General features: G+C 68.0%; 99 protein-coding genes, 3 tRNA genes and 1 pseudogene (2 of these 103 running past the window's edge). 59 read left to right on the top strand and 44 right to left on the bottom strand.

Annotated elements, in window-relative coordinates; genetic code table 11:
- Both LZK98_RS07155 and LZK98_RS07150 read right to left on the bottom strand, forming a co-directional pair.
- A protein-coding gene (locus tag LZK98_RS07155) for an aspartyl protease family protein (protein ID WP_233785709.1) crosses the window boundary here: on the bottom strand, positions 1–914 show its 5' portion. It extends 262 nt beyond the left edge of the window; 914 of the gene's 1,176 nt are visible here — the first part of the coding sequence; it begins with the start codon at positions 912–914; the stop codon falls past the left edge of the window.
- A gap of 166 nt (positions 915–1,080) precedes the next feature.
- On the bottom strand, positions 1,081–2,631 hold the full coding sequence (locus LZK98_RS07150) for a CpaF family protein (protein WP_233785708.1): 1,551 nt from the start codon (positions 2,629–2,631) through the stop codon (positions 1,081–1,083).
- Positions 2,632–2,754: 123 nt separating this feature from the next.
- Between LZK98_RS07150 and LZK98_RS07145 the strand changes: the two genes are divergently transcribed.
- Together LZK98_RS07145 and LZK98_RS07140 are read left to right on the top strand one after the other, a co-directional pair.
- On the top strand, positions 2,755–3,195 hold the full coding sequence (locus LZK98_RS07145; protein ID WP_233785707.1) for a DUF6265 family protein: 441 nt from the start codon (positions 2,755–2,757) through the stop codon (positions 3,193–3,195).
- A 54-nt stretch (positions 3,196–3,249) separates the two neighbouring features.
- A complete protein-coding gene (locus LZK98_RS07140; protein WP_233785706.1) occupies positions 3,250–5,478 on the top strand; it encodes a hypothetical protein in 2,229 nt (742 codons plus the stop codon).
- On the opposite strand, the gene LZK98_RS07135 is transcribed toward LZK98_RS07140, so the two are convergent.
- From LZK98_RS07135 to LZK98_RS07115, 5 genes are all read right to left on the bottom strand, one after another.
- Positions 5,447–5,701 carry an ATP synthase F1 subunit epsilon gene (locus LZK98_RS07135; RefSeq protein ID WP_233785705.1) on the bottom strand — a complete coding sequence of 85 codons (255 nt, stop codon included), beginning with the start codon at positions 5,699–5,701 and terminating at the stop codon, positions 5,447–5,449. The two genes, LZK98_RS07140 and LZK98_RS07135, sit on opposite strands and share 32 nt — an antisense overlap.
- A 128-nt stretch (positions 5,702–5,829) precedes the next feature.
- Positions 5,830–7,299: a F0F1 ATP synthase subunit beta gene (gene atpD / locus LZK98_RS07130; RefSeq protein WP_233785704.1), complete on the bottom strand. Its 1,470-nt coding sequence runs from the start codon at positions 7,297–7,299 to the stop codon at positions 5,830–5,832.
- Positions 7,300–7,323: 24 nt separating this feature from the next.
- Positions 7,324–8,208, bottom strand: coding sequence for a F0F1 ATP synthase subunit gamma (locus LZK98_RS07125; protein WP_233785703.1), 885 nt, complete (start codon positions 8,206–8,208; stop codon positions 7,324–7,326).
- Positions 8,209–8,306: 98 nt separating this feature from the next.
- Positions 8,307–9,836: a F0F1 ATP synthase subunit alpha gene (gene atpA, locus LZK98_RS07120; RefSeq protein ID WP_233785702.1), complete on the bottom strand. Its 1,530-nt coding sequence runs from the start codon at positions 9,834–9,836 to the stop codon at positions 8,307–8,309.
- A 9-nt stretch (positions 9,837–9,845) separates the two neighbouring features.
- Positions 9,846–10,394, bottom strand: a complete 549-nt coding sequence (locus tag LZK98_RS07115) for a F0F1 ATP synthase subunit delta (RefSeq protein WP_406694174.1) — start codon at positions 10,392–10,394, stop codon at positions 9,846–9,848.
- 204 nt (positions 10,395–10,598) lie between these two features.
- On the opposite strand from LZK98_RS07115, the gene LZK98_RS07110 reads away from it, so the two are divergent.
- From LZK98_RS07110 to LZK98_RS07100, 3 genes are read left to right on the top strand one after another with little or no spacing between them, the layout of a single operon-like run.
- Positions 10,599–11,024 (top strand): MarR family winged helix-turn-helix transcriptional regulator, encoded by a 426-nt coding sequence (locus LZK98_RS07110; RefSeq protein WP_233785700.1) that lies wholly within the window; start codon positions 10,599–10,601, stop codon positions 11,022–11,024.
- A 24-nt stretch (positions 11,025–11,048) separates the two neighbouring features.
- Positions 11,049–11,726, top strand: coding sequence for a dienelactone hydrolase family protein (locus LZK98_RS07105; RefSeq protein ID WP_233785699.1), 678 nt, complete (start codon positions 11,049–11,051; stop codon positions 11,724–11,726).
- The gene (locus tag LZK98_RS07100; protein ID WP_233785698.1) at positions 11,723–12,448 is read left to right on the top strand and encodes a class I SAM-dependent methyltransferase; all 726 of its coding nucleotides are present in this window, start codon (positions 11,723–11,725) and stop codon (positions 12,446–12,448) included. Before LZK98_RS07105 ends, LZK98_RS07100 begins: the two co-directional genes overlap by 4 nt.
- A 59-nt stretch (positions 12,449–12,507) precedes the next feature.
- Here the strand turns inward: LZK98_RS07100 and phaR are convergent, their stop codons facing one another.
- Positions 12,508–13,062, bottom strand: a complete 555-nt coding sequence (gene phaR, locus LZK98_RS07095; protein ID WP_233785697.1) for a polyhydroxyalkanoate synthesis repressor PhaR — start codon at positions 13,060–13,062, stop codon at positions 12,508–12,510.
- A gap of 92 nt (positions 13,063–13,154) precedes the next feature.
- On the opposite strand from phaR, the gene LZK98_RS07090 reads away from it, so the two are divergent.
- The 3 genes from LZK98_RS07090 to LZK98_RS07080 all read left to right on the top strand — a co-directional run bounded on the left by LZK98_RS07090 (position 13,155) and on the right by LZK98_RS07080 (position 18,836).
- Positions 13,155–14,144, top strand: coding sequence for an alpha/beta fold hydrolase (locus LZK98_RS07090; RefSeq protein ID WP_233785696.1), 990 nt, complete (start codon positions 13,155–13,157; stop codon positions 14,142–14,144).
- Between the two features lie 127 nt (positions 14,145–14,271).
- On the top strand, positions 14,272–15,447 hold the full coding sequence (locus LZK98_RS07085; protein WP_233785695.1) for an acetyl-CoA C-acetyltransferase: 1,176 nt from the start codon (positions 14,272–14,274) through the stop codon (positions 15,445–15,447).
- A gap of 266 nt (positions 15,448–15,713) precedes the next feature.
- Positions 15,714–18,836 carry a TonB-dependent receptor domain-containing protein gene (locus LZK98_RS07080; protein ID WP_233785694.1) on the top strand — a complete coding sequence of 1,041 codons (3,123 nt, stop codon included), beginning with the start codon at positions 15,714–15,716 and terminating at the stop codon, positions 18,834–18,836.
- Positions 18,837–19,052: 216 nt separating this feature from the next.
- On the opposite strand, the gene LZK98_RS07075 is transcribed toward LZK98_RS07080, so the two are convergent.
- From LZK98_RS07075 to thiS, 3 genes are all read right to left on the bottom strand, one after another.
- Positions 19,053–19,256: a CsbD family protein gene (locus LZK98_RS07075; RefSeq protein ID WP_233785693.1), complete on the bottom strand. Its 204-nt coding sequence runs from the start codon at positions 19,254–19,256 to the stop codon at positions 19,053–19,055.
- A gap of 80 nt (positions 19,257–19,336) precedes the next feature.
- Positions 19,337–20,131, bottom strand: a complete 795-nt coding sequence (locus tag LZK98_RS07070) for an alpha/beta hydrolase (protein ID WP_233785692.1) — start codon at positions 20,129–20,131, stop codon at positions 19,337–19,339.
- Between the two features lie 13 nt (positions 20,132–20,144).
- Positions 20,145–21,149: a sulfur carrier protein ThiS gene (gene thiS / locus LZK98_RS07065; RefSeq protein WP_319937541.1), complete on the bottom strand. Its 1,005-nt coding sequence runs from the start codon at positions 21,147–21,149 to the stop codon at positions 20,145–20,147.
- A gap of 136 nt (positions 21,150–21,285) precedes the next feature.
- On the opposite strand from thiS, the gene aroQ reads away from it, so the two are divergent.
- Genes aroQ through arsC form a run of 4 tightly spaced genes read left to right on the top strand, consistent with a single transcriptional unit; the run spans position 21,286 to position 23,949 of the window.
- Positions 21,286–21,720, top strand: coding sequence for a type II 3-dehydroquinate dehydratase (gene aroQ / locus LZK98_RS07055; protein ID WP_233786522.1), 435 nt, complete (start codon positions 21,286–21,288; stop codon positions 21,718–21,720).
- Positions 21,721–21,768: 48 nt separating this feature from the next.
- Positions 21,769–22,254, top strand: a complete 486-nt coding sequence (gene accB / locus LZK98_RS07050) for an acetyl-CoA carboxylase biotin carboxyl carrier protein (RefSeq protein WP_233785691.1) — start codon at positions 21,769–21,771, stop codon at positions 22,252–22,254.
- A 10-nt stretch (positions 22,255–22,264) separates the two neighbouring features.
- Complete coding sequence (accC, locus tag LZK98_RS07045; protein ID WP_233785690.1) at positions 22,265–23,617, top strand: acetyl-CoA carboxylase biotin carboxylase subunit; 1,353 nt, start codon at positions 22,265–22,267, stop codon at positions 23,615–23,617.
- Positions 23,614–23,949 carry an arsenate reductase (glutaredoxin) gene (gene arsC / locus LZK98_RS07040; protein ID WP_233785689.1) on the top strand — a complete coding sequence of 112 codons (336 nt, stop codon included), beginning with the start codon at positions 23,614–23,616 and terminating at the stop codon, positions 23,947–23,949. The genes accC and arsC overlap by 4 nt, the downstream gene beginning before the upstream one ends.
- Before the next feature lie 162 nt (positions 23,950–24,111).
- On the opposite strand, the gene LZK98_RS07035 is transcribed toward arsC, so the two are convergent.
- Complete coding sequence (locus LZK98_RS07035; protein WP_233785688.1) at positions 24,112–24,522, bottom strand: hypothetical protein; 411 nt, start codon at positions 24,520–24,522, stop codon at positions 24,112–24,114.
- 496 nt (positions 24,523–25,018) lie between these two features.
- Here LZK98_RS07035 and LZK98_RS07030 point away from each other — a divergent pair, with 496 nt between their 5' ends.
- The gene (locus LZK98_RS07030; protein WP_233785687.1) at positions 25,019–25,495 is read left to right on the top strand and encodes a rhodanese-like domain-containing protein; all 477 of its coding nucleotides are present in this window, start codon (positions 25,019–25,021) and stop codon (positions 25,493–25,495) included.
- 9 nt (positions 25,496–25,504) lie between these two features.
- Here the strand turns inward: LZK98_RS07030 and LZK98_RS07025 are convergent, their stop codons facing one another.
- Complete coding sequence (locus tag LZK98_RS07025; protein WP_233785686.1) at positions 25,505–25,900, bottom strand: PAS domain-containing protein; 396 nt, start codon at positions 25,898–25,900, stop codon at positions 25,505–25,507.
- Between the two features lie 93 nt (positions 25,901–25,993).
- On the opposite strand from LZK98_RS07025, the gene purL reads away from it, so the two are divergent.
- The 5 genes from purL to bfr all read left to right on the top strand — a co-directional run bounded on the left by purL (position 25,994) and on the right by bfr (position 29,932).
- On the top strand, positions 25,994–28,213 hold the full coding sequence (purL, locus tag LZK98_RS07020) for a phosphoribosylformylglycinamidine synthase subunit PurL (RefSeq protein WP_233785685.1): 2,220 nt from the start codon (positions 25,994–25,996) through the stop codon (positions 28,211–28,213).
- On the top strand, positions 28,210–28,617 hold the full coding sequence (locus LZK98_RS07015) for a DUF3052 domain-containing protein (RefSeq protein WP_233785684.1): 408 nt from the start codon (positions 28,210–28,212) through the stop codon (positions 28,615–28,617). Before purL ends, LZK98_RS07015 begins: the two co-directional genes overlap by 4 nt.
- A 22-nt stretch (positions 28,618–28,639) precedes the next feature.
- Positions 28,640–29,086 carry a hypothetical protein gene (locus LZK98_RS07010; protein ID WP_233785683.1) on the top strand — a complete coding sequence of 149 codons (447 nt, stop codon included), beginning with the start codon at positions 28,640–28,642 and terminating at the stop codon, positions 29,084–29,086.
- Between the two features lie 93 nt (positions 29,087–29,179).
- Positions 29,180–29,350: a (2Fe-2S)-binding protein gene (locus tag LZK98_RS07005; protein ID WP_233785682.1), complete on the top strand. Its 171-nt coding sequence runs from the start codon at positions 29,180–29,182 to the stop codon at positions 29,348–29,350.
- Between the two features lie 102 nt (positions 29,351–29,452).
- Positions 29,453–29,932, top strand: a complete 480-nt coding sequence (bfr, locus tag LZK98_RS07000) for a bacterioferritin (protein WP_233785681.1) — start codon at positions 29,453–29,455, stop codon at positions 29,930–29,932.
- Between the two features lie 978 nt (positions 29,933–30,910).
- Here bfr and LZK98_RS06995 read toward each other — a convergent pair.
- The 3 genes from LZK98_RS06995 to der form a co-directional block, all read right to left on the bottom strand.
- Positions 30,911–31,351: an Hpt domain-containing protein gene (locus LZK98_RS06995; protein WP_233785680.1), complete on the bottom strand. Its 441-nt coding sequence runs from the start codon at positions 31,349–31,351 to the stop codon at positions 30,911–30,913.
- 76 nt (positions 31,352–31,427) lie between these two features.
- Complete coding sequence (locus LZK98_RS06990; protein ID WP_233785679.1) at positions 31,428–31,634, bottom strand: sulfurtransferase TusA family protein; 207 nt, start codon at positions 31,632–31,634, stop codon at positions 31,428–31,430.
- Positions 31,631–32,998 (bottom strand): ribosome biogenesis GTPase Der, encoded by a 1,368-nt coding sequence (gene der, locus LZK98_RS06985; protein WP_233785678.1) that lies wholly within the window; start codon positions 32,996–32,998, stop codon positions 31,631–31,633. Before der ends, LZK98_RS06990 begins: the two co-directional genes overlap by 4 nt.
- Positions 32,999–33,143: 145 nt before the next feature.
- Between der and LZK98_RS06980 the strand changes: the two genes are divergently transcribed.
- From LZK98_RS06980 to LZK98_RS06960, 5 genes are all read left to right on the top strand, one after another.
- Positions 33,144–33,830, top strand: a complete 687-nt coding sequence (locus LZK98_RS06980) for a peptidylprolyl isomerase (protein WP_233785677.1) — start codon at positions 33,144–33,146, stop codon at positions 33,828–33,830.
- Positions 33,831–33,856: 26 nt separating this feature from the next.
- On the top strand, positions 33,857–34,882 hold the full coding sequence (queA, locus tag LZK98_RS06975; protein ID WP_233785676.1) for a tRNA preQ1(34) S-adenosylmethionine ribosyltransferase-isomerase QueA: 1,026 nt from the start codon (positions 33,857–33,859) through the stop codon (positions 34,880–34,882).
- 13 nt (positions 34,883–34,895) lie between these two features.
- Complete coding sequence (locus tag LZK98_RS06970) at positions 34,896–35,402, top strand: EF-hand domain-containing protein (protein ID WP_233785675.1); 507 nt, start codon at positions 34,896–34,898, stop codon at positions 35,400–35,402.
- Positions 35,403–35,607: 205 nt separating this feature from the next.
- Positions 35,608–36,567, top strand: coding sequence for a cation diffusion facilitator family transporter (locus tag LZK98_RS06965; RefSeq protein WP_233785674.1), 960 nt, complete (start codon positions 35,608–35,610; stop codon positions 36,565–36,567).
- Positions 36,560–37,216, top strand: a complete 657-nt coding sequence (locus LZK98_RS06960) for an HAD hydrolase-like protein (protein WP_233785673.1) — start codon at positions 36,560–36,562, stop codon at positions 37,214–37,216. Before LZK98_RS06965 ends, LZK98_RS06960 begins: the two co-directional genes overlap by 8 nt.
- Before the next feature lie 3 nt (positions 37,217–37,219).
- On the opposite strand, the gene LZK98_RS06955 is transcribed toward LZK98_RS06960, so the two are convergent.
- Positions 37,220–37,834: a cupin domain-containing protein gene (locus tag LZK98_RS06955; protein ID WP_233785672.1), complete on the bottom strand. Its 615-nt coding sequence runs from the start codon at positions 37,832–37,834 to the stop codon at positions 37,220–37,222.
- A 9-nt stretch (positions 37,835–37,843) separates the two neighbouring features.
- On the bottom strand, positions 37,844–38,008 hold the full coding sequence (locus LZK98_RS06950) for a hypothetical protein (protein ID WP_233785671.1): 165 nt from the start codon (positions 38,006–38,008) through the stop codon (positions 37,844–37,846).
- Positions 38,009–38,099: 91 nt separating this feature from the next.
- Here LZK98_RS06950 and tgt point away from each other — a divergent pair, with 91 nt between their 5' ends.
- From tgt to LZK98_RS06935, 3 genes are all read left to right on the top strand, one after another.
- On the top strand, positions 38,100–39,236 hold the full coding sequence (tgt, locus tag LZK98_RS06945) for a tRNA guanosine(34) transglycosylase Tgt (RefSeq protein WP_233785670.1): 1,137 nt from the start codon (positions 38,100–38,102) through the stop codon (positions 39,234–39,236).
- 2 nt (positions 39,237–39,238) lie between these two features.
- Positions 39,239–39,445, top strand: a complete 207-nt coding sequence (locus tag LZK98_RS06940; protein ID WP_233785669.1) for a hypothetical protein — start codon at positions 39,239–39,241, stop codon at positions 39,443–39,445.
- Between the two features lie 212 nt (positions 39,446–39,657).
- The gene (locus LZK98_RS06935) at positions 39,658–40,695 is read left to right on the top strand and encodes a cell wall hydrolase (protein ID WP_406693983.1); all 1,038 of its coding nucleotides are present in this window, start codon (positions 39,658–39,660) and stop codon (positions 40,693–40,695) included.
- A 60-nt stretch (positions 40,696–40,755) separates the two neighbouring features.
- Here LZK98_RS06935 and LZK98_RS06930 read toward each other — a convergent pair whose 3' ends face one another.
- The 4 genes from LZK98_RS06930 to LZK98_RS06915 form a co-directional block, all read right to left on the bottom strand.
- Positions 40,756–41,082, bottom strand: a complete 327-nt coding sequence (locus LZK98_RS06930) for a hypothetical protein (protein ID WP_233785668.1) — start codon at positions 41,080–41,082, stop codon at positions 40,756–40,758.
- Between the two features lie 124 nt (positions 41,083–41,206).
- Positions 41,207–42,283: a M23 family metallopeptidase gene (locus LZK98_RS06925; RefSeq protein ID WP_233785667.1), complete on the bottom strand. Its 1,077-nt coding sequence runs from the start codon at positions 42,281–42,283 to the stop codon at positions 41,207–41,209.
- 6 nt (positions 42,284–42,289) lie between these two features.
- Entirely contained in the window at positions 42,290–43,948 is a 1,659-nt protein-coding gene (recN, locus tag LZK98_RS06920) for a DNA repair protein RecN (protein ID WP_233785666.1), read from the bottom strand.
- Between the two features lie 37 nt (positions 43,949–43,985).
- A complete protein-coding gene (locus tag LZK98_RS06915; RefSeq protein WP_233785665.1) occupies positions 43,986–44,852 on the bottom strand; it encodes an outer membrane protein assembly factor BamD in 867 nt (288 codons plus the stop codon).
- A 126-nt stretch (positions 44,853–44,978) separates the two neighbouring features.
- Between LZK98_RS06915 and LZK98_RS06910 the strand changes: the two genes are divergently transcribed.
- Together LZK98_RS06910 and LZK98_RS06905 are read left to right on the top strand one after the other, a co-directional pair.
- Positions 44,979–45,818, top strand: coding sequence for a class I mannose-6-phosphate isomerase (locus tag LZK98_RS06910; RefSeq protein ID WP_233785664.1), 840 nt, complete (start codon positions 44,979–44,981; stop codon positions 45,816–45,818).
- A gap of 81 nt (positions 45,819–45,899) precedes the next feature.
- Positions 45,900–46,421 (top strand): glycine zipper 2TM domain-containing protein, encoded by a 522-nt coding sequence (locus LZK98_RS06905; RefSeq protein WP_233785663.1) that lies wholly within the window; start codon positions 45,900–45,902, stop codon positions 46,419–46,421.
- 150 nt (positions 46,422–46,571) lie between these two features.
- On the opposite strand, the gene LZK98_RS06900 is transcribed toward LZK98_RS06905, so the two are convergent.
- On the bottom strand, positions 46,572–46,793 hold the full coding sequence (locus LZK98_RS06900; RefSeq protein WP_233785662.1) for a hypothetical protein: 222 nt from the start codon (positions 46,791–46,793) through the stop codon (positions 46,572–46,574).
- Between the two features lie 94 nt (positions 46,794–46,887).
- On the opposite strand from LZK98_RS06900, the gene LZK98_RS06895 reads away from it, so the two are divergent.
- The 6 genes from LZK98_RS06895 (at position 46,888) to LZK98_RS06870 (ending at position 52,353) form a co-directional block, all read left to right on the top strand.
- Positions 46,888–47,631: a hypothetical protein gene (locus LZK98_RS06895; RefSeq protein WP_233785661.1), complete on the top strand. Its 744-nt coding sequence runs from the start codon at positions 46,888–46,890 to the stop codon at positions 47,629–47,631.
- Positions 47,632–47,784: 153 nt separating this feature from the next.
- Positions 47,785–48,156, top strand: a complete 372-nt coding sequence (gene crcB, locus LZK98_RS06890) for a fluoride efflux transporter CrcB (RefSeq protein ID WP_233785660.1) — start codon at positions 47,785–47,787, stop codon at positions 48,154–48,156.
- Positions 48,153–49,253, top strand: coding sequence for an RluA family pseudouridine synthase (locus LZK98_RS06885; protein ID WP_233785659.1), 1,101 nt, complete (start codon positions 48,153–48,155; stop codon positions 49,251–49,253). Before crcB ends, LZK98_RS06885 begins: the two co-directional genes overlap by 4 nt.
- 361 nt (positions 49,254–49,614) lie before the next feature.
- Positions 49,615–50,661 carry a 4-hydroxyphenylpyruvate dioxygenase gene (hppD, locus tag LZK98_RS06880; RefSeq protein ID WP_233785658.1) on the top strand — a complete coding sequence of 349 codons (1,047 nt, stop codon included), beginning with the start codon at positions 49,615–49,617 and terminating at the stop codon, positions 50,659–50,661.
- A gap of 40 nt (positions 50,662–50,701) precedes the next feature.
- Complete coding sequence (hmgA, locus tag LZK98_RS06875; protein ID WP_233786520.1) at positions 50,702–51,985, top strand: homogentisate 1,2-dioxygenase; 1,284 nt, start codon at positions 50,702–50,704, stop codon at positions 51,983–51,985.
- Positions 51,982–52,353 carry a Rieske (2Fe-2S) protein gene (locus LZK98_RS06870; RefSeq protein WP_233785657.1) on the top strand — a complete coding sequence of 124 codons (372 nt, stop codon included), beginning with the start codon at positions 51,982–51,984 and terminating at the stop codon, positions 52,351–52,353. The genes hmgA and LZK98_RS06870 overlap by 4 nt, the downstream gene beginning before the upstream one ends.
- Before the next feature lie 5 nt (positions 52,354–52,358).
- Here LZK98_RS06870 and LZK98_RS06865 read toward each other — a convergent pair.
- The 5 genes from LZK98_RS06865 to LZK98_RS06845 all read right to left on the bottom strand — a co-directional run bounded on the left by LZK98_RS06865 (position 52,359) and on the right by LZK98_RS06845 (position 56,507).
- Positions 52,359–52,445 (bottom strand) — tRNA-Leu (locus tag LZK98_RS06865).
- A gap of 79 nt (positions 52,446–52,524) precedes the next feature.
- The gene (locus tag LZK98_RS06860) at positions 52,525–53,802 is read right to left on the bottom strand and encodes an L-fuconate dehydratase (protein WP_233785656.1); all 1,278 of its coding nucleotides are present in this window, start codon (positions 53,800–53,802) and stop codon (positions 52,525–52,527) included.
- Between the two features lie 100 nt (positions 53,803–53,902).
- On the bottom strand, positions 53,903–54,679 hold the full coding sequence (locus LZK98_RS06855; RefSeq protein ID WP_233785655.1) for an IclR family transcriptional regulator: 777 nt from the start codon (positions 54,677–54,679) through the stop codon (positions 53,903–53,905).
- 132 nt (positions 54,680–54,811) lie between these two features.
- Positions 54,812–55,822, bottom strand: a complete 1,011-nt coding sequence (locus LZK98_RS06850) for a cupin-like domain-containing protein (RefSeq protein WP_233785654.1) — start codon at positions 55,820–55,822, stop codon at positions 54,812–54,814.
- Between the two features lie 13 nt (positions 55,823–55,835).
- The gene (locus LZK98_RS06845) at positions 55,836–56,507 is read right to left on the bottom strand and encodes a SapC family protein (RefSeq protein ID WP_233785653.1); all 672 of its coding nucleotides are present in this window, start codon (positions 56,505–56,507) and stop codon (positions 55,836–55,838) included.
- Positions 56,508–56,719: 212 nt separating this feature from the next.
- Between LZK98_RS06845 and LZK98_RS06840 the strand changes: the two genes are divergently transcribed.
- Genes LZK98_RS06840 through LZK98_RS06830 form a run of 3 tightly spaced genes read left to right on the top strand, consistent with a single transcriptional unit; the run spans position 56,720 to position 62,942 of the window.
- Positions 56,720–59,716, top strand: coding sequence for a TonB-dependent receptor (locus LZK98_RS06840; protein ID WP_233785652.1), 2,997 nt, complete (start codon positions 56,720–56,722; stop codon positions 59,714–59,716).
- A gap of 54 nt (positions 59,717–59,770) precedes the next feature.
- Positions 59,771–61,315 carry a tryptophan halogenase family protein gene (locus LZK98_RS06835; protein WP_233785651.1) on the top strand — a complete coding sequence of 515 codons (1,545 nt, stop codon included), beginning with the start codon at positions 59,771–59,773 and terminating at the stop codon, positions 61,313–61,315.
- A gap of 46 nt (positions 61,316–61,361) precedes the next feature.
- Complete coding sequence (locus tag LZK98_RS06830; protein WP_233785650.1) at positions 61,362–62,942, top strand: alpha-N-arabinofuranosidase; 1,581 nt, start codon at positions 61,362–61,364, stop codon at positions 62,940–62,942.
- Between the two features lie 303 nt (positions 62,943–63,245).
- Here LZK98_RS06830 and putA read toward each other — a convergent pair whose 3' ends face one another.
- The gene (gene putA, locus LZK98_RS06825; RefSeq protein WP_233785649.1) at positions 63,246–66,875 is read right to left on the bottom strand and encodes a trifunctional transcriptional regulator/proline dehydrogenase/L-glutamate gamma-semialdehyde dehydrogenase; all 3,630 of its coding nucleotides are present in this window, start codon (positions 66,873–66,875) and stop codon (positions 63,246–63,248) included.
- 114 nt (positions 66,876–66,989) lie between these two features.
- Here putA and LZK98_RS06820 point away from each other — a divergent pair, with 114 nt between their 5' ends.
- Positions 66,990–67,460: an Lrp/AsnC family transcriptional regulator gene (locus LZK98_RS06820; protein WP_233785648.1), complete on the top strand. Its 471-nt coding sequence runs from the start codon at positions 66,990–66,992 to the stop codon at positions 67,458–67,460.
- A gap of 3 nt (positions 67,461–67,463) precedes the next feature.
- Here LZK98_RS06820 and LZK98_RS06815 read toward each other — a convergent pair whose 3' ends face one another.
- Positions 67,464–68,915, bottom strand: a complete 1,452-nt coding sequence (locus LZK98_RS06815; RefSeq protein WP_233785647.1) for a helicase HerA domain-containing protein — start codon at positions 68,913–68,915, stop codon at positions 67,464–67,466.
- A 90-nt stretch (positions 68,916–69,005) separates the two neighbouring features.
- Here LZK98_RS06815 and LZK98_RS06810 point away from each other — a divergent pair, with 90 nt between their 5' ends.
- The gene (locus LZK98_RS06810) at positions 69,006–69,707 is read left to right on the top strand and encodes a methyltransferase family protein (protein WP_233785646.1); all 702 of its coding nucleotides are present in this window, start codon (positions 69,006–69,008) and stop codon (positions 69,705–69,707) included.
- Between the two features lie 431 nt (positions 69,708–70,138).
- Here LZK98_RS06810 and LZK98_RS06805 read toward each other — a convergent pair whose 3' ends face one another.
- The 4 genes from LZK98_RS06805 to LZK98_RS06790 all read right to left on the bottom strand — a co-directional run bounded on the left by LZK98_RS06805 (position 70,139) and on the right by LZK98_RS06790 (position 74,035).
- Positions 70,139–71,428, bottom strand: a complete 1,290-nt coding sequence (locus LZK98_RS06805; RefSeq protein ID WP_233785645.1) for a dicarboxylate/amino acid:cation symporter — start codon at positions 71,426–71,428, stop codon at positions 70,139–70,141.
- Between the two features lie 149 nt (positions 71,429–71,577).
- The gene (locus LZK98_RS06800; RefSeq protein ID WP_233785644.1) at positions 71,578–72,321 is read right to left on the bottom strand and encodes a gamma-glutamyl-gamma-aminobutyrate hydrolase family protein; all 744 of its coding nucleotides are present in this window, start codon (positions 72,319–72,321) and stop codon (positions 71,578–71,580) included.
- Positions 72,318–73,256, bottom strand: a complete 939-nt coding sequence (gene epsC / locus LZK98_RS06795) for a serine O-acetyltransferase EpsC (RefSeq protein ID WP_233785643.1) — start codon at positions 73,254–73,256, stop codon at positions 72,318–72,320. Before epsC ends, LZK98_RS06800 begins: the two co-directional genes overlap by 4 nt.
- Positions 73,257–73,396: 140 nt before the next feature.
- Positions 73,397–74,035 carry a peroxiredoxin gene (locus LZK98_RS06790; protein WP_233785642.1) on the bottom strand — a complete coding sequence of 213 codons (639 nt, stop codon included), beginning with the start codon at positions 74,033–74,035 and terminating at the stop codon, positions 73,397–73,399.
- Positions 74,036–74,321: 286 nt separating this feature from the next.
- On the opposite strand from LZK98_RS06790, the gene LZK98_RS06785 reads away from it, so the two are divergent.
- Genes LZK98_RS06785 through LZK98_RS06775 form a run of 3 tightly spaced genes read left to right on the top strand, consistent with a single transcriptional unit; the run spans position 74,322 to position 78,523 of the window.
- Positions 74,322–75,023, top strand: a complete 702-nt coding sequence (locus LZK98_RS06785) for a response regulator transcription factor (RefSeq protein ID WP_233785641.1) — start codon at positions 74,322–74,324, stop codon at positions 75,021–75,023.
- On the top strand, positions 75,020–76,345 hold the full coding sequence (locus LZK98_RS06780) for a FecR domain-containing protein (protein ID WP_233785640.1): 1,326 nt from the start codon (positions 75,020–75,022) through the stop codon (positions 76,343–76,345). Before LZK98_RS06785 ends, LZK98_RS06780 begins: the two co-directional genes overlap by 4 nt.
- A 3-nt stretch (positions 76,346–76,348) precedes the next feature.
- Positions 76,349–78,523: a CHASE2 domain-containing protein gene (locus LZK98_RS06775; protein ID WP_233785639.1), complete on the top strand. Its 2,175-nt coding sequence runs from the start codon at positions 76,349–76,351 to the stop codon at positions 78,521–78,523.
- Here LZK98_RS06775 and LZK98_RS06770 read toward each other — a convergent pair whose 3' ends face one another.
- A complete protein-coding gene (locus LZK98_RS06770) occupies positions 78,524–79,003 on the bottom strand; it encodes a DUF4136 domain-containing protein (RefSeq protein WP_233785638.1) in 480 nt (159 codons plus the stop codon).
- A 157-nt stretch (positions 79,004–79,160) separates the two neighbouring features.
- Between LZK98_RS06770 and LZK98_RS06765 the strand changes: the two genes are divergently transcribed.
- Positions 79,161–79,607 (top strand): response regulator, encoded by a 447-nt coding sequence (locus tag LZK98_RS06765; RefSeq protein WP_233785637.1) that lies wholly within the window; start codon positions 79,161–79,163, stop codon positions 79,605–79,607.
- 119 nt (positions 79,608–79,726) lie between these two features.
- Here LZK98_RS06765 and galB read toward each other — a convergent pair whose 3' ends face one another.
- Positions 79,727–82,450 (bottom strand): beta-galactosidase GalB, encoded by a 2,724-nt coding sequence (galB, locus tag LZK98_RS06760; RefSeq protein ID WP_233785636.1) that lies wholly within the window; start codon positions 82,448–82,450, stop codon positions 79,727–79,729.
- A gap of 459 nt (positions 82,451–82,909) precedes the next feature.
- Here galB and LZK98_RS06755 point away from each other — a divergent pair, with 459 nt between their 5' ends.
- From LZK98_RS06755 to LZK98_RS06725, 7 genes are all read left to right on the top strand, one after another.
- On the top strand, positions 82,910–85,513 hold the full coding sequence (locus tag LZK98_RS06755; RefSeq protein WP_233785635.1) for a TonB-dependent receptor: 2,604 nt from the start codon (positions 82,910–82,912) through the stop codon (positions 85,511–85,513).
- Entirely contained in the window at positions 85,513–86,331 is an 819-nt protein-coding gene (locus tag LZK98_RS06750; protein WP_319937540.1) for a YncE family protein, read from the top strand. Before LZK98_RS06755 ends, LZK98_RS06750 begins: the two co-directional genes overlap by 1 nt.
- A 786-nt stretch (positions 86,332–87,117) precedes the next feature.
- Positions 87,118–87,591, top strand: a complete 474-nt coding sequence (locus LZK98_RS06745) for a hypothetical protein (RefSeq protein ID WP_233785634.1) — start codon at positions 87,118–87,120, stop codon at positions 87,589–87,591.
- Positions 87,592–87,734: 143 nt separating this feature from the next.
- On the top strand, positions 87,735–88,346 hold the full coding sequence (locus LZK98_RS06740; RefSeq protein WP_233785633.1) for a hypothetical protein: 612 nt from the start codon (positions 87,735–87,737) through the stop codon (positions 88,344–88,346).
- 95 nt (positions 88,347–88,441) lie between these two features.
- Positions 88,442–89,218 (top strand): fimbria/pilus periplasmic chaperone, encoded by a 777-nt coding sequence (locus tag LZK98_RS06735; protein ID WP_233785632.1) that lies wholly within the window; start codon positions 88,442–88,444, stop codon positions 89,216–89,218.
- A gap of 3 nt (positions 89,219–89,221) precedes the next feature.
- The gene (locus LZK98_RS06730) at positions 89,222–91,672 is read left to right on the top strand and encodes a fimbria/pilus outer membrane usher protein (RefSeq protein ID WP_233785631.1); all 2,451 of its coding nucleotides are present in this window, start codon (positions 89,222–89,224) and stop codon (positions 91,670–91,672) included.
- Positions 91,669–92,625 carry a hypothetical protein gene (locus LZK98_RS06725; protein WP_233785630.1) on the top strand — a complete coding sequence of 319 codons (957 nt, stop codon included), beginning with the start codon at positions 91,669–91,671 and terminating at the stop codon, positions 92,623–92,625. Before LZK98_RS06730 ends, LZK98_RS06725 begins: the two co-directional genes overlap by 4 nt.
- 13 nt (positions 92,626–92,638) lie before the next feature.
- Here LZK98_RS06725 and LZK98_RS06720 read toward each other — a convergent pair whose 3' ends face one another.
- On the bottom strand, positions 92,639–93,076 hold the full coding sequence (locus tag LZK98_RS06720; RefSeq protein ID WP_233785629.1) for a hypothetical protein: 438 nt from the start codon (positions 93,074–93,076) through the stop codon (positions 92,639–92,641).
- Between the two features lie 298 nt (positions 93,077–93,374).
- Between LZK98_RS06720 and LZK98_RS06715 the strand changes: the two genes are divergently transcribed.
- Positions 93,375–96,947, top strand: coding sequence for a PAS domain S-box protein (locus LZK98_RS06715; protein WP_233785628.1), 3,573 nt, complete (start codon positions 93,375–93,377; stop codon positions 96,945–96,947).
- Here LZK98_RS06715 and LZK98_RS06710 read toward each other — a convergent pair.
- The 6 genes and pseudogenes from LZK98_RS06710 to LZK98_RS06685 all read right to left on the bottom strand — a co-directional run bounded on the left by LZK98_RS06710 (position 96,934) and on the right by LZK98_RS06685 (position 101,947).
- On the bottom strand, positions 96,934–98,373 hold the full coding sequence (locus LZK98_RS06710) for a glycosyltransferase family 2 protein (protein ID WP_233785627.1): 1,440 nt from the start codon (positions 98,371–98,373) through the stop codon (positions 96,934–96,936). The genes LZK98_RS06715 and LZK98_RS06710 overlap by 14 nt on opposite strands.
- On the bottom strand, positions 98,370–99,350 hold the full coding sequence (locus tag LZK98_RS06705) for a HEAT repeat domain-containing protein (RefSeq protein ID WP_233785626.1): 981 nt from the start codon (positions 99,348–99,350) through the stop codon (positions 98,370–98,372). Before LZK98_RS06705 ends, LZK98_RS06710 begins: the two co-directional genes overlap by 4 nt.
- On the bottom strand, positions 99,350–100,408 hold the full coding sequence (locus LZK98_RS06700; protein WP_233785625.1) for a YaiO family outer membrane beta-barrel protein: 1,059 nt from the start codon (positions 100,406–100,408) through the stop codon (positions 99,350–99,352). Before LZK98_RS06700 ends, LZK98_RS06705 begins: the two co-directional genes overlap by 1 nt.
- Before the next feature lie 106 nt (positions 100,409–100,514).
- Positions 100,515–100,874 (bottom strand): annotated as a pseudogene (locus tag LZK98_RS06695) (response regulator transcription factor); the annotation flags it as partial.
- A 583-nt stretch (positions 100,875–101,457) separates the two neighbouring features.
- A tRNA-Ala gene (locus LZK98_RS06690) sits at positions 101,458–101,533 on the bottom strand.
- A gap of 84 nt (positions 101,534–101,617) precedes the next feature.
- Entirely contained in the window at positions 101,618–101,947 is a 330-nt protein-coding gene (locus LZK98_RS06685; RefSeq protein ID WP_233785623.1) for a TIGR02300 family protein, read from the bottom strand.
- A 101-nt stretch (positions 101,948–102,048) separates the two neighbouring features.
- On the opposite strand from LZK98_RS06685, the gene aroA reads away from it, so the two are divergent.
- From aroA to LZK98_RS06645, 8 genes are all read left to right on the top strand, one after another.
- Positions 102,049–103,383 (top strand): 3-phosphoshikimate 1-carboxyvinyltransferase, encoded by a 1,335-nt coding sequence (gene aroA, locus LZK98_RS06680; protein ID WP_233785622.1) that lies wholly within the window; start codon positions 102,049–102,051, stop codon positions 103,381–103,383.
- A complete protein-coding gene (cmk, locus tag LZK98_RS06675) occupies positions 103,380–104,030 on the top strand; it encodes a (d)CMP kinase (protein ID WP_233785621.1) in 651 nt (216 codons plus the stop codon). The genes aroA and cmk overlap by 4 nt, the downstream gene beginning before the upstream one ends.
- A 190-nt stretch (positions 104,031–104,220) precedes the next feature.
- Positions 104,221–105,933 (top strand): 30S ribosomal protein S1, encoded by a 1,713-nt coding sequence (gene rpsA, locus LZK98_RS06670; RefSeq protein WP_233785620.1) that lies wholly within the window; start codon positions 104,221–104,223, stop codon positions 105,931–105,933.
- A 131-nt stretch (positions 105,934–106,064) separates the two neighbouring features.
- Positions 106,065–106,346 (top strand): integration host factor subunit beta, encoded by a 282-nt coding sequence (locus LZK98_RS06665; RefSeq protein ID WP_233785619.1) that lies wholly within the window; start codon positions 106,065–106,067, stop codon positions 106,344–106,346.
- A gap of 249 nt (positions 106,347–106,595) precedes the next feature.
- A tRNA-Leu gene (locus LZK98_RS06660) sits at positions 106,596–106,682 on the top strand.
- A 306-nt stretch (positions 106,683–106,988) separates the two neighbouring features.
- A complete protein-coding gene (locus LZK98_RS06655) occupies positions 106,989–109,658 on the top strand; it encodes a TonB-dependent receptor plug domain-containing protein (RefSeq protein WP_233785618.1) in 2,670 nt (889 codons plus the stop codon).
- The gene (locus LZK98_RS06650; protein WP_233785617.1) at positions 109,658–110,743 is read left to right on the top strand and encodes a pyridoxal phosphate-dependent aminotransferase; all 1,086 of its coding nucleotides are present in this window, start codon (positions 109,658–109,660) and stop codon (positions 110,741–110,743) included. Before LZK98_RS06655 ends, LZK98_RS06650 begins: the two co-directional genes overlap by 1 nt.
- Before the next feature lie 245 nt (positions 110,744–110,988).
- Positions 110,989–113,379 (top strand): TonB-dependent receptor, encoded by a 2,391-nt coding sequence (locus tag LZK98_RS06645; RefSeq protein WP_233785616.1) that lies wholly within the window; start codon positions 110,989–110,991, stop codon positions 113,377–113,379.
- A 210-nt stretch (positions 113,380–113,589) separates the two neighbouring features.
- On the opposite strand, the gene LZK98_RS06640 is transcribed toward LZK98_RS06645, so the two are convergent.
- A protein-coding gene (locus LZK98_RS06640) for an LLM class flavin-dependent oxidoreductase (protein WP_233785615.1) crosses the window boundary here: on the bottom strand, positions 113,590–114,736 show its 3' portion. It continues 11 nt past the right edge of the window; the window shows 1,147 of its 1,158 coding nt (coding positions 12–1,158); the start codon falls outside the window, past its right edge — the gene reads right to left on this strand; the stop codon is at positions 113,590–113,592.

Below are 114,736 nucleotides of genomic sequence, written 5' to 3'. Positions count from 1 at the left end.
GGTTCGCGATCGACGGTCTTGCCGGGTGCGAACACCATGCGTTTGGCGGTGGGGTCGATCAGCACGCGATAGCGCTGGAGCAGGCCCGAACCGATCCGGCCCGCGGTGCCGGTGAGCTGGGAGAAGCCGTCCTTGCCCTCGATCCTGACCTCGACGTTCCTTGCCGTGAGTCCGGCAAGGCGGACGGCTGGCAGGACGGTGAGATCGGTCTCGATCGCGCCGCCGAGGCCGAAGGCATAGGCGGAGGTGAGCGGCGGCGTCGGCACCCGCGCCGCGCCCCAGATCTCGCGCGACAAGGTCACCGACGATCCGTCGCCGGTATCGACGATCATCGGCTTGAAGCGATGCCGTCCGATCGAAAGCTCGCTCAGGAACACGCCCGAGTCCGGTGCGATCGACAGCGGCACGCTGGTCCCGGTGAACGGCAGCCGGCCGGATGGCAGCAGGCGGAAACGGCGGGCGTCATAATCGATGTCGAGCGCCTGACGGCCGAGCAGGTCGCTGCCGATCAGCATCTCGACGGGCTCGGCGCTGCCGGTGGCGATCGCCTTGAGATCGGCCACCGCCAGACGGCCGCCGGTGCGCGTCAGGCCGCCGATCGCCAGCGACTCGACCGCTGCCCAGCCGAGCGGCACCGTCCCGCCGATCGCGTCGGCCTGTCCCGCCAGCACCGGCCGCAGCCCGATCGCCTCGGCGAACCTGCGCGAGATGAGGCTGTGCGTGACCCCGGTATCGAGCACCGCCGTCGCCGGACGGCCGTTCACGGTCATGGTGAAGCGGATCTGGTTGCCGGGAGTGAGGTCGAAGCTCACCCATTGCGCCGCGGTATTGGACGCGAGCTCCACCGCCGGCGCTTCGGCCACGGCCGGCGCCGCGCCGAGCAGGAGGCAGAGGAACAGGCCGGCGACGCGCATGATGAAGCGGGCGGTTAGCGCTTTTTCACGCGAGTCGCCATCATACTGTCTCTCTCCCTTTGGGAGAGGGAAGGAGCGCCGGAGGCGCGGGAGGGTGAGGGCGACTGCGGCCGGCGTGGTCGCCCTCGCCCTCCCACTCCCTCTCCCAAAGGGAGAGAGGTTTCGGTTACAGACATGCCTCCAGCATCGCCTGGTCGAAGCCGAACTGGCGCGCCTTGTCGAGCGTGTAGGGGCGAAGGCCCATCGAGCGGTACTCACCGACGATCTTGCCGTCGGCACTCTCGTCCAGATACTCGAACTTGAACAATTCCTGCGTGACGATCACCGGACCTTCCATGCCGATCACCTCGGTGATGTTGGTGACGCGGCGGCTGCCGTCGCGCAGGCGCTTCACCTGCACGATCATGTCGACCGAATCGGCGATCTGGCGGCTGATCGCCTCCTTCGGGATCTTGATGTCGCCCATCATCACCATGTTCTCCATACGGCCCAGGCATTCGCGTGGGCTGTTGGAGTGGAGCGTGCACATCGATCCGTCGTGGCCGGTGTTCATTGCGGCGAGCAGGTCGAAACACTCGCTGCCGCGGATCTCGCCCAGGATGATGCGGTCGGGGCGCATACGCAGCGCGTTCTTGACGAGGTCGCGGATGGTGATCTCGCCCTGCCCCTCCAGGTTCGGCGGCCGCGTCTCGAGCGGCAGCCAGTGCGGCTGCTGCAGGCGGAGCTCGGCGGCGTCCTCGATCGTCAGCACACGCTCGCCCGGATCGATCATCTTCGACAGGGCGTTGAGCATCGTCGTCTTGCCCGAACCGGTGCCGCCGGAAATGACGACGTTGAATCGGCTCGCCCCCGCGATCTTGAGGCACGTCGCCATCTTCTGCGACATCGATCCCCAGTTCGCCATCATGTCGAGCGTGATCGGCTTGTCGGAGAATTTGCGGATCGAGATGGCGGTGCCGCGCAGCGACAGCGGCGGCACGATCACGTTGACGCGGCTGCCGTCCTTGAGGCGGGCGTCGGCGAGCGGCGTGGTCTGATCGACGCGGCGGCCGACCGAGTTGCAGATGCGCTGCGCGATCTGGAACAGATGCTCCTCGTCGCGGAACTGGATGTTGGCGAGCTCGAGCTTGCCCTTGCGCTCGACGAAGGTCTGGTCGGGGCCGTTGACCATGATATCGCTGACCGCCGGATCGGCGAGAAGCTCCTCGAGCGGGCCGAGGCCGAGCAGCTCGTCGACCAGCACCTTCTCCAACGCGAACTGCTCGCGCCGGTTGAGCGTCAGCTTCAGTTCGGCGAGCACCTCGCCGATGATCGGGCGGAATTCCTCGGCGAGCTCGTCCTTGCCCAGCGTCGCCGCGGCCTCGGGATCGACGCGCTCCAGCAGGCGCGGCAGCACCTGTTCCTTGATGCGGTGGATCGACGCCTCGAAGCCCTCGGTGCGTGAGCTGCCCTGCTCGGCGGAGGCGGCGACGCGGTCGGCAAGCCGTTGCATCGCCTCGCTGCCGGGGCTGGACGCGGCGGTGACGGCGGCCAGAGTCTCGCTCTCGAGGCTCTGCGTCGGCAGCGGCGCGCCGGCGATCGGCGGGAACTGCTCTCCGCCTTCCGGCTCGGCCGACGGGCGCGATCCGCTCCCCTGCATCGGCCGTGCCACGCCAAAAGCGGGGCGCGTCCCCGGCGCACCGCTGCTCAAACCATTGCGTCGACCGAAAGCGCTCATTCCGCCCCTCACGCGGGCCAGGCCCGTATTCGAGCGGAAGGGTTAGGCAGGAAGGCTTGATAATTGCCTAACCACGTTCCGGCGCCGCTGCTATGATGGCGGCGGGCGATCGCAGGAGGGGCTATGCGATACGGAATGATCGTCGCAGCGACGGCGATGCTGATCGGAGCCGCACCCGACACGGTGAAGCTACCCGATTGGATGGCCGGCCACTGGGTCGAAGAGACAGAGGCCGGCTGGACCGAGGAAAGCTGGCTGTCGCCTCGCGCCGGCATGATGATCGGCGTGTCGCGGAGCGGCAAGGGCGAGACCTTGCAGATCTGGGAGCTGGCGCGGATCGCGCCCGACGAGGCGGGCAGGCTCACCTTCTGGGCGTCGCCGAAGGGACGCGCGCCCTCCCCGTTTCCGCTGGTGTCGGCGAGCGCGACCGAGGTCGTCTTCGCCAATCCGGCGCACGATTATCCGCAGCGTATCCGCTACTGGCGCGAGGGCGCCGATCTGCTCGCGGAGATCTCGCTCGCCGACGGCAGCAAGGCGATGCGCTGGCATTATCGCCGCCCCTGAACGCAACCGGTCAAGCGATGCGGCGTTGCACCTGCCGAACCCGGAGGTGCGCGGATGACGGTGGCCAAGGCGGCGGTGCTCACGTCGGATTCGCTGGCTTTGGCCGAGGAGCTGACCCGGCGCGGGTCGAAGCGGCTGTGGCACCGCTCGCTCGACGCGCTCGATGTCGAGCTGCGCCGTTCGGATGAATCGCTGTGGCTGGTCGTGCAGGGCGAGCGCGGCGGCGTGGCGCTCCGCGTCATGCGCGCGCCGGCCGGACCGCTTGGCGAGGTGACGGTCGAGGAGGGTGAGACGCTCACCTGCCGCGCCGACACCGTCGCGGGCCGGTTCGAGGCGACCGTGCGGGTCGAGCCGGGCGCGATGCCGGCGCTGCGCTCGACCCTGATGCTCACCCCCGCCGCTCCGCTGGCGCCGCCGGTATTAGGCCGCGACCTGGTCGTATTCGGCGCGGACGGCGACCCCGCCCGGGCGAGGGGCGAGGTCAAGGCGGCGCAGCGCGGGCTCAACACCGGCCTGGTGTTCGGGCGCCTCGACGAGCCTGGGTTCGGTGACTTCCTCTATCTTCAGAACCTGACCGCGCTCGACGGCTATTTCCAGGCGACCGGCACCAAGCCCGACGGCGCGGTCGGCGGCGCCTGGCCCGAGCTCGGCTATCTCGCACCCGTCGAGCGGACGGTCGGCAGCGGCGAGCCGGTGCTTGCCGCGGGCGAGCCCGTGACGCTGTCGGACGCGCTGCTGGTGCTGCGCGGGCGCACCGAACCCGGCGAACATGGCAGCGCCATCGCTTTCCTCCAGATGCTCGGCGAGGCCTATGAGCGGATCGAGAAGCCGGCGCGGCGCTGGCACGACTGGGCTGCCCGCGCCGAGCGCACGCTGAAGGATCTCGCCCATTCGCCCAAGGCGACGATCCGCCAGTACGGGCACCGCTACATCCACCCCTACACCGCCACCGAATACCCTGACTCGATGGTGCAGGCCGTGACGGTCGCCTCGCTCGCCGATTATGCCGCATGGCTGAAGCGGCCGGTGCCGCTCCAGGCCGAGCTCGCCGCGGGCATGCCGCGCTTCTACGACGCCAAGCTCAAGACGCTGCGCCGCTATCTGCCCAACGTCGGCGACGACAAGAATGCCGATGCGGTCGACAGCTGGTACCTCTATCATCCGATGCAGAAGCTCGGCCGGCTGGCGCTCGACGGCGACAGGCAGGCGAGAAAGCTGTTCCTCGGCTCGATCGACTATGCCGTCCGCGCTGCGCGGCATTTCAAGTATATCTGGCCGATCCAGTACGACGTCACCGATCTCTCGGTGATCACCGAGGCGCGCGACGATGAGGGTCTGGGGCAGACCGACGTCGGCGGGCTCTATGCCTATGTCATGCTGCAGGGCTATGAGCTCACCGGCGAGGACCGCTTCATCGACGAAGCGCGGGCGGCGCTCGATGCGACGCGCGACATGCGCTTCGAGCTCAACTATCAGGCGAACCTCACCGCCTGGGGCGCGGCGGCCTGTGCGCGGCTGGCGGTGATCACGGGCGATGCGCGCTACATGAAGCAGGCGCACACCTTCCTCGCCAGCTTCTTCCACAATGCGGCATTGTGGGAATCGAACATCGCCAATGCGCGGCATTACACCAACTTCCTCGGCGTCAGCGCGCTGCACGATGGTCCGTACATGGCGATGTACGAATGCTTCGATTCCTTCGCGGCGTTCGAGCAGCTGCTGCTGAACGCCAACACCGCGCTCGATCCGGCGGCGCGGCGGCTGGTGGTCGACTATTGCTGCTACGCGCTGTCGCGGGCCTGGTACTATTATCCCGACGCCCTGCCGCCCGAGGCCGTTGCCCAGGAGGGCATCCGCAACGGCCACATCGACCGCAAGCTCTCCTTCCCCGTCGAGGACCTCTACATCGACGGCCAGCCGGCCGGACAGGTCGGGCAGGAGATCTACGGCGCTGGCGCCGCCTTCGTCTTCACCTCACGGACGGTCCACACGATCGATGGCGCGCCGTTCCGGCTCACCTGCGACCATTTCCTCGCGAGCAGCGACCGGCTCGGCGAAGGCGTGGTGCGGATGACGACGGTGGGAGCGCCGGGAACGGAGGCCCGGCTGTCGGTGGTGCGCCTGCCGCGGCGCAGGCTGCCCGAGCTCAGGGTGGTGGCGCTCGGGAAGACGCTCGATCCGGCCGCCACCGAAGCCGGCCGGATCGAATATGCGGTGCCCGCCGGCGAGCCGGTGGACGTGATCTGGGAGGTCAGGCCGAAGCGCGCTCGGCGAGGACGATGAGGCCCATGCCGTTGACCTCGGCGAAGCCGCCTTCGACCGCGATCGTCTCGGGCGTGGCACCCTGGCTCTTGTAGACCGCGATCTCGCCGTCGCGGACGGTCGACATGATCGGGGCATGGCCCTCCAGCACGCCGAAGTCGCCCTCGGTGCCGGGCACGACGACCATGTAGACGTCCTCGGAGCGGACCAGCTTCTCGGGCGTGACGAGTTCGAAGTGGAGCATTTCCTTACCTTCCCCCTCTCCCCTTAGGGGAGAGGGCCGGGGAGAGGGGCAGTGCCGCGAGCGACGCTCTCGGTGAGACCCCACCCCTCTCCCAACCCTCTCCCCGATGGGGAGAGGGCGATTGTTGGTTACGCCGCGTCGGCCAGTTTCTTGGCCTTCTCGACCGCTTCCTCGATGCCGCCGACCATGTAGAAGGCGGCCTCGGGCAGGTGGTCGTACTCGCCGTCCACCACCGCCTTGAACGACTTGATGGTGTCCTCGATCTGCACGAACTTGCCGGGGATGCCGGTGAACACCTCGGCGACGTGGAACGGCTGCGAGAGGAAGCGCTGGATCTTGCGCGCGCGGGCGACCGTCAGCTTGTCCTCTTCCGAGAGCTCGTCCATGCCCAGGATGGCGATGATGTCCTGCAGCGACTTGTACTTCTGCAGGATCGACTGGACGGCGCGCGCGGTCTCGTAATGCTCCTGGCCGACGACGCGCGGCTCAAGCACGCGGCTGGTCGAGTCGAGCGGGTCCACCGCCGGATAGATGCCGAGCTCCGAGATGGCGCGCGACAGCACGGTGGTGGCGTCCAGGTGGGCGAACGAGGTCGCCGGCGCCGGGTCGGTAAGGTCGTCGGCGGGCACGTAGATCGCCTGCACCGAGGTGATCGAGCCCTTGTTGGTCGAGGTGATGCGCTCCTGCAGCGCACCCATGTCGGTCGACAGCGTCGGCTGATAGCCCACCGCCGACGGGATGCGGCCGAGCAGCGCCGACACTTCCGAGCCCGCCTGGGTGAAGCGGAAGATGTTGTCGACGAAGAAGAGCACGTCCTGGCCCTCCTGGTCGCGGAAATACTCCGCGATCGTCAGGCCCGACAGCGCGACGCGCGCGCGGGCGCCCGGCGGCTCGTTCATCTGGCCGTAGACCAGCGCCACCTTCGAACCCTCGGAGATCGCGTTGCCGTCGGCGTCCTTGGCGATGACGCCCGCATCGAGGAACTCGTGATAGAGGTCGTTGCCCTCGCGGGTGCGCTCGCCGACGCCCGCGAACACCGAGGTGCCGCCATGGCCCTTGGCGATGTTGTTGATCAGTTCCTGGATCAGCACGGTCTTGCCGACGCCGGCGCCGCCGAACAGGCCGATCTTGCCGCCCTTGGCGTAGGGCGCGAGCAGGTCGATGACCTTGATGCCGGTGACCAGGATCGACGCCTCGGTCGACTGGTCGACGAACTCGGGGGCCTTGGCGTGGATCGGGGCACGGAGGTCCGTGCCGACCGGGCCACGCTCGTCGATCGGCTCGCCGACGACGTTGAGGATGCGGCCGAGCGTCGCCGGGCCGACCGGCACGCGGATCTGGCCGCCGGTGTCGGTGACCTGCTGGCCGCGGGTCAGACCCTCGGTCGAGTCCATCGCGATGGTGCGGACGGTGTTCTCGCCCAGGTGCTGTGCGACCTCCAGGACCAGCTTCTGGCCGTTGTTGTCGGTCTCCAGCGCCGACAGGATCGCCGGCAGTTCATTGTCGAAGCTCACGTCGACGACGGCGCCGATCACCTGGCTGATGCGGCCGACGTTGTTGCTGCCCACGGGGCGGTCGAGAGTTGCGGCGGTGGCCATGTCTGCTTCCTTGCCTTCGAAAACTTAGAGCGCTTCCGCGCCCGAGATGATCTCCACCAGCTCGGTCGTGATCGCGGCCTGGCGGGTGCGGTTGTACTGGATGGTGAGCCGGTTGATGAGGTCGCCCGCGTTGCGGGTCGCATTGTCCATCGCCGTCATCTTGCTGCCCTGCTCCGACGCCGCGTTCTCGCGCATCGCGCGGTAGAGCTGGATCGCGACGTTGCGCGGCAGCAGGTCGGCGAGGATCGACTCCTCGTCGGGCTCATAGGTCACCGCCGCCATGCCGCTGTCGGCATTGGCGCGGGTGTCGGCCGGAACCGCGACCGGGATGATCTGCTGCTCGGTCGGTTCCTGCGTCAGCACCGACTTGAAGTGCGAGTAGAACAGGTGCGCGACATCGAACTCGCCGGCCTCGAAGCGGGCGATCAGGTCGTCGGCATAGCCGCGCGCGTCGGCGAAGCTCAGCTTGCCGAGGTCGCCCGGCTCGATCCCGTGCGCCATGCGGTCGCGGTGCTGGCGGTTGAGCACCGCGCGGCCCTTGCGGCCGATCGTGTAGAACTTGACCGTCTTGCCCTCGGCGATCAGCTCCTCGGCGCGGCGGCGGGCGAGACGGGCGATGTTGGTGTTGAACGCGCCGGCGAGGCCGCGGTCGCTGGTCGCGACGACGAGCAGATGGACCTGGTCCTTGCCGGTGCCTGCAAGCAGCTTGGGGCTCGACTCGCTCACCGTCACCCGGCTGGCGAGGCTCGCGACGACGCGCTCCAGCCGCTCGGCATAGGGACGCCCGGCCTCGGCCGCCTCCTGCGCACGGCGCAGCTTGGCGGCGGCGACCATCTTCATCGCCTTGGTGATCTTCTGGGTCGACTTGACCGAGTTGATCCGGATTTTCAACGCCTTGAGAGAGGCCATCGACTGTCAACTTCCGTTCGTTCCGAGCGAAGTCGAGGAACGTGTCTCGACGTCGCTCGACACGAACGGGGAAGGGCACACCCTTCCCCGTTCAGAGCTTACGCAAACGTCTTCGCGAACGCGTCGAGCGCGTCCTTGAGCTTCGCCTTGAGGTCGTCGCCCAAGTCCTTGGTGTCGCGGATGCCCGCGAGCACCTCGGCGTGATTGGCGCGCAGGTCGGCGAGCATCGCCGCCTCGTAGCGGACCACGTCCTGCACCGCGATGCCGTCCAGATACCCCTGGGTTCCGGCGAAGATCGAGGCGACCTGCTCCTCGAACGGCATCGGGTTGAACTGCGGCTGCTTGAGCAGCTCGGTCAGGCGCGCGCCGCGGTTCAGCAGCTTCTGCGTCGAGGCGTCGAGGTCCGAACCGAACTGCGCGAACGCCGCCATCTCGCGATACTGGGCGAGCTCGAGCTTGATCGAGCCGGCGACCTTCTTCATCGCCTTGGTCTGCGCGGCCGAGCCGACGCGGCTCACCGACAGGCCGACGTTGATGGCGGGGCGGATGCCCGCGAAGAACAGGTCGGTCTCGAGAAAGATCTGGCCGTCGGTGATCGAGATCACGTTGGTCGGGATGTACGCCGACACGTCGCCCGCCTGGGTCTCGATGATCGGCAGCGCGGTCAGCGAGCCGTTGCCGTTCTCGTCGTTCATCTTCGCCGCGCGCTCGAGCAGGCGGCTGTGGAGATAGAAGACGTCGCCCGGATAGGCCTCGCGGCCCGGCGGACGGCGCAGCAGCAGCGACATCTGGCGATAGGCGACCGCCTGCTTGGAGAGGTCGTCGTAGACGATCACGGCATGCATGCCGTTGTCGCGGAAGAACTCGCCCATCGCGCAGCCGGTGTAGGGCGCGAGAAACTGCAGCGGCGCCGGCTCCGAGGCGGTCGCGGCGACGACGATGGAATATTCCATCGCCCCCGATTCCTCGAGCTGGCGGACGATCTGCGCGACGGTGGAGCGCTTCTGGCCGACCGCGACATAGATGCAGTAGAGCTTCTTGCCCTCGTCGGTGCCGGCGTTGACGCCCTTCTGGTTGATGAAGGTATCGATCGCGACCGCGGTCTTGCCGGTCTGGCGGTCGCCGATGATCAGCTCGCGCTGGCCGCGGCCGACCGGCACCAGCGCGTCGAGCGCCTTGAGGCCGGTCTGCATCGGCTCGTTCACCGACTTCCTCGGGATGATGCCGGGCGCCTTGACCTCGACGCGGCTGCGCTTGTCGGCGACGATCGGGCCCTTGCCGTCGATCGGATTGCCGAGCGCGTCGACCACGCGGCCGAGCAGGCCCTTGCCGACCGGCACGTCGACGATGGTGCCGGTGCGCTTGACGGTATCGCCCTCGCGGATCTCGGCGTCCGAACCGAAGATCACGACGCCGACGTTGTCGGCCTCGAGGTTGAGCGCCATGCCCTGCACGCCGTTGGCGAACTCGACCATCTCGCCCGCCTGGACGTTGTCGAGCCCGTGGATGCGCGCGATGCCGTCGCCGACCGACAGCACCTGGCCGGTTTCCGACACCTCGGCATCGGTACCGAAATTGGCGATCTGGTCCTTGATGACCTTCGAGATTTCTGCGGCGCGGATATCCATGTTCGTGCCTTAGCCTTTCATCGCGTGCGCGAGGGAGTTCAGACGGGTCTTGATCGAGCTGTCGATCATCTGGCTGCCGATCTTGACGGTGAGGCCGCCGAGCAGCGACGGATCGACCGAGAGATCGACGGTGACGTCACGGCCCACGCGCTGGCGAAGCTGCTGCTTCAGCGCGTCGACCTGATCGTCGGTGAGCGGGTGGGCGGAGACGACCTCGGCGGTGGTCTCGCCGCGATGGCGGGCGGCGAGGCCGCGGAAGGCGCGGATGATCGCCGGAAGCTGGCCCAAGCGGCGGTTCTCGGCGAGCACGCCCAGGAAGCTCGTCGTGGTCTTGTCGAGCTTGAGCTTCTTGGCGACCGCGGCGACGCCCTTGGCGGCGTCGGCACGACCGATCACCGGGCTGGTGGTGAGCGCGCGGAACTCGGCCGATTCGGCCAGCGCCTCGCGCACGGCGGCAAGGCTCGCCTCGACCTTGTCGATCGCCTTGCCGTCGCGGGCCAGCTCGAACAGCGCGGTGGCGTAGCGCCCGCTGAGGCTCGCCTGGATATCGCCGCCGATGTTTCCGGTGGAACTCTCCACGGACTCGCTTTCCTCTCGGGAAGAATAGGTTGACCCATGCAGGGAGAGAGGCCGGAAGCGGCCCCTCGCTGGGTTGGCGGGCGCCTAGCAGGCGGTTGCGGGCGATGCAAGCGGGCGAGTGACGATGGTTGACTAGGAAACTGATTCACTTAGTGCACGGCCGTCTCCACAGGAAGAATGCCCATGGCCATACCGGTCAGCCCCCTCGAATCGCATCTCGGTCATTGGCTGCGGCTGGCGTCGAACCATGCCGCGCAGCACCTCGCTCGCGCTCTCGCCGCGCGAGGAGTGACGGCGGCGGAGTGGGTCCTGCTGCGTGCCCTCTACGATTCGGGACCGGTGGCGCCGAGCGCGCTGGCGGAGCGCGTCGGCCTCACCCGCGGCGCCGTCACCAAGCTGATCGACCGCCTGCGCGCCAAGGCGCTGGTGGTACGCGCCAAGGGCCGCGGCGACCGCCGCTTCCAGATGGTCGCGCTGACCGGATCGGGCGCGAAGCTGGTGCCCGCGCTCGCCGAGATCGCCGATGCGAGCGACGCCGCCGTGTTCGCCGCACTGACGACCGAGGAACGCATGTCGCTTCGGCTCGCCGCCGAGCGTGTCCTTGGGTAAGGCAAACCGCGAAGGAGATCGCGAATGGCGAGCGGCACGATGGAGCGCATGACGATGGCCGACGGCGCAGAAGTCGGCGTCTACCACGTCCACCCCGCGGGCGAGCGCCGCGGCGGGCTGGTGCTGGTGCAGGAGATCTTCGGCATCACCGACCATATCCGCGACGTCGCCGACGACTATGCCGCCGAGGGCTACGAGGTGCTCGCCCCCGCATTGTTCGACCGCGAGCATCCCGGCTTCGAGGCCGACTACACCGGCGCCGACCTCGACCGTGCGATCGAGCTCTCGCGCACGCTGCACCCGATCGAGCTGTCGCTGAGCGACGTCCAGACCTGCGTCGACGCGCTCCGCGACAAAGGGCCGGTGTTCGTCATCGGCTATTGCTACGGCGGCTCCATCGCCTGGCTCGCCGCGGCGCGGCTCCAGGGCATCGCCGCGGCATCGGCCTATTATGGCCGGCTAGTGCCGGATTCTGGCGAGGCGCCCAAGGTGCCGACGATCGCCCATTTTGGCCGGTACGACCACGGCATCCCGGTCGCGGGAGTCGAGCGGCTGATCGCCAGCCGCCCGGCCAATGCGACCATCTACCTCTACGACGCCGGCCACGGCTTCAACTCCGACCGACGCAAGGACTATCACGAGCCGAGCGCCGACCTCGCCCGGCAACGCACGCTCGAACTGTTCCGGGCGAACGGCGGATGACACCTGCCGATGACGATCTGGGCGGTTGGGATGATTCGGCGCAGGCCTGGATCGACGACCTCGCCAGCGAGCATGAGTTCGGGCGGCGCCATGTCCTCGATCCGGCGATGCTGGCGCGGGTGCGCAGGCGCAGCTTCGCCAACGCGCTCGACGTCGGCTGCGGCGAGGGACGGTTCTGCCGGCTGCTCGCCGCGGAAGGCATGGCGCCCATCGGCATCGATCCGGCCGAGGCGTTGCTCGCCGAGGCGCGGCGGCGCGATCCCCAGGGCGACTACCGCCTCGGCCGCGCCGAGCGGCTCGCGTTCGACGATGCCAGCTTCGACCTGGTCGTCAGCTATCTGACGCTGATCGACATCCCCGACATCGGCGCTGCCATCCCGGAAATGGCGCGGGTGCTGCGCCCCGGCGGCACGCTGCTGATCGCCCATATCAACGCCTTCACCACGGCGACCATCGTCGGCACGGACGAATGGCCCGAGGAGGAAGAGCGGATTCGCGGCTATCTCACCGAACGGTCGGGCTGGGTCGAATGGCGCGGCATCCGCATCCGCAACTGGCATCGTCCGATGGCCACCTACATGACGCTACTGCTCGACGCGGGCCTGACGCTTCGCCATTTCGCCGAGCCGCCGGCGACCGGCGGGCCAGCGGACAGGCGCGCGCAATATGACGACGCGCCGTGGTTTCACGTCATGGAGTGGGCCAAGGCCGACAGCGAGTGAGAACGGGGCACACGCGCGACAAGCCTATCGCCCCTCTTATCGCCGCACCGCTCCCCGCCTCAGAGCTTCGCGACCTTGTCCTGCAGCTTCGCAAGCTCGGCCTTGAGCGCCGCGATCTCGTCGTCCTTGCTGGCCTCGGGCGCCTTGGCGGCCGGCGCCGGTCCGGTTCCGGCCGGCTTGAACGCCTGGGTCGCCGCCTCGAACATCGCCATGTTGCGCTTGGCGATCTCGGCGAAGGGCGAGTTGGCGAAGGCGCCCTCGACCGCCGACTTGAACTGCTCGTGATTGCGGCGGAAGCTTTCCATCGACGCTTCGAGATAGCCCGGCACCATCGCCTGCATCGAATCGCCATAGAGCGCGATCAGCTGGCGCAGGAAATTGACCGGCAGCATCGTCTGGCCCCGCGCTTCCTCCTCCATGATGATCTGGGTGAGGACGTTGTGCGTAATATCCTCTTCGGTCTTTGCGTCGACGACCTTGAAGTCGCGCCCTTCGCGGGTCATCGCAGCGAGATGCTCGAGCGTGATGTAGGACGAGGATTCGGTGTTGTAGAGACGCCGGTTGGCGTATTTCTTGATGATGACCGGGCCGCTGCCCGGCGCAGACTTTTTCATGACGGTGCTGCTCCGCAGTGATGAAACACGACATACCACCGAATCTTTCCGCGCCGCAACACGGTCCGCGGCCTCTGCCGCTGTTCCTCGACATGCTGCGCAGCGAAACCGCCGAATCGCCGGAGCGGCGCGCCGCCGCGCTGGCGGGTCTCGCCCGCTATCAGAGCGCCGAGCGCGATCCACGTCCCGTGCCTATGCCGGAGGTCGCGCGCGCCGGACGCGCCTGTCTGCGCGACTATGGCGGAGAAGGGCGGCCGGTGGTGTTCGTCCCCTCGTTGATCAATCCGCCGCACGTGCTCGATCTCGCGCCTGCGAATTCGCTGCTGCGGTGGATCGCCGCGCAGGGGCATCGCACGCTGCTCGTCGACTGGGGAGACCCCACTCCAGCCGAACGGGAGCAGGACATCACCGCCCATGTCGAGACGATGCTGCTGCCGATGCTGCGCTCGCTCGCCGAGCCGCCGGTGCTGGTCGGCTATTGCCTCGGCGGGACGATCGCGATCGCTGCGGCATCGGCGCTGCCGGTGCGCGGGCTCACGCTGATCGCCGCGCCTTGGCATTTCTCACGTTTCGGCGAGGCGGCGCGCGCGGAGGTCGCCGGCCTGTGGCACGCCGCCGAACCGGCCTGCGAGGCGCTCGGGCTGGTGCCGATGGAAGTGCTGCAGTCGGGCTTCTGGCGGCTCGATCCGGCCCGCACCATCGCCAAGTACGAAGCGCTCGCCACCGCCGACGACGCGGCGCTGGCCGAGTTCATCCGGCTCGAGGACTGGGCCAATGCCGGCGCCCCGCTCACCCTCGCCGCGGGGCGGCAGATGTTCGAGGGCTTCTTCGCCGCCAACGATCCCGACCATAGCCGCTGGACGATCGAAGGCCGGACAGTCGACCCGGCCACTCTCGCCTGCCCGGCGGTGGATTTCGTCTCGCTCACCGACCGGATCGTCCCGGCCGCCACCAGCGCCGGCTTCGCCGACCGCCGCGAGCTCGGTGCGGGCCATGTCGGGATGGTCGTCGGCAGCCGCGCCAAGGCGCTGCTTTGGGAGCCGCTTGCCGGCTGGCTAAACGTCCTTCCCGACATTAGATAGGCGCCCGAATCCCTCCCCGTTCGCCCTGAGGTTGTCGAAGGGCTGCCCTTTCTTTCCGAAAAGAAGAACAGGGCTTCGACAAGCTCAATCCGAACGGGAATATGCCGTCCGCAAGCAGGAGCCCTCCATGTCCGACATCGTCATCGCCGCCGCCAAGCGCACGCCGGTCGGCGCCTTCCTCGGCGCGTTCGCCGCCACGCCGGCGCACGAGCTCGGCCGCGTCGCGATCGAGGCGGCGCTGGAGCAGGCAGGAGTCGCCGGCGCGGACGTGGATGAGGTGATCCTGGGCCAGGTGCTCACCGCCGCCCAGGGCCAGAACCCGGCGCGGCAGGCGTCGATGGCCGCGGGCATCCCCAAGGAAGTGCCGGCCTGGGGCGTCAACCAGGTATGCGGCTCGGGCCTGCGCGCGGTCGCGCTCGCCTTCCAGTCGATCGCCAACGGTGATGCGAAGGTCATCGTCGCCGGCGGGCAGGAATCGATGTCGCTCTCGCCGCACGCGCAGACGCTGCGCCCCGGCACCAAGATGGGCGACCTGAGCCTCGTCGACACGATGATCAAGGACGGCCTGACCGACGTCTTCAACGGCTACCACATGGGCATCACCGCCGAGAATCTGGCGGCCGAGTACCAGATCACCCGCGAGAACCAGGATGAATTCGCGGTGCGTTCGCAGAACCTCGCCGAGAAGGCGCGCGACGAGGGCCGCTTCAAGGACGAGATCGCCGCGGTGACGGTCAAGGGCCGCAAGGGCGACACCATCGTCGAGAACGACGAATATATCCGTTCGGGCGCGACGCTGGAGAGCGTCGCGGGCCTGCGCCCCGCCTTCAAGAAGGATGGCACCGTCACCGCTGCCAACGCCAGCGGCCTCAATGACGGCGCCGCCGCGCTGGTGGTGATGAGCGCCGATGAGGCCGCGAAGCGCGGCATCACCCCGCTCGCCCGCATCAAGAGCTGGGCCTCGGCCGGCGTAGACCCGTCGGTCATGGGCATCGGCCCGGTGCCGGCGTCGAAGAAGGCGCTGGAGAAAGCCGGCTGGACGATCGCCGACCTCGACCTCATCGAGGCCAATGAAGCCTTTGCCGCCCAGGCACTGGCGGTCGGCAAGGAACTCGGCTGGGATGCCGAACGCGTCAACGTCAACGGCGGCGCGATCGCGATCGGCCATCCGATCGGTGCGAGCGGCGCGCGCGTGCTGACGACGCTCCTCTACGAGATGCAGAAGCGCGACGCGAAGAAGGGACTGGCGACGCTGTGCATCGGCGGCGGCATGGGCATCGCGATGTGCGTGGAGCGGGATTGAACCACGGAACGGCGTGGCAATGAAGTTAACAATGCGTCACTGAAATGCAGAGCAAGCGTTCGTTAGCTCGCGATCGAACCCCAGCAATAATTGGCAGTATTCATCAACGACAGATGTAATCATTATCATGTTTCTGTTACCCATATGCAACAGCGCTACCCCTTTTTGAGGTGGTGAGACCTGCATAAACGAAAAATTGTTGCGAGCCCCCGATCGTTCCTTTCAATTGGCTGAACAGCCGAAAGGCTTGAACAGGGGGTATATTCATGAAGAGCTCGTTTCTGAGCGCGACGGCGCTTGCCGGTACGCTGCTGCTTGCTCCATCCGCAGTTTCTGCACAGGCCACTCAAGTCGCGACGGGAGCGACGGTTACCGCGCCGCAGGAGGATCAGTCGGACGAGTCCCAGGCGGCAAACAACGAAGAAATCGTCGTCACCGGCTCCCGCCTGCTGCGGCCGAATGACACTTCGATCGCGCCGATCACCTCGATCACCCGCGCCGAACTGTTCTCGACCGGCAATCTGTCGGTCGGCGACGCGCTGAACCAGCTTCCGGCGCTCCGGTCGACTTTCAGTCAGAGCAATTCGACGCGCTTCATCGGCACCGCGGGCATCAATGCCATGGACCTGCTCGGCCTGGGCACGGCGCGTACCCTGACGCTCGTCAACGGCAGGCGCCATGTCACCTCGACGCCGGGCATCAATCGGGTCGACGTGAACAATGTTCCCGCCGATCTGCTCGAACGAGTCGATGTCATCATCGGCAGCGCTTCGTCCATCTACGGTTCGGACGCGGTTGCCGGCGTGGTCAACTACGTCCTTCGCCGCGACTTCGAAGGGATCACCGGACGCGCCCAGGGCGGCATCTCGGATCGCGGGGACCGCGGCTCCTATTTCGTCAGTCTGACCGCGGGCAAGAATTTCAGCGAGGGTCGCGGCAACGTCACGCTCTCTGCCGAATATGCGGTGCAGAACGCGGTCTACTATACCGACCGCGACGATTATTTCGGTGCCTTTTCCGGCCGCAATCAGTTCAACGCCTATGACAATACCGTCGGCGAGCCGTCGACCGGCGACGGCATTCCGGACAATGTCTTCCTGCGCGGCGTGCGCAACATCAACATCTCGGAAGGCGGACTCTACACCTCCGCTTGCCCGGCGAACACGCCAGCCAACGCCGCGCGGCGCGCCCTCAACTGCACGGGGCAGCGGAGCAATACCGGCGCGGAGCTAGGCTATACGTTCGTGTTCATGCCCGACGGCACACTCGCCCGGAACAATGTGATCGAGGATCTGCGCGTCTATGGTTCGAGCAACAGCGTCGGCGGCCTCGGCTCGACGCTGCGCCTGAGCGGCCAGCTTCTGCCGAAGCTCGACCGCAAGGCCATCAATTTCCTGTCGCACTATGAGGTTTCGGAGGCGTTCGTCCCCTTCCTCGAGGGCAAATATATTCGCGTCGATTCGGTTCAGGAAGGCCAGCCGACCTTCTTCAACAACACGTTCAGCATCAACAATCCGTTCCTGACATCGCAGGCGCGCGCGCTGCTGGTCTCGTCGCTCGCGCCCGGCGCCACGACCTTCACCGCGCAGCGCTTCAACATCGACTTCGGCGGCCGCGGCGAGGATCACCAGCGCGAGGTGTTCCAGATCACCGGCGGCGCAAGCGGCACCTTCAACGAAGACTGGGGTTATGAGCTGAGCGTCAACTACGGCAAGCTCAAGACCTATTACGAAACCGAAGGCAACATCGACTCGGCACGCTACGGCCGCGCGATCAATGCCGTGCGCAATACGGCGGGCAATATCGTCTGCGCGGTGAACGCCGATGCGAGCTCGGCCAACGACGATCCCGCCTGCGTACCGCTCAACCTGTTCGGCTATGGCGCGCCGAGCCAGGCAGCGCTCGACTATGTCACGGTCAAATCGAGTCGGCGCCAGCGGGCCGAGCTACTCGACATTACGGGGTTCGTCCGGGGCGACCTCTCTCAGCTGTTCAGCCTGCCCGGCGGACCGATCGGCTTTGCGTTCGGCGGAGAATATCGTGAGGAAACCGCCTTCGCCGCCTATGACGCCTTTACCGCGGCAGGGAATACTTTCCTCAATGCCATTCCCGACTTCGCGCCGCCGAAGCTCAAGGTGAAGGAAGCATTCGGCGAGGTTCGCATCCCGCTGCTCGCCGACATGCCCTTTTTCAAGGAGCTGTCGTTCGAGGGCTCGGCCCGCGTGTCCGACTATAACATCGGCCGGACCGGCACCGTCTGGACATGGAGCGTCGGCGGCACCTGGGCCCCGGTGCAGGATCTGCGTTTCCGCGCGAGCTACGGCAAGTCGGTCCGCGCGCCGACGCAGAGCGATCTCTATGCCTCACCCAGCCAGACCTATCTCACTGGGCTGATCGATCCGTGCTCCGCGACGCAGATCAACAATAATCCGAACCGCGTCCGCAATTGCGCCGCGGCCGGCGTGCCGACGACTGAGGTCGTGGGCGGCGTCACCGTGCCGTGGACGAATACGCCCGCCTCGGGCGTGCGCGGCCTCAACGGCTCGAACCCCAATCTCGATGCGGAGCGCGGCACGAGCTTCACCGTCGGCGCCGTCCTGAAGCCGCGCTGGATCCCGGGCTTCACCCTGTCGGTCGACTATTACAACGTCACGATCGACAACGTGATCTTCTCGCTCGGTTCGCAGACGATCATCAATCAGTGCTATGACAGCCCGAGCGGGATCGACAACCAATATTGCGCGGCGGTCTTCCGTCGTCCCGACGGCACCTTCTTCGGCCAGTTTGATCGTATGGTCGGTGGGAGCACGGTCAGCTATCAGGTGGGCCCCACCGAGGCCGCCTTCCTGTCGGGGCCGTTCAACTTCGCGAAGCAGAAGACGTCCGGCATCAACGTCGATCTGGCCTATAACACGCCGCTCGACGACGGCGTGCGCCTCAGCCTCCGCGGCATCGTCAGCTATGTCATCAGGCGCGACAACTATACCGACATCAACACGCCGTCCTTTATCAACCGCCAGCTCTTCGAGCTCGGCGATCCGCGGTGGGAAGCCAATCTGTCGTCGACGCTCGATTTCGGCGGCTTCGATCTGACATATAAGATGCGTTACATCGGTCCGCAGACGATCGGAACCTACGAAACCCAGTTCAGCTGGCAGGGCCGCCCGCCTGAGAACCCCGACGCCTATGCGAATCCCTGGTATCCGAGGGTCTTCTATCACGACATCCGCGTCGGAGCGAAGGTTGGCGATCGGTACCGCATCTATGCGGGCGTCGACAATATCACGGACCGGCTTCCGCCTTATGGCCTCGACGGCACGACCGAAGGCAGCGGCATCTACGACAACGTCGGCCGCTTCTTCTATGCCGGCGTCGAAGTGAAGTTCTGACGCTCGAATTGTCGGAATGTAGGGGGCCGTCTCCTTTGCGGGGCGGCCCCAATTTTATTCCGGTCGGCGCTCGGAGCTGCCCACGGCGCCCAGGGCGATCATCAAGTCGCACACGCTCTCCTGCACTCTCGTCTTCGAGACCATGTCGCATCCCCAACGGGAAAAGGCCGCCCCGGTCTCCCGAAGCGGCCTCCATCGCCTGCGTGGGCGAATCGGTCAGATGTCGTCGCCGAGCGCGCCTTTGAGCTTGCCGGCGAATTGCTGGCCCTTACCCTTCATCTCCTGCGCGGCGCCTTCGGCGGCGAGCTCGTCATCGCGGCGCGTGCGGGCCGGATCGTCGGCGTCGCCGGCCATCGCCTGCTTCGCCTTGCCGGCCATCTCGTTGATGTTGCCTTTCACTTTGTCGATCAGTTCGCCCATCGGGCCTCTCCTCGGAAACTCTTGTCACGACAGGAAAAACGATCCGTCGGACGGCATGTTCCGGAGGCTTGCAGAGCCGCTCAGGGCGCGACCTTGCCGAGGAAGGCGAGCACAGCCTGCCAGATGTCGGCCGCGCCGTCCGGATTCTTCGACTCGACCAGCATCGACGAGCCGTGCACCGATCGCCGCGGCACGATCCGCTCCGACGTGTCGTTCTTCGGCAGCGCCTTGAAGACGAGGTCGCCATTCTCGACCTCGTCCTTGTCGGCGGTCGAGGTAACGAACACCGGCACCGTCACCTTGGCGGCGGCCTTTCGGATCAGCGTCTTGTCGTCGAAATATTCGCCCGGCGAGAAGGCGAGCAGCGCCTTGACCGCCCCTGGATGCGCCGCCGCCAGGCGGAAGATCAGCGAGGAGGAATAGCTGCTCCCCCACAGCACGATCGGCAGCTTCTGCTGCTGTCCCCAGGCGAGCGCCGCCTCCAGGTCTTTCTGGGCCGCGAGATAGCTCTCGCTCTCGGGCATCTCCATCGCGGCGCCGTCGCTCGCGACGGTCTCATTGGGGCCGTAGAGCCCGCCGCCCGAACGCTGGTCGATCGCCAGCGCCGAATAGCCCGCCTCCACCAGCCGCGGCGCGATGGTCGCATATTCGTCCTTGCTGGAGCCGGCCTGGTGGAACAGCAGGATCAGCGCCTTGGGCGAGTCCGCCTCATAGTAGCGGCCGTGCACGGTGACGCCGTCGGCCGCCTTGAGCGTGACCTTGTGCGGCTGGGCCTCGATCGTTGCGGCAACATTGGCCGATTGATTGTTGGCCTCGCCCGCCGGCTGGCATCCCGCCAGCGCCGCCAGCATCACCAGTCCGATCGTCGCCCGCATATGCCTTCTCCCGTCAGATCAGCCCCGCCAGCGGGCTCGACGGATCGGCGTAGCGTCGCTTCCCCATCCGCCCGGCGAGATAGGCGAGACGCCCGCCTTCCACCGCCAGCCGCATCGCCCGCGCCATCGCGATCGGATCCTTAGCCTCGGCGATCGCGGTGTTCATCAGCACGCCGTCGCAGCCCAATTCCATCGCCACCGCCGCGTCCGACGCGGTGCCGACGCCGGCATCGACCAGCACCGGCACCGTGGCGCCCTCGACGATCAGCCGGATGGTGACGCGGTTCTGGATGCCGAGCCCCGATCCGATCGGTGCGCCCAGCGGCATGATCGCGACCGCGCCGGCATCCTCCAGCCGCCTGGCGGCGATCGGGTCGTCGACGCAGTAGACCATCGGCTTGAAGCCTTCCTTCGCCAGGATCTCGGTCGCGCGGATCGTCTCGACCATGTCGGGATAGAGCGTGCGTGCCTCGCCCAGCACCTCGAGCTTGACCAGCTCCCATCCTCCCGCCTCGCGTGCGAGACGCAGCGTGCGGATCGCCTCCTCGGCAGTGAAGCAGCCGGCGGTGTTGGGAAGGTAGGTGATGCGCCTGGGATCGATGAAGTCGGTCAGCATCGGCGCCTTGGGGTCGCTGACGTTGACGCGCCTGACCGCGACGGTGACGATCTCCGCGCCCGACGCCTCGACCGCGGCGGCGTTCTCGGCGAAATCCTTGTACTTGCCGGTGCCGACGATCAGACGCGAGCGGAAGGTCTTGCCGGCGACGGTCCACGAATCGTCGGCGATCGCCGGGGCATGATCGCCCCCGCCGACGAAGTGGACGATCTCGATCTCGTCGCCGTCCTCGACGCAGACCTGTCCCAGCGTGGACCGCGGCACCACCTCCAAATTCCGCTCGACCGCGACCTTCTCTGGCGCCAGCCCCAGCTCGCCGGCGAGTTCGGCGAGGCTCAGCCCCGCGGCGACGCGGCGGTGTTCGCCGTTGACGATGATCGTGACGGTGCCGTCGGTATGCATGCCCCTCCCCTACCCGTTCGCCCCGAGCGAAGTCGAGGGGCTTGGGCCGACATGCAGCGCGGATGTGTCAACGTGTCTCGACTTCGCTCGACACGAGCGGGTATGGGGGGCGCACTGCTGAATGTGGGGACAGCTCTTGGCCGATACCGTCTACGTCCTCAACGGGCCGAACCTGAACCTGTTGGGGACGCGCGAGCCGGAGATCTACGGATCGGACACGCTCGACGACATCGCCGGCAGGCTGGAGGACCGGGCGCGCGAACTCGGGCTCGAGGTCGAGGTGCGCCAGTCGAATCATGAGGGCCATCTCGTCGACTGGCTGCAGGAAGCGCAGTCGGTCGGGGCAAAGGCGGTGCTGCTCAATGCCGCCGGCTTCACCCATACCAGCGTCGCGATCCATGACGCGATCAAGGCAGTGAACGTGCCGGTGATCGAGGTGCACCTTTCCAACCCGCACACCCGCGAGGACTTCCGCCATCTGAGCTATGTCGGACGCGCGGCGCGAGGAACCATCGCCGGTTTCGGTGCGCTGTCGTATCTACTCGCGCTTGAAGCCGCCGCGCGACTCTGACAGAGCGCGCGCTTTCATTTTTCGAGGGCCGAGTCCCCGAGGGAGCGAATGACCGAAACCGTAACGTCCAACGGCGAGATGCACGTCGATATCGCCCTGGTGCGCCAGCTCGCCCAGGTGCTCGACGAGACCCAGCTCACCGAGATCGAGGTGCAAGACGGTGAGCGCAAGGTGCGCGTCGCCCGTGCCGCCGCCCCCGCTGCGCCCCCCGTCGCCTATGCACCGGCTCCCGCCCCGCTTCCGGCGGCAAGCGCCCCGGTTGTAGAGAGCGGCGCGGCTGCCGCCCCGGCGGCGAGCCACGCCAATGCGGTCAAATCGCCGATGGTCGGCACCGCCTATCTCTCGCCCAATCCGGAGGCGAAGCCGTTCGTCGCGGTCGGCCAGCAAGTGAAGGCCGGCGACACGCTGCTGATCATCGAGGCGATGAAGGTGATGAACCCGATCGTCGCGCCGGCCGCCGGCACCGTGAAGGCGATGCTGATCGAGAACGGTCAGCCGGTCGAGTTCGACCAGCCGCTCGTCGTGGTCGAGTAACGCGGCGCCCATGCCTAAAATCAAGAAGCTGCTGATTGCCAACCGCGGCGAGATCGCGCTGCGCATCCATCGCGCCTGCCACGAGATGGGGATCAAGACGGTCGCGGTGCACTCGACCGCCGACGCCGACGCGATGCACGTGCGACTGGCGGACGAGGCGATCTGCATCGGCCCGCCGCCGGCGGTCGAGAGCTATCTCAACATCCCGAACATCATCTCCGCGGCAGAGATCAGCGGGGCGGACGCGATTCACCCGGGCTACGGCTTCCTGAGCGAGAACGCCCGCTTCGCCGAGATCGTCGAGCTCCACAACATCATCTTCGTCGGGCCGAAGCCCGAGCACATCCGCACGATGGGCGACAAGGTGGAGGCGAAGCGCACCGCCGGCGCGCTCGGACTACCGCTGGTGCCGGGCTCCGACGGCGCGATCGCGGACGTCGCCGAGGCCAAGCGGCTCGCCAAGAAGATCGGCTATCCGGTGCTGATCAAGGCGGCCTCGGGCGGCGGCGGGCGCGGCATGAAGGTCGTGCAGCATGAGGACGAGCTGGAATCGCTGATGCAGCAGGCCGGCAGCGAGGCCAAGGCGGCGTTCGGCGACGCCACCGTCTACATGGAGAAATACCTCGGCAACCCGCGCCACATCGAGTTCCAGGTGTTCGGCGACGGCGAGGGCAACGCCATTCACCTCGGCGAGCGCGACTGCTCGCTCCAGCGCCGCCACCAGAAGGTGCTGGAGGAGGCTCCCTCCCCGATCATCACGCCCGAGGAGCGCGCGCGGATGGGCGGCATCGTCGCCAAGGCGATGGCCGACATGGGCTATCGCGGCGCCGGCACGATCGAGTTCCTGTGGGAAGACGGGAAGTTCTACTTCATCGAGATGAATACCCGCCTGCAGGTCGAGCACCCGATCACCGAGATGGTCACCGGCATCGACCTGGTCCGCGAGCAGATCCGCGTCGCCGAGGGCGAGGGCCTGTCGTGCCGGCAGGAGGACATCGCGTTCCACGGCCATGCGATCGAATGCCGCATCAACGCCGAGGACCCGCGCACCTTCGCGCCCTCGCCGGGGACGGTGACGCACTTTCACGCGCCGGGCGGAATGCACGTGCGCGTCGATAGCGGGCTCTACACCGGCTATCGCGTGCCGCCCTATTACGACTCGATGGTCGCCAAGCTGATCGTCTACGGCAGCACCCGCGAACGCTGCCTGATGCGGCTGCGCCGCGCGCTGGAGGAGTTCGTGATCGAGGGGATGAAGACCACCATCCCGCTCCACCAGCATCTGCTCGACGATCCCGAGTTCCAGCAGGGCGCCTATACGATCAAGTGGCTCGAAGAGTGGCTGGCGAAACAGGACGCATGAAGGCGACGATCTGGCATAACCCGCGCTGCTCCAAGTCGCGCGAGGCGCTGGCGATCCTGCATGAAGCGGGCGCCGAGGTGACCGTGGTCGAGTATCTCAAGACCCCGCCGAGCCGCGACGAACTCGCCCGCCTCTATGCCCGCGCCGGCATGACGCCGCGCGAAGGGCTGCGTACGGCCGAGGACGCCGCCAAGACGCTCAAGGATGCGTCCGACGATGCGATCCTCGACGCGATGGCGGCCGACCCGATCCTGATCGAGCGGCCGCTGGTCGAGACCGAGAAGGGCGTCGTGCTCGGCCGCCCGCCGGAAAAGGTGCGCGAGATTCTTTAAGTCCGTCGGGCTGGGATTGAAGCAGCTTCGGTGCTCCTGCGAAGGCAGGAGCCCTGGATCACGGGCGCGTCGCTTGCGGGCTGTGCTCCTGCCTTCGCAGGAGCACTAGGCAGTGAACTCATAAACGGGATGGTCCGGACCGGTGGTTTGCTGCCATGCGCCTTATCGCAATACGAATGCCACTATGGCGACTATTCCGACCAACACTAACATGCAGCCCCACCAAGGGACCGACTTCGAGAAGCGCTCATCAAATGGGTCGCGCTCGTTCCAGAACGCTTCCGCTGCCGCTACTAATTCGGGAAGATTGGCAGCGTCGGACATCGGCTCGTCAACAGCCGCCAAGGAACGCTTTAGAAGCCCTGTCAGACCGCTGACATCCGCAGGGGCATCGATCAACCTGATGATGACCCGCTCACCCTCGGTCGTTATCGAGAACTGCTCACCCGAAGGGCCGAAAGCGCGTGGGTAAACACCGTTTCGAACATCTTCTGCTTCGAGGTAGCGCTCAGCGATCTCGACTGACGGGAAAACGAGCAGAGGCTCGTCGGCTTCAATGAACAGGGTCGACATCGGACGCAACGATGTCAGCCCAGTGAAGCCTCCGCAACCGGGTCGCTAACGGTCGCGGAACTTTATGGGTCTACGTCTAACGCCGCTCATCCGGACGGGCTCCAGCCAGCTCTTTGTCTCGGCTTGCAATATAGGATTTCGTCCGCTTGCCTCACGAGGCTCGGCGCTGCTGCGACGCTGGTCCGCTCTTTGAGTCCGTCGATCTTTTTCCGAGCCGCCCGTGCGTCGCGTTCCTGTCGCGCCTGCGTCGCGCCCGCGTCGCGTATCCGTCGCGCCGCTGTCGCTTCCCAGTCGCGTCCTGGTAGCGTCCGCACCGCGTCTCTCTCGGAGCGGCTTGCACACACACGAGACGGGTCAATTTAGTCAACATTTCCGTCGCCGGCTCTTCGGGTCGAACGGCGATGGCGTGGTTTCAACCGATCCGGCCCGGCGCGTTAACCGCGGCTTCATTGCAGCGGGCCCAGCCTGACCGGCGAATACGCTGAGGGGGACGACGATGCCCTTGCTCCTGATCGCCGCATTGCTTGCCACCGACACGCCGCCGCCCAATCCGCGGATCGACTATCCGGGCTTCCAGAGGCTCGCCGCGGATGTCGCGCCCAGGCGCGAACGCCGCCGCATCACCCTCGCCAGGTTCCAGGAGATGGCGCGCAGCGGAAAGGCAGTGATCCTCGACGCGCGGTCGGCGGACGCCTTCCGGCAGGGCCATATCGACGGTGCGGTCAACCTGCCGCTGACCGATTTCACCGCCGATGCGCTCGCCGCCGCGCTGCCCGACCGGACGCGGCCGATCCTGATCTACTGCAACAACAATTTCGCGAACGACCGCACACCGGTACGGCTCAAGGCGCCGGCGGTCTCGCTCAACATCCAGACCTTCATCAATCTCGCGGCCTATGGCTATCGGAACGTCTACGAGCTCGGCGAGACGGTGGATTTCGACGATCCGGCGGTGCGCTGGGTTAAGGGATGACGTAGCGCACTAGCAGAGCCCGCCGACGAGGTGGGTGATGTCCTGCTTCTGGCCGTAGAGATGCGTCACGCGGCCATTGCTGCACAGGGTATCCGCGGTGACGCGCATCCACCGCATGGTCCCGTCCAGGCGGCGGATCCTGGCCTCGAAGGTGAAGCTGCCGCGACTGGCGATCGCCTCGCTGCGCAGCCGTTCGAGCAGTTCGCGCGATTCCTCGCAATACATCTCGACGATGTCGCGGCGATCGATCGGCGTGTCGCGCGGGATGCCGAACAGGTCGAACACGCTGCGGCTCCAGGTCAGCGAATCGTCCTTGAGGTCGCATTGCCATGCTCCCGGGAGCGGGGCCAGCAGCGGGATCGGCACGAACGTCGACGGATCGGTGAGGATCAGCTGGAGCGACACGGAGCCATCGTATCCGAAAATCGGCTAACCGTCAGTATCCTTCGCACGACGACAAGGTGACGAATGCGCACGCGCTCGCTAAGGGCCTCGCGCATGACCGAGATCACGCCCGAAATCGTCGCCGAGCACGGCCTCTCCCCCGAGGAATATGAGCGCGTCCTGCACGCCATGGGCCGCGAGCCCAACCTGACGGAGCTCGGCATCTTCAGCGTGATGTGGTCGGAGCATTGCTCGTACAAGTCGAGCCGCATCCACCTCGGCAAGCTCCCGACCACCGGCCCGCAGGTGATCTGCGGTCCCGGCGAGAATGCCGGCGTGGTCGACATCGGGGACGGCCAGGCCGCGATCTTCAAGATGGAGAGCCACAACCACCCGTCCTACATCGAGCCCTATCAGGGCGCGGCGACGGGGGTCGGCGGCATCCTGCGCGACGTGTTCACGATGGGCGCACGGCCGGTGGCCAACATGAACGCGCTGCGCTTCGGCCGGCCCGACCATCCCAAGATGCGCCACCTGATCGCGGGCGTGGTCCACGGCATCGGCGGCTACGGCAATTGCGTCGGCGTGCCGACGGTGGGCGGCGAGACCAACTTCCATGCCGCCTATGACGGCAACATCCTGGTCAACGCGATGACCGTGGGCGTCGCCCACACCGACAAGATCTTCTATTCGGCCGCCTCGGGCGTCGGCAATCCGATCGTCTACGTCGGCTCCAAGACCGGCCGCGACGGCATCCACGGCGCCACCATGGCCTCGGCCGATTTCAGCGAAGATTCGGAGGAGAAGCGTCCGACGGTTCAGGTCGGCGACCCCTTCACTGAGAAGCTGCTGATCGAGGCGTGCCTCGAGCTGATGGCCTCGGACGCGATCGTCGCGATTCAGGACATGGGCGCCGCCGGCCTCACCTCCTCCTCGGTCGAGATGGCGTCGAAGGGCGGCGTCGGCATCGAGCTGGTCATGGACGACGTGCCGCAGCGCGAGACCGGCATGACGCCCTACGAGATGATGCTCTCGGAGAGCCAGGAACGGATGCTGATGGTGCTGAAGCCCGGCCGCGAGGCCGAGGCGGAGGCGATCTTCCGCAAGTGGGAGCTCGACTTCGCGGTGATCGGACGCGTCACCGACACCGGGCGGATGGTGCTGAAGTGGCAGGGCGAGACCGTTGCCGATATCCCGCTCGGCCCGCTCGCCGACGAGGCGCCGAAGTACGACCGGCCGTGGGTGCGCACCCCCGCCCCCGCCCCGCTCGCCGACGCGCCGGAGACGACCGACATCGCCGGCGACCTCCTCAAGCTGATGGGCTCGCCCGACCTCGCCTCGCGCCGCTGGATCTGGGAGCAGTACGATCACATGGTCGGCGCCGACACCGTCCAGCGCCCGGGCGGCGACGCGGCGGTGGTGCGCGTCCACGGCACCCAGAAGGGGCTGGCGATCGCGACCGACTGTACCCCGCGCTACTGCTTCGCCGACCCGGTCGAGGGCGGCAAGCAGGCGATCGCCGAGACCTGGCGCAACCTCTGCGCGGTCGGCGCCAAGCCGCTGGCGGCGACCGACTGCATGAACTTCGGCAACCCGCAGCGGCCCGAGATCATGGGCCAGTTCGTCGGCTGCATCGAAGGGATGGCCGAGGCGTGCCGCGCGCTCGACTTCCCGATCGTGTCGGGCAACGTCAGCCTCTACAACGAGAGCAAGAAGGACGACGGTACCGGCACCGCGATCCTGCCGACGCCGGCGATCGGCGGCGTCGGCCTGCTCGCCGACTGGTCCAAGTCCGCGACGATCGCGTTCAAAGAGACCGGCGACGTCATCGTCCTGATCGGCGAGCGCAAGGGCCATCTCGGCCAGTCGCTGTGGCTGCGCGAGGTCCACGGCCGCGAGGAAGGCCCGCCACCGCCGGTCGACCTCGATGCCGAGCGCCGTAACGGCGCCTTCGTCCGCCACTGGATCGCCAACGGCGCGCTCACCGCGGTGCACGACGTCTCCGACGGAGGGCTTGCCGTTGCGATCGCCGAGATGGCGCTGGCGAGCGGCATCGGCGCCCATGTCCATGCGCCGCATCCGCTGGGCCTCGCCGGCAGCTACTTCGCCGAGGACCAGGGTCTCTACGTCGCCACGGTCGACGACCTCAAACTCAACGACTTCCTCCTCGCCTCGGTGCGTGCGGGGGTGCCGGTCGAGCCGCTCGGCAAAACGATCGCCCATCGCCTGATCTTCGAGTGCCACGAAGGCGACCACGTCGTCGCGCTCGACGATCTGCGCGCCGCCCATGAGGGCTTCTTCCCGACGCTGATGGGGAATACACTGGTGGCATGACCGCGGGCTATTCGGCCACGCCGCTGGCGCAGAAGCTGGGCTACCAGCCCGGCATGCGGGCGTGGTTCGACGGTATGCCCGAGACCGTGCTGGCGGAGATCGATCCCGAGGCGATCGGGGTCGATCCGCAGGTATCGCCCTCGGCGGGACTCGATGCGGCGCACATCTTCGTGACCGAGCGTGCCGAGCTGCAGCGCAAGGTGGCGGCACTGCGCCAGCTGCTCGCTCCGGCGGGCATGCTATGGGTCTCATGGCCCAAGCAGACGGCGAAGGTGCCGACCGACATCACCGAGGACGTGGTGCGCGAGGTCGCGCTGCCGACCGGGCTGGTCGACGTGAAGGTTTGCGCAATCGATCCGGTCTGGTCAGGATTGAAGCTGGTGATCCGCAAGGAACTGCGCTGATACCGAGGAAGGGGGAGGAACAATGGGGGACGTGATCGGAACGAGCACGGCGAAGCGAATCGCCGTCGCGACCGCGGTCGCAGGAACGCTCGACATTCTGGCGGCGATCGGGCTCACGCTGTTCTACGGCGGCAAGGTCGACAGGATGCTGCGCTACGTCGCCTCGGGTCCCTTCCCGGGTGCGAAGGATTGGGGCGCCGGCGGAGCGGTGCTGGGCCTCGCCGTCCATTTCGCGCTGATGGCGGTCATGGCGGCCGTGTTCGTCCTCGCCGCCGACCGCATCGCGGCGCTCAAAGCCAGGCCGCTGCTGTGGGGTGTCGTCTACGGCCTCGTCACCTGGGCGGCGATGAACCTGGTGGTGGTGCCGCTCCGCTTCGGAACGATGCCGAGCGCCACGGGCATCGCGACTCAGCTCTTCTGCCACATCGTCCTGGTCGGCGTGCCGATCGCCTACATCGCCCGACGCTGATCGGTTCGCGTCCGCTTTTGCAAATCGCATGCAATAGAGTTGCGAATCACTCGCAGTATCGCTAGATCGGGTGCTCCACACTGCGGGGTTCCGATGGTCGTCTGCGTCTGCAATGCAATTCGCGAGCGTGAGGTGAGGCAGGCGGCGCGGGAGGGCGCGGTGAGCGCCTGTCAGGCCTATCGTGCGCTGGGATGCCAGGCGAAATGCGGCCAGTGCGTGCCGTTCGCGCGAGCCATTATCGATCAGGAGCGCGCTGCTGCGTAGCATTCGCAGCCGCTGAAACCCGCAGAAATCCGCCATTTTTTGGGTGTTCGGCACGCCCGAACAGGTGTAGAATCCCGCCCGTCACGAAACGAAGGACGCGGCATGAAGGGCGACCCCAAGGTCATCGAATTTCTCAACGAGGCGCTCCGGAACGAGCTGACCGCGATCAACCAATATTGGCTGCACTATCGCCTGCTCGACAATTGGGGCGTCAAGAAGCTCGCCGAGTTCGAGCGACACGAATCGATCGACGAGATGAAGCACGCCGACGAGCTGGCGGAGCGCATCCTGTTCCTCGAAGGCCTGCCCAACTTCCAGCTGCTCGGCCGGCTGCGCATCGGCGAGACGGTCGAGGAGGCGCTGCGCGGCGACCTCGAGCTGGAGCTGGAGGCGGTGGCACAGCTCAAGGGCGCGATCGAATATTGCGAGAGCGTGCGCGACTTCGTGAGCCGCGACCTGTTCGCCCGCATCCTCGGCAACGAGGAGGAGCATGTCGACACGCTCGAGACCCAGTTCGAGATGATCGAGCGGATGGGGCTGCAGAACTATATCCAGCTCAACGCCAAGAGCGAGGGCGATTAGGCTGTGACGGCCGGCGGGCGCCGGTCACGACGCCTCGAGACGGGCGCTGAAACCCGCAGAAATCCGTCGAAGGTCACGAAAGTCATAGGTAGACGAGGCCCGTCCGGATGAGGCCTTCCGGTGTCGGGCTCCCCCCGGAAATGTTGACTAAATTGACTCAGGTCATGTGTTTTGCAGGCCTTGTCTGGAACGCTGCAGGGACGCGACAGGATCGCGACGCGGACGCGCCAGGGGCGCGCCATAGACGCGGCACCGCCGCGACAAGGACGGCGCACGGACGCGACAGTGGCGCGGCACGGACGCGACATAAATGATCGACAGGATCAAAGAGCGGACCAGCGCTAGTGCGGCTCGGACCGGACGAGCCAAGCAGGCGAAATCCTACATTGCAAGCGACGTGCGGAGTACGCGGCTTCGCTGAAACGATGAGGTGGGCCAACATGCCAAACTTGCGCCTGCTAAGCAGAACTCATCGGCGGCGCTCGTGCCACATGACGATGACTTCAACCAAGTTGCCGGCCTGGTCCCGATCGAATTGAGAAAACAGGCGCTGCTGAACGTTTGGCTCGTTTCCGAAGCGTCCGGTCACCTGATACGAACATTCCGGCGTGGTATACGTGTAGCTGCACGAAACCTCGGATATCCCCACTAATTCAGCACTTTCTCCCGGCCTACGTGAAAGTCGTGCAAAGCTTTTGCTCACGACTGGCCAATGCGATCGCACGTAATGGTTGACCTCATCAGCGGTTGGTAATGCTGGGGCAGTGCATTCAATCGCGTGGGTGGTCGCGCAGCCCGAAAGAAATAGGACGAAAGCCAAGATTGATCGGACAAGCATGCGTAACCCTTACGCTCACCCGCAATCATGCCAAGTCAATTTGTCCACTCGCTAGGTTCCAGCCGGAACCTCGATTACAGTCTCCGTGGAGACGTGGATGCCGGAACACGTCCGGCATGACGATTTGATCCTAGCCTATCTTACTCCCGCTCGAACCCACCCCCGGCCAGGATCGGCTTGCGGCCGAAGGTCGGGCGGCGTTCGACCAGCGGGTTGGTCTCGCGTTCGAGCAGCTCGAGCGTCTGCTGGAAGACGGGGCGCAGCCGGACGACATGCTCCAGCGCCTGCTGGGGCGCGTCGTGGCGCTCGACGCAGCCGCGGGCGATCACCTCGATCGTCTCGGCGAGCGTCGCCAGCACCTCGGCGCCGAACTGGTGCGATTCGCCCTTGAGGGTATGAGCGGGGAGCACCATCGCCGCGGCGTTGCCGGCGCGCATCGCCTCTTCGATCGCGGCGACCGACTTGGCGCCGTCCTCGCGGAAATAGCCGAGGATACGCACGAAATTGGCGCCGAGCTCGGCGCGTGCCGCGGCGAAAACGGTCCAGTCGATCAGCGATTCGCCCATGTCAGCGAACGTCATTCCTGTGCCTCCGAAGCTCCTTCGGCCGAAAGAGCCACCGAGCGTCATAGCCGAGCGCGGTAAACAGGGTGTTGATTCAGCCGCTTGCCTCGACGCGGAAGCGCATTTCGCTGTCGGTCACCAACGCCCGTCCGGCAGCCGCGGCGACCGCGGCAAGCTCGCGCGGAGCGGCGGGATCGTCGGCGAGGATCGCCACCTCGGCCGTGCCATGCTCGCGCAGCGCCCGGGCGAGCCGGATCGCCGGCCACGGACAGCGCATTCCGCGCGCGTCGATCTCGATCATTCGCGGTCCCGGTCGAAGGGGTTCTTCGGTGCGCGCAGCGTGAGCCGCACCGGCACCGCGCCGAAATCGAACTCGCGGCGCAGGCCGTTGACCAGATAGCGGCGGTAGCTTTCGGGCAGCAGGTCGACGCGGGTGCCGAACAGCACGAAGCTGGGAGGCCGCGTCTTCACCTGGGTCACGTAGCGCGCCTTGATCCGCTTGCCGCCGGGCGCGGGGGGCGGGTTGGCCTCGATCGCGCGCTCGAACCAGCGGTTGAGCTGGCCGGTCGACACGCGCCGCGACCAGGCCTCACGCGTCTCGAACGCAACCTTGAGCAAAGTGTCGATCCCCTTCCCCGTCGCGCCGGAGACGGTGAGCAGCGGCACGCCCTTCACCTGCGCCAGCCCCTCGTCGAGCGCGGCCTTGACGCCGTTGAACAGCTTGGAGGCGTCCTCGGCGACGTCCCATTTGTTGAGCGCGATGACCAGCGCACGCCCTTCCTGCAGCACGCGGTCGGCGATCTTGAGGTCCTGGACCTCGAGCCCCTTGGTCGCGTCGAGCAGCAGCACCACCACCTCGGCGAAATCGACCGCGCGCAGCGCGTCCATCACCGACAGCTTCTCGAGCTTGTCCTGCACCCGCGCCTTCTTGCGCATCCCGGCGGTGTCGATCAGGCGGACGGCACGCGTGCCGCCGACGGGATCCGGCCATTGCCAGTCGATCGCGATCGAATCGCGGGTGATGCCGGCTTCCGGACCGGTGATCAGCCGGTCCTGCCCGAGCATCCGGTTGATCAGCGTCGACTTGCCGGCATTGGGGCGACCGACGATCGCGAGCTTGAGCGGTGCATCGGGGCTCTCGTCGTCCTCCGGCTCGTCCTCGGCTTCACGGTCGATATAGGGCAGCAACGCCTCGAACAGGTCGGCGATGCCCTCGCCATGCTCGGCGGAAAGCTGCACCGGATCGCCGAAGCCGAGCGCCATCGCCTCGATCACGCCGCTTTCGCCGGCGCGGCCCTCCGCCTTGTTGGCGACCAGCACCACCGGCGTATCCGCGCTGCGCAGCCAGCGGGCGATCTCTTCGTCCAGCGGAACGATGCCGGCACGGGCATCGACCATGAACAGCGCGACATCGGCGTCCGCTACGGCAGCCTCGGTCTGCACGCGCATCCGGCCCGGCAGGGTCGCGGCATCCTCATCCTCGAAGCCGGCGGTGTCGACGACGCGGAAATCGAGCCCGAGCAGGGTCGCGTCGCCCTCGCGGCGGTCGCGGGTCACGCCCGGCTGGTCGTCAACCAGCGCCAGGCGCTTGCCGACGAGCCGGTTGAACAGCGTCGACTTGCCGACGTTGGGGCGGCCGATGATGGCGACGGTGGGGAGTGGCATCGGGCCTCCCTACCCGTTCGAATCGAGCTTGTCGAAGCTCCCCTCGATGCGAGCGGGCCATCGACATCGGGCTCCCCCTTCCAGACCGTTGCCCATTGCAGGCGCAGGCCGTAAACCGCCCGCCTACCGGGTTGGGGTTTCATCCATGCGTTTCCTGATTGCGTTCCTTGCCTTGTTCGCCGCGCTGCCCGCTTCGGCGCAGGTCATTCCGGTGCCGGGCCGCACCCCCGCGCCGCAGACGACGGACAAGGAGAACCTCTGGCTGCTCGACCTTTCGGACGGCGGCCGCGTGACCATCCTGCTGCGCCCGGACGTCGCGCCCAAGATGGTCGAGCGCATCAAGACGCTGACCCGCCGGCATTTCTACGACGGTCTCGCCTTCCACCGCGTGATCGAGGGCTTCATGGCCCAGGGCGGCGACCCCAAGGGCGACGGCACCGGCGGATCGGACCTTCCCGACCTGCCGAAGGAGTTCAACTATCTCCCCCACGTCCGCGGCGCCGTCTCCGCCGCGCGCGAGGGCGCGCCCGAAGGCGCGACGCAGGAGCAGAAGGACAAGGCGGAGAACAGCGCCAACAGCCAGTTCTTCATCATGTTCGTGCCGCGGCTGTCGCTCGACCAGAAATACACCGTGTTCGGCCGGGTGATCGAAGGGATGCAGTGGGTCGATCAGATCGCGCGCGGCGAGCCGCCGGCGAACCCGACGCGCATCCTCCACGCCTATATCGCTGCCGATAATCCTCCGGCCTACACGCCTGCGCCGCCGCCCGCGCCGCCGACGCTCGAGCCGGTGACGCTGCCGGGTGCCAAGCCCGCGCCAACGAAGAAGTAACCTCCCGTGACCAAGGGGGGTCGGCCATGAACGTCGATCTCTTCGATTTCGAGCTCCCGCCGGAGCGTATCGCCCTTCGTCCCGCCACCCCCCGCGATTCGGCGCGGATGCTGGTGGTGGACGACGCCGGCCTGCACGATCGCATCGTCCGCGAGCTGCCCGCGGCGCTGCGGCCGGGCGACCTGCTCGTGTTCAACGACACGCGGGTCATTCCCGCGCAGCTCGAGGGGCTGCGCGGCAATGCGCAGATCGGCGCGACGCTGCACAAGCGCGAGGGGCCGCGGCGCTGGCGTGCGTTCATCCGCAACGCCAAGCGGCTGCGCGACGGCGACATCGTCGATTTCGGCAAGGGCGTCGCGGCGATCGCCTCCGACCGGCAGGGCCGCGGCACCTTCGCGCTCGATTTCCTCGGCGACGAGCCGGTCGAGCTGCTGATCGAGCGGGCCGGGCGGATGCCGCTGCCGCCCTATATCGCCAGCCGCCGCCCCGCCGACGAGAAGGACGCGGACGACTATCAGACGATGTTCGCCAACGAGCCCGGCGCCGTCGCTGCGCCGACCGCCGCGCTGCACTTCACGCCGGAGCTGATGGCGGCGCTGGAGGCGGCGGGGATCGGGCACACCACCCTCACCCTCCATGTCGGCGCCGGCACCTTCCTGCCGGTCAAGGTCGAGGACACCGACGAGCACGAGATGCACGCCGAATGGGGCCGGATCGACGCCGCCACCGCCGACCGGCTCAACGCGACGCGCGCGGCCGGCGGACGGGTGATCGCGGTCGGCACCACCAGCCTGCGCCTGATCGAGAGCGCGGCCGGCCAGGACGGCATCGTGCGCCCGTTCGAGGGCGACACCGCGATCTTCATCACGCCCGGCTATCGCTTCCGCGGGATCGACGGGCTCGTCACCAACTTCCACCTGCCGCGCTCGACGCTGTTCATGCTGGTGTCGGCGCTGATGGGATTGGATCGCATGCAGGCGGCCTATGCCCATGCGATCGCCGGGGGATATCGTTTCTACAGCTATGGCGACGCCAGCCTGCTCCTGCCCTGAAAGGTCTGCCCCGATGCCGCTTCACCTCGCTCTCCTCCTCGCCGCGCAGCAGGCGCCGCAGGGCGACGTGCCGATCCAGGCCGCGCCCTACCGCCCCGCCACCGCGACGGTCGTGGTCGAGCCGGTGGCGATGATGCTCGCCGGCTTCGATTCCGACGGCGACGGGCGCATCACCGAGGCGGAGGCGAGCGCCGGCGTGGCGCGGAGCTTCGAGACGGTCGCCAAGGGCGCCAAGGACATCGGCTACATCGCCTTCGCCGACTGGGCGGAGCATTGGCTCGGCGACCGCAACGCCGTGCCGAGCCCGTTCGAGGTCGACCGCGACGGCGACAACCGCATCACGCTCGACGAGCTGCAGACCCGGATGAGCGCGATCTTCGCGCGGTTCGACACCGACAAGGATCATGTCCTAACCCACAAGGAGCTGCTGACGATCCGCGGCTCGGCGTTCGGCAGCGATCGGCCGTACGGCGAAGGCGGCAAGCGCCGCGGACGCGGCGGGCGGCCGCCGGAGCGGTAGAGCGGCTTGCAACGAACCTGAATCGTCATGCCGGACTTGTTCCGGCATCCACGTCTCCACAAGGACTGACGGTTGCAGCTGGAACCGTGAAACCTGCACCTGGTGCCCGGTGGACCCCGGAACAAGTCCGGGGTGACGGATTGGGGGAATTCGATTGTCTGTGTGTGCTAGCATTACATGGCACTAAGCCGCTAAGCCTGGGCAAATGGGCGCGCACCACGATCATTCGCATGGGCATTCGCACGGAAACGGCCATGCGCACGGACATGGCCACAGCCATGCCCCGGCCAGCTTCGGCCATGCCTTCGCGATCGGCACCGCTCTCAACCTCGCCTTCGTGGTGGTCGAGGCGGCGTTCGGCATCGCCGCCGATTCGGTCGCGCTGCTCGCCGATGCCGGGCACAATCTCTCCGACGTGCTGGGGCTGCTGATCGCCTGGGGCGCGGCGGAGCTGTCAAAGCGGCCGGCGTCGAAGCGCTTCACCTACGGCCTCGGCGGCTCCTCGATCCTGGCGGCGCTCGTCAATGCGACCCTGTTGTTCGTGGCGGTGGGCGCGATCGCCTGGGAAGCGACGCGGCGGCTCGGCGCGCCGCCGGTGGTCGACTCGCGCGCGCTGATCTGGGTCGCCGGCGCGGGCATCGTCGTCAACGGCGCGACCGCGTTGATGTTCGCGCGCGGGCGGCACGGCGATCTCAACATCAAGGGGGCCTTCCTCCACATGGCGGTCGACGCGCTGGTCTCGGCCGGGGTGGTCGTCGCCGGGGTGCTGATCGCCTTCACCGACCAATGGTGGATCGATCCAGTGGTGAGCCTGGTCGTGGTGGCGGTCATCCTGTGGAGCAGCTGGGGGCTGTTCCGCGATTCGCTCGGCATGGCGCTGCAGGCGGTGCCGCCGGGGATCGATTCGGATCGCGTCGCCGCGACGATCGAAAAACTGCCCGGCGTGGCACGTATCCACGATCTCCACATCTGGCCGATGAGCACCACCAAGTCCGCGCTGACCGTGCATCTGGTGATGCCGGGCGGCCACCCGGGCGACGCCTTCCTCCACGACCTCCAGCACCGGCTCGAGCATGACTTCGGCATCGGCCATGCGACGGTGCAGATCGAGATCGACGACGGCAGTCCCTGCCACCTTCACAGCGAGCGGCTGGCGCATGGCTGACGCGGGGCACGGGGTGGCGATCAAGGGGGTCATCTTCGATTTCGACGGGACCCTCTCCAACAGCGGCGACTGGTTCCTGACCGTCGTCAACGACCTCGCGCGCCGCTTTCGCTTCCGCGAGGTCGACGACGACGAGATCGAGATGCTGCGCCACCGCCCCTCGCGTGAGGTGATCGCCTATCTCGGCATCCCGCGCTGGAAGCTGCCGCTGATCTCGCGCCATGTCCGCCGGCTGGTGTCGCGTAACGTCGACCAGATTCCGCTGTTCCCCGGCACGGCGGACCTGCTCGCCGGCGTCGGCGCGCTGGGGTTCCGCATGGGCCTCGTCACCTCCAACGCCGCCAACAACGCCCGCGCGATCCTCGGCCCGGACAATACGGCGCGGATCGACGCCTGGGCGGCGGGCAGCTCGCTGTTCGGCAAGGCGCCCAAGTTCCGCCGCGTGCTCAAACAGATGGGCCTGAGACCCGAGGACGCGATCTCGATCGGCGACGAGACCCGCGACGTCGATGCCGCGCGCGAGGTGGGGATGCGCACCGGCGCGGTGCTGTGGGGCTATGCCAGCGAGGACGCGCTCGCGGCGACCCGCCCGGACGTCCTATTCCGCACGCCCGACGATATCCTGCGCTATCTGGCGGCGCGGCGCTGACGCTCAGCCGAGGTGTACCGCCAACCACACGGTCGGCGGTTCCTCGCTGGTGCGCGTCACCCAATGCTCCTGCCCCCGCTCGATCAGCAGATGGTCGCCGGGACGGAGCTCCACCTCGTCCGAGGTCTCGATCCGCATCGCTGCCTCGCCCTGGAGCAGCAGCACCCATTCGTCATGGTCCTGGCGCATCGGCGCATCGGCCGGCGTCGCCTGCCCGCGCGAGACGATCCGTTCGACGCGGATGCCCGGGCGCGCCAGCAGCTCGGTGAAGGCCTCGTTGCGCCTGGCCGCCGGCAGTCTGGCGAACAGGTTGGCGAGCCTGACCTTGAGCTTCGGCGGCGGGGGCGGTGGCGGCGGAGCCTTGGGCGCGGCCTTGCGCTTCAGGCCCTTGGTCGAGCTCTTCCAGTCGGCGACCATCGCGCTGCGCAGATACGCCTCGATCTCGTCGGCCGTGGCGGTGAGCGTCTTGTCCTTGAAGCCGAACACCGGCTTCCCGCCGGGATCGGTCAGGCCGTATTTCCCGAAGTCGCCGCCGCGCTTGCGCCGCCGCGACTTCTTGAGCCTGAGCCCGCGATGCCGCGCCATCTCGCGCAGCGCGTCGTCCTGTTCGCTCGCCATGGACCGACCTTAGGCGCCGCCGATCCCTTCCGTCACCTTGCCGGTGCCGTCGCATATCGGACAGGCCCGTCCGTCGACCTTGCCGGTGCCGTTGCAGCGGCGGCAGACATTCTCCCCGGTGCCGGGGGTGCCCGGCGCAGCCTCGTCGCCGGGATTGAGCGGTTGGTTGGGCATGGCTCTCTCCTCCCCGCCCGAACGCCCGAGCCCGCCCCCGCGGTTCCCCGCCGCTCGACAGCGCGCGGTTCAGGCGGCACTAGGCGCGATCATGGCTCCACGTTTCCAGTTCACCGTCCACGCCACCGACGGCCGCGCCCGCACCGGCGAGATCGCGATGCGGCGCGGTACGATCCGTACCCCCGCCTTCATGCCGGTCGGCACCGCCGCCACGGTCAAGGCGATGAAGCCCGCCGACGTGCGCGCGTCGGGCGCGGACATCATCCTCGGCAACACCTATCACCTGATGCTGCGCCCCGGCGCCGAGCGCGTGGCGAAGCTGGGCGGGCTGCACGGCTTCATGGGCTGGGACCGGCCGATCCTCACCGATTCCGGCGGCTACCAGGTGATGAGCCTCGCCGAGCTCACCACCCGGAGCGAGGAAGGCGTCGCCTTCAAGTCGCACCTCGACGGGACCAGGCACCTGCTCAGCCCCGAGCGGTCGATCGAAATCCAGCGGCTGCTCGGCAGCTCGATCGTGATGGCGTTCGACGAGCTCGTCCCCACCACTTCGACGCGCGACGTGCAGGCGAAGGCGATGGAGCGATCGATGCGCTGGGCGAAGCGCAGCCGCGCCGCGTTCGACGCAGGAGGCGATCATGCCGAGAACAACGCCGTGTTCGGCATCCAGCAGGGCGCGCTGGACGAGGGGCTGCGCAGGGCCTCGGCCGAGGCGCTGACCGACATCGGCTTCGACGGCTATGCGGTCGGCGGCCTCGCCGTCGGCGAGGGGCAGGAGGCGATGTTCGGCGTGCTCGACTATGCGCCCGGCCAGCTTCCCGCCGACAGGCCCCGCTACCTGATGGGCGTCGGCAAGCCCGACGACATCGTCGGCGCGGTCGAGCGCGGCATCGACATGTTCGACTGCGTGCTGCCGACCCGCAGCGGGCGCACCGGCCAGGCCTTTACCCGATCGGGCCCGATCAACATCCGCAACGCCCGCTTCGCCGAGGATCTGGGCCCGCTCGATCCCCAGTGCGCCTGCCCCGTCTGCCATGGCTGGAGCCGCGCCTATCTCCACCATCTGGTGCGTGCCGGCGAAATTCTTGGCGCGATGCTGATGACCGAGCACAACCTCTTCTTCTATCAGGCGTTGATGGCGGACCTGCGCGCGGCGATCGCAGAGACGCGCCTGGGTGCATTTGCCAATGCCTTCCGCGCGCAATATCGCGGAGGAAAGGGAGAGTGAGCGTGGCCGACAACGACGACGAACAGCAGAACGAGATCCTCGCCGCCGCCAAGGACGCCAAGGCGCGCAAGGAGCGCGCGCGGTCGGGCGACAACAAGGGCAATGCCTGGACGATCGGCGCAATCGGGCTGGGCGTCGGCATCGGATCGGCGGCGGTCGCGGCTGCGGTGCTCTACGCCGGGCGCAATCGCGGCAAGCGGCGGGACTGAGGACATCAAGCTCCTCCCCGGCACGGGGAGGGGGACCGCCGACTGAAGGTCGGTGGTGGAGGGGGCCCACCGCACCGGACTCCGCCGCCGAGGGTCCCCCTCCACCAAGCCGCTACGCGTCTTGGTCCCTCTCCCCGTGCCGGGGAGGATTTCAGAAATTACGTTAACCATCAATCGTTTCGCGGCGGGACAGGCCGAAATCGGCCCGCGCCGTGGCGTGCGCAATCGGCTATGCCGCGCGCGTGATCGAGCGATGGCTATCCGGACAAAGGGCACGCGGGACGCTGGCGGCGGTGCTGGTATCGCTCGCCGGCGCCGGCTTTTCCGCGCACGCTGGGCTGACCGGCGGCGATCAGGGCGCGATCCCGAGCGCAGCGCGGCCGGCCGGCTATGAGGCCGACGATCATTTCCCCGGCGCCGCACTGCTCTACGCGAACGAGGACGATGTGGCGGCGGCGAGCGAGACCGCCGCGCCGGTCGCCGGCGTCACCGGCACCACCGCGCTGCCCGACCTGCCAGTGCCGGCGAACGCGGTCGCCGACGCCTCGATCCGCCCGGCCGCGCCGTTCGTGCTCAAGGGCACGCCTGCCGACCAGGCGCGCGCGCTGCAATGCCTTACCACCGCCATCTACTACGAAGCGGCGAACGAGCCCGACGACGGCCAGGCGGCGGTCGCCCAGGTCGTCCTCAATCGCGTGCGCCATCCGGCGTTCCCGAACAGCGTGTGCGGCGTGGTCTATCAGGGATCGGAGCGCGCCGGCTGCCAGTTCAGCTTCGCCTGCGACGGGGCGATGGCGCGCGTGCCGATGCGTGCTGCCTGGGAGCGGGCACGGCGCGTAGCGGCACTGGCGCTCGCCGGCCGCGTCTTCGCGCCGGTCGGCCTCGCCACCCACTATCATACCTATGCGGTGCGCCCGGCGTGGCAGCGCAGCCTGGTGATGACCGGCGCGTTCGGGGCGCATTTCTTCCATCGCTGGAAGGGTTGGTGGGGCACGCCGGCCGCGTTCAGCCAGGCCTATTCCGGGTATGAGCCGGCGGCGGCTCCGCATCCAAGGACCGAGGCGGCGCCGGTCGCGTTCCCGGCGCCGGTGATCGCGGCGGTCGTGCCGACCTCGCTCCCGGCCAAATCGGCTACCGCAGCCGCGGCACCGCCCGTGCAGAGCGGCGATGTGCTGCCGCAATATGCCGCGGCCGGCAGCGACTCGCAGATTCTCGACAAATGGAAGGATTCGGGAAAGCCGCTGCGCTGACCCGCGCATGAAAAACCCCGCCGGTCGCCGGCGGGGTCCTTCGTTGCCGCAGCCGTCCGCTTACCAGCGGTGGTTGCGGTCGTGCTTCTGATAGCGGATCCGCGCCGACAGCGCGTCGAAGCGGCGGTCGAGGTCGCGGCGCTCGCCAAGGCTCAGCCCGTTGACGCGATAGCGCGCCTCGAGCCTGGTCAGCGCGCGGAAGTCGCTGCGCAGCCGGGCCGCCTCCGGCCGGGTCAGTGCGCCGGAGCGGACGCCCTGGTTGATCCGCGCCTCGAGCCGGGCCTGGCGGGCATTGATGCTCTGCCACGCCTGCGCGTTGGCGACGGTGGGAACGGCGACCGCCGCGGCAAGGCTGAAGCCGGCGACGATCCTGGTGATCCGGTTCATGATACGAACTCCTCTTTTTCGTCCGACGGATCGGACGAGCAGGGGTATCGGATGCGCCTGTCGCCGAGATGTGACGGCAATGCCGGAAATGTGTCGCAGACGATGCCAGCGCGATCGGGTTCGTTCATCTGTCCGGGAAGCGCACCACCGCATTGGCCGGCGGGAAAGCGACCGCGGCCGGCGTCCGCGGCTGCCAGCGCTCACCCGCTGCGAAGGCGGCGATCGAGGCATAGCCGCCGATCCATTGCGCATCGGCGAGGCGGTAGGGCCGCCCCTCCGCCGCCAGCGGCGCATTCGCGTCGGCGAGATGGAAGTGCAGATGCGGCCCGGTGGTCTGGCCGGTATAGCCCAGCGCGCCGATCACGTCGCCGCGCCGCACGCGCTGCCCCGACCGCACCGGCGCGCCGTGCTTCAGATGCTCGTAGAAGGCGATGCGCCCGCCGCCGATGTCGAGCGCGACGTAATTGCCCGTAGCATCTCCGATCGATGGACGCGCGAACGGACGGAGCGCGGCCGGATCGGGAACATCGTCGCGCACGGCAACCACGGTGCCGTCGGCCACCGCGAGCACCAGGGCGCCATAGCCGCGCCAATCCTGGAGCCGCGCTTCGTCGCGGCCGGCGTCATCGAGGCTGAACCAGTCGATCGCGAAGCGGCCGGGGAGACGGGCGGTGCCGTCGACGGCATAGAAGACGCGGCGATGGCCCCGCTCCATTGCCGGATCGTAGACGGCGACCCATGGACCGCCCCGCAGCGGCGGTCCGAGTTCCGGAAGCGGCGTGCGGTCCACTGTGACCGCCGGCAGATCGAGCGTCCTGGCCGCTCCGGCGGTCGTGAAGGTCAGGCGGTGCCGCAGCGTCCGCGGCGCAGCGGCTGCCGACACGTTCAAATAGAGCGTAGCTCGGGCGCCGGGAGTGATCGTCGTCACTCCTTCGCTCGGCGCCGAATCGGTCCGGCCGATCGCTGCGGCCAGAGCGTCGCCCGCGAGATCGGCGATCACGCGCTCGCCGTCGCGCACCTCGACCCGCGTGAGCGTCACCGGTGCGGCGGCGAAGCTGGTCAGCGCCAGCTCGTAGACCAGCATCGTCCGATCCCCGATCGCGACCGGCTGCGGCGCAACCGCGATGCGCGCATCGAAGCCCTGGCTCACGTCCGCGCCGCCCGCTCCGATCAGCAGCGCGAGCGGGGCGAAGCGGAGCATCCGCCGTTACGCCGCCAGCAGGCGTTCGGCCTGGGCGCGGGCCTCGTCGGTGATCTCAGCGCCGGAGAGCATCCTCGCGATTTCCTCGCGGCGCTCCGCCGGATCGAGCGGCGTGACGCCGGTGCGGGTGACGGTGCCGTCATGGCTCTTGGCGATCAGCAGGTGGCGGGCGCCGCGCGCGGCGACTTGAGGGCTGTGCGTCACCACCAGCACCTGCGCGCTTTCGGCGAGACGCGCGAGCCGCTCGCCGATCGCGCTCGCCACCGCGCCGCCGACGCCGCGATCGATCTCGTCGAAGATCAGCGTGCGCGCGCCGCCCTCCTCGGCGAGCGCGACCTTGAGCGCGAGGATGAAGCGCGACAGCTCGCCGCCGCTGGCGATGCGGACCAGCGGGCCGAACGGCGCACCGGGGTTGGTCGAGACCAGGAACTCGACGCGGTCGGCGCCGTGTGCGCCCCATTGCTCGCGCGGCAACGGCTCGACGGCGGTGCGGAAGCGCGCAGCGTCGAGCTTCAGCGGGGCGAGCTCGGTCGTCACCGCCGCATCGAGGCGCTCGGCAGCGGCGATACGGGCGGCGGAAAGGGCCTGGGACGCCTCCTCATAGACCTTCGCCTTCTCGGCCAGCGCGGCTTCGAGCGCGGCGATCCCCTGCCCGCCGCTTTCCAGCCGGGCGAGGCGTCCCGCCAGCTCCTCGGCGAGCGCGGCAAGATCGTCGGGCTGGACGCGATGCTTGCGGGCGAGCGCGCGCAGGTCGAACAGCCGCGCCTCGTCGGCTTCGAGCGCTGCCGGATCGAACGCCAGCGCCTCGGCAGCGGCATCGACCGAAGCCTGGGCAGAATCGCCCTCCGCCAACGCGCGGTCGATCGCGGTGAGCGCCTCGGCAAGCGCGGGATGAGCGTCGCCGATGCGGTCGAGGATGCGCCCGGCCTGGCGGAGACGGGCAAGCGCGCCGTCCGAATCGTCGAGCAGCGCCGCGATCGCCGCGAGCTCGCCCGCGACTTTCTCCCCCCGCTGCATCGCCGCGCGACGCTCGGCCAGCGTCGCTTCCTCGCCGGGCTCGGGCGCGAAGCTCTGGAGTTCGGCGACGGCATGTTCGAGCCATTCGCGATCGGCCTCCGCCGCGTCCTGCTCGGCGCGGGCGACGGCGAGCGCGTCCTCCGCCTCGCGCCAGGCGTGGTAGGCGACCGCGAGCGGGCCGCTGTCGCAGCGCCCGAATGCGTCGAGCAATGCGCGGTGGCCGCGCGAGTTGAGCAGGCCGCGGTCGTCGTGCTGGCCGTGGATCTCGACGAGGTGGCCGCCGAGCTCGCGCAGCAGGCCCGCCGACGCCGGCTGATCGTTGACGAAGGCGCGGCTGCCGCCGTCGGCCTTGAGGATGCGGCGGATGATGAGCGGCTCGCCCGGCTCCAGCTCGAGCCCGTTCTGCGCCATCAGCGAGGCGATCGCTCCGTCGGGCGGCAACTCGAAGGTGGCGGCAACGCTCGCCTGCTGCGCGCCGTGGCGGACCAGCCCGCTGTCAGCCCGCGCGCCCAGGGCCAGCCCCAGCGCATCGAGCAGGATCGACTTGCCCGCCCCGGTCTCTCCGGTGAGCACGCCGAGCCCCGGCGCGAAATCGAGGTCGAGCGCCTCGATCAGCACGACGTCCCTTATGGCCAGCGCGGTCAGCATCGCCCCTGCTCTGCCATGACCGCGGCCCGGGTGGAAGTCAGCGCGGGCGGCGCTTGCCCCGACCGCCGTTCTCTTCGCTCTGCGGTGTGGTCTGCTGCACGTCGGTTCCTTCCGGCGCCGCGGTGCTCGGCGGGTGCTCCTGGATCAGCTTGTAGGCGTGCTCGTACCAGTCGGTGCCGGGATAGTTGGCGCCGAGCACCGCCGCCGATTTCTGCGCCTCGTCGTGCAGGCCGAGCGCGAGATAGGTCTCGGTCAGCCGCATCAGCGCCTCCGGCGCATGGGTGGTGGCCTGATACTGGTCGATCACCGCGCGGAAGCGCATCGACGCCGCCAGCCACTGACCGCGCGCTTCGTAGAAGCGGCCGATCTCCATCTCCTTGCCGGCGAGGTGATCGCGCACCAGATCGACCTTGAGCCGCGCGTCGGCGGCGTAGCGGGTGTTGGGATAGCGGCGCATGAGCTCGCCGAGCGCGTCGAGCGCCTGCTGCGAGATCTTCTGGTCGCGCGTCACGTCATTGATCTGCTCGTAATAGCTGAGCGCGATCAGATAATAGGCATAGGGCGCGTCGCGGTTGCCCGGGTGGACCGACAGGAAGCGCTGCGCCGACTGGATCGCCTGGGTATAGTCGCGGGCGAGGTAATAGCTGAACGCGCCCATCAGCTGCGCGCGGCGCGCCCAGATCGAATAGGGATGCTGGCGCTCGACCTCGTCGAACAGCGCGGCGGCGAGCTTATAGTCGTGCCGGTCGAGCCGGTCCTTCGCCGCCGAATAGAGCGTGCCGACGTCGCGGGCGACATAGGGCAGGTCGCCACGCCCCCCTCCCCGGCGCGCGCAGCCGGCGGTGGCGATGACGCTGAGACTGACGAGCGCGAGTGCGGCGGCGCGGAACTTCGAAATACGCATGGGCCGGCTGTGTAGCCCAGCGCATGGGACGCAGCCAATCCTTTTCGTGCCGAGAGGGATCGACCGTGCAGCGAACGGTGTTATGGGCTCGAAACAACCATTCGGACATCTCGGGACATCGCACCAATGACCGCCACCCTGCTCGCCACCCACCGCGTCGAGAAGCCCTGGGGCCGCCATCACCTGTGGCCCGGATTCCCCGATCCGGCGCCGGGCGGCGAGCCGGTCGGCGAGGTGTGGTTCCAGACGCCCGGCGACGCCACGCCCGAGCTGCTGATCAAATACCTGTTCACCAGCGAGAAGCTGTCGGTGCAGGTCCATCCCGACGACGAGCAGGCGCACGCCCGCGGCCTCCCGCGCGGCAAGGACGAATGCTGGCTGATCCTCGCCGCCGAGCCCGATTCGACGATCGCGATCGGCACGCACGAGAAGGTCTCGCCCGAAGCGCTGCGCGCGGCGGCGCTCGACGGATCGATCGAGCAGCTCGTCGACTGGAAGCCGGTGAAGGCGGGCGATTTCCTCTATTCGGCCTCGGGCACGATCCATGCGATCGGCGCCGGCCTGACGCTGATCGAGGTGCAGCAGAACTCCGACACCACCTATCGTCTCTACGATTATGGCCGCCCGCGCGAGCTGCACCTCGATGACGGCGTCGCGGTGTCCCGGACCGGTCCCTATGTGCCGCACCCGATGCCCGGCCGCGTGGCAGACGACCGCACCATCCTGGTCGAGGGCCCCAAGTTCGTGCTCGAGCGCTGGCCGGCGGGACGCCGCCGCTTCACCCTGCCTGGCGACACGACCGGCTGGCTGATCCCGATCACCGGCGAAGGCGCGGTCGACGGCGTCGGCTTCAAGGCCGGCGAATGCCTGACGCTGACCGGGTCATGCGAACTGGTGGCGCAGGACGGCGCCGATCTGCTATTCGCCTATCCCGGTGAGCGGCGGATCGAGATGACAGGGGAATGAACGCCCGGTAGCTCGCCGTACATGCAACCCCCTGTATGATGCAGGCGTTCGTTTTTTCGTCTGCCTGAAGAGGAGGACACCATGCGCAGCTCCATTCTCGCCGCCGTGATCGCCGCGATCAGCTTCTCGGCGGTTCCCGCCGCGGCCGCCGCGACGACGACATCCGCTCCCACCTATCAGGACGGCGATCGGGCGCAGTTCAACCGCGACATACGCCGCGCCACGCGCGACTATAACCGCGATCGGGGCTATCGCGACCGGCGCGACCGGAACCGCGATTGGCGCCGCTATCGCAACTACGACTACAACCGGTACGAGCGCGGCCAGCGTTATTACGATCCCTCGCGCTACTATCGCGACGGCCGCTACTATCGCGAGCGCCGGCTGGGTCGCAACGACCGCATCTATTACGGCAACGACGGCCGCTATTATTGCCGCCGCGACGACGGCACCACCGGCCTGATCATCGGCGGCCTCGCCGGCGGCTTGCTCGGCAATACCATGGCGAACCGCCGCGACGCGCTGCTCGGGACGCTGATCGGCGCCGCGGCGGGCGGTGCGCTCGGCAACGCGGTCGACCGCGGCAACGTCCGCTGCCGTTAGCTTGTAGCGGCACCGGCCCGCTCCCCCACCCGGCCACCCATAAGATACTGCCGCTGGGTGGCCGGGTGGGGGAGCGGGCCGGTGCCGCGACCGTTTCAGCCTTGGCTGAAACACATCAAAGGCTCCGGGCGACCGCCGGGCCCTTTCTCGTCAGAAGATGAAGCCGCCCAGCCACAGCCGCACCACCGCCACCACCAGCACGAGCAGGTTGAAGTTGCGGCCGCTGTTGTGGCTCGACAGCACGCCGACGCCGGCGCCGATCACGGCGATCGGGATCGCGGCATAGTTGAGGATGCCGAGCAGCGGGATCAGCCCGGGGATCGCGAAGATCAGGGCGACGAGCCCGATAAGGATCGAGAGAAGGTTGAGCATGGCGGCAATCTAATGCAGTGCAGGTGTATTATCAATATAGAACAGCAGCTATCGCCAACGCTTCCTTAACCCTGTCCGGTGCAGGGAAACCGCGATGATCCGCATGTCTCTCGCCCTGCTGCTGCCGATCGCGCTTGCCGCGTGCGGGAGTGGTGCGCCGCAGGAGCAGAACGTCGACACGCTCGACCAGGAACTGGCCGAGGGCATCTCCAACAACGGCAGCGACCCGCTGCTGACCGGCGCGCTGCAGGACCAGATCATGGTCGACCCGCAGCTCGCGCAGAAATCCAACGCCGATTCGGTGCGCCCGCCGAGCCAGCCCTATGCGGCGCCGGTGCCGTCGACCGACGTCGCCGCAGGCCCCGCGCCGGCCGCCGGCGACATCATGAAGGCACCTCCGCCGATCGCCGGCGGCTGTCCCGAGTGCAAGGCCGCGGACGAATCGCTCACGCTGGGCGCGCTCGCGGCGCGGCAGAAGGGGCAGGGCCTGCCCGGCTGCATCGGCAAGCTGCGCTATGCCGCCGGCTGGGCGACCCGGCTGCCGCGGGATATCCCGCTCTACGTCAACGCCCGCGTGATCGAGGCGGCGGGGGTGCAGGATGCGCAATGCTCGCTGCGCGTGGTGAGCTTCACCGTGCCGCAGCCAATGCCGGCGATGCTCGACTGGTACTATACCCGCGCGGTGAAGGCGGGCTTCACCGCCGAGCACCAGTCGGACGGCGCGCAGCACGTCCTCGGCGGCACCCGCAATCGCGACGGCGGCGCCTATGTGCTCTACATGACCCCGCGCGAGGGCGGCGGCACCGACATCGATCTTATCGCCAACAACGGCATTTGACGCTAACGCCAGCCACAAACACGATCGTCACCCCGGACTTGTTCCGGGGTCCACCGCACCACAGACAGCAAAGCCTGCGGCTCCGTGGATGCCGGAACAAGCCCGGCATGACGAAAGGGTGACGGACGGCGGCAGGTCGGCTAGGCGTCGGAGATGAACCTGCTTCTCGTCATGCTCGGCGGCGCGGTCGGGGCCGGTGCGCGGCACCTGGTCGGACGGCTGACGCTCGCGCTGTTCGGGCCCGGCTATCCCTGGGGTACGCTGGCCGTGAACCTGATCGGCGGCCTCGCGATGGGCCTGCTCGCCGGCATCCTCGCGCGCGGGAGCTGGGGCGAGCCCGTGCGGCTGCTGCTCGGCGTCGGCATTCTCGGCGGCTTCACCACCTTCTCCGCCTTCAGCCTCGACGTGGTGACGATGATCGAGCGCGGACAGGCCACCGCGGCGATCGGCTATGTGCTGGTGTCGGTGATCGGATCGGTGCTGGCGCTGTTCGGCGGGCTCCAGATCGTCCGGGCGCTGGCATGAGCGCAGAGTCCACCAACGTCCGCCAGTTCACCGTCGGCGCCGACGACGACGGCATCCGGCTCGACCGCTGGTTCAAGCGGCATTTGCCGGAGACGAGCTTCAACCTCGTCTCGCGCTGGGCGCGCACCGGGCAGCTCCGGGTCGACGGCGCGCGCGCGACGCCGGGCGATCGCCTCGCCGAGGGCCAGACGATCCGCGTCCCGCCTGCCGAACCGGCCGTCGCCGCCGCCCGACCGAAGCGCGAGCGCCCTCCCCTCAGCGACGAGCAGATCGAGTTCGCACGCGAGATGGTGATCCATCGGGACGCACAGGCGATCGTCATCAACAAGCCGCCGGGCCTCGCGACGCAGGGCGGCACGCGCACCGAAAGCCATGTCGACGGCCTGCTCGACGCGCTCCAGTTCGACGCGGAGGGCCGGCCGAAGCTGGTCCACCGGCTCGACAAGGATACGTCGGGCGCGCTGCTGCTCGCCCGCACCGCCCGCGCCGCCGCCTTCTTCTCCAAGCATTTCTCCGGCCGGTCGGCGCGCAAGATCTACTGGGCGCTGGTGGTCGGCGTGCCGGAGATCGAGGACGGCCTGATCGACCTACCGATCGCCAAACAGCCCGGCACCGGCGGCGAGAAGATGCACGTCAGCGAGCATGAAGGGCAGCCGTCGCGCAGTCGCTACCGCGTCATCGAACAGGCGGGCAACCGCGCCGCCTGGGTCGAGCTTCAGCCGCTCACCGGACGCACGCACCAGCTGCGCGTCCACATGGCGGCGATCGGCCATCCGATCGTCGGCGACGGCAAGTACGGCGGCAAGGAGGCGTTCCTGACCGGCGGGGTCAGCCGCAAGATGCACCTCCACGCCCGCCGCATCCGCATCGACCATCCCGACGGCGGCAAGGTCGACGTGAGCGCCGAGCTGCCCGAGCATTTCGCGGAGAGCATGGCGATGCTGGGCTTCGACCTCGCCCTGGGCGACCGCCCGCTCGCCGAGGAGGCGCCGCCGCCGACCAAGGCGCAGCAGAAGGCAAAGGCCAAGGCGCACGCCAAGACGGTGCGCAAGGAGCGGCGGGGGGAACGGCGGAGCCGGGGGGCGGTGAAGCGCTAGGATCGATCGATATTCGGCCTCGCTGCCCTCTCCCCTATCAAGGGGAGAGGGATACCGCAGCTTGGCGCTTTAGTGCCTGGCGGAGGTTGGGAGAGGGGTAGAGCGAGGCGGAGCCTCGCGCGGCTTCTACGAAGCCGCCCACCCCTCTCCCAGCTCCGACTAGGCAGCAAGCTGCCAAGTCTGCGCAACCCTCTCCCCTCCATGGAGGGGAGAGGGCAGAGGCTGAATGTCGATCCGCCCAATCCAGCTCCTTCGCTCCAGCCTTCGACAAAGGCAACCGGACCCACCTCGATATCGTTTCAATTGACACCATATCTGCACGGCGTATTGGTTTCATTTGATACTATATCCGGAGGTTTTGATGACCGATCAGGCAAATCCGCTCGGGCTCGACGGCTTCGCCTTCGCCGAGTTCACCTCGCCCGATCCGACGGCGATGGGCGCGCAGCTGGAGCAGCTCGGCTTCGTTCCCGCGGCGCGCGTGCCCGAGCGCGGGCTGACGCTCTATCGTCAGGGCCGCATCGCCTTCATCCTCAATGCGGGTGAGGGTCAGGCGGCGGCATTCCGCGCGCTGCACGGCCCTTCGGCCAACGGCATGGGCTTCAACGTCGCCGACGCCGCGCGCGCCCTGGCGCTGGCGGTCGAGCGCGGCGCGACGGCGGCCGACACCAGCGACAGCGCCCTGCCCGGCGCCAGGGCGATCGAGGGCATCGGCGGGTCGCTGCTCTATCTCGTCGACGGCGATCCCTTCGCCGGCTGGGAGGAGGTCCCCGGCTGGCGCGAGGCGGCGGAGCGCAACTCGGTCGGGCTCGACCTGCTCGACCATCTGACCCACAACGTCCGCCGCGGCCAGATGCGGGTGTGGTCGGAATTCTACGCCAGGATCTTCGGCTTCGAGGAGCAGAAGTATTTCGACATCAAGGGCAAGGCGACCGGCCTGTTCAGCCAGGCGATGATCGCTCCCGACCATGCGATCCGCATCCCGCTCAACGAGAGCCAGGACGACAAGAGCCAGATCGAGGAATTCATCCGCGACTATAACGGCGAGGGCATCCAGCACCTCGCGCTCACCACCGACGACATCTACGGGACGGTCGAGAAGCTGCGCGCGCGCGGCGTGCGCCTGCAGGACACGATCGAGACCTATTACGAGCTGGTCGACAAGCGCGTGCCCGGCCACGGCGAGGACCTGGAACGGCTCAGGAAGAACCGCATCCTGATCGACGGCAATGTCGGCGACGAGGGCATATTGCTCCAGATCTTCACGGAGAACATGTTCGGCCCGATCTTCTTCGAGATCATCCAGCGCAAGGGCAACGAAGGCTTCGGCAACGGCAACTTCCAGGCGCTCTACGAGTCGATCGAGCTTGACCAGATCAGGCGCGGGGTGATCACCGTCGACGCGTGATGCAAGCTGCCGTGGCGAGGATGCGACAATGCCCGATTATATGACCGGCTTCGCCAACCATTTCGCGACCGAGGCGGCCCCCGGCGCGCTGCCGGTCGGGCGCAACTCGCCGCAGCAGGTGCCCTATGGGCTCTACACCGAGCAGCTCTCGGGCACCGCCTTCACCGCGCCGCGCGGCGAGAACCGGCGCAGCTGGCTCTACCGGCTGCGCCCGACCGCCAACCACCCGGCCTATCGGCCGTACGAGCGGCCATCGCTGATCCGCTCGGGCCCGTTCGACGAGCTGCCGCCCTCCCCCAACCGCCTGCGCTGGGACCCGCTGCCGCTGCCGGCCGAGCCGACCGACTTCGTCGACGGGCTCGTCACCTATTGCGGCAACGGCGACGTCGCAGCCGGAGCGGGCGTCGGGGTCCATCTCTACGCCTGCAACCGGTCGATGGCCGGCCGCGCCTTCTACGACGCCGACGGCGAGCTGCTGATCGTGCCGCAGCAGGGCGCGCTGCGGCTGGTCACCGAGATGGGCGTGCTCACGGTCGAGCCGCAGCAGGTGGCGCTGATCCCGCGCGGGCTGCGCTTCCGCGTCGAGCTGCTCGCGGATGCGGCGCGCGGCTACATCTGCGAGAATTACGGCGCGCTGTTCCGCCTGCCGGACCTGGGGCCGATCGGCTCGAATGGCCTCGCCAATCCACGCGATTTCGAGACGCCGGCCGCCTGGTTCGAGGATTCGGACGAGCCGCATGAGATCGTGCAGAAGTTCCAGGGCGGCCTGTGGACGACGACGCTCGACCATTCGCCGTTCGACGTCGTCGCCTGGCACGGCAATCTCGCGCCCTGCCGCTACGACCTTCGCCGCTTCAACACGATCAACACGGTGAGCTTCGACCATCCCGACCCATCGATCTTCACCGTGCTGACCAGCCCGAGCGACACCCCCGGCACCGCCAATTGCGACTTCGTGATCTTCCCGCCGCGCTGGATGGTGGCGGAGGAGACGTTCCGCCCGCCTTGGTTCCACCGCAACGTGATGAGCGAGTTCATGGGCCTGATCCACGGCGCCTATGACGCCAAGGCCGGCGGCTTCGCGCCCGGCGGCGCCTCGCTCCACAACCAGATGGCGGGGCACGGCCCGGACCAGGCGAGCTACGAAGGCGCGGTCAAGGCGGAGCTCAAGCCCCACAAGATCGACAACACCATGGCCTTCATGTTCGAGAGCCGCTTCGTGTTCCGCCCCACCCGCTTCGCCGCCGAGACCCCGCTCGCCCAGCTCGACTACGACGATTGCTGGACGGGCTTCCGCAAGGCCGAGGTGAAGCGCGGAGCGTGAGCGCCGACGACCGCGTCTATGCAACCCCGGCCGGGGTGCGGCTGGGGCCGCTGGAGCTGATCGGCCCGGGCACGGCGCGCAGCTTCGTGATCCAGCTCCGCGCCGGCCGCTTCCACGGCTTCGTCGTGCGGCACGGCGACGATGTCCACGGCTATGTCGACCGCTGCCCGCACATGGGCCTGCCGCTCGCACAAACGCTCGACGACTATCTCGCGCCTTCGGGTGATCTCATCGCCTGCAGCTGGCACTCGGCGTTGTTCGAGATCGCTACCGGCCGCTGCGTCGGCGGCCCCTGCCACGGCGCGAGCCTTACGCCTTGGCCGGTCAGGGTGGAGGACGGCTTCATCGTCACGGCCGGGGCGGAGTGAGATGCTGGTACGGGTGGTCGGACTCGAACCGACAAGTTGTTGCCAACGGCGGATTTTGAGTCCGCTGCGTCTACCAATTCCGCCACACCCGCAGATCGTTCGGCACATGGCCGAGGATCGACGTGGCGCAGGCTATAGGTGGGTCATCGGCGGATTTCCAGACGCCAGCGACTAAGCCGCTGCATGTTCATAGCGGGACAGGCTGTCCGCCTTCATCTCGATCGAGAAGCCCGGTGCCTCCGGCGGCAGATAGGCGCCGTTCCTCACCACACACGGGTCGACGAAATGCTCGTGAAGATGGTCGACATATTCGGCGACGCGGCCCTCCCTGGTTCCGGCGAAGCTCAGATAATCGATCATCGACAGGTGCTGCACATATTCGCACAACCCCACCCCGCCCGCGTGCGGGCAGACGGGCAGGTCGTACTTCGCCGCCATCAGCAGCACCGCCAGCACCTCGTTGACGCCGCCCAGCCGGCAGGCGTCGATCTGCACCACGTCGATCGCGCTGCGCATGATGAACTGCTTGAACATGATGCGGTTCTGGCACATCTCGCCGGTCGCGACCTTGACCGGCGCGACCGCCTCGCGGATGCGGCGGTGCCCCTCCACGTCGTCGGGACTGGTCGGCTCCTCGATGAACCAGGGCTCGGCGAAGGCGAGCGCGCGGACATGGTCGATGGCCGCGTCCACCTCCCACACCTGGTTGGCGTCGATCATCAGGGTGCGGTCAGGCCCCAGCACCTCGCGCGCGATGCCGACGCGGCGGATGTCGTCGGCCACGTCCCTCCCGACCTTGAGCTTGATGTGGCGAAAACCCTCGTCGATCGCCTCGCGGCAGAGCTGCTCGAGCTTCGCATCCGAATAGCCGAGCCAGCCGGGCGACGTGGTGTAGCAGGGATATCCCTCGGCAAGCAGGCGCGCGACACGCTCCACCTTGCCCTCAGCGCGCCGCTCGAGCAGCGCCAGCGCCTCTTGCGGAGTGATGCAGTCGGTGATGTAGCGGAAGTCGATCAGCCGAATGAGCTCGGCGGGCGACATCTCCCCCACCAGCCGCCAGAGCGGCTTGCCCTCGGCCTTGGCCCACAGGTCCCAGACGGCATTGACGACCGCACCGGTGGCGAGATGGATCACGCCCTTCTCCGGCCCGATCCAGCGCAGCTGGCTGTCGCCCGTGATATGACGCCAGAAGCGGCCAGCATCCTCGCGGATCCAGCCGAGGTCGAGGCCCTCGACCAGCGGCGCAAGGGCCTGGATCGCTGCGCAGCAGATGTCGTTGCCGCGGCCGATGGTGAAGGTAAGTCCGTGCCCCGCCAGCCCCGGCTGATCGGTCTCAAGGATGCAATAGGCGGCCGAATAGTCAGGATCGGCATTCATCGCATCCGATCCGTCGAGCTGCTGGGAGGTCGGAAAGCGGATGTCGAGCACCCGCAGCTTGGTGATCCGCATCAGGTGCGCTCCGGCCAAAACTATTCGCTTATGATTCAGATTTTCATATTTGCGAGTAGCTGCCTAGGCAAGCATGAATATGGATCACGTCAGGGTCCGATCAGACCCGGCTGTCGCCTTCGACAAGCTGTTCGGAGATACGCTGGGCGGCTTCGCGAACCTGAACGATCGCCTCGCGCGGCGTCAGTGATTGCTGCAGCTTCTTGAGGAATGGCACGGTGAGCGCCGCCGCGGCGCTGCCGCCGCGCATGACGGGTGCGGAGATGTCGGTGACGCCCGCGACGAACTGGCTCGGCGCCATCTCGACCTGGCGTTCGCGGATTTCGCTGGCGTGGGCGCGGAATTGCGCGAGCTCCTCCTCGGTCAGCGGCGGATCGAACAGCCTTTCCCACCGCTCGCGAACGTCGTCGGGCTGGAAGGCGTAGAGCACCGCGCCCGATGCGGCCTTCGACAGCGGACGCCGATAACCGACGCGCACGGAGAAGCCGAGCTGCTCGCTCGATTCCATCCGCGCGACCACGACCATCTCGCCGCGGCTGTGCAGCGCGAGGTGACAGGATTGGCCGAGCGAAAGGGTGAGCTGGCGCATGACCGGCAGCGCCACCTCGATCAGGTTGCGCATCCGCGGCTGCTGCATCCCGAGCGAGAAGAGCCGATCGCTGACGCGATAGCCGTCGGACGCCGGATCCTGCTCGATATAGCCGCGGAACTCGAGCACCTGGACCATGCGGAACAGCTCGCCGTGCGAGCGTCCGAGCCGGTTAACGATGCCGGTGAGCGTGACCGGCTCGCTCTCGTTCGCCAGCAGCTCGAGGATGTCGAGCCCCTTCTCGAGCGCAGGCGCACGGTAGCGACGATCCTCCTTATCCTCTGGCACTGCCGTCCCCCGCTTATCCCGCCGGAATGCGTCAGACGCGGGCCGGCGGGCCGATAGGAGAATTCAATAGAAGAATTCGCTTCGCCCGCGCAATCATCGACCGAGAGGCGACATTCCGCCGTTCCGAACGCCTTAGTCGCCGCGGAGCAGCTGCATCACGATCGCACGGATACGGCGATAATTGCCGCTCCGCAGCGGTCCTAGAAGGCCGTGCTTCTCCTCCGGAAGATGCGCCAGCGGATGGCCGTGGGGGCGGAAGACATAGTGATCGAAGAAGGCGCGCCAGGCGGCGCGCTCCCCCGCCGGCCGCTCCGCGATCGCGATCATCGCCAGCATCATCGCGGTATAGGGCGCGTCCGGGCCGGCGCTGAAGCCATCCCACCAATAGTTGACGAGCAGGTTGAATGGCGCGGTGGCCTCGACCCGGTGCCACCAGAGCTTCGGCAGATACAGCGCGTCGCCGGCGTCCAGCTCGACGGTGATGGCACGATCACGAGCAAGTTCGAAGCGGGGATAGCGTGGGTCGCCCGGCTCCGAGCCCACGGCAAGGCCGACCGGCTGGCCGGCCATCGTATGGTCGATCGGACCGACGTAGAGGTCGGCGATCGCATCCGGGGGATAGAGGGTGAACCTGCGCCTGCCCGCGACGACGCAGGCGAGATTGTCATAAGTGTCGTAGTGGCAGGCGATCTCCGACCGGCTGCCGAGCCAGATACGGGGACGGACCGATGATGCGACCATCGTCGCGCGGTTCTCTTCGGCGAAGCCGGGCAGGTGCCGGTCCGCCGGAAGCGAGCCCATGTAGACGGACGATCCCCGCTGCCCGCCTTCGGCGATCCGCGCGAGCACATCGCGGAGGCCGAGTTCCTCGCGGGCGAAATTGAAACCGGCGAGGCTCTCGTCATAGTGAAAGCGTCCGTCGATATCGGGCATTCCGACGAACGCCTCGGCCGTGATGCCGCCGTCGAACCGGAGCAGATAATCGGCGAGATCGTCGAACGAGCGCGCCGCGGCGTGTCGTGCGGGCCAATCGGCGCAGGCACCGCGCACCACCACGGGCTCGCACCGCTCGCAGACGTGCTGCCTAAAGGCTTCTGGGTCCTGGACGAGCCTGGCGTCGATGTCCCGAAGATGCTGGTCCATCACCTCTTCCTTCTCACTCCGACAGGCGTCGGTTGCGGCGATGCGCTAGGACGGGAATCTGCTGCAGCGATGCGATCATGCCATAGGCGAGCTGGAGATGGCCGCTGCGGAACAGCGCGAGCGCAGCCGAATCGTCGAGATCACGCAGCGCATCGAGGCTGACCGTGTAAAGCCCCTGGAGAGAGAGCGTCTCGCCGTCGTCGAAGCGCAGCGAGATGTCGATCGGCTCGACAAGCTTGTGCGCGAGGAGCGCGCGGATGAACGCCTCCGTCTCCTCGACCCCCGATTTCAGCAGGCCCAGCGCCCGCTGGATGCGTCGCAGCGAATCGCTCGGTTGCCCTTCTTCGTCGAACAGCGGTTTGCCGTCCGTCTCGCTGATCCGGGGATGCTCCCGGTCAATCGCGATGTCCTCGTCGGAAATGAAGAACGCCTGACGCTGGAGATCGAGCGGGCGGAACGCGTCTCCAGGTTCCGCGAGCGGGAGCTCGTCCGGTTTGAAGCCGAACATGGCACCGGCGTAGAAACGGCCCGATCCGGCATCCTTCGCGAGCAGGATCGGGCAATGGGCGGCCGCGACGGCAAATTCCGCTGCGACGATCTGCACAAAATGCGGCTCCCTCCCCGCCTCGTCGCGCAGGCGGAGCTGGCGGTGATCACTCGCATTCAGCACTTCAAGCATAGCCATTCGGCACCTCCCCTCCCGTGATCAAGAGCACTCTTGATAGCGCTAACTTTTGTTGTTAGTGTGCGCCAAAATTCGAATAACACAACAGGAGAGGATCGCGATGCTGCCAAAAGGCGGATTCCGTCACCGTTTAGATTGATCCGCAGTTCGCCGGACCCGGACCGGCGAAATAGTGCAGCCGCGTCAATGCTCCTGTCTCTAGAGGAGGGGGTATGACCGAAGGCAATATCGACACATCGGCCGTCACCGGCATCCGCCGCGTGCGCGCTGCACGGTTATCTTTCGCAACCGCGTCCAGCCTGCTTGCGATCGCCGCGGCCTCTCCAGCGCTGGCCGACGACACGCCGTCGAACGGTAGCGTTATCATACCAGTAGCACAGACACAGGCGCAGGACGGTGCCGGCGCTCCGGCACAGATCGACGAGGCCCAGGCGGACGATATCGTCGTCACGGGCCTGCGCGGCTCGCTCCAGCGCAATCTGGACATCAAGCGGACCTCGGCCGGCGTGGTCGACGCCATATCCTCGGAGGACATCGGCAAGTTCCCCGACTCGAACGTCGCCGCGTCGCTGCAGCGCCTGCCGGGCGTCTCGATCCAGCGCGCCGGCGCGCGCGGCGAGCCGCAGGGCATCACGGTGCGCGGCTTCGGCGGCGACTTCAACGAGACGCTCTACGACGGCCGCCGCATCTCGACCGCCACCGGCGGCCGCGCGGTCGACTTCAGCACCGTCGGCGCCGATTTCGTCGGCCAGCTGAGCGTGCTCAAGACGCCCGACGTCACGCTGTCGAGCAGCTCGATCGGCGCGACCGTCAACGTCGAGTTCCCCAAGCCGTTCGACTATTCGGGCATGCGGCTGGTCGCCACCGCGTCGGGCTCGATCCAGGACGACGCGGGCAAGGTGGTCCCCACCGCGGGGCTGCTGTTCAGCGACACCTTCGCCGGCGACACGTTCGGCGTGCTGGTCTCCGGCATGTACACCCGGCACGACACCCAGACCAACCGCGCCTTCGTGAGCGGCTGGCCCGGCGGCCGCTATGCGCCGTGCCAGCTCGCCGGCACCACGGCGACGAGCTGCAGCCCGACGAGCGATCCCAACAACGCCGCCTATGCCGATCCCAACAACCGGCAGACCGTCGTCGGCTGGTTCGAGCAGCAATATGGCGCCAGCCAGATCTACACCCGCGACGAGCGGGTCGACGGGCGCATCGCCCTGCAGTGGCGCCCGTCCAACGGCCTGCTGCTCACGCTCGACAACAATTTCTCGCGGCAGACCATCCGCGCCGACAATTTCGGCTTCGGCATCTGGTTCAACCAGGGTTCGCTGCGCAATGTCGAGCTCGACGAGAACGGCACCACCGTCGACTTCTCCCAGGCCGGCTCGCAGACCGACTTCACCGCCGGCACCGACCGGTCGGTCCTGCAGACCAACCAGACCGGCCTCAACCTCAAGTGGGACGCATCCGAGAACCTCAAGCTCGAGGCCGACGCCAGCTATGCCAAGAGCTGGCTCAATCCGGACGGGCGGATCAGCAGCGACAACGCCGACGTCGGCTACGGCTTCGCGATCGGCCCCGCGCTCGGCATCCGCATCGACGGCAGCAGCAAGGACACCATCCCCGTGCTGCACGACTATGGCCCGGGCGGCGACGCGTCGCGCTGGGCCGACCCCACTGTGATGGGCTCGCACGTGACGGTGCGCCAGGCCAGCAAGAACACCGACGAGCTGAAGCAGGGCCGCCTCTCCGCGAGCTGGGAACAGGAAGGCTTCCGCATCAAGATCGGCGGCCAATATGTCGAGGACCATTTCCAGTTCCAGCAGCGCAATACCTTCGCCAACAATTACTGGCAGGCCTATTCCGGCTATGGCTCGCCGTCGGGCAACACGACCGGCGTGCTCATCCCTGCGAGCCTGTTCACCGACCAGGTCAGCACGCGCGGGTTCATCCCCGGCTTCTCAGGCGCGCTGCCGCCGGTGCTGCTGAAGTTCGACGCGCGCGCCTATCAGCAGTTCCTGGAAGGGCTGGGCAATCCCCAGGCGCAGAACATCCCCGGCTTCAACTATACCGCGCCGACCGTGGGCACGAACTTCACCGGTGCGTTCGACCTGGCGCTCGACAACGGCAGCATCCGGGACATCACCGAGAAGAGCTGGGCGCTGTTCGCCCGCGCCAATTTCGACACCGAGATCGCGGGGATGCCGTTCCACTTCAACGCCGGCATCCGCCAGGAGAACACGCATCTCACGGCGATCGGCCTTGGCCAGGTACCGCTCAGCATCATCCAGAACGCCGGCGACCCGACATTGCTGACGGTAGTGCTGAGCGACCCGCAGCGGATCACCACCAAGACCAGCTATTCCTACCTGCTGCCCAGCATCGACATGAAGCTGGAGCTCACCGACAAGTTCCACCTGCGCTTCGACGCGTCGCGGACGCTCACCCGGCCCAGCCTCAACCTGCTGACACCGGTGCTGAACGTCGGCACGGGCCAGCGCGTCGGCGCACTCACTGCCAACGGAGGCAATCCGGGGCTCAAGCCCTATCTCGCCGACAATTTCGACTTCGCGGCGGAATGGTACTACCAGTCCAACTCCTACGCGTCGGTCAATTTCTTCCTCAAGAACGTCAGCAACTTCATCGTCGGCGGCACGCAGCGCCAGACGATCAACGACGTGGTCGATCCGACGACCGGCCAGCCCGCGCAGTTCGCCGTGACGCAGCAGATCAACGGCCCCGACGCGACGGTACGCGGCGTCGAGATCGCCTGGCAGCACGTGTTCGGCAACAGCGGCTTCGGCTTCAATGCCAACGCCACCTTCGTCGACACCAACAAGCCCTATGACGCCGAAGACATCTCGCAGAGCGGCTTCGCCGTCACCGGCCTTGCCAACTCCGCCAACTTCGTCGGCTTCTACGACAAAAACGGCTTCGAGGCCCGCGTGGCGCTCAACTGGCGCGACGAGTATCTCCTGCAGTTCGGCCAGAACCAGAACACCGGCTCGTTCGGATCGGAGCCGACCTTCGTCAACTCGAGCCTGCAGATCGACTTCAGCACCAGCTACCAGCTCACGAAGCAGGTCAACGTCTTCTTCGAGGCGCTGAACATCACCAACGAGACGATGAGCACCCATGGCCGCTTCGACAACCAGCTGCTCGACGTGTTCGCCTATGGTCGCAGGTTTACCGCAGGCGCTCGGTTCCGTTTCTGATACTCTCCCCTCCCGGGGGTGCCCGCGGCATCCCCGGACTTTTGCGGGACGAAGATGACCCATCCTGTACGGAAGATCGTGATCGTGGGCGGCGGCACCGCCGGCTGGCTGACCGCCGGCGTCATCGCCGCCAAGCACCGCAGCCGGATGCCCGCCGGCTTCAGCGTGACGCTGGTCGAATCGCCGAACGTCCCGATCATCGGCGTCGGCGAAGGCACCTGGCCGACGCTGAGGACCACGCTGGCGCGGATCGGCGTGTCGGAGACGGAGCTGTTCCGCCAGTGCGACGCCGCGTTCAAGCAGGGCGCCCGTTTCGCGCGCTGGACCACCGGAGCGCCGGACGACGGCTATTACCACCCGCTGATGCTGCCCCAGGGCTTCCACCAGCTCAACCTGGTGCCGCACTGGCTGGCGGAGGGGGACGGGCGCAGCTTCTGCGACGCGGTGTGCCCGCAGGGACGGCTCTGCGACGACGGATTGGCGCCGAAGACGATCACGACGCCGGAATATGACGCGGTGGCGAACTACGCCTATCATCTCGACGCCGGCAAGTTCGCGCCCTTCCTCCAGCGCCATTGCTGCGAGACGCTGGGGGTGCGCCATGTGCTGGCCGACGTCCGCCAGGTGACGCTCGCCGAGAACGGCGACATCCGCAGCATCGTCACCGAGCAGGCGGGCGAGATCGAAGGCGACCTCTTCGTCGACTGCACGGGCTTCAAGGCGCTGCTGATCGGCGAGACGCTGGGCGTCGGGTTCAAGGACTGCAGCGACGTGCTGTTCTGCGACACCGCGCTCGCCGTGCAAGTCCCGCATGAGAGCGACACCAGCCCGATCGCCTCGCACACCATCTCGACCGCGCAGTCGGCGGGATGGATCTGGGACATCGGCCTGCCGAGCCGGCGCGGCACCGGCCATGTCTATTCCAGCCGCCACATCTCCGACGACGAGGCCGAGCGCGAGCTGCGCGCCTATCTCGGTCCGGCGGGCAAGGACCTGCCGGTGCGCAAGATCCCGATCCGCTCGGGCTATCGCGAGACCTTCTGGAAGCGCAACTGCGTCGCCGTCGGGCTCGCGGCCGGCTTTCTCGAGCCGCTCGAATCGTCGGCGATCGTGCTGATCGAGCTGTCCGCCAAGCTGATCGCCGAGCAGATGCCGGTCTGCCGCGAGGTGATGGACGTGATCGCGTCGCGCTTCAACGCGACCACCCATTACCGCTGGGGGCGGATCATCGATTTCCTCAAGCTCCACTATGTGCTGTCGCAGCGCGAGGACAGCGCCTTCTGGCGCGACAACCGGCTGCCCGAGACCGTTCCCGAGCGACTCCAGGACCTGCTGACGCTGTGGCGCTACCAGTCGCCGTGGTTCCACGACGAGTTCGACCGGGTCGAGGAGGTGTTTCCGCCGGCGAGCTATCAGTACGTCCTCTATGGCATGGGCTTCCGTACCGAGGTCGAGCCGGAAGCGCTGGCCGACGAAGCCCGGATCGCCGAGCGGACGATGCGGGAGAATATCATCCAGACCGAGCGGCTACGGGAAGGATTACCGTCTCATCGTACGCTGATCCGCAAGATCGTCGAGCACGGGCTGCAGCCCGTCTGACCGCCCCGCCGACCCGGCAGCTTCTGCACATCCCAAGCGAGGACCCATGAGACATACCCTGCCCCGACTTGTCGCCGCGGCGGCCACCCTGCTCGCCGCTCCGGCCTTTGCACAGGCGGGCAACGTCACGACGGTGACCGTGCAGGCGGACCGGCCTGGACCGAGGATCGACCGCAACATCTTCGGCCAGTTCGCCGAGCATCTCGGCACCGGTATCTACGGCGGGGTGTGGGTGGGGAAGGATTCGCCGATCCCCAACGTCCGCGGCATCCGCAGCGACGTGGTCGCCGCATTGAAGACGATCCGGGTGCCGGTGGTACGCTGGCCGGGCGGGTGCTTCGCCGACGAATATCACTGGCGCGACGGCCTCGGCGATCCGGCGCGGCGCAAGCAGACGGTCAACGCCAACTGGGGCGGTGCGGCCGAGACCAACGCATTCGGCACCGACGAGTTCATGGACTTCGTCGGCCAGATCGGCGCCGAGGCCTATGTGTCGGTCAACGTGGGGTCGGGAACAGTCAAGGAAGCGGCCGACTGGGTCGCCTATATGACCGCGGACCAGCAGAGCAGCGCCGGACAGGAGCGCGCCGCCAACGGGCATCCGGCGCCCTACAAGGTCAAATACCTCGGCATCGGCAACGAAAGCTGGAGCTGCGGCGGGGCGATGCGGCCGGAATTCTATACCGACCAGATGAAGCTCTACGCCCGCTTCGTGCGCAACTACAATCCGGCCCAGGCCAAGGACGAGCCGATGCAGCGCATCGCGGTCGGCCCCAGCGACGACGACACCAGCTACACCGAAGCGGTGATGAAGGCGTGGAAGGCCCATGACTGGAGCTGGAACATCGAGGGGCTGTCGTTCCATTCCTACACCGTCGGCGGCTGGCCGCCGTCCTATCCCAGCACCGGCTTCGGCGAGGACGATTATGCCAAGCTGGTGAAGGCGACGCTCGCCATGGACGGGCGGATCGCCACCCATTCGGCGATCATGGACAAATATGATCCCGAGAAGAAGATGCCGCTCGTCGTCGACGAATGGGGCGTGTGGCTGGCGCCGCTGCCGGGGACCAATCCCGGCTTCCTGGCGCAGCAGAACTCGCTGCGCGACGCGATCATCGCCGCGCTCAACGTCAACATCTTCGCCCGCCATGCCGACCGCGTGCGGATGACCAACATCGCGCAGATGGTGAACGTGCTCCAGGCGATGATCCTGACCGACGGGCCGAAGATGGTGCTGACGCCCACCTATCATGTCTTCAAGATGTACCTGCCGTTCCAGGACGCGACCTTCGTGCCCGTGAGCTTCGAGGCGGGCCGCTACCGGCGCGGCGACGTGGAGCTGCCGCGCGTCGATGCCGTTGCGGCGCGTGCGACCGACGGGAAGCTGTGGCTGGCGCTGGTGAACGTCGATCCGAACGAGACGTCCGAGATCCGCGTGGCGGTGCCGGGCCTGTCGGTCCGCCGCGCGGGAGGACAGGTGCTGACGGCGGCGAACGTCAATTCGGTCAACACGTTCGAGGCGCCGGATACGGTCGTGCCGAAGCCGATTACGGGGCGTGTCGAGGGTGGCGCCGTCACTGTCCGGCTTCCGGCGAGGTCGGTGGCGATGCTTTCGCTGGAGCGGTGAACCGCTTCCGGTGCTCCTGCGAAAGCAGGAGCCCTGGCCGCGAACGACATACCCATGATCCAGGGCTCCTGCTTTCGCAGGAGCACAGGTCGATCAGCTAGCGCCGATCGACATTTGAGGTTGCAGGTCTTCCGTAGCCCCCTTCCCGACCGTCACCCCGGACTTGTTCCGGGGTCCACTGCGCCTTGCCGACTGCGCTCAAAACCTCTTGCCCAGTCCTTGCCTCCCGGTGGCCCCCGGAACAAGTCCGGGGTGACGGTGAGGACGGCCCAGATGTCGTCACTTCCTCAAATGTCGATCCGGCTAGGCCATCGCCATCAGGCTGGCATTGCCGCCCGCCGCGGTGGTGTTGATCGAGGTCGACACCTCCTCGACCAGCCAGTCGAGACGGTAGCCGGCCGTGCCCGCCTGGGTCAGCACGATCGGGCCGGGCAGCGCGGCGATCGCCTGGTGCAGGGCGCGGACCCGCTCCGCGTCGCCTTCGATCAGCGCGCCGGCGAACGGCCCCGCCGCCGTCCAATCCTCGACCCAGCGCACGCGAGGCACGAGGGTCGGCGGCAGAGCGGGCCGGATCGCCGGATCGGCCTGGACGACGAGGTCGTTGCCGCTCGCAAGGCCCGCGGCGAGCTGAGCGATCAGGCCGGTGCGCGTCTCCGGCAGCAGCAGGATGCGGCCGCGCGGGTGGAGCGCGTAGAGGTTGCGCTCGCCGACCGGGCCGGGCAGCTCAAGCTCGGCAGACAGCGGAACGCCCGGCAGCTTGCGGACCATGTCGGCCGCCGCGCCGTCTCCCGCCGCGTCCAGCGACAGCGCGAGGTCGCGCACCGCGGTGGCGGTCGCGGCGACGGCGAGCTGCGGCGGCAGCGGGGCGCGGCGCACCAGCCGGCCGAGATAGAGCGGGCCGCCCGCCTTCGGCCCGGTGCCCGACAGTCCGCGTCCGCCGAACGGCTGCACGCCCACCACCGCGCCGATCACGTTGCGGTTGACGTAGAGGTTGCCCGCCTTCACCCGCCGGGTCACGTGCGCGATCGTCTCGTCGAGCCGGGTGTGGAGGCCGAAGGTGAGGCCATAGCCGGTGGCATTGATCCGGTCGATCAGGCGATCGATCTCCGCGCGCTTGAAACGAACGACGTGAAGGACGGGACCGAACACTTCCCGCTCGAGCTCGCCGATACTCGTGAGTTCGATGATCGTGGGCGGAACGAAGGTGCCGTGCGCCGTCTCCTCTGAAAGCGGCAGTTGCTCGACCTTGTGGCCGCGCGAGCGCATCTTTTCGATGTGCTTCTCGATGTTCGCCTTGGCCTCGGCGGTGATGACGGGGCCGACGTCGATATCAAGGCGATCGGTCCGCCCGACGCGCAGCTCGCGGAGCGCACCCTTTAGCATCGCCAGCGTGCGGTCGGCGATCTCCTCCTGGAGGCAGAGGATGCGCAGCGCCGAGCAGCGCTGGCCGGCGCTGTCGAAGGCGGAGGCGAGCACGTCGGCCACCACCTGCTCCGCCAGCGCCGAGGAGTCGACGATCATCGCATTCTGCCCGCCGGTCTCGGCGATCAGCGGGATCGGCTCGCCGGCGGGCGAGACGCGCTTGGCGAGCTCGGCCTGGATCAGCCGCGCGACCTCGGTCGAGCCGGTGAACATCACCCCCGCCGTCTCCGGCGCGGCGACCAGCGCGGCGCCGATCGCGCCGTCGCCGGGGAGGAGCTGCAGCGCGTCGGCTGGGATGCCGGCCTCGTGTAGGATGGCGACGCCGGCGGCGGCGATCAGCGGAGTCTCCTCGGCGGGCTTGGCGAGCACCGTGTTGCCCGCGACCAGCGCAGCGGCGATCTGGCCGGTGAAGATCGCGAGCGGGAAGTTCCACGGGCTGATGCAGGTCACCGGGCCAAGCGAAGGCTGATCCGCCGCCAGTACGAGGCGCGCCTGCTCGGCATAATAGCGCAGGAAGTCGATCGCCTCGCGTACCTCGGAAATCGCGTTGGGCAGCGACTTGCCCGCCTCGCGCATGACCAGGCCGAGCAGCGACGGCATCCATTCCTGCATCAGATCGGCGGCGCGTTCGAGGCGGGCGGCGCGCTCGGCGGGAGGAACGGCAGCCCAGGATGGCGCGGCGGCCAGGGCTGCGCGGACGGCGGCTTGAGCCTGCTCGGGCGAGACTTCGACGACGGTGCCGACGCGGTCGCGGTGGTCGGCGGGGTTGAGCACCGGGCGCGGCGTACCCTCGCCGTCCGCCGGGGCGGCGCTCCAGTCCGAATGGGCGCCGGCGCGCATCGTCTCTCCCAATGCCGCCAGCACCGTCTCGTCGCTGAGGTCGAGCCCCGCCGAGTTGCGCCGGGCGCCGTAGAGATCGCGGGGCAGCGCGATCATCGGGTGCTTCTGCCCCGGCTCGGCCATCGCCCGCACCGTCTCGACCGGATCGGCGGTCAATTCGGCGATCGACACGTCGGGGTCGGCGATGCGGTTGACGAATGAGGAATTGGCGCCGTTCTCCAGCAGGCGCCGGACGAGATAGGCGAGCAAGGTCTCGTGCGTGCCGACCGGCGCATAGATGCGGCACGGCCGGCCGAGCCCGTCCTCGCCCACCACCTCGTCGTAGAGCGGCTCGCCCATGCCGTGGAGGCACTGGAACTCATAGTCGCCGGTCGCGAACTCCGGCCCGGCCATCTCGTAGATGGTGGCGAGCGTCTGCGCGTTGTGCGTCGCGAACTGCGGGAAGACGACCTCGCGCGCCGCCAGCAGCTTGCGGGCGCAGGCGATATAGGCGACGTCGGTGTGGACCTTGCGGGTGTAGACGGGGAAGTCCGGGAGGCCGTCGACCTGGGCGCGCTTGATCTCGGCGTCCCAATAGGCGCCCTTGACCAGCCGCACCATGATCCGCCGCTTAGAGCGGCGCGCGAGGTCGACGATCCAGTCGACCACGAAGGGGCAGCGCTTGCCATAGGCCTGCACCACGAAGCCGAGGCCGTTCCAGCCGGCGAGGTCCGGGTCGAACGCCAGGCTTTCGAGCAGATCGAGCGAGAGCTCGAGCCGGTCGGCCTCCTCGGCATCGATGTTGAGACCGATATCGTGGCCCTTGGCCAGCACCGCCAGCGCCTTCACGCGCGGCAGGAGTTCGCCCACCACGCGGTCGGCCTGGGACCGCGAATAGCGCGGGTGCAGCGCGGAGAGCTTGATCGAGATGCCCGGCCCGCCATAGACGCCGCGCCCCGCCGAGGCGGCGCCGATCGCGTGGATGGCCGCCTCATAATCCCGGTAGTAGCGATCGGCATCTACGGCGGTGGTCGCGGCCTCGCCGAGCATGTCGTAGCTGTATTGGTAGCCCCGCGCCTCCAGCGGGCGGGCGCGCTTCAACGCCTCCTGGATCGTCTCGCCGGTGACGAACTGCTCGCCCATCATCTTCATCGCGAGGGCGACCGCGCGGCGGATCACCGGCTCGCCGGTGCGGGCGATCAGGCGGGTGAGCGCCGCTCCCAGCCCGCGGTCGTCGACGCTGCCGGCGAGCTTGCCGGTGACCACCAGTCCCCAGGTGGCGGCGTTGACGAACAGCGAGCGCCCCTCCCCCAGATGCGCCTTCCAGTCGCCGCCGGCGATCTTGTCGCGGATCAGCGCGTCGCGGGTGTCGTCGTCGGGGATGCGCAGCAGCGCCTCGGCGAGGCACATCAGCGCGACGCCTTCCTCGCTCGACAGGGCATATTCCTGCACCAGCCCCTCGACGCCGTTGCCGCGGCGTTTGGCGCGCAGCGCCTCGATCAGCGCGGTGGCGGTGCGGGCGGCGGCGGCACGGACCGGCCCGGGCAGCGTCGCCTGCTCGATCAGCGGGGCGAGGCAGTCGGGCTCGGGGCGGCGATAGGCGGCGGTGATCGCCTGCCTCAACGCGCTCTGCTGGCGGATCGGCGGGGCGAAATCGGCGAAAAGGGGCGGGAGTTGGGAAGGTTGCGCCATGGGTGCCTCGGTCGGGATATGCGCTTTCCCTATCGCAAATGCATCTGGCGATCCGACTTATCCTGCGGCATCAGAAGGTCCATTGACCTTCATTCATGCCAAGGTTTCAATCAGATGGCCTCTACCAAGACCATATCTGGCGAAATCGACCAATTCGACCGTCGGATCATCGACCTGCTGCGCGAGGACGGGCGGATGTCGGTGGCGGAGCTCGCGCGCCGCGTCGGCCTGTCCAAGACGCCGTGCCAGGTGCGCCTTAGGCGGCTGATCGACCAGGGCTATATCCGCGGGTTCCGCGCGATCGTCGATCCGGCGCGGCTGGGGCTGGACCATATCGCCTTCACCGAGGTGAAGCTGTCCGACACGCGCGAGGCGGCGCTGGAGGACTTCCGCCGCGGGGTGCTGCGCATCAAGGAAGTCGAGGAATGCCACATGATCGCGAGCAGCTTCGACTATCTGCTCAAGGTCCGCACCGCCGACATCCGCAAGTACCGCGAAGTGCTGGGCGAGCGCATCTCCAACCTGCCCCATGTCGCCAGCACCTCGACCTTCGTCGCGATGGAGACGATCCGCGACGCGATGTGAGGCCTATTCGCTCGGCGCCGTCGTCCAGCCGAGCTGGGGGATGGCGATCGAACGGCGGCCCGACAGGTCGACGCGGGTCACGATCATCCCGCGGCTTTCCATATAGGACAGCACGCGGCGCGCGCGGCCGAGCGACTCCGTGCCATAGGCCGCGGCGATCGCCTCGTCGCTCGGGCCCTGCTCGCCTTCGCGGGCGGCGTGGGCGATGAGCAGGAAGGCGCCGAGCATGTCGTCGGGGACGCCGCGCGCCGCCTCCAGCGCCGGCGCCCACTCCGCGTCCAGCCCGGTGAAGATGCCGGCTCGCGCCGCCGCCAGCCGGCGGGTGAAGCCCGAGGCGTCGAGCGGCGGCCGGCGCACGCCCGCCATGCGGCAGCGGACCTGGAAGTCCTGGTAGAGCACCGCCGCCGGCTTGGCGCGGGAATCCGGGTCCTCGATGATGCCGCGCAGCGCCTCAATCACCACCGGCTCGTGGTCGACCAGCACCTCCTCCTCCGGCTCGAACTCGGCAGCGGCGGCGGCGGCCTCGGTCAGCTGGTCGAGCACGCTCACCATCGGCGCCGGCGCGCGCACCGGGGGCGGGGGCGGGATGAGATACGGCTCCTCGACCGCGGCCAGCAGCAGGTCCTTGATCTCGACCGCGGAGGTCTCCGGCAGCGGGATCAGCGACGGGCTGCTGCTGCGTGCCGAGGTCTTCACCGGCCCGATGGCGATCGTCACCGGCCGCCGGGCGATCGCCGGCCCCAGCCCGAGGAAGGTGCCGCGGCCGAGGTCGCGGATCGTCTCCGCCTGGCGCCGCTCCATGCCGAGCAGGTCGGCGGCGCGGGCCATGTCGATGTCGAGGAAGGTGCGGCCCATCAGGAAGTTGCTCGCTTCCGCCGCGACGTTCTTCGACAGCTTGGCGAGCCGCTGGGTGGCGATGATGCCGGCGAGCCCGCGCTTGCGCCCGCGCGACATCAGGTTGGCCATCGCCGACAGCGAGGTGCGCCGCGCCTCCTCGCTCACCTCGGCGCCGGCGGCGGGGGCGAAGATCTGCGCCTCGTCGACCACGACCAGCGCCGGATACCAATGCTCGCGCGGCGCATCGAACAGGCCGTTGAGGAAGGCGGCGGCGCAGCGCATCTGGCCGTCCATCTCCAGCCCCTCCAGGCTCAGCACCACCGAGGCGCGGTGCTCGCGGCAGCGCATCGCGAAGCGGGCGATCTCGCCGACCGAATAGTCCGCCGCCTCGATCGCGACATGGCCATAGGCGTCGGCGAGCGTGACGAAGTCGCCCTCCGGGTCGATCACCGCCTGCTGCACCTGCGCCGCACTGCCCTCCAGCAGGCGGCGCAGGAGATGCGACTTGCCCGAGCCCGAATTGCCCTGCACCAGCAGGCGCGTGGCGAGCAGTTCCTCGAGATCGATCGAGACGGTCCTGCCGGCACCGTCCGCCCCCATGTCCACCTGAAACGTCATCGCGGGCGACTTGGTCGATGTGACCGGTCGAGGGCAAGTGATTCCCGCGAACATGCTATAAGGCGAGCGGTCCGCCGGAGGAGACTGCCCATGGAAGCCCCCAGGGAACCCGCCGCCATGTCGCGCGGCACCGCCATCGCCTATGCGGCCGGGTTGCCGCTGGCCCTGCTCCTGCTGCTGTTCCTGCCGGCGGGATCGATCGGCTGGCGGCCCGGATGGGTGTTCGTCGCCGTGCTGGTGCTGGGCTTCGGCGCGTCGGCGCTGGTGCTGGCGCGGGTCAATCCGGTGATCTACCGCGCCCGCAGCCGGTTCCAGCCGGGGACGAAGGGCTGGGACAAGGCGCTGCTCGCGGTGATCCTGCCGGCGATGGTGGCGATCCTGCCGGTCGCAGCGCTCGACGCCGGGCGATTCCACTGGTCGGCGGTGCCGGCGTGGCTGGTGGTCCTGGGCTATGCCGCGCTGCTCGCCGGCATCGCGGTGACGGCATGGGCGCAGGCGGTGAACCCATTCTTCGAGCCCGGCGTCCGCATCCAGTCCGAGCGCCACCAGCGGGTAATCGACGGCGGGCCGTACCGGTTCGTGCGCCATCCGGGCTATGTCTCGGCGCTGCTGCTGTTCTTCGGCATGGCGCTGGCGCTGGGATCGTACTGGGCATTGGTGCCGGCGGCGATCGCCTCGGCGGTGCTGGTGCTGCGCACCGCGTGGGAGGATCGGCTGCTGCATGCCGAGCTTCCCGGATATCGGGACTATGCCCGCCGCGTGCGGTCGCGGCTGGTTCCCGGCATCTGGTGAGGTATCGGGCAGGCGAAGGTCGACCGGTTGACTAAATTGACGCGCGGCGCGTGTTTGCAGGCGGATGTGGCGCCGATACGAGAGGGACGCGACGGGAGCGCGACGGGAGCGCGACACCAACGCGACGCTAACGCGACACTGGCGCGACGCTAATGCGACACTGACGCGGCGGGATTGCGACACCGACGCAACACCGACGCGACACCGACGCGACACCGACGCGACACCGACGCGACACCGACGCGACACGGAGGAGATCGACAGGGTCAAAGAGCGACCGACGCTCGCGCAAATCGGACCGCGTAGGTCAAGCAGGCGAAATCCTACATTGCAAGGGACGAGCCGGTCGATCGCGCGGCCATGCCTCAAGCCCCTCCCCTGAAGGGGAGGGGCTAAATCGCTGCAATATCGTGCGTGGAACCACGCAGTAGTCACTCGGCCGGCTGAGCGGCGAAGTCCCCCCGCTCACCGCGCCCGAACCGGTGCGCGACGATCGTCGGGACCAGCGCCTGGCCGGCGACGTTCACCGCGGTCCGGCCCATGTCGAGGATCGGGTCGATCGCGAGCAACAGCCCCGCGCCCTCGAGCGGCAGGCCCAGCGTCGAGAGGGTCAGCGTCAGCATCACCGTCGCGCCGGTGAGGCCGGCGGTCGCCGCCGAGCCGAGGACGGAGACCAGCACGATCAGCACATAATCCCCGGGGTGGAGCGGGATGCCGTAATATTGCGCGACGAACAGCGCCGCGATCGCCGGATAGATGGCGGCGCAGCCGTCCATCTTGGTGGTGGCGGCGAGCGGGACCGCGAAGGCCGCATAGGCGCGCGGCACGCCGAGGCGGCGCTCGACCACTTCCTCGGTCACCGGCAGCGTCGCGATCGAGGAGCGCGAGACGAAGCCGAGCTGGATCGCCGGCCAGGCGGCGGCGAAGAAGCGGCGCGGGCTGAGCCCGTTCGCCAGCAGCAACGCCGGATAGACCACCAGCAGCACGAGCGCGAGGCCGGCATAGACCGCGAGCGCGAAGGCTCCGAGCGCGGACAGCGACTGCCAGCCGTAGCGCACCACCGCGCCACCGAGCAGCGCCGCGGTGCCGATCGGGGTCAGGCGGATCACCCAATTGAGGATGCGGCGGAAGATCGCGAGCGCCGAGGCGTTGAAGGCGAGGAAGGGCGCCCCCGCCTCCCCCACGCGGATCGCGGCGATGCCGACCGCGATGGCGACGACGATGAGCTGGAGGACGTTGAAGCCGAGCGCGGTCCGGGCGGCGCCGTCGGCGAGCTTGGTGCTGCCCTCGATCGCGAGGATGTTGCCGGGCACCAGGCCGCGCAGGAAGTCGAGCCAGCTGCCGGTGGTCTCCGGCCGGGCCGCGGCGGCGGCGGAGACGCCGGTGTGGACGCCGGGCGCGATCAATGTGCCCAGCGTCAGGCCGATCAGCACGGCGACGAGCGCGGTCGCGGCGAACCACAGGAAGGTGCTCGCGACCAGCCGCGCGGCGTTGGCGAGATCGCGCAGTGCCGCGATCGAGGAGACGATGGCGGTGAACACCAGCGGGGCGACAAGGGCCTTCAGCAGCTGGACGAAGATGTCGCCGACGATCTTGAGCGTGCTCGCGAGCCCCTCCGAACCGGTCGCGCGGCCGACGAAGCCGAGGACGAGTCCGACGGCCATGCCGATCAGCACCTGGACGCCGAAGGAGGGGAGATAAGCGGGACGGCGAGACGCCATTCATATCCTCCCCGGCACGGGGAGGGGGACCGCCGAAGGCGGTGGAGGGGGTTCTCCATAAGCGATGCAGAGGAGGTGGGCCCCCTCCACCAGCTTCGCTGGTCCCCCTCCCCGTGCCGGGGAGGATTTTAGGGGCTCGAAGTCACTCATCACACACTCCCCTCGCCCCCACGCAGGGCATTACCGACCAGTTCGAAGAAGGCGCGGCTGGTGGCGGTGCGGGCGCCGTCCCATTCGGGATGCCATTGCACCGCGAGCACCTCGCCGCCGCACGGACGCGCCGAGATCGCCTCGATCAGGCCGTCGTCGGTCGCGGTCGCCTCGACGGTGAGGCCGCCGCCGAGACGATCGACGCCCTGCTCGTGCACCGAGTTGACGATCGTCCGCCGCTCGCCGCTGGCATGGGCGAGCCGGCCGCCGTCGGCGAGGTCGATCGCGTGGCAATGGGCGAACTGATCGTCGTAGCCGTCCAGCGGGTCGCGATGGTGGCGGCCGCAGCAGACCTCGCTCGACAGGCTGCCGCCGAACAGCACGTTGAGCTCCTGGAACCCGCGGCAGATGCCGAACACCGGCTGGCCGCGCTCGATCATGTGCCCGGCGAGCTGGAGCGCGACCTGGTCGCGCTGCTCGTCGAGGCGCCCGCTCTCGGTGAGGTCGGGCGCGCCGTAGCGCCACGGCGCGAGATGCGAGCGCGAGCCGGTGAGGAGCAGGCCGTCGAGCCGCTCCGCGACCGCGCCGCAATCGTTGGCGTCGGCGAGTGCGGGGATCAGCAGCACGGTTGCCCCGGCGATGCGCGTCAGCGGCTCGATGAAGCGCGAGGCGACCACCTGCACGGGGCGGTCGATCCGCTCGTTGCAGCACAGGACGCCGATCGCGGGGCGGCGCGCGGTCATGAGGCGGCCTTCTCCAGCGTCTCGCGCATCGCGAGGCCGGCGGCGGACTCTAGCTGGCGTGCCTCGGGCTGGACCACGACCGATCCGGGCGGCACGTCCGACAGCAGCCAGACGTTGCCGCCGATCGTCGAGCCGCAGCCGATCGTGACGCGGCCGAGGATGGTGGTGCCGGCGTAGATGACGACGTCGTCCTCGACGATCGGGTGGCGGGCGTAGCGCTCGCGCACGCTGAGGCGGGCGGCGCCCAAGGGGCTGCGCGCGCCGAGCGTGACGTGCTGGTAGAGCCGCACGCGCTCGCCGACGATCGCGGTCTCGCCGATGACGACGCCGGTGCCATGGTCGATGAAGAAGCTGCCGCCGATCGTCGCGCCGGGGTGGATGTCGATGCCGGTGCGCTCGTTGGCGAGTTCGGAGATGACGCGCGCGACGATCGCGGCGCCGAGGTTGTAGAGCTCGTGCGCGATGCGGTGGTGGAGGCTGGCGATCGCGCCGGGGTAGCAGATCAGGATCTCGTCGACGCTGCGCGCGGCGGGATCGCCGAGGAAGGCGGCGTCGACGTCGCTGTCGATCAGGCGGCGGATGTCGGCGAGCGTCGCGGCGAAATGGGTGACGATCGTGCGCGACTGGTCGGGGTCGAAGGGGGCGGCGTTCTCGCCCTGCCAATAGTCGAGCTCGTGGGCGATCTCGGTCTCGAGCGCGGCGAGCGCGCGGGCGAGCCGGTCGGCGACGAAGCCGTCCTCGGCCTCGTCGGGTCCGTCGAACTGGCCGATCCGGCGCGGGTAGAGCGCCGCCGACAGGTCCGCGATCACGCCGGCGAGCGCGCGCTGCGAGGGGAAGCGGCGGACGTTCGGCTGGTCCGAACGCGTGCCGCGCGCCTCCAGCCGCGCTGTGCGCAGTGAGGCGACCGCCTGCGTGATGTTGGGATCCGACGGCATCAGACGTACCCCGTTAAGCCCCTCCCCTTCAGGGGAGGGGTTGGGGTGGGGCCTGGCCTCAAGCGACGTGGCCTGCCGCACTCCCCCACCCCCAACCCCTCCCCTGAAGGGGAGGGGCTAAATAGGTTGATTCCGGCCATTCAGGCCCCCTGCGGTTGCTTGACAGTGCGCAGGTAAGGCTTGTGCGCGGTCCAGCCGTCCGGGAACAGCGCCTTCGCCTCCTCGTCGCCGACCGAGGGCAGGATGATGACGTCCTCGCCATGCCGCCAGTCGGCGGGGGTCGCGACCTTGTGCTGCTCGGTAAGCTGGATGCTGTCGATCGCGCGCAGGATCTCGGCGAAGTTGCGCCCCGTGGAGGCGGGATAGGTGAGCGTCAGGCGCACGCGCTTGGCGGGATCGATCACGAAGACGGTGCGCACCGTCGCCGTGTCCGACGCGTTGGGATGGATCAGGCCGAGCAGCCCGGCGACGCGGCGGTCCTTGTCGGCGATCAGCGGGAAGTTGAGCTCGGCCTGCTGAGTCTCGGCGATGTCCCGCGCCCAGGCGTGGTGGCTCTCGACCGGATCGACCGAGAGGCCGATCACCTTGACGCCGCGGCGGTCGAACTCGGGCTTGAGCCTCGCGACTGCGCCGAGCTCCGTGGTGCAGACCGGGGTGAAATCCTTGGGATGCGAGAAGAGCAGCACCCAGTCCGTCCCCGCCCATTCGTAGAAATTGAGCGGCCCGGCCGTCGATTGCTGGGTGAAGTCCGGAACGGTGTCGAGCAGTTTCAGCGACATGGCACGTCTCCTCAGGCGACGACGTGCAATATCCTATTCGACGAGTAGGAAATCAGCGGAAGAAAAATTTGGCGCGCCCAAATCCAGCTTTCGATCGCGGCGGAGGTGGCTCGTCCCATTCCGTTACAACAGTTTACATGTCTGATGATTGTTTGCCTAACCCCCTGTTTGCTAGCACTCGCGCCATGTATGAGACCGGGCGCATCGGGAGAGCCTCGGCGAGCGATCGGCGACGGCCCCTGCCGCGGCCAGTTGCGTTTTAGGTCAGGGGGCGGGGGACTGGCATTTGCGTATCGCAATCGTCGACGATGACGAAAGCCTGATCGAGTTCGTCCGTGCTCCGCTTGCGGCGGCCGGGCACAATTGCTCGATCTATCGCACCGGCGCGGCGCTGCTCGCGGCGCTGCGGCAGAATACCTTCGATCTCATCGTGCTCGACTGGAACCTGCCCGACGCCGCCGGCATCGCTTTATTGCGCTCGATCCGGGAAGCGGTTTCACGCGCCACCGCGATCATCATGCTGACCAGCCGGGCGGACAAGGACGACATCACCGCGGCTCTCCACGCCGGCGCCGACGACTATGTGGTGAAGCCCGAGAGCGCGGCGGTGATCGTCGCGCGGGTCGAGGCGGTGCTGCGCCGGGCGGTGCCGGGCGCGGCCCAGCAGCGGACCGTGTCCTTCGGCCGATATGTCTTCGACCGGCTTACCGAGCGGGTGCGGATCGGTGCGGAGGAGGTCGCGCTCAGCGCCAAGGAGTTCCAGCTCGCGCTCACCCTGTTCGAGAATGTCCACCGCGCGCTGTCGCGCAGCTACCTGCTCGAGACGATCTGGCAGAGCTCGGGCGACCTGCCGACGCGCACGCTCGACATGCACGTCTCGCGCGTGCGCACCAAATTGCAGCTGACTCCCGACAACGGCTATCGGGTCGTCGCGATTACCGGCTATGGCTATCGCATGGAGCGGTTCGGGGCGGAGGACACGGCATGATCGTCGCGGCGGCGTTGCTGAGCTCCGCCGCGCCTGCGCCTCCTGCCCCGCCTCCTCCCGATGCCGGCGAGACGATCGTCTATGTCGTGCGCAAGGGGGACACGCTCTACCGCCTGACCAACAGCTTCGTCGTGCCGCCGCGGACCTGGCGGTCGCTGCTCGGGCTCGCCCGCATCCGCGATCCGCGCCAGCTGCCGATCGGGCGCAGGATCGCCGTGCCGCGGGCCTGGCTGCGCTACACGCCCGAGCCGGCGCGGCTGGCGAGCTATCGGGGGACGGTGCGCCTCACCGCGGGCGGGCGGGCGGTGACGCCGGCGATCGGCGCGCTCGTCGGCGAAGGCGCGGAGATCGCGACGGCGGCGAACAGCTTCGTGACGCTCGTTCTCGCCGACCGTTCGAAGATCGTGCTGCCCTCGCAGAGCCGGGTGCGCGTCCGCCAGCTGCGACGCGTGCTGCTGACCGGGACGATCGATTATCGGATCGAGGTGCAAGGGGGACGGCTCGAGACCAAGGTGGCGCCGCTCGACGGCCCCGACGCGCGCTATCGTATCCAGACGCCGGTCAGCATGACCGCGGTGCGCGGCACCGAGTTCCGCGTCGCCTACGCGCCCGAGCGCAACGTCGCGGCGACCGAGGTGCTGGAGGGCGTGGTGTCGATCACGGGGACCGGGGGTGCCGGCAAAGGAACGACGCTGCAGCCGAGCAACGGCGCGACGGTCGACCGCAGCGGTGTCGTGCGGACCGAGACGCTCCTGCCCGCGCCCGATCTCGACGATCCAGGCCGGATCCAGACGCGCGACGCGGTGGAGTTCCGCGCCAATCCCATCGCCGGGGCGACCGGCTATCGCGCGGTGATCGCGGCCGATGCCGGCTTCGTCGAGAATCTGGCGGAACAGCTTTCCGGCGACGGCCGCTTCGCCTTCACCGACATCCCCAACGGCCGGCAGTTCGTGCGCGTCTGGGCGATCGCGCCGAGCGGGCTGGAAGGGATGGCGCAATCCTATGGCTTCACCCGCCGCCTCGCCTCGATCCATGGCGCGGTGGAGGCCGGCGACGACGGCTACCGCTTCCGCTGGTTCGGCGCGGGGAGCGGGGCGCGGCGCTATCATTTCCAGCTCATGCGCGGATCGCCCGACGCGCGGCCGATGGTCGACCAGGTCGGGCTTTCCAGCGACACGATCACGCTCGGCAACCTGCCGGCGGACGTCTATTACTGGCGCGTCGGGCTATTGCAGGTCGAGAATGGCGAGAGCGTCGAATCCTGGACCGATCCGGAGAAGCTCACCATTGCCGCGCCCTCGGGACGCGGCGGGCGTCCCTAACCGTTGATCCGACGGCGGCTGCTGCTCGAATGGATCGCCATCGCGCTGCTGGCGCTGGCGGTCACCTGCGGTTTCGTGCTCGGCGGCATGACTTCGCGGATCGACAACACGCTCTATGACGCGCTGGCGGGACTGCGCGCGGCGCCCCCGTCCGACCGCATCCTGATCGTCGCGATCGACGACGACAGCATCGCCGAGATCGGCCGCTGGCCCTGGCCGCGCACCGTCCACGCCCGGCTGATCGAGCGAATCGCCGCCGCCCGGCCGGCAGCGATCGCCTATGACGTGCTCTTTCCCGAGCCAGCGGCCAATCCGCGGGAAGATGCGGCGCTCGCCGCGGCGATGCGCGGGACACGCGTCGTCCTGCCCATCTTGCTCACGGCACCCGGCGCGAACGGGCGGGCGTTCGATGCCACCCCACCGGTCGAACCGCTGCGCAGCGCCGCCACGCTCGGTCACGTCGCGCTTCCCTATGACGGCGACGGCAGCGCGCGGGCGGCCCTGCTGGAGGTGAGCGAGGGCGGCCGCACCTGGCTGCACCTTGCGGAGCAGGCCTATCGCCTCGGGAACGGCGCGCCCTCACCCGCCTTCCGCCGCGCCGCCGCGCGGGGCCAGCCGGGCGTGCTCGTCCCCTATGCGCCGCCGGGTGCGTTCCGGACCGTACCCTTCAAGGACGTGCTGGCGGGCAGCGTCCCGCCCGAGTTCCTGCGCGGCCGGTTCGTGCTGGTCGGCGTGACGGCGGGCGGACTCGGCGACCGCCATGTCGTCGCGGGGGCGGGGGCGCTCCCCGGCGTCGAGGTGCAGGCCAACCTGCTCAACGCGCTGCTCACCAACCGCTTCATCCGCAGTCCGTCCAGCGCGTGGCAATGGGCGTTCGCCGCCTTCCCCAGCCTGCTGCTCCTGCTGCTGTTCCTGTGGCTGAGGCCGTCGCGCGCGCTGGTCGCGACCGCGGCGATCTTCGTGGCGACGGCGGCGCTGCCCGTGGTCCTGCTGGTGATCGCCGGCCTGTGGCTGCCGCCGACCGCGGCGCTGCTCGCGCTGCTCATCGTCTATCCGCTGTGGGGATGGCGGCGGCTGATGGCGATCCACCGCGCCATGTCCGACGAGCTCCGCCTCTTCGCCGGCGACGACGAGGCGCCGGTCAGACCCGCCCGGGCCGGGCTCGATCCGGCCGGCAGCAGCGCGATCGCGCTCAGCAGCTCGATCGCGCGGCTGAGGGACCTCAAGCGGCTGATCTCCGACACGATCGAGGGGGTGTCCGATCCGCTGATCGTGACGAGCCTTGCCGGGCAGGTCCTGCTCGCGAACGGCCGGGCGCAGGCGCTGATGGCGGCCGAGCTGACGCCCGATACTATCATGAAGCTCGCGAACGCAGCCGAGCACGACGAGCTGACGCTGGCGGACGGGCGCAGCTTCTCGCCGCGTCGCACGCCGCTCGCCGATGCGGCCGGCGAGCAGCGCGGCTGGATCCTGCTGCTGGCGGAGATCACCGCGATCCGCGCCGCCCAGCAGGACCGCGAGGAGGCGCTGGAGTTCCTCAGCCACGACATGCGGGCGCCGCAGGCCGCGATCATCGCCCTGCTCGACGGCGACGGCGGCAAGGCGGTGCCGGAGGCGCTGTCCGCGCGCCTCGCCGGTCATGCGCGCCGGACGCTGCGACTCGCCGACGACTTCGTCCAGCTTGCCCGGCTGCGCAGCACCGGCTTCGAGCCGGAGGAGACGGACGTCCGCGATGCGCTCGCCGAGGCCGCCGATGCGGTCTGGCCGGTCGCGTCGCGGAAGGGCGTGCGGGTGGTGGTGGACGAGGGCGAGCCCTGCTGGATGATGGGCGAGCGCTATGCCCTCACCCGGGCGCTGCTCAACCTGCTCGACAATGCCGTCAAGTTCAGCCCCGATGGCGCGGAGGTCCGGTGCGGCGTCGCCGAGATGATGGAGGCGGGGTCACGCTGGTATGAGATCGCGATCGAGGATGCCGGCCCCGGCATTCCGCCCGACCGGCTGTCACGGCTGTTCGCGCGGTTCGGGCCGGTCGGCCGCAGCGGGACGCAGCCGAGCGCCGGGCTTGGCCTCAGCTATGCCCATGCGGTCGCGCAGCGTCATGGCGGTTCGCTCAGCTACGTTCCCGTAACGCCGACCGGGACGCGCTTCGTCCTGCGGCTGCCTGCCCTGAGCGAATGATCAGCGGCCGCCGAGCGCCGCATGGGTCAGCGGCTCGACCAGCCTGGCGGCCGCGCCGGCGCAGCGGCGGCCCGACACGCTGTCGCGATAGGCCACCCGCCCGCTCTTCCGCTCGATGAGCGCGACGGACAGGACATATCGCTGCCTCCGGCAGAAGGCGATGCCGGCGAGCCCCGGATCGCGGCGGCCGGCCGGCTCGTCGGCGGTCGAATAGCGCAGCGCGACCGGGGCGGCCGCATAGCCGACGTCGAGCCGGTAGCGGGCGTCCGATGCTTCGCGGAATCCCTGGTCGGCAAGCGCCTTCGCCACCGCCTGGCGCGCTTCGAGGAGCGACGCATCCGTCGGCTGCGGCGCTTCCGCCATGACATAGGTCCGATCGGGCAACGATGCCGGCGCCAGCGCGATGCCGCGGTCGATGGCCGGCGCGCATGCACCGAGCGAGACGAGGACGATCACGACCGGAAGTATTTCTATACGCACACCCGCCCCCATTTCCTCGCCTTCATTAGACGAGATCGTAGGCAATTCTCAACAGACGCGTGGTTTGACAGGTTGCAGAAAAGACAATCGCGCGTCGTTACAAGTGTTTACTCACGTCTAACCGCCGCTCGCGATACGGGTGCGAAACGAGCGCACCATGGACCTTTCCTTTTCCCATCCTCGCACCTTGCGACCCTCGGGCGGGACCATCCTGGTGGTCGAGGACGATGCGCGTATCCGCCTGTCGACCGCCGCCGCCCTGCGTGCGAACGGCTTCATGGTGATGGAGGCGGGGAGCGGCGACGAGGCGCTGCTGATCCTTGCAGGCGACCGGCCGATCGACTGCGTGTTCTCCGACGTCAGGATGCCGGGGGAGCGCGACGGCATCGCCCTCGCCGGATGGGTGCTCTCGCATCGCCCCGACCTGCCGATCCTGCTGACCTCCGGCGACGTGCAGACGGACGACCTCGATCCCGAGCTGCGCCGCCAGGTGTCGGTCCTGCCCAAGCCCTATCACCCCGCTTTGGTGATCGGCGAGATCGAGGCGCTGATCGCCTTCGGGCAGCCGCGGGAGGCGAGGTCGGCTAGAGTCCGTCCGCTTTAAGTTGAAACGATGTGCTCCTGCGAAGGCAGGAGCCCTGGATCACAGGCCGTGTCGCTTGCGGCCACGGCTCCTGCCTTCGCAGGAGCACAGACACTGCTTCGATCTAAACAGAACAGAGTCTAGCGCGTCTCGCTGCGGATCGGAACCGTCGCGCCTTCAAGACCATCGGCGGCGACATGGAGGACGATGCGGCCCGCTTCGCCCGGCCTGGCGCGGACGATCGCCAGCGCGAGGCCGTTGAAGGCGTTGCGTTCGTGCGACTGGAAGGGCTCGAAGCTGGTGGGGTCGCCGTTGTCGGTGGCGACGATCTCACCCGGCCCTTCGATCGTGAAGCGCAGCCGGTTACCGGCGCGGGGCGCGGTCAGCCCGTCCTTGTCGGCGATGCGCACCGTGACGAAGGACAGGTCACGGCCGTCGGCGCGGATGGTGGCACGATCGGCCCTGGCGTCGAGCCTCGCCGGGGCGCCGGCGGTCTTCATCTGCGCGGTCGCCCATTCCTTGCCGTTCTTCCAGGTGACGACGCGCAGTTCGCCCGGCTCATAGGTCACATAGTCCCAGCGGAAGCGATACTCGAACGGCGCGCGCTTCTTGCGGCCTTGCGACTTGCCGTTGACGAACAGCTCGGCCTCGTCGGCGGAGGAGATGACGTGCACCGGCGTCACCTGGCCTTCGCGGCCCGGCCAGGTCCAGTGCGGCAGGATGTGCGCCATCGGCAGGTCGGGCCGCCAGCGCGCCTGGTAAAGGTAGAATCGGTCCTTGGGGAAGCCGGCGAGATCGATGATCCCCGAATAGGAACTGCGCGCGGCATAATAGGGCGTCGGCTCGCCGAGATAGTCGAAGCCGCTCCACACGAACTCGCCCGCGACATAGGGCGCCTGATCGTCCGCCGCGAAGGAACGATCGGCCGAGGAGCCGAAGTCGGAGGCGAACAGCTCATAGGCGCTGACCTGCCTGGTCGCAGGATCGCCGCCGACGCCGGGCCGCACCGGGCCGCTGATCGTACCGGGCACCGGGAACTGATACTCCCCGCGGCTGCTGAGCGCGGAGGCGCTCTCGCTGCTGAAGATCACCTTGTCCGGGAAGCGCGCGCGGAAGGCGGGGAACTGGCCGGGCAGGCTGCGGATGCCGGCGCCCTGATAATTGAGCGCGATCACGTCGACCGTGGCGGGCAGCGGCATGTCCGCCTTCGCCCAGTTCATCGCGGTCATGGTCGGACGGGTCGCGTCCTCCTCGCGCACGATCCCCACCAGCTCGCGCGCGACCGCCGCGCCTTCCTCGCCGGTATATTGCTCGCCGACTTCGTTGCCGATGCTCCACAGGAACACCGAGGGATGGTTGCGGTCGCGCCGCAACATCGCGCGCAAGTCCTGCTCGTGCCAGTCGGGGAAGATCAGGTGGAAGTCGAGCGGCGTCTTCTTCTGCTTCCAGGAATCGAACACCTCGTCGATCACCAGGAAACCCATCCGGTCAGCGAGCTCGAGCAACTCGGGCGCCGGGGGATTGTGGCTCATGCGGATCGCATTGGTGCCCATGTCGCGCAGGATCTCGAGCTGGCGCTCCGCGGCGCGGACGTTGAAGGCGGCGCCGAGCGCGCCGAGGTCGTGGTGGTTGTTGACGCCGTGCAGCGGGATGCGCTCGCCGTTGACGATCACGCCCTTGTCGGGATCGAGGCGGATCGAGCGGATGCCGAAGCGCGTCTCGTAGCGATCGACGACTTTGCCGCCCTGCCGGAGGGTGGTGACGGCGACGTAGCGGTTCGGCTGCTGCGTGGGCGGCGGACCCCAGAGGCGGGGATTGGCGAGCGTGGTCGTGCCCTTGAGCGTTGCGCTGCTACGAGCCGGCACCAGCGCGCGCTGCGGCGCGATCGCGGCGACGGCGCGGCCGGTGCGGCTGCCGGCGGCATCGAGGGCGTAGATCGCGGTCGCCACCTCGACCGGCGTTTCAGCGGCGGAATCATTGTCGATCGCGAGCTGGAGGTCGATGGTTGCCGATTGCTTCGAGACCTCCGGCGTCGTCACGACGCTGCCCCACTGGCCGACATGAACCGGGTTCGTCCTGGTCAGCCACACGCTCCGGTAGAGGCCGCCGCCGGGATACCAGCGTGCGGACTCGGGCGGATTGTCGAGCCGGATCGCGAGCTGGTTGACGCCGCCGGGCACGACATAGGGGGTGAGGTCGACGCGCCAGCCGTTGTAGCCATAGGGCCAGCCGCCGACGAGGTGGCCGTTGAGCCAGACCGCGGCGTAGGACATCGCGCCATCGACATCGAGGAAGATCGACTTGCCGCGATCGCTCGCCGGAATGTCGAGCTTCCTGCGGTACCAGCCGATGCCCCAGCTCGGCAGCCGGCCCATGCCGCCATAGGGACCCTCGGTGAGGAACGGCCCTTCGATCGCCCAGTCGTGCGGCAGGTCGACCTTGCGCCAGCCGCTGTCGTCGAAGCCGGCCTGAAGATAGGAAAGCCCCTCCACCGGCTCACCGGTCGGGCGAACATAGGGCGCACGGTTGCGGAGGAAGGCATTGCCGGTCGGCAGGATCCAGCGCTTGAGCACCGGGCGGTCGGCGGCGAGCTGCTCGGCCTCCTGTGGCCGCGCGTCGGCGGCCTTGCCATCCTCGCTGGTCTTGAGCTCGGGGCGGATGTCGTAGAGCAGGACCGCGGGCGCATCCGCCGGATCGCCCTTGGTGAAGCGCCAGCCGGCGTCGATCGAGATGCGCTCACGCGGCGCCGTGTCGGAACGGACGGGTTGTGCCGCAGCGGCGAGAGGAAATACGGCAAGCAGCAGAGCCGCCCGCACCCAGATCGCGGCACGGCGCAGCGGGTTCCGTTTAGAATTGGAATTCAACGAGGCTGCGCGCAACGATCGACCTCTCCGTAATGTGGACCGCGGCGACCCTGCAGGCCACGCGACCGGTTTATGATAGCGCTACCAACGCTATCGGCTGGTGAAATGATGTCAATGCCGGACTGGGCATCGAGCGGGGAAGCAATTGCCGACCCCGGTGCTGCAGGCGTTCACGGGCGTCGACCACCAGCTATATCGAGGCCGTGTTCCGTGTGGTCGACGCCTAGCCCGGAGGCGCCGACGCCCATCTTCGCGACACGCTCGGCCAGCCGCGCCGATCTCGTCGTCTTTCGCCGACGCTTCGCGGCAAGGCGATGAACCCGGATCCGGGGACTGCCCGAGCGGCAAGGCCGGCAACTGGAATCCGGTCCGTCACCGGCGCGTCACAATGGACTCACAAAGGCCACTCGACAGAGTGCGGCCGACCCGCCGATCGAACACCTTCGCGTGGGGACCATCATGAACCGGAATCGTTTCGCCGCACAGCTCGGCATCTCGATCGCTGCGTTGTCGATCGCGGCAGCGGCGCAGGCCCAGACCGCGCCTGATGACGGACAGCCGGCCGATACGGACATCATCGTCACCGGCCAGCGCGCCAGCCAGCGCCGCGCGATCGAGGCCAAGCGCGATGCGATCGGCGTGCTCGACGTCGCTGCCTCCGACGAGATCGGCCGCCTGCCCGACCGCAATGTCTCCGAGGTGGTCGAGCATCTCCCCGGCGTCGGCGTCACCTACGACCAAGGCGAGGGCCGCTACGTCGCGATCCGCGGCGTCCCTTCCAACCTCAACAACTATACGCTGAACGGCATCGAGATCGGCAATCCCGACGGCACCACCCGCTCGCTGCCGCTCGACATCGTCTCCGGTCAGCTCCTCAACCGGGTCGAGGTCGCCAAGGTCAAGACCGCCGACATGGACGGCCAGGGCATCGGCGGCACGATCAACCTGGTCACCCAGACCGCCTTCGACTTCAAGGACCGCTTCACCGTCGCCGCCAGCGCCAAGGCGGGCTATCAGGAGCTCAACAAGAAGGTGCCGGTACAGGCAGATCTCAGCATCGCCTCCCGCTTCGGCGCCGACGAGCAGTTCGGCCTGGTGCTCGGCGCGAGCTATTCCAACCGCGACTTCGTGAGCGAGGGCTTCTATCCCGATAACTGGAAGCCGGTCGCAGGCGCCGCGCGCGGCGGCATTCCCGACAATATCAAATACACCGAATATTCGCTCGACCGGCGCAGGATCGGCGCGACCGGATCATTCGACTGGCGTCCCAGCGACCGCCAGAGCTTCTACGTCCGCGGCATCTATTCCAAGTTCATCGAGGACGAGGTCCGGCCGCGCTACCGGCTCGACTTCGCGACCAACGCACTGCTCGGCCTCAATGGCGACCGCATCACCAATCCCGCCTTCACGCTCAATCCCGACGGTCTCACCGGTACCATCACCGGCAGCGGGCCCGAGCGGCGCGAGGACCTGCGGCTCGACTACAAGGCCAAATGGCTGACGACCGGCATGGTCGGCGGCTCGACCGATCTCGGCAGGCTGCGGTTCGATTACGAGGGCGCCTACAGCCGCAACGAGACGCTCGACCAGTTCCCGATCTGGCAGTTCCGGTGCAACCCCGGCACGGTCGATTTCGACTTCTCGGACAAGATCTACACGGCGGGGCCGCGGACCGAGTGCCGCGCGGACCAGATGCAGTTCCGCCAGTACACCTATTCGCACCAGCTCAACACCGAGAAAATCTGGCAGGGCAAGCTGGATGCGACCTATGACCTCGGCGAGGGCAGCTTCCTGAAGTTCGGCGCCAAGTATCGCGGCACCGACCGCGACTTCGACCAGAACAACCCCACCTATGTGCGGGGCTCGGCGGCGAACCGTTGGACGCTCGGCCAATATGGCCTCGATGCGCCGGCGATCTGCGTCTACCCCAACAGCCAGGACACCGATCAGTGCTATTCCAACGGCCCGGTGTTCGACATCGGTGCGCTCCAGGGCTTCACCGACCAGCATCTCGGCGATGCGCTGATGCCGATCGATCCCGTGGCGACGCTCGCCAACGATACGCTGGCCGACTTCAGCCTGACCGAGGACGTCGCCGCGGCCTATGCGATGGCGAACATCAGGCTGGGCGCAGTGACGGTCACGCCGGGGTTGCGCTACGAGCATACCAGGCTCGACATCACCGGCTATCAGCTCGAGGACGGCGCCACGATCGTCCCGGCCTCGCGCCGCAACAGCTATGACGACTGGCTGCCCTCGCTGCTCGTCAAGATCGCGCCGTCGCGCGATACGATCTTCCGCCTCGCCTATTCGAAGAGCCTCGGCCGCCCCGAGTACAGCACGCTGTCGCCGGGCGGGTCGATCGACACGGTCGAGGGTTCGGTGTCGCTCGGCAATCCCGATCTAAAGCCCTATCGCGCCGACAATCTCGATGCGACGGCGGAATGGTATTTCGCGCCCGGCGGCATCCTCAGCGTCGGCGTGTTCGCCAAATTCATCCGCAACCCGATCTTCAGCCGGACCACGGTGCTGCGCGACACGACGTTCAACGGCGTCTTCTATCCGACGCTGGAGATCTCGCAGCCGTTCAACGCCGAGAAGGGCGACATCATCGGCATCGAGGCGCAGTATCAGCAGCAGTTCACCTTCCTGCCCGGCCTGCTCTCCGGTCTCGGCATCCAGCTCAACGGCACGCTCACCGATTCGACGCTGACGCTGCCCGATGGCCGCAGCTCGACCTTCCCCAGCCAGTCGAAATATCTCTACGGCGCCGAGCTTTTCTACCAGAAGGGCGCCGTGGAAGCCTCGATCGCCTATCACAACACCGGCAAGGCGCTGCTCTCGGCGGGCGACGTCTGGTACAACGACCAGTATAACGACGACCTGCGCCGGCTCGACGCCAAAGCGAGCTTCGCGCTGCTCCGTGACGTGCGGCTGTTCGTCGAGGCGCAGAACCTGACCGACGAACCGACCCGCCAGTACCAGGCGGGCAATCGGGATTGGGTGATCCAGAACGAGCGTTATGGCCGCACTTTCTACGCGGGTGTATCGGCCAAGTTCTGATGCGCGGGCTGCTTGTCCTGTTGGCCTTGATTGCCGCTCCCGCCCCCGCGCAGGATGCGGCGGCGCCCGCCCCCCTGCTCGCTCCGGCCAAGGCGATCGCCCGCTGGACGGCGGAGGAGGCGCGGCAGGGCGTGGCGGTGGACGCCGACCATTTCTACGCGATCAGCAACAACCGCATCGGCAAGTACGACAAGCGCACCGGCAAGCGTGTCGCCGCATGGGAAGGCGACAAGCGGCTCTATCCGCATATGAACTCCTGCGTGGTCGACGGGAAGGAGCTCGTCTGCGCCGCCTCCAACCATCCGAACATACCGATGGCGAGCGCGGTCGAGATCTTCGACACCGCGACGCTCCGCCACGAGCGCAGCATCGCGTTGCCGCCCTATCCCGGCTCGCTGACCTGGATCGAGCGGCGCGGGCGGGACTGGTTCGCGATGTTCGCCAACTATCCGGAAAGCCGCGGCGGGGAGCCTGGACGCGACAATCGCTGGACTCTGCTCATGCGCCTGGACGAGCAGTTCCGCCCGCTGCAATCCTGGCATTTCCCCGATGCGATCCTCGCCCGCTTCGCGCCGATGAGCTGCTCGGGCGGCTCGTGGGGGGACGACGGGCTGCTCTATGTGACCGGCCACGACCGACCGGAGCTTTACGCGGTGCGCCTGCCGGAAGCGGGCACGGTGCTCGAGCATGTCGCGACCGTCCCGCTGCCTACCGACGGCCAGGCTTTCGCCTGGGACCGTTCGGTGCCGCGCAGCCTCTGGTCGATCGAGCGCCGCACCAAAGACATTGTCGTCAGCGCCATTCCCGTGGTGCGCTAGGCCGAGGACCTGTTTCGGCGCCGTCCGGGCGCGCGCTCTTGATTACGGCCAGCGACCTTCGGACGAGCGTCACCAACATGCAAAACTACGGTGCGACGCTGTCGCGGCAGCTCTTTGCAGGATCAGTAGTTCCAGTGCCTGTCCGCAATGTCGCGGCCTGAGCGGATGCATGAACGATCGGCGGCCATTGGGAAATGGCTAGTGCCGGACAGCATGTCCGGAGTGGGCGCAAAGCTGCCATGCGACACCCTGCCATCCATGGGTGTGAGCATCAACGATGGACGGTCCTCGGCTTAACGCCGGTAACGCCAGGGAGATAGGCGGCTGTCCCCCTTCATCAGCAGTCCCGATACGCGATCGGACCTCGGTGGCAATCCCCTCCTCATTCGACGTTCGAAACCCGTCCTAAGGCGTGAGGTTACCGCCTCAGAATGAAACAGACGATTTCCGACTATCGCGAAAATCGTTGCCTCTGTCCCATAACGGGGATATGGCCTGACTCGTAAACACTCCGTCAAACCTCCGGCATCTTGGCCAGAAGAACGAGAGAGGACGGGATGTTATGTCTTCGCGTATCCTTATATCAAAAAAATAACGCCTGAATCGTCGGGGGACGAATCTGGCCAGCAATTATCCGGGCGAAGCGTAGGGGGGTAGGTTACTGGCATGATAGTTGCGCGGGGGGCGCGCGCAGGATCTTGCGCGTTGTGGGCATGTATCGCAGTTTTTCTTGGATTCTTCGCGGCAACGCCCGCGGTTGCACAGTCGGAATCAGTCTCAATTGATGTGATCGCGCGGATTTCGTCGCGCTGCGGCTTCGCGGCGGGCGATCTGCCGTCGCTGACCGCGTCCGCCGATCTCGAGGAGCCGGGACAGCTGCTCGCCAATGTCGAGCTCGACTGTAACACGCCCTATGCCTTCGGCATCACCGCCGCCCACGGCGCGCTTGTCAACATCGATGCCAGGGACGACGAGTCGGGCTTCGCCTTCGCCAAGACCTATCGCGTCGCGGTGGCGCTCGACACCGACCAGGGCGTCGTCCGCAGCCAGCCCTGCTCGTCGGCCGACCTCATCGAGGGCGGCAGCTGCGCCTTTGCCGCGTCGCGGCCGGGCGAGGGTTTCAGCTCCGGCCCCGGCATCTCGATCGGTCGCCGCGCGACCCTGACCATCGACTGGCCGCCGCAATCGGCGTTGCCGAGCCGGCTCGCCGCCGGCCGCTACAAGGACACGCTCATCCTGGTGGTGGGCGCACGGGCATGACGATGCCTCTCACGCAATTCCGGCGCCTGGCGCCGTCCGCCTTCGGTCCGTTCCGCGAGGAGCGCCGAAACCCCGGGAGCGGCCCCGCCGCCTGTCCCGACGAGTGATGCTGATCGAAACCACAATCCAGCTAGGAGCATGAAATGAAGGCTATTCTTCTCGCGGCCGCGTCGGTCGCGATTTTCGCGGCGGGTTCGGCCTCGGCGCAGGTCAAGACCATCGACATCAACGGCACCGTCAACAGCAAGTGCGGCATCACCGGCAGCGCGTCGAGCGTCACGCTGTCCAGCGACCTGACCGACTCGAATGCCAAGGTCCGTCCGAGTGTCACCGCCGAGATCGCGACCGCGCTCAACAACACCAACGTCATCGCCTTCTGCAACGAAGTGAACAGCAAGGTGAAGGTCGACCGTGCGGTCCTGTCGCGCGTCGGCGCCACCGGCACCGGCGTCACCGGCGACGGTTTCGCGCACCACATCCGCTACGGCCTGGACCTGTCGATCAACGGCCTGTTCCTCGATTCGACCACGACCGACAGCGAATCGACGGTCGCGTCGCGTTTCGGCGGCCATGACAGCGCCAGCTCGGCCGCGACCCACCTCCTGTTCGCGCAGTCGGCCTCGGCCGGCGCGGCCGTCGCGTCGTCGAACGGCTCGACGCCGATCGCCAACAATTGGTCGTCGCTCACCGACCGTCGGCTGGCTGCCGGCACCTACACCGGATCGGTTTCGATCACGCTCACTCCGGGTGCCTGAGCCTGCTCGGCCGGGTCTTCTAGCTCGGCCGGCCTGAATTCGGGTGCCGCACGCATGACGCGCGTGTGGCACCCGCCTTCTTCCAGGAAACTATCGTGAAACTCTCGCTCCGCTCCCTCCGCCGCGTGGGTGCCGTCCTCGTCGCACTTGCCGCACTCGCCGGAATCGCGACGCCGCTGCTCGCGCTCAACATCACGCCGGTGATCGTCGACCTGTCGTCGACCGGCCGGCGCACGTCCGCCGTCATCAGCCTGCAGAACACCTTCGCCGAAGCCGTCCCGGTCGAGGTCAGCGCGCATCCGGTGCGCGTGGTGAACGGCGAGCTGGTCGAGAGCGAGGAGGAAGAGGCCAAGGACCTGCTCGTGTTTCCCGCCCAGGCCACCGTCGAAGGCGGCCAGACCCAGGCGTTTCGCGTGCAATGGGTGGGCGAGCCCGCGCCGAAGGCAAGTGAGCACTTCTACGTCACCGTCTCACAGCTGCCGGTCACCCTGCCGGGCAACCAGAATGCGATCCAGGTGCTACACCGCTTCAAGGTGCTGGTCAGCGTCGGCGCCCCCGACGCCAAGGCCGAGCTTCGGATCGACAAGGCCGACATCCAGCCCGACGAGAACGGCAAGCCGCGGCCGGTCATCACGGTGTCGAACGGTGGCAACACCTATGGCTATCTCGGCCAGCGCGAGCTGACGATCGTCCAGCGCGCGCCGGACGGGCGCGAAGTGTTCCGCCGATCCTTCTCGCCCGACCTCATCCAGCGCCAGATGGGCCTCGGCCTGGTGCCGTCGGGCCAGACGCGCGTGCTTCCGGTCAACCTGCCGCTGCCGCAGGCCGACGGGACGCTTTCGGTCGAGCTCGGCGCAGCCACGTCCAGCTGAGCGATGCGGGGCGAGCTTCTCACCCTCGTCAGCATCGGCGCGCTCATCGCGTGCCAGAACGCGCGCGCTGAGGCCGTCGCCGCTGCGCCCGCGGGCCAGGCGGCCGCCCCGTCCAAGCGCTACAACACCACCGGCCGGGACATTCCCCTCGGCGGGCCGCTCACCGACGATGGCTTCATCCTCGGCGACATTTCCTACACGCTCACCAAAGACGATCGGCTGATCGTCGACGCGCCCGCCTTCCTCGCGCTGCTCAAGCCGTCGCTGGCGCCCGACGTCTGGAGCCGGCTCGCCATCGCCGTCGGTCCGCGCCAGGAGATCAGCGGCGAGGAGCTCGCCGCGCTCGGCTTCACCGTCGCTTATGACCAGGCAACGTTCGGGCTGAAGCTGTCGCTCGCACCCGAGCTGCGGCCGCGGCGGACGATCAGCGTGACGGGCGGCTACGGCCCGACGATCGGCGCGCTTGCCGAACCGTCGCCCTTCTCGGCCTATGTCACCGCCTACGGCAACATCGACTATGTCCATCGCGGCTTCGACCGCGGCCTCGCCACGCCCAACATCCAGCTCGACAGCGCGATCCGCTACCGCGGCTTGGTGCTGGAGAACGAGGCGTCGGTGCAGGACCGGTTCAGCCGGCAGGCGACCCGGCTCGTCTATGACGACCTCGCCCGCACCGCCCGCTACTCCGCCGGCGACCTCGAGCCGATCAGCCGCGGCTTTTCCGGCGTGTCGCCGATGGCGGGCGCGTCGATCGTGCGCGTCTATTCCGACCTCGAGCCGCAGCGGAACATCCAGCCGCGCGGGCAGCGCAGCTTCACCCTGGTCCGTCCCTCGACGGTCGAGACCTTCGTCAACGGCCAGTCGGTCCAGCAGACTCGCCTCAACCCCGGCACCTACAACATCAGCGACTTCCCGTTTGCGCAGGGATCGAACGACGTCCGGCTGGTCATCCGCGACGATACCGGCGCCGAGAACGTCATTTCCTTCTCGATCAACTTCGATCGCAGCCTGCTGGCGAAGGGTCTGTCCGAGTTCGGCCTCTACGCCGGCGTCAGGGCGCCGTTCCGGATCAGCAGCCGCACCTATACCGACACGCCGATCGCCTCTGGCTTCTACCGCCGCGGCTTCACCGACGAGCTGACCGCCGGCGGCAATTTCCAGCTCTCGACCAACGGCGGGGTCGGCGGCGTCGAGGTGATCTGGGCAGCGCCGGTCGGGACGATCGGCATCAACCTGGCCGCGTCGAACATCGACCGGATCGGCAACGGCTATGCGCTGAACGTCGGGTACGAGCGGATCTTCGGATCGGGCTCGAACGTCAAGTCGCTGACGGCGACCTTCCAGACCACGAGCCGCGACTTCGCGACGCCCTCGAACGCGATCGCGTCCAATCCCTTCGCCTATGAGATCGGCGCGAGCTATTCGCAGGGCATCGCGCGCGACCATTATGTCAGCCTCGACGGCTATTTTTCGATCGGCCGCGGCTCGACGCCCAACCAGGTGACCACGCGCGCCACCTATGGCTGGCGCTCGAACCGCCGCATCCTGCTGACCGCCGAGGCGGCCTATGAGCGGCGGCCGTCGCAGCACGGCTTTGGCCTCCGCATCGCGCTGACCTACCGGTTCGATCGCGAATCGAGCGCGCAGGCCGAGGTGGATACGCTGCGCGACCGCCAGCGCCTCACCTATCAGCGCGCGGAAGGGCGCGGGGTCGGCGCCTACAACGTCTCGGCCAACGTCGACCGCAACGACGATGCGGTCGGGCTGAACGGCACCGCGACCTACATCGGCAACCGCGCGGAGATCGGCGCCGCCCATCTCACCGCTTTCTCGACCGACAACGGCAACATCATCGACCAGCGCACGTCATTCCGCTTCGGAACCTCGCTGGCCTTCGCCGGCGGTCACGTCGCGCTGTCGCGGCCGATCTACGACAGCTTCGCGATCGTCGCCCCGCACAAGTCGCTCGACGGCGCCACCGTCTACGTCGATCCGCGCGAGGATCGCGATCTCGCGCGATCGGGGCTGTTCGGGGGTGCGGTGGCACCCGACCTCAGCCCCTATTTCCCGCGCGTCCTGACCTACGACGTACCAAAGGCGCCGACGGGCTACGACCTCGGGACCGGCACCGTCACGCTCGTGCCGCCCTATCGCTCCGGCTATTTCGTCGAGGTCGGCTCCGACTATTCGGTGACCTATACCGGCATCCTGCGCCGCCGCGACGGCGCGCCGGTCAGCCTGCTCGCCGGCAAGGCGATCGAGTTGACGCGGCCGCAGCGGGCGCCGGTCGGCATGTTCACCAACCGCACCGGCCGCTTCGTGGCGGAAGGGCTGCGGCCCGGCAAATGGCGCATCGAATTTCCGAACCAGGACGAGCGGTTCGTGATAGAGGTTCCGGCCGACGCCAAGGGGCTGGTCGACGGCGGAGAAATAAGGCCGGAGGGGGCGCAATGAAGACAAGGTTGCTCGCCGCGATCGGCGCATGTGCGGCGGTAGTCGCCCCGGCCGCGGCATCGGCCGCCTGCGCGAGCTTCGAGGCTTCGCCGGCGGAACTCACCGTCCAGTACGATCCGTTCGGCCGGGCGACGGTCGATCGGGTGTTCACGCTGCGCATCCGGCGGCTCGATCCGGCGGCGACGGGGGTGCGGTTCGTTTTCGCCAACCCCGATGCGAGCGGCGGCCGCTCACGCGTCGGACGATATGGGCCCGAGGATTTCACCATCCTGTGGAACCGCGACCAGGGCCGCCGCGTGTTCGTGCTGGGGGCCGAGCAACCCAATCCGACCAACGGCGCCTATGTCCAGTTCGCGGCGGCCCCGGCCGGCAACGTCGTCACCGACGTGTTCCGCCTGCAGCTTCCGCCTGGACAGCAGGCGGCGGCAGGCACCTATCTCCAGCCGATGGAGCTGCGCTTCTTCTGCACGACGGCCGGCGACAGCACGCCGCCGGATTTCCAGACCGGCTCGCAGGTCGCGGTCCAGGTCGAGGTGCCGCAGCGCATCTCGAGCTATATCGGCTCGATCGGCCAGCGCCGCGGCGCGATCGATTTCGGCGAGCTCGGCGCGGGCGGCGGCGTGGCGCCGCGCAGCCTCGCCGTCACCGTGCAGGCGACCGTCCCCTACACGATCGACATCCACAAGGAGCGCCGCGCGCTCCGGCGGAGCGACGAGGACAGCTACGGCATCCCCTATCGGATGCGCCTGTCCGGGGTGGAGGTCGACGACGGGTCGCGCATGGCCTGCGACGTCACCCAGGCGCCGACCGGCCGGGTCCATCCGGTCGAGGTCGCGCTCAGCCAGCGCGACGTGGCGAGCGTTCCGGCGGGATCCTACAGCGACACGGTGACGCTGACGTTCCTGCCGCGGCTCGGGCTCGCGGGCGGTGCGGGCTGCGCGATCGGCGGCTGAGCCGCCGTGTGGGTCAGAAGGTGACGCCTTTCGGCTCGGCGTAGAGCGTGATCGATGTCGCCCGGCCGGCAGGGGTCTCGGCGAGGACGAGCGTGAGATCCCGCTCGGCATAGGTCGGATGATCGCTGTCGACGATCACCGTCGAGGTGCCCGCTTCGGAGAGCGGGATCCGCTGCCCGCCGCCGATCACGACGAAGGCGTTGGCGAGCCCCCGCGGGTGCTCCATCACCAGGCGATAGCCCTCGACGCTGTTGCAGAGCTCGGTCATCCGCCCCAGGCGATTGTCGCCCCGGTGCAGCGCCTCCGCCGCCCCGCCGGCCAGCGACACGTCGCAGATGGTGCGAACGCGGCCGACGATGCCGATCGACATCTCTTCCGCGCCCGCGCCGGCCGCCGGCAATGCGGCTCCGACGAGCGCCAAAACTGACAGGGCCATGCGACGAACGATCATTGGTTCATCCTTTCTCGGGGATGCACCTACGGTAAGAGACCGAAAACTCTCGTAAGCCGAAATGGTTAATTTTTCGTCAATAATTCTCGAACTCGCGCAGTCCTCCCGGGCGCAAAACTGCCCCGCTCTATACGGCGCCAGCTAATGGCCAGAAGCAGCCGATCGGCGTCCGTCTGGAAGCCCGAAAGCGGCCGTTGATGCAAATCTGCAGGAATGATGCTGGGACGAGGTCGGCATCATTGGACCGAGAAGATGCGAGAGTGTTGCCTGGGTGCAAATCACGATCCATTCTATCGCGGTGAACGAGATCGAAGCCGATCCTGCCGAGGCGCCAGGCCTGCTCGTGCCGTTGCTTGCCGCCGCCGCGTTCGCGTTTCTCGCGTGGGGCAGCATTGTCCTGACCCGCGATACCGGACGCATCGCAGCACTGTGGCTACCGAACGCTTTCCTCGTCGCGATAATGCTTCGCTATGAACGAGCGGGTTTCGGCTGGTTCATCGTTCCCAGCTTCATCGCAAACGCCGCCGCAAACTTCACGGTCGGCGACGATGCGCGCCACGCCCTGGGCCTGGCGTTCTGCAACAGTGTCGAGATCACCATCGTCGTGCTCGGCCTGCATTGGGCCGCGGGGGGCCGGCCGGACCTCGGCAAGCTCCAGCCGATGGCCTGGCTCGTATTGCTCGGGGGTATCGTGGCCCCGGCCACCTCAGGCGTGATCGCCATGTTCGTACTGGCGGCGCCAGGCGACATCGTCGCTCCCGACGTATGGATCAGCTGGGTACTCGCCGACGGCCTCGGCCTGCTCGTCGTCACGCCCATCCTGGCAATTCTCTTTCACGGCTTCAAGCACGCCCCGCACCTCGACCGCCGCACTGCGATCGAATGGGCAGCGATCCTGCTGGTCGGCACGGCGATCACGATCGCGGTGTTCTTCCAGAACCGATTCCCGCTCCTGTTCATCGCTACCCCCTTTGTGATGGTGGCTGCGTTCCGCCTCGGAACGTTCGGTGCCGCGATCACGACCTCGATCGTCGCGCTGATCGCCTCGGTCGCGACGACCATGGGCTACGGTCCCGTGCATCTGGTTCAGGGAGCCCTCGCCACCAAGATACTCGTGCTGCAGACCTTCCTGCTCTTCACCTTCGGCTCGGCCTTGCCGGTGGCGGCGGCGGTACAGAGATTACGAGAGGTTCAAAAGGAACTTCGCGAGAGCCGCGACTTCGCGCGGTCGATCCTCGAGAACATGCGCGAGATCGTGTTCCGCACCGATGCCGAAGGGCGTTGGACGTTCCTCAATCCCGCCTGGACGCAGATCACCGGCTACACCGTGGCGGAAAGCCTCGGCTGGCCGACGACCAGGCTGCTCCGGCCCGAGGACTATGAGGAAGCCAAGAGCATCTATCCGCGGATCGTGTCGGGCGAGCTCGACGAATGCGTGCTCCGGCAGCGCTTCACCCGCGCGGACGGCGACATTCGCGACGTCGAGGTCAGCGTGCGCGCCATGCGCGATGCAGATGGAAGATTCGTCGGAACCTCCGGCAATATCCGCGACATCACCGAACAACGCGCCAGCGTGGCGGCGCTCGAGGCAAGCGAGGCACGTTTCCGGACGCTCGCGGATGCGGCGCCGGTCGGAATCTATCGCGCGGGTCGCGACGGCGGCCTCACCTATGTGAACGCCGCGTGGAGCCGCATCACCGGGTTGAGCGAAAGCGAATCACTCGGTCACGGCTGGCGCAATGCGCTGATCAACCTGGCCGAATTCGAACGGAAGCCCTCCGGCAGCGGCCTCGATCGACCGGGCGACACCTCCTCGCGTGAGCTCAATTTCCGCACGAAAGGTGGCCGCGAGACATGGATCCGCGTCGTCAGCGCCGCCGAATTCGACTCCGCCGGCGAGCGCACGGGCTTCATCGGCGTGGTCGCCGACATCACCGACCGCAAGCATGCCGAGATCGAGCTCGCGGCACGCGAGGAACAGCTCAAGCTGTTCGCCGAGAACGTCACCGATGCGGTGGTCCGCATGACGCTCGACGGCCATTGCATCTTCGCCACGCCGTCCGTCAGAGACGTGCTCGGCGTCACGCCCGAGCAACTCGTCGGCCGGAACATGCTGACGCGCTTCCATCCGGACGATCGCGAGATGGTCCTCAACGCCTATCTGGCTCTGGCGCTAGGCGAGATCGAGGCGACCACGGTAATCTACCGGTCGCATCGTTCCGGCGGCGCCGACGACTGGGTCTGGCTCGAGGCGAACAGCAAGCTGGTCCGCGATTCCGCGACCAACGCCCCGACGGAGGTCATCGCCTCAATCCGCGACGTGACGCGCAGGAAGCAGCTCGAGATGCAGCGCGACGAGGCGCGGCAGCGCGCGGAAGCGGCGGCGGAGGCGAAATCCCATTTTCTCGCGAACATGAGCCACGAGATCCGCACGCCGATGAACGGCGTGATCGGCTTCACCGAGCTGCTGCTCGAAAGCGAGCTCGACGACGAACAGCGGCGCCACGCTCAGCTGATCGCCGAATCCGGCCGCACGATGATGCGCCTGCTCAACGACATCCTCGATCTGTCGAAGATCGATGCCGGGCGGATGACGATCGTCAACGAGCCGTTCGACGTCCACCATGCGCTCAAGAGCGCGCTCAGGCTGATGTCGGTCGCCGCCGAGCGCAAGGGGCTCGCGCTGACGCTCGACCTGGCGGACGATTTCCCTAAGCACATCGTCGGTGACAGCCTGCGCCTTCGCCAGATCCTCGCCAACCTGATCGGCAACGCGATCAAGTTCACCGAAGAAGGCGGCGTGACGCTGAGCGCCCGCGTCGACGGGGACGAGGAAAGGCGCGGGATCATCGAGGTGACCGATACCGGCGTCGGCATCGCGCCGGAACGGCAGGCGGCGATCTTCGACGAGTTCGTGCAGGAAAGCGAGACCACCACCCGGCGCTTCGGCGGCACCGGCCTCGGGCTCGCGATCAGCCGCAAGCTGGCCGAGCTGATGGGCGGGACATTGTCGCTGCGCAGCATACCGGGTGAAGGCACCACGATGATCCTGACTTTGCCGCTCGTCGAGGCGAGCGAGCCTGTCCCTTCCACGCCACGATCGGCACCGACGCCTGCGATCAAGCCCTCGCCCGCTACACGCCGGGTACTGCTCGCCGAGGATCACGACATCAACCAAATCCTCGCCACCGCCCTGCTGGAGCGGCTCGGCTGCCGGGTCGATGTCGCCGCCAACGGTGCGGAGGCAATCGCGCGCGTGGACGAAGCCGCAGCGCGAGGCGAGCCCTATGACATCGTGCTGATGGACGTACAGATGCCCGAGCTCGACGGGCTCGAGGCGACACGCCGGCTGCGTGCCAAGGGATATGACGCCGCGACGTTGCCGATCGTCGCGCTGACGGCCAATGCCTATGAGGACGACATCGCGGCCTGCTTCGCGGCGGGAATGCAGGGTCATGTCGCCAAGCCGATCCAGCTGCGCGAGCTGCAGTCGGCCCTCGATCGCCTCGTCGAAAGCGGCACCGAAGAAAGCGCACCGCCACCCCCGCAACCGAACGATCCGGCGATCGAGCGGCTGCGCGCTCGCTACGCCGATTTCCGTACGAAAGCCGCTGCCGCCTTTTCCGCGGTCGCCGCTTCGGAAGGGCCGATCGCGCCCGCCGAGCGCAACGAGCTGCGCACGCTCGCACACAAGCTGGCGGGCACGGCGGCGATGTTCGGCGATGCCGATCTCGGCGAGGCGGTGCGGCGCATCGAGGACGCGGTCGCCGGGGAGGCCGGCGACGACGCCCTGCGCGCGGAAGTGAACCTCTGTCTGATCCTGCTCGCGAATGGGGACGAGCAGAGCGACCCTGCGATCAGCTCCGGGTGAAGCCGGCGCGCGGCACCGCCGCCCAGGTCGAATCCTTGCGCAGGAAACGCCAGATGCCGCGCAGACGGAAGACGAGATTGATCTGACGGTATCCCAGATTTTCGACGACCGCCGCGACGCCGATCATCAGTAGGTCGCGCGCGCTGGGCGTGCGCCGCAGCTGGAGCTCCTCCAGCACCAGCGTGCCGAGGCTGAGCGCGGTGCCGAACAACACGGTCAGCGAGAAGAAGGCGAGCACCACCACGCCACTCGACAGGCCGAGCGCATAGAGGATCGGCAGCGAAACATAGCCGATCAGTTCGCACGGCGGGCCGAGCACGTCCTCGAGCACGATCATCGGCATCGCGACCATGCCGATCCGGCCGTAACGCGGGTTGAGGATCATGCGCCGATGCCGCACCAACGTCTCCAGCGCGCCCTGCTCCCAGCGCGAGCGCTGGTTGCGAAGCCCGGTCATCTCGAACGGCGCCTCGGTCCAGCACACCACCTCCGGCACGAAGCCGATGCGGTAACGGCGCTTCTGCTCGCGCATATGGCGATGGATGCGGGTGACGACCTCCAGGTCCTCGCCGACGGTGTCGTGGCGATAGCCGCCGACCTCGACCAGCACCGATCGGCGGAAGATGCCGAACGCGCCGGAGATCAGTGTCAGCATGTTGAGCTGCGCATTGGCGATGCGCGCGGTCAGGAAGGCACGCAGATATTCGAGGATCTGGTAGCGCGGCAGCCAGCCCTTCGGCAGCTGGATCTTGCGGACGTGCCCGCCCTGCACGATCGACCCGTTGACGATACGGATCGCGCCGCCGACCGCGACCAGGCTGCCGTCGTCGGTCATGAACGGCTCGGTCGCGCGCAGCAACCCGTCGGGCTCGATGATCGAATCGGCGTCGATCACGCAGACCAAGGGCGCGGTGGCGAAGCCGATGCCGGCGTTGACCGCATCGGCCTTGCGCCCGTTCTCCTTGTCGATGACGAGCAGGTTGGCATGGTTCGCCGAGGCATAGACGCCGAGGATGCGGGTCTGCTGCAGCTCCGCGAGTTGCTCGCGCTCGACCGGATGTAGTGCGAACTCTTCGATCAGCGTGGCCAGCGTCGCGTCCTTGGAGCCGTCGTTGACGACGATCACCTCGTGCTGCGGATATTCGAGCGCGAGCAGCGCGCGCACGCTGTCGGCGATCGACAACGCCTCATTGTAGCAGGGGGCGATGACCGACACCGGCAGGGCGAGGTCCGAATAGCGCGTCCACAGATCGTAGGAGCGGCGCGCCGGCCGGATACGGGTGCGGAACACCCAGGCGGCGATCAGCAGCTGCACCGTCGAGATCAGGTTGCGCAGGCTGACGACGGCAAAGCTCAGCACGCTCGCCGCGACCAGCAGCCCGAGGCCGATCGCCTCGCCCCAGTTGTCGAGCGTATCCCAGGTCATGCCGGCGCCCTCCGCAGGGCCTGAAGCGCCTCGCCCGCACGCAACCGGACCCAAGCGGATTTGTCCGTCCGCATCGCGTCGAGCTGCGGGACGGCCCGGCGCAAGCCCAGGGCCGCGCAGCCAAGCGCCGCCTGCGCTCGCACCGTCTCGTCGGGATCGTCGAGCAGCGCGAGTACCCAGCCCGCGCTTGCCGGATGATCGATCCTGCGCGCGGCGCGCAGCGCGGAGAGGCGGATTTCGGGATCGGGATCCTTCGCCGCTTCGGCGAGCGCGGGAAGCCCCGAGTAATCGCCCGTCCAGCCGAGCGCGTCGATGATCACCGCACGCAGGCCCGACGGCAGCCGACGACCGGCGAGACGCCTCAGCTCCGCAGCATGGGCCGGCGCCAGCGCGCGGAACAACGCGCGGTGGACACGCGAGACCGATGCCCGTTCGAGATCGAGCGCGGTGATCAGCACGTCGGGCGCCGGCAGCGCGGACAGCTTCGCCAGCATCGCTGCTGCCTCCAGCTGAAGCGCCGGATCGCGATCGTCACGGATGATGCCGGTCAGCGTGGACACGGCCTGCACCCCGCCGATGTTCCCCAGCAGCCGGATCGCGTCCACGCGCTTCGCCCGGCTGCCGCGGCGCGCGCGGTCGGCGATCGCCTCGAGCAGCCGGTTCCGCTCGACGAACTCGGTCAGCCGCTCGCGATCCTCGCCGCGCACGAGCTGGCTCAGATGAGTGACCGCGGCCAGCCGCTCTTCATCGATCGCCTTGGCATAAGCAGGACCGGTCTCGCCGCCGCGCGTGACGGCGGTCATGACCTCGCGCAACAGCGCGCGGGCATTGGTCTGCGACTGGGCGAGGCGCCGCTCCTTGCGATCCCGGCGCATCACCAGGAACAGCAGGAAGGCCGCCATCACCAGTGCGCCGTAAACCGACACCAGGATCGCGATCCGCGCCAGCGCATCGGCAATGGCCGGCAGATGGATCATCAGAACCGCATCTGGAGGCCGACCGTCGCGCCCTTCCGCTCATAGCTCTGGCGGCGCTTCTCATAGTCGCCGGTCAGCCGCAGGCTCCAGCGATCACCTATCGGGAACTGGACGCCGGCGAAGGCGGCATGGAGGCGGCGGGTGACGCCGGCCTGGGTATCCGGGTAGGTGGCGGCGCCGCCGAACAATAACATGCCGTTGCCGAGCTCGCTGTCGAGCCGCCCGGACCAGCCGCTCCGATAGTGATTGGTCTCGTCCCACAGATTAATCATCCGGATCGTCGCGCTGCCGCGGATCGGTCCGATCGCGAGGCGCGCGCCCGGCTCCAGCGCCGTCACGTTGGTATGCCCGTAATCGGCATGGCGCGCGTCGAGCAGCAACGTGACCGGCCCGCCGACATCCCCCTCGATGCCGCCCCGCAGGCTCCAGTGCTCGCGGAAGTCGGCGTTGGGCGTCCCCGCGACCGCCAGATAGGCGCGGAGCGACGGCGAGAATCCGTGATCGACCCGCGCAAGCAGATAGGTATCGATCAGCCCCCGTCCCCGCGCCTCGCGCTCTACCTGCGCAGTGAGCGTCGTGCGCGGCGCAACGGTGCCGTAGATCGACGCGCCCGCCGTCCACCAGGTGCGGTCGTCGCCGGACGCCAGCGATACGTCGGAGATCGAGCTCCACAGCGCGATGCCGCCACGGCGCGATTCTGACGACGAAACAGCGCCTGTCGCGGTTGCATCGATCTGGCGGCTCAGCGCCGCCGCTTCGGCGTTGCCCGGGTCATGTGCCTCGATCCCGCGGAGCTCGGATTCCGCCTCACCGGACCGTCCCGCCCAGAAATAGGCGCGCGTCAATGCCAGGCGGATGTCGAGGTCGCCGGGCGCGACGTCGCGCGCATGGGACAGCGTGGCGATCGCCTCGTCATATCGCTTGGCGAAGGCATAGTTGGTGCCGAGCAGCCGCAGGATCTCGGGATCGTCGGGGTGATCGGCGCGGGCGCTTTCGAGCAGCCGGATCGCGCGGACGAAATCCCGCGCCTCGCGCGCGGCGGCAGCTTCGCGGATCAAAACGTCGCGCTGCCCGGCCTGCGCAACCGCAGGTTGGACAGCGAGAGCCAGCGCCGCGGCGAATGCGCTAAGCGCCGCTCGACCGCTTCGCACGCGCGTCCTCCGATCGCAGTATCGCATTCACGCGCACGACGAGCTCGTCCGGGATGAACGGTTTGGTGAGATAGTCGTTGGCCCCCGCCTCCAGAGCCGTCACCACGTCCTCCCGCGCCTTGCGCGAGGTCAGCATGACGACGGGCAGCGCGCGGCCGCGCTCATCAGCGCGCAGCGACTTCAGCACCTCGAGCCCCGAAAGTACCGGCATCATCGCATCAAGCACGAGCAGGTCGAATGCCCCGCTCAACGCTTGCACCAGCGCTGCCCCGCCCTCCTCGACGATAGTGACGTCGTGCCCCGCATCCTCCAGCTTGAAGCGGAGCAGTTCGCCGAGCAAGTCGTCATCGTCGGCAACCAATATGTAAGCCACACGCAACGCCCCGGTTCTGTCGGACAGGCCAGCTCACCGGATCCAAATGGTGCCGCAGGCTAGCAGTCCCTCTACATATCTTAGAGGAGATTATAGTTAATATGTCGTAAAATCACGTAAAGCCCGGCACTTTTGCGACGGAATGAACGAGGAAGCTCGGCCCAAATTGACTAATGATCAAGGCCGGAATGCGATTGCTCCGACGACATCTCCCCACGATGGGATCGCACCTAGCAGGTCGCCAATTGCGAACCAATCGCCCCCCCTCCTTGGGCGGGGTCCGACCTATGCATTGAGCGCCGACCAGGATCCTCTTTGTTCCCGCAACCGCGCGGGCATGTAGAGCGCGCCATGATGCCCATTGGGCGCGACCGACTTACTCAGCGGAGTTCGACCGCGCTCGCGGCTCGCTTGCAGCGAAATCTTGCCTCTCGCCTAACGTAGATGATCTCGTTCTGCTTGAGGTTCAGCAACACCCGCAGTCAAGCTGACCCGAATCGACGTGAATCGATGCCAGAGGATCACCAAACGCTGCGAGAAGTTAGGTTGCTACGATTTTGCCTTTCTAGCAAAATCAAGGAAATGGTGGAGCCGAGGGGGATCGAACCCCTGACCTTCGCAATGCCATTGCGACGCTCTCCCAGCTGAGCTACGGCCCCACACCCCGGGAAGGCGCTGCCCTCTACGCGGGCCGCGCGGGTTTGGCAAGCGGTCGCGAACGGGGTCGCGACCGCTGCCGAAAATCAGCTTTCCTCGTCCTCATCGCCAGTTGGCACGCCGAGGTCGTCGTCGCCGCCGAGATCGACGTCGTCGTCCGGGCTCGCCTCGCCCTCCTCGTCGACCTCCACCAGGTCCAGGTCCTCGGCGCCGAGATCGGCATCCGCGGTCTCGCCCTCGGCCTTGTCGGTCTTCACCGCCTCGAACGGCAGCGGCTGCTTGGACTTGAGAATCGGCTCCGGCTCCCACGCCACGCCGCAGTTGATGCAGGTGACGGGCTCGTCATTGCCGAGATCATAGAACCGCGTGCCGCACTTCGGGCACGTCCTCTTCGTGCCCCACTCGGGCTTCACCATCGCTTTCGCCTCACTCACAAAAAAGGGGATTTCGGGGTATCACCCACGAAGTTGGGGCGCGCCTTGCCAGAGCGCAAGCGCGCTGTCAAAAGCCGCGGCCGATGCACGGCTCCCTTCCCCGTCCGCTTTCGATTTCCGCCTCTGGTCCGCTCCGTGGAACGGTGACCGTTCCCGGCGACAAGTCGATCAGCCACCGCTCGCTGATGCTGGGCAGCCTCGCGGTCGGCGAGACGCGAATCGAAGGGCTGCTGGAGGGCGAGGACGTGCTCGCCACCGCCGCCGCGATGCGAGCGATGGGCGCGACGATCGAGCGCGACGACGACGGCGTGTGGCGCGTCCACGGCGTCGGGGTCGGCGGGCTGCTGCAGCCGGCCAATGCGCTCGACATGGGCAATTCGGGCACGTCGACGCGGCTGCTGATGGGGCTGGTCGCGAGCCATCCGATCACCACCACCTTCATCGGCGACGCGTCGCTGTCGAAGCGGCCGATGGGGCGGGTGATCGCGCCGCTGTCGCAGATGGGCGCAGACTTCACCGCGAGCCCGGGCGACCGCCTGCCGCTGATGGTGCACGGGATCTGCCCGGCGGTGCCGATCGAATACGAGCTGCCGGTCGCCTCCGCGCAGGTGAAGTCGGCGGTGCTGCTCGCCGGGCTCAACGCGCCGGGGATCACGCGGGTGATCGAGCGCGTGCCGACGCGCGACCACAGCGAGCGGATGCTGCGCGGGTTCGGCGCCGAGCTGACCGTCGAGGACGGCGTGATCTCCATCACCGGCGAGGCGGAGCTGAGGCCCCAGGACATCGTCGTGCCGGGCGACCCCTCCTCTGCCGCCTTCTGGATGGTCGCGGCGTCGATCGTGCCGGGGAGCGACATCGTCATCCGCAACGTCGGGCTCAATCCGACCCGGGCGGGATTGCTGACCGCGCTCAGGCTGATGGGTGCCGACATTACCGAGCAGGACGCGCGCATCGTCGGCGGCGAGCCGGTCGCGGACCTGCGCGTGCGCCATGTCGGGCTCAAGGGCATCGAGGTGCCGCCCGAGCTCGCGCCGAGCATGATCGACGAATATCCGGTGCTGTTCGTGGCGGCGGCCTTCGCCGAGGGCACGACGGTCGCGCGCGGCGCCGAGGAGCTGCGCGTCAAGGAATCGGATCGCGTCACGGCGATGGCGGAAGCGCTCGCCGCCAACGGCGCCCGCGTCGCCGAGCTTCCCGACGGCATGACGATCGAGGGCACCGGCGGCGAGCCGATCCCCGGCGGCGCCCGCATCGCCTCGCAGCTCGACCATCGCATCGCGATGAGCATGAGCGTGGCGGGCATGGCGTCGGCGCGGCCGATCGAGATCGACGACGCGAGCCCGATCGCCACCAGCTATCCCGATTTCGTCGCCACCGCCACGAAGCTCGGCGCCGATCCGCGGTGGCTCGACCAATGATCATCGCCGTCGACGGGCCTGCGGCCTCGGGCAAGGGGACGATCGCGCGCGCGCTCGCACGTCATTTCCGCCTGCCCCACCTCGACACCGGCCTGCTCTATCGCGCGGTGGCGGCGACCGTGCTCGACAACGAGCTCGATCCCGAGAAGGAGGCGGATGCCGTCGCCTCGACCGATTTCGACGAGGCACTGCTCGCCGAGGAGCGGCTGAAGGACGACCGGATCGGCAAGGTCGCCTCGATCGTCTCGGTCCACCCGCTGGTGCGGGCCGCCCTCCTCCAGCGGCAGCGGCGTTTCGCCCAGCAGCCCGGCGGCGCGGTGCTCGACGGGCGCGACATCGGCACGGTGATCGCGCCGGAAGCCGAGGTGAAGCTGTTCGTCAAGGCGACGCCGATGATCCGCGCCCGCCGCCGCCACGCGGAGCTGCTCGCGCGCGGCAGCTTCGTCAGCCTCGACAAGGTACTCGCCGACATCCGCGCCCGCGACGAGCGCGACAGCACGCGCAGCCAGGCGCCGCTCAAGCCCGCCGACGACGCCGTCTTGCTCGACACCAGCTTTCTCTCTATAGACGCCGCCGTCCAGCGGGCGATCGCGCTCGTGGAGGCACGGACGGGGCAACGGGCGGCGACGCCCCGATCCCCCGCATAGGCGCGGAGCGGACCGGGCATCCGGTCGCGCTGGCCGCGCCATTTGCGCATTTGTCCTGACTTCCTCGCTCGGGTGTGAACCGCCCCGGTGGACGCCGCGACCGGCATCCGGCCGCCGCGGCGAATCGGCCCAAAGACCGCCGGAGACAACCGGCTGGCCGGAAACGTGAACGAATAGGACCCTGTTTCTTATGGCAACTGCCGCCAATCCCACCCGCGACGATTTCGCCGCGCTGCTCGACCAGACGCTCGGCCAGGCCGACGGCTTCGAGGGCCGCGTGGTCATCGGTACCGTCACCGGTATCGAGAACGACATGGCCATCATCGACGTCGGCCTGAAGTCGGAGGGCCGCGTGCCGCTCCGCGAGTTCGCCGCCCCCGGCCAGAAGGCCGAGCTGAAGGTCGGCGACGAGGTCGAGGTGTTCGTCGACCGCGTCGAGAACGCCAATGGCGAGGCGATGCTGAGCCGCGACCGCGCCCGCCGCGAGGCCGCGTGGGACAAGCTGGAGGCCGAGTTCGCCCAGGGCAACCGCGTCGACGGCGTGATCTTCGGCCGCGTCAAGGGCGGCTTCACCGTCGACCTCAACGGCGCGGTGGCCTTCCTCCCCGGCAGCCAGGTCGACATCCGCCCAGTGCGCGACGTCACCCCGCTGATGGACATCCCGCAGCCGTTCCAGATCCTCAAGATGGACCGCAAGCGCGGCAACATCGTCGTGTCGCGCCGCGCGGTGCTGGAAGAGACCCGCGCCGAGCAGCGTTCGGGCCTGATCCAGAGCCTGCACGAGGGTCAGGTGATCGACGGCGTCGTCAAGAACATCACCGACTACGGCGCGTTCGTGGACCTGGGCGGCATCGACGGCCTGCTCCACGTCACCGACCTCAGCTACAAGCGCGTCAATCACCCGAGCGAAGTGCTCAACATCGGTGACACCGTCCGCGTCCAGATCATCCGCATCAATCGCGACACGCAGCGCATCAGCCTCGGCATGAAGCAGCTGGAGAGCGATCCGTGGGACGGCGCGGCGCAGAAGTATCCGGTCGGCGCCAAGCTGTCGGGCCGCGTGACCAACATCACCGAGTACGGCGCGTTCGTCGAGCTGGAGCCCGGCATCGAGGGCCTGGTCCACGTCTCCGAGATGAGCTGGACCAAGAAGAACGTCCATCCGGGCAAGATCGTCTCGACCTCGCAGGAGGTGGAAGTGGTCGTGCTCGAGGTCGACGAGGAGAAGCGCCGCATCAGCCTGGGCCTCAAGCAGGCGCAGCAGAACCCGTGGGAGGCGTTCGCCGCCGCGCACCCGGTCGGCTCGACCGTCGAGGGCGAGGTCAAGAACGCGACCGAGTTCGGCCTGTTCATCGGCCTGGACGGCGACGTCGACGGCATGGTCCACATGTCCGACATCGCCTGGGGCATCTCGGGCGAGGACGCGCTCAACCTGCACCGCAAGGGCGAGACCGTGCAGGCGGTCGTGCTCGCGGTCGAGCCGGACAAGGAGCGCATCAGCCTCGGCATGAAGCAGCTCGAGCGCGGCGGCGTGCCGAGCCCGGCGGCCGCCGGCGGTGCGCGCGTCAACAAGAACGAGATCGTCACCGTGACGGTGCTCGAGGTGCGTGACGCGGGCCTCGAGGTCCAGGTCGGCGACGACGGCGCGACCGGCTTCATCAAGCGCACCGACCTCGGCCGCGACCGCGACGAGCAGCGCCCGGAGCGGTTCCAGGTCGGGCAGAAGTTCGACGCGATGGTCACCGGTTTCGATCGCTCGAAGAAGCCGACCTTCTCGGTCAAGGCGATGCAGATCGCCGAGGAGAAGCAGGCGGTGGCCCAGTATGGTTCGTCGGATTCGGGTGCGTCGCTCGGCGACATCCTCGGCGAGGCATTGAAGGCTCGCAACAGCGAAACCAAGTAAGGGGTCTGGCCGGGGAGGCGCATCCGTGTCGCCCCGGTACAGCGCGTGAGCCGCGACGGTTGATAAAAGCCGTGCGTTTCGCGTAGGATAGGCTAAATGCGGCGCGTGTCGCCGCTGCCCCGGGGGGTAGAATGATCCGATCCGAACTCGTCCAGCTCCTCGCCCGCGATCACGCCGACCTGTCGGTGCGCGACATCGAGAAGATCGTTGACGTTTTCTTCGATCAGATCGTCGATCGCCTCGTCGCCGACGGCCGCGTCGAGCTGCGCGGCTTCGGCGCCTTCTCGACCCGTGCGCGCGACGCCCGCACCGGCCGCAACCCCCGCACCGGCGAGACGGTGAGCGTCGACGCCAAGCGGGTGCCCTATTTCAAGCCGGGCAAGGAAATGCGCGCGCGCCTCAACATGGAGTGAGGCGGATTCGAGCTAGGGCGGATTGCAGAGAACCTGACCCGCCATTCGTCACCCCGGACTTGTTCCGGGGTCCACCGCGCAGCAAGGCGTCGATTTCAAGGTTCGGGCTGGGACCTCACCGTCAGTCTTCGTGGAGAAGTGGATGCCGGAACAAGTCCGGCATGACGATCGGGAAGGCGGGGTCGGAATATCAAATAGTGATCGGCGGGTTGACGCGGGCGCCGCCACGCGCTCCGGTCGAAGCTATGCGCGGACGTGGCGAAATTGGTAGACGCACGGGACTTAAAATCCCTTTCCGGTCACGGAGTGCGGGTTCGAGTCCCGCCGTCCGCACCATAGTTATGATAGTCGACTTTTATTTGGTTCGCTGAACGCGTGACAGCCCAACCCACGTCCGCGCCGACGTAAGCGCGATTCCGATATCCCTTCAGCCCAGCTTGCTACCGCCGAAGCATTTCTTCTAATTCATACTTAAAAACTAGGAATATGGCTGCCCTACCGGCCTGCTGCCCATGGCAGGAGATCGGTGTGGCGGGCGGACACCCGGTGTCGAGCCTCGTCGAAAGTTCGAACCGGGTCGGAACCGCGCGTCCACGAAAGCAAACCGGCGCGTCTGTCCCGTTGATCTGAAGGGGAACAGACATGGCGATGAAATTCCTGCTCCTGGCCGGCACCCTGCTCGGCGCCGCGCCGGCGCTGGCGCAGCAGTCGGCGCCGGGCTCACCGACCGATCGATCGCAGCAATCGGCGGAAACGGCGCCGGACGATAGCCGTGACGGAGAGATCGTCGTCACCGGAACCCGGCTCGGCGAGCGCACCGTGACGACGTCGCCGGTGCCGATCGACCTACTGCGCGGCGACGATCTGCGCGCCTCCGGCTATCAGGAGACGACGGAAGTGCTGCGCCAGCTCGCGCCGTCCTTCGCCTTTGCGACGCCGACCACGCCCGACGGTAACACCCACATCCATTCCGCGTCATTGCGCGGCCTCTCGCCCGACGAGACGTTGGTGCTGGTCAACGGCAAGCGGCTGCATACCGCGGCCTGGGTCAACACCGGCGGCACCATCGGCAAGGGCGCGGTGCCGACCGATCTCAACCAGATTCCCGCCGCCGGGATCGGCCGGATCGAGATTCTGCGCGACGGCGCCTCCTCGCAATATGGCTCCGACGCGATCGCCGGCGTCATCAACATCCTGCTGCGCGAGGATACCGCGCTGCATGCGACGGCGAGCGCCGGGTCGACCTATGACGGCGGGGGCGACACTTATGAATTCTCGCTGGGCGGAGGGCTCAAGCTCGGCGACGATGGATTCGTCAACGTGACCGGCTATTACCGCGACCACGAGGCGGCGAACCGGGCGCGGCCGGACACGCGCCAATTCTATCTCGGCACCTCGCCGACAGGTACGCCTCAGCCGCTTTCCGCGCGCTACGGCGCCGGCATCGGCCTCAATCCGCCCGGCGGCGTTGCCGGTACCCGGCTCGACCCGCGCGAGGCGAGCGTCGACCGCAACGTCTGGCGCTTCGCCGACGAGGGCGACCTCAAGGACGCCTCGGTGATCGTCAATCTCGAGAAGCCGCTTGGCGCCGTCGAGCTTTACGGCTTCGGCGGCTATCGCGTGAGCAAGGCGCATTCCAACGCCTCGTTCCGCCGGCCCGGCCAGGACGAGAACGTCCGCGCCATCTATCCCGACGGGTTCCTGCCGTTCGTCAACACGCGCAGCACCGACTATTCGGCAGCGCTTGGCCTGCGCGGCGAGGTCGCCGGGTGGAAATGGGACCTGTCGACGGTCTACGGCGGCAACAGCATCGAATACCGTACCGAGAACACGCTCAACGCGACGCTCGGCACCGCCAGCCCGACGCGCTTCTACAACGGCAAGTACGAGAACTCGCAATGGACGAGCGACCTCACGCTCTCCAGGGCGTTCGAGGTCGGACTCGCGGCACCGCTCAGCTTCGCCGTCGGCGCCGAGTATCGCCGCGACGACTACAAGATCGGCGCGGGCGAGCCGGCGAGCTATGCCTATGGACCGGAGCGCGTACTCGACGGCCCCAATGCCGGCGCGGTGCCCACCATCGGATCGCAGGGCTTCGCCGGCATCCAGCCGGGCGACGTCGTCGACGTTCACCGCCACGCGATCGGCCTGTTCGCCGAGCTCGGCACCGAGCTGGTGCGCGGGTGGGAGATCGACCTGTCGGGCCGCTATGAGGATTACAGCGACTTCGGCGACACCTGGAACGGCCAGGCCTCGACACGGATCGTGTTGCCCGCCGGGTTCGCGCTGCGCGGGTCGGTCGGCACCGGCTTCCACGCACCGGCGCTGGCGCAGCAGTATTTCAGCTCGACCAGCAGCCGCACCATCGTCAACAATTCGACCGGCTTCCCGGAATTCGTGCTGGTCCGCACCGCCCCGGTCGGTTCGGCATTGGCGCAGGCACTCGGCGCCGAGCCGCTGCGGCCGGAGAAGTCGACCAACTGGGGCGGCGGCCTCACCTATGCCGGCGGCGAGCTCACCGCATCGGTCGACTATTACCACATCGACATCGACGACCGCATCGTGCTCTCGTCCAACTATGTCGATGCGCCCGGCAGCCGGCGGCTGCGCGACTATCTCGCCAGCATCGGCATCCCGGGCGTCACCAGCGTGCGCTATTTCACCAATGCCGTCGATACGCGCACCCAGGGTGTCGACGTCACCGTCGCCTATCGGGCGCGTCTGGGGGATTCGGCCGACCTCAGGCTCAGCGCCGCCTACAATCACAACGAGACGCGCATCCGCCGGATCGCCGCGACGCCGCTTGAGATCACCGCCCTCGGCATCACCACGCCGCTGTTCGACATCAACGAGCGCACGCGCGTCCAATATGGCCAGCCACAGAACAAGGTCGCGCTCGGCGCCAATCTCCGGCTCGGCGCGATCACCTTCGACGTGCGCGCGACTCGCTACGGCGAAGTCGAGCAGGTTGCGCTCACCAACCAGTCGGTGGCGAACCTCGCGCTGATCGCCGCGGGCTCGACACCCTACCGCACCGTGCCCACCGAATCCGGCGCGGCCGGCAACGTCGACGTGATCCAGCGGCTCAAGGCGAAATGGGTGACGGACTTCAGCTTCACCGGACAGGTGAACCCGCACCTCGCGGTCACCGTCGGCGCCAACAACCTGTTCAACGTCTATCCGACCGAGAACATCCGCTCGACCCCGGCGCTGACCGGCGCCGACACGTTCGGCGCCTTCCCCTACAGCGAGTTCTCGCCGTTCGGCTTCAGCGGCGCCTTCTATTATGTCCGGGCCGGAGTGCGCTTCTGATGGACATGCCCCTTCTCAACCGCCGCGAATGGCTGGCGATGAGCGCCGCCGTCCTCACCGCTGCCCCGGCGGCGGCACGGCCAGCCGGTGGCGAGCGGATACGCCTGTCGCTCAACGAAAACGCATACGGACCTTCGCCTCAGGTCGCACCGGCGATCGCCCGCGCCACGACCGGGATCGAGCGCTACGTCGACCAGGCTGAGGTCGATACGCTCGCCCGACAAATCGCAACACTGGAGGGTGTCGCCCCCGAGCAGGTGGTGGTCGGCGAAGTGCTGGCGCCGCTCGGCGCCTATCTGGCGCGTCAACGTCAGGGCGGCGGGATCGTCTATTCCGCGCCGGGCTATACCGAGCTCGTCGATTCCGCCGCGCCGCTGGGCGGTGTCGCCGTGCCGGTGCCGCTCGACGACAGGCTCGAGAACGACCTGCCGGCGCTGGCGCGGGCAATCGGTGCCCGGACATTGGCGGTGTCGCTGGTCAATCCGCACAATCCATCAGGCGCCGTCGGAGATGCCGCTGCGCTCCACCGGTTCATCGCCGATGCGGCGGCACGGACGCTGGTGGTCGTCGACGAGGCCTACCTCGAATATGACGACTTCGCCGCGCGTAGCGCCGTCCGCCATGTGCGCGAGGGACGCAACGTGCTGGTGTTCCGCACGCTGGCCAAGATCTACGGGCTCGCCGGTCTGCCGATCGGCTATGCGCTGGCACCGGCGTCGCTGGCCGACGGGCTGCGCAAGACCGGCATCGGCGCGCCGCATTCGCTGAGCCGCCCTGCCCTGGCAGCGGCCGCCGCCGCGCTGGCCGATCAACGGCATGTCGCCTCGGTCCGGGCGGCGGTCGTCTCCGAGCGGCAGCGCCTGACCGCGATCCTCGACGAGCGAGGCCTGCGTCACAGCGACAGCCGCGCCAATTTCGTCTTCTTCGCTCCGCCCGATCCGCAGCGCTATCGTACCGCCTTCACCGCCGCGGGCATCGAGATCGCGCGCGCTTTTCCGCCGCTCGACGGCTGGATCCGGATCACCATCGGCCAGCGGAGCGAGAATGATCGCGTCGCGGCGGTGCTTCGCCAGATGCCGGCCTAGCATCCCTCTGTGGCCCGTATCCGGCGACGCGCTTTCCCGAGGCGAACACTGTTGCAGAAGCAGCAAGCCGGTGACCGCAGATGCTGCGATCGCATCAGCATCGGTGTGCGTGGCCGTCATCGCCCGCCCGGTTTCGGGGTGGAACGGCCGTAAATCGGCATCGCCGGCCGTCTGGCACGTCACTTGCGATCCCGTCGACGAACACGGCGCGCATCTCGCCGCCAGTCGATCGGGGGATTTCCGACTTGTCACAGCTACCGACCCGAACCGCGTCCGTCGCCCTGGCCCAGACGAGTGCGCTCGCGTTCGTGCTCGCGATGGCGACTCCGGCCTTTGCCGTGTCGCTTCCGGCCGACCGCCCTTCTCCCGCGGACACCGCCAACGATGATCCGCTGAAAACAAGGCCGGCGGAAGGCAGCGAAGGCGAGGAGGCCCGCGCGGCCGCCAGCGGCGACATCGTGGTGACCGCACAGCGGCGCGAGCAGCGGCTGCAGGACGTGCCGACCGCCGTGACCGCGCTCGGCAGCGACACGTTCAGCGTCGGCGGGATCGGCCGCTCGGCGAGCGAGGTGCTGAACCTCGTGCCCAACGCCTCCGCCGGCACGCAACAGCACGGACGCCCGCGCTGGTGGATCCGCGGCGTCGGCGCCGGGCAGCAGCAGCTCGACCTCGCCAACCCGGTCGGCTTCTACCTCGACGACGTCTACATCAGCAATGCGAGCGCCACCGGCCTGCCGCTGTTCGACATCGAGCGGGTCGAGGTGCTGCGCGGCCCACAGGGCACGCTGTGGGGCAAGAACACCACCGGCGGCGCGATCAACGTGATCTCGAAACGCCCGTCCCTCACCGGCGGCAGCGACGACAACTACGTCAAGCTCGACTACGGCAGCTACGACAACAAGATTGCCGAGGGCGGCGTCGGCGTCGCGCTCGTGCCCGACGTGCTCGCGACGCGCCTCTCCTTCCACCTCGACGACCGCGATGGCCGCTTCACCAATCTCTTCACTGGCGAGAAGTCGAACCACGTCGTCGACAATGTCTTCCGCGGGCAGCTGCTGTTCGCGCCGGCCAAGGACTTCGAGGCGCTGCTGAGCGTCCATTACCGCGACTATCGCACCGACGGCACCTATTGGACCACGGCCAGCTACCTTACCAGCGGCGTGGTGCGGAACGGCTATGCCCCGTCCACGGACAAGGACGAGATCAGCACCAACGCGGGCGAATACAGCCGCAGCAACCAGCTCGGCGGTTCGCTGCATCTCGACTGGACGATCGGCGACGGCCTGACGCTCACCGCGATCACCGGCTATGAGCGGTTCAAGACCCGCGGGCCGGGCGACAACGACTATACGCCGCTCGAGATTTCCCGTTCCTATACCCGCGCGCGCAGCAGCCAGTGGACCCAGGAGCTGCGCCTCGCCTCGCCCCAGTCGGACCGGCTGAGCTGGATTCTCGGCGCCTATTATTTCAACGAGAAGATCGTCTCCGATGCCTATTCGGCGACATTGCCCGCCGGATCGGTGCCGGCCGAGCCGGGCAGCACGGCGCCGGCGGCCTATAGCTGGACCGCCTATGACCATCGCGCGGAAAGCGGCGCCGCGTTCGGCAGCACGACCTTCGCCTTCACCGACGCGCTCAAGCTGACGCTCGGCGCGCGCTGGACGCGGGAGACCAAGACGCTCGACCTCGACCGCCTCGCCTCGCCCAGCGCGGCAGCGACCGGCTGGAGCAACTATGCGCGCTGGTGGGACAGCTACACCGGCGGCTTCGGCGGTGCTGGCACCTTCTCCGGCGATCTCAGGAAGACCTGGGACGCCTTCACCTACGACGTGACGCCGGCGTGGAAGGTCGACGACGACAATCTGCTCTACTTCAAGTTCGCGCATGGCGTGAAATCGGGCGGGTTCAACACCGCGGCGACCTTGCCGGCCGCGCTGCTCGCGGTCGAACCGGAGAAGCTCAATTCGTTCGAGCTCGGCTACAAGTCGCAGTGGTTCGGCAAGCGCCTCACCTTCAATGCGACGCTGTTCCATTATGATTATGATGACGTACAGATCAACGTCGTAGGCCCGAACCCCGGCGCGGTGGGCGGCGCGACCGTCTCCTACCTACAGAACGCGAAGAAGGCGCACGTCAACGGCGCCGAAATCGAGCTGGAGGCGACGCCGGTCGACCGGCTGAAGCTGAGCGGCGCGGTCGGTATCCTCGACACCAAATATGACGAGCTGCAGGTGGTGAACGGCGGCGCCGACCTGTCGGGCGCCCGGTTCGTGCGCGCGCCCAAGCTCACGCTCAACGGCAGCGCCAGCTACACGGTGCCGCTGGGCGGAAGCGGCGATCTCGAGTTCGCCGCCGACGCGCGCTATACCTCGCTGCAATATTACTACATCACGCCGCAGGATACGGTGAACCGCTACCTGCTGACCCAGCCCGGCTACACGATCGCCAACGCGCGGATCACCTATACGTCGCCGGACGAGCGCTACACCGTCTCGGCCTATGTCAACAACCTGCTCGACGCCGACTATCGCAACCACGCGCTGCCACAGGCCAATCCCGTGCAAGGGATCACCGGCGACGCCGTCTACTGGGGCGATCCGCGCACCTATGGCGCGTCGGTGATCGTGCGGTTCTAGGGTCGGATTCGGCCAATCTGAATCTGTTCCCCGGCGAAGGCCGGGGCCCAGTCTCGAACCGCTCGCAACTGGGCCCCGGCCTTCGCCGGGGAACAGCAGCTTCAAGTCAGATGGATCAAACTCTTCAGATGGATCAAACTCTAGGGCGCGATCCAGCTCAAATTAACCGTCGTCCCGGCAAAAGCCGGACGACGGTTCAAGCGCCGCGGGTCACTCCGCCGCCTGCAGCAGCGCCTCCGCCTGGCCGCCGAGCAGGGGAAGCACTTCCTCGCCGACGCGGTAGGCCTCCTCCAGATGCGGCGTTCCGGCGAGGATGAAGGCGTCGGTGCCGCGGGCGATCAGCTCGTCGAGCTTCGCCGCGCACTGCTCGTAGCTGCCGACGATGCCGAGCGCCGGGCCGCCGCGCAGCAGGTTGAACCCGCCCCACAGGTTCGGCGCGACGATCAAATCCTCGTAGCGTTGCGCCTCGCTCGGCCTGAGCGCCTGCTGCCGCGCGGCCCCCACCGAATCGGTCGGACCGCCGCGGCTGGCTCGGCGGCGCTCGTCGCCGACGTTCTCGAAGCCGATGCGGATGTCGCGCCAGGCCTCCTCCTCGGTCGGCCGGGCGACGAGATCGACGCGGACCGCGCATTTCTGCTCGCCGCCGAGCGCCGCGGTCCGCTCCTTCACCCGCGCGAACTTGTCGGCCAGCTGGTCGAACGGCTCGAGCCAGGAGAGATAGTAATCCGCGTGCTTCGCCGCCGACTGCAGCGCCGCGTCCGACGAGCCCGAGAACCAGATTTCCGGCAATTCCTCCAGCGCCAGCAGCGGCGAGAGCCCGCCATCCTCGACCTGGTAGAAGCGGCCCTGGTAGGAGAAGCCCTGCCCCTTCCACACGCCCTTGAACACGTCGAGGAACTCGGTGGTGCGGCCATAGCGGTCGTCGTGGCTGAAGCTGTCGCCCCACCAGAGCTGGGCCGGGCCGCCGCCGCCGGTGATGATGTTGAAGACGGTACGCCCGCCCGTCGCCCGCTGCAGGCTTGCCGACATGCGTGCGGCGTGTACCGGATTGAGGAAGCCGGGCTGGAAGGCGATCATGAAGCGGAAGCTCCGGGTCTCGCGCGCGAGCAGCGGCGAGATCACCCAGGGATCGTCGGTGTTGGGAAAGGACGGGATCAGCCCGCCGATGAAACCCGCGCTCTCGGCCGCCTTGGCGATCTCGGCGAGATGGTCGATGTAGCGGAAGCCGTCGTCCTCGCCGTCACGGTCGAGCCCCGGAGCGATGTTGTGCGGGCCAAGCGGCGACCAGTCGCCGCGATCATAGGTGCCGTGGCGGATGCTGCCGTGGCAGCCGTGGGTGGGCAGTCGCCAGTAGAAA

The sequence above is a fragment of the Sphingomonas cannabina genome (assembly GCF_021391395.1).
GTDB lineage: Bacteria > Pseudomonadota > Alphaproteobacteria > Sphingomonadales > Sphingomonadaceae > Sphingomonas > Sphingomonas cannabina.
This window is presented reverse-complemented; position numbering and strand designations above follow the sequence as displayed.

Bases quoted from the DNA above. Each gene is read 5' to 3' on its own strand.
- aroA (WP_233785622.1), top strand. From the start codon at position 102,049: ATGCACGGCTCCCTTCCCCGTCCGCTTTCGATTTCCGCCTCTGGTCCG.
- LZK98_RS06755 (WP_233785635.1), top strand. From the start codon at position 82,910: ATGAACCGGAATCGTTTCGCCGCACAGCTCGGCATCTCGATCGCTGCG.
- LZK98_RS07090 (WP_233785696.1), top strand. From the start codon at position 13,155: ATGCTGCGCAGCGAAACCGCCGAATCGCCGGAGCGGCGCGCCGCCGCG.
- accC (WP_233785690.1), top strand. From the start codon at position 22,265: ATGCCTAAAATCAAGAAGCTGCTGATTGCCAACCGCGGCGAGATCGCG.
- LZK98_RS06980 (WP_233785677.1), top strand. From the start codon at position 33,144: ATGCGTTTCCTGATTGCGTTCCTTGCCTTGTTCGCCGCGCTGCCCGCT.
- queA (WP_233785676.1), top strand. From the start codon at position 33,857: ATGAACGTCGATCTCTTCGATTTCGAGCTCCCGCCGGAGCGTATCGCC.
- LZK98_RS06835 (WP_233785651.1), top strand. From the start codon at position 59,771: ATGACCCATCCTGTACGGAAGATCGTGATCGTGGGCGGCGGCACCGCC.
- atpD (WP_233785704.1), bottom strand. From the start codon at position 7,299: ATGGCCACCGCCGCAACTCTCGACCGCCCCGTGGGCAGCAACAACGTC.
- putA (WP_233785649.1), bottom strand. From the start codon at position 66,875: ATGGCGCAACCTTCCCAACTCCCGCCCCTTTTCGCCGATTTCGCCCCG.
- atpA (WP_233785702.1), bottom strand. From the start codon at position 9,836: ATGGATATCCGCGCCGCAGAAATCTCGAAGGTCATCAAGGACCAGATC.
- LZK98_RS06860 (WP_233785656.1), bottom strand. From the start codon at position 53,802: ATGCGGATCACCAAGCTGCGGGTGCTCGACATCCGCTTTCCGACCTCC.
- LZK98_RS06720 (WP_233785629.1), bottom strand. From the start codon at position 93,076: ATGATCGTTCGTCGCATGGCCCTGTCAGTTTTGGCGCTCGTCGGAGCC.
- LZK98_RS07030 (WP_233785687.1), top strand. From the start codon at position 25,019: ATGCCCTTGCTCCTGATCGCCGCATTGCTTGCCACCGACACGCCGCCG.
- recN (WP_233785666.1), bottom strand. From the start codon at position 43,948: ATGCTGACCGCGCTGGCCATAAGGGACGTCGTGCTGATCGAGGCGCTC.
- hmgA (WP_233786520.1), top strand. From the start codon at position 50,702: ATGACCGGCTTCGCCAACCATTTCGCGACCGAGGCGGCCCCCGGCGCG.
- bfr (WP_233785681.1), top strand. From the start codon at position 29,453: ATGAAGGGCGACCCCAAGGTCATCGAATTTCTCAACGAGGCGCTCCGG.
- LZK98_RS06840 (WP_233785652.1), top strand. From the start codon at position 56,720: ATGACCGAAGGCAATATCGACACATCGGCCGTCACCGGCATCCGCCGC.
- LZK98_RS06810 (WP_233785646.1), top strand. From the start codon at position 69,006: ATGGAAGCCCCCAGGGAACCCGCCGCCATGTCGCGCGGCACCGCCATC.
- LZK98_RS06685 (WP_233785623.1), bottom strand. From the start codon at position 101,947: ATGGTGAAGCCCGAGTGGGGCACGAAGAGGACGTGCCCGAAGTGCGGC.
- phaR (WP_233785697.1), bottom strand. From the start codon at position 13,062: ATGAAAAAGTCTGCGCCGGGCAGCGGCCCGGTCATCATCAAGAAATAC.
- LZK98_RS06730 (WP_233785631.1), top strand. From the start codon at position 89,222: ATGCGGGGCGAGCTTCTCACCCTCGTCAGCATCGGCGCGCTCATCGCG.
- cmk (WP_233785621.1), top strand. From the start codon at position 103,380: ATGATCATCGCCGTCGACGGGCCTGCGGCCTCGGGCAAGGGGACGATC.
- LZK98_RS06895 (WP_233785661.1), top strand. From the start codon at position 46,888: ATGATCCGCATGTCTCTCGCCCTGCTGCTGCCGATCGCGCTTGCCGCG.
- thiS (WP_319937541.1), bottom strand. From the start codon at position 21,149: ATGCATACCGACGGCACCGTCACGATCATCGTCAACGGCGAACACCGC.
- LZK98_RS06650 (WP_233785617.1), top strand. From the start codon at position 109,658: ATGGACATGCCCCTTCTCAACCGCCGCGAATGGCTGGCGATGAGCGCC.
- LZK98_RS07010 (WP_233785683.1), top strand. From the start codon at position 28,640: ATGGGGGACGTGATCGGAACGAGCACGGCGAAGCGAATCGCCGTCGCG.
- LZK98_RS07085 (WP_233785695.1), top strand. From the start codon at position 14,272: ATGTCCGACATCGTCATCGCCGCCGCCAAGCGCACGCCGGTCGGCGCC.
- arsC (WP_233785689.1), top strand. From the start codon at position 23,614: ATGAAGGCGACGATCTGGCATAACCCGCGCTGCTCCAAGTCGCGCGAG.
- LZK98_RS06955 (WP_233785672.1), bottom strand. From the start codon at position 37,834: ATGGCGAGCGAACAGGACGACGCGCTGCGCGAGATGGCGCGGCATCGC.
- LZK98_RS06750 (WP_319937540.1), top strand. From the start codon at position 85,513: ATGCGCGGGCTGCTTGTCCTGTTGGCCTTGATTGCCGCTCCCGCCCCC.
- accB (WP_233785691.1), top strand. From the start codon at position 21,769: ATGACCGAAACCGTAACGTCCAACGGCGAGATGCACGTCGATATCGCC.
- LZK98_RS06900 (WP_233785662.1), bottom strand. From the start codon at position 46,793: ATGCTCAACCTTCTCTCGATCCTTATCGGGCTCGTCGCCCTGATCTTC.
- LZK98_RS07125 (WP_233785703.1), bottom strand. From the start codon at position 8,208: ATGGCCTCTCTCAAGGCGTTGAAAATCCGGATCAACTCGGTCAAGTCG.
- LZK98_RS06725 (WP_233785630.1), top strand. From the start codon at position 91,669: ATGAAGACAAGGTTGCTCGCCGCGATCGGCGCATGTGCGGCGGTAGTC.
- LZK98_RS06990 (WP_233785679.1), bottom strand. From the start codon at position 31,634: ATGATCGAGATCGACGCGCGCGGAATGCGCTGTCCGTGGCCGGCGATC.
- LZK98_RS07015 (WP_233785684.1), top strand. From the start codon at position 28,210: ATGACCGCGGGCTATTCGGCCACGCCGCTGGCGCAGAAGCTGGGCTAC.
- LZK98_RS06705 (WP_233785626.1), bottom strand. From the start codon at position 99,350: ATGATCCATCTGCCGGCCATTGCCGATGCGCTGGCGCGGATCGCGATC.
- LZK98_RS07005 (WP_233785682.1), top strand. From the start codon at position 29,180: ATGGTCGTCTGCGTCTGCAATGCAATTCGCGAGCGTGAGGTGAGGCAG.
- LZK98_RS06905 (WP_233785663.1), top strand. From the start codon at position 45,900: ATGCGCAGCTCCATTCTCGCCGCCGTGATCGCCGCGATCAGCTTCTCG.
- LZK98_RS06800 (WP_233785644.1), bottom strand. From the start codon at position 72,321: ATGACCGCGCGCCGCCCCGCGATCGGCGTCCTGTGCTGCAACGAGCGG.
- LZK98_RS06765 (WP_233785637.1), top strand. From the start codon at position 79,161: ATGGACCTTTCCTTTTCCCATCCTCGCACCTTGCGACCCTCGGGCGGG.
- LZK98_RS07070 (WP_233785692.1), bottom strand. From the start codon at position 20,131: ATGCGGGCGACGATCGGACTGGTGATGCTGGCGGCGCTGGCGGGATGC.
- LZK98_RS06845 (WP_233785653.1), bottom strand. From the start codon at position 56,507: ATGGCTATGCTTGAAGTGCTGAATGCGAGTGATCACCGCCAGCTCCGC.
- LZK98_RS06815 (WP_233785647.1), bottom strand. From the start codon at position 68,915: ATGACGTTTCAGGTGGACATGGGGGCGGACGGTGCCGGCAGGACCGTC.
- epsC (WP_233785643.1), bottom strand. From the start codon at position 73,256: ATGCCGTCGGATCCCAACATCACGCAGGCGGTCGCCTCACTGCGCACA.
- LZK98_RS06655 (WP_233785618.1), top strand. From the start codon at position 106,989: ATGGCGATGAAATTCCTGCTCCTGGCCGGCACCCTGCTCGGCGCCGCG.
- LZK98_RS06665 (WP_233785619.1), top strand. From the start codon at position 106,065: ATGATCCGATCCGAACTCGTCCAGCTCCTCGCCCGCGATCACGCCGAC.
- LZK98_RS06780 (WP_233785640.1), top strand. From the start codon at position 75,020: ATGATCGTCGCGGCGGCGTTGCTGAGCTCCGCCGCGCCTGCGCCTCCT.
- LZK98_RS06960 (WP_233785673.1), top strand. From the start codon at position 36,560: ATGGCTGACGCGGGGCACGGGGTGGCGATCAAGGGGGTCATCTTCGAT.
- LZK98_RS07075 (WP_233785693.1), bottom strand. From the start codon at position 19,256: ATGGGCGAACTGATCGACAAAGTGAAAGGCAACATCAACGAGATGGCC.
- der (WP_233785678.1), bottom strand. From the start codon at position 32,998: ATGCCACTCCCCACCGTCGCCATCATCGGCCGCCCCAACGTCGGCAAG.
- LZK98_RS06710 (WP_233785627.1), bottom strand. From the start codon at position 98,373: ATGACCTGGGATACGCTCGACAACTGGGGCGAGGCGATCGGCCTCGGG.
- LZK98_RS07140 (WP_233785706.1), top strand. From the start codon at position 3,250: ATGACGGTGGCCAAGGCGGCGGTGCTCACGTCGGATTCGCTGGCTTTG.
- LZK98_RS06925 (WP_233785667.1), bottom strand. From the start codon at position 42,283: ATGCTCCGCTTCGCCCCGCTCGCGCTGCTGATCGGAGCGGGCGGCGCG.
- LZK98_RS07150 (WP_233785708.1), bottom strand. From the start codon at position 2,631: ATGAGCGCTTTCGGTCGACGCAATGGTTTGAGCAGCGGTGCGCCGGGG.
- LZK98_RS07100 (WP_233785698.1), top strand. From the start codon at position 11,723: ATGACACCTGCCGATGACGATCTGGGCGGTTGGGATGATTCGGCGCAG.
- LZK98_RS06970 (WP_233785675.1), top strand. From the start codon at position 34,896: ATGCCGCTTCACCTCGCTCTCCTCCTCGCCGCGCAGCAGGCGCCGCAG.
- LZK98_RS06790 (WP_233785642.1), bottom strand. From the start codon at position 74,035: ATGTCGCTGAAACTGCTCGACACCGTTCCGGACTTCACCCAGCAATCG.
- LZK98_RS06850 (WP_233785654.1), bottom strand. From the start codon at position 55,822: ATGGACCAGCATCTTCGGGACATCGACGCCAGGCTCGTCCAGGACCCA.
- LZK98_RS06950 (WP_233785671.1), bottom strand. From the start codon at position 38,008: ATGCCCAACCAACCGCTCAATCCCGGCGACGAGGCTGCGCCGGGCACC.
- tgt (WP_233785670.1), top strand. From the start codon at position 38,100: ATGGCTCCACGTTTCCAGTTCACCGTCCACGCCACCGACGGCCGCGCC.
- LZK98_RS06910 (WP_233785664.1), top strand. From the start codon at position 44,979: ATGACCGCCACCCTGCTCGCCACCCACCGCGTCGAGAAGCCCTGGGGC.
- LZK98_RS06995 (WP_233785680.1), bottom strand. From the start codon at position 31,351: ATGACGTTCGCTGACATGGGCGAATCGCTGATCGACTGGACCGTTTTC.
- purL (WP_233785685.1), top strand. From the start codon at position 25,994: ATGACCGAGATCACGCCCGAAATCGTCGCCGAGCACGGCCTCTCCCCC.
- LZK98_RS07035 (WP_233785688.1), bottom strand. From the start codon at position 24,522: ATGTCGACCCTGTTCATTGAAGCCGACGAGCCTCTGCTCGTTTTCCCG.
- LZK98_RS06740 (WP_233785633.1), top strand. From the start codon at position 87,735: ATGAAGGCTATTCTTCTCGCGGCCGCGTCGGTCGCGATTTTCGCGGCG.
- LZK98_RS07145 (WP_233785707.1), top strand. From the start codon at position 2,755: ATGCGATACGGAATGATCGTCGCAGCGACGGCGATGCTGATCGGAGCC.
- hppD (WP_233785658.1), top strand. From the start codon at position 49,615: ATGACCGATCAGGCAAATCCGCTCGGGCTCGACGGCTTCGCCTTCGCC.
- LZK98_RS07110 (WP_233785700.1), top strand. From the start codon at position 10,599: ATGGCCATACCGGTCAGCCCCCTCGAATCGCATCTCGGTCATTGGCTG.
- LZK98_RS06930 (WP_233785668.1), bottom strand. From the start codon at position 41,082: ATGAACCGGATCACCAGGATCGTCGCCGGCTTCAGCCTTGCCGCGGCG.
- LZK98_RS07135 (WP_233785705.1), bottom strand. From the start codon at position 5,701: ATGCTCCACTTCGAACTCGTCACGCCCGAGAAGCTGGTCCGCTCCGAG.
- LZK98_RS06820 (WP_233785648.1), top strand. From the start codon at position 66,990: ATGGCCTCTACCAAGACCATATCTGGCGAAATCGACCAATTCGACCGT.
- LZK98_RS06805 (WP_233785645.1), bottom strand. From the start codon at position 71,428: ATGGCGTCTCGCCGTCCCGCTTATCTCCCCTCCTTCGGCGTCCAGGTG.
- LZK98_RS06965 (WP_233785674.1), top strand. From the start codon at position 35,608: ATGGGCGCGCACCACGATCATTCGCATGGGCATTCGCACGGAAACGGC.
- LZK98_RS07080 (WP_233785694.1), top strand. From the start codon at position 15,714: ATGAAGAGCTCGTTTCTGAGCGCGACGGCGCTTGCCGGTACGCTGCTG.
- rpsA (WP_233785620.1), top strand. From the start codon at position 104,221: ATGGCAACTGCCGCCAATCCCACCCGCGACGATTTCGCCGCGCTGCTC.
- crcB (WP_233785660.1), top strand. From the start codon at position 47,785: ATGAACCTGCTTCTCGTCATGCTCGGCGGCGCGGTCGGGGCCGGTGCG.
- LZK98_RS06915 (WP_233785665.1), bottom strand. From the start codon at position 44,852: ATGCGTATTTCGAAGTTCCGCGCCGCCGCACTCGCGCTCGTCAGTCTC.
- LZK98_RS06830 (WP_233785650.1), top strand. From the start codon at position 61,362: ATGAGACATACCCTGCCCCGACTTGTCGCCGCGGCGGCCACCCTGCTC.
- LZK98_RS06885 (WP_233785659.1), top strand. From the start codon at position 48,153: ATGAGCGCAGAGTCCACCAACGTCCGCCAGTTCACCGTCGGCGCCGAC.
- LZK98_RS07105 (WP_233785699.1), top strand. From the start codon at position 11,049: ATGGCGAGCGGCACGATGGAGCGCATGACGATGGCCGACGGCGCAGAA.